General features: G+C 60.0%; 87 protein-coding genes, 2 tRNA genes, 1 pseudogene and 1 riboswitch (1 of these 91 only partly in view). Of the genes and pseudogenes, 25 read left to right on the forward strand and 65 right to left on the reverse strand.

Annotation, left to right across the window (positions count from 1 at the left end):
• Together BK658_RS29950 and azu are read right to left on the reverse strand one after the other, a co-directional pair.
• Positions 1-848, reverse strand: a pseudogene (locus tag BK658_RS29950) (hypothetical protein); the annotation flags it as partial.
• Between the two features lie 224 nt (positions 849-1,072).
• The gene (gene azu, locus BK658_RS08085) at positions 1,073-1,519 is read right to left on the reverse strand and encodes an azurin (RefSeq protein ID WP_054595377.1); all 447 of its coding nucleotides are present in this window, start codon (positions 1,517-1,519) and stop codon (positions 1,073-1,075) included.
• 342 nt (positions 1,520-1,861) lie between these two features.
• Here azu and BK658_RS08090 point away from each other — a divergent pair, with 342 nt between their 5' ends.
• Together BK658_RS08090 and BK658_RS08095 are read left to right on the forward strand one after the other, a co-directional pair.
• Positions 1,862-2,449, forward strand: coding sequence for an LOG family protein (locus BK658_RS08090; protein ID WP_123581870.1), 588 nt, complete (start codon positions 1,862-1,864; stop codon positions 2,447-2,449).
• Positions 2,450-2,517: 68 nt separating this feature from the next.
• Complete coding sequence (locus tag BK658_RS08095) at positions 2,518-2,709, forward strand: hypothetical protein (RefSeq protein WP_054595375.1); 192 nt, start codon at positions 2,518-2,520, stop codon at positions 2,707-2,709.
• A gap of 291 nt (positions 2,710-3,000) precedes the next feature.
• Here BK658_RS08095 and BK658_RS08105 read toward each other — a convergent pair whose 3' ends face one another.
• The 12 genes from BK658_RS08105 to rnr all read right to left on the reverse strand — a co-directional run bounded on the left by BK658_RS08105 (position 3,001) and on the right by rnr (position 20,391).
• Positions 3,001-3,903 carry a transglutaminase family protein gene (locus BK658_RS08105; protein WP_123581871.1) on the reverse strand — a complete coding sequence of 301 codons (903 nt, stop codon included), beginning with the start codon at positions 3,901-3,903 and terminating at the stop codon, positions 3,001-3,003.
• A complete protein-coding gene (locus tag BK658_RS08110; protein ID WP_123581872.1) occupies positions 3,903-6,389 on the reverse strand; it encodes a circularly permuted type 2 ATP-grasp protein in 2,487 nt (828 codons plus the stop codon). The genes BK658_RS08105 and BK658_RS08110 overlap by 1 nt, the downstream gene beginning before the upstream one ends.
• A gap of 88 nt (positions 6,390-6,477) precedes the next feature.
• Positions 6,478-9,753, reverse strand: a complete 3,276-nt coding sequence (locus tag BK658_RS08115) for a transglutaminase family protein (protein ID WP_123581873.1) — start codon at positions 9,751-9,753, stop codon at positions 6,478-6,480.
• A gap of 174 nt (positions 9,754-9,927) precedes the next feature.
• Positions 9,928-10,446 (reverse strand): hypothetical protein, encoded by a 519-nt coding sequence (locus BK658_RS08120; protein ID WP_123581874.1) that lies wholly within the window; start codon positions 10,444-10,446, stop codon positions 9,928-9,930.
• A 146-nt stretch (positions 10,447-10,592) separates the two neighbouring features.
• A complete protein-coding gene (locus tag BK658_RS08125) occupies positions 10,593-12,896 on the reverse strand; it encodes a YgiQ family radical SAM protein (protein ID WP_090176228.1) in 2,304 nt (767 codons plus the stop codon).
• A gap of 186 nt (positions 12,897-13,082) precedes the next feature.
• Entirely contained in the window at positions 13,083-14,480 is a 1,398-nt protein-coding gene (gene dnaB, locus BK658_RS08130; protein ID WP_019691515.1) for a replicative DNA helicase, read from the reverse strand.
• 137 nt (positions 14,481-14,617) lie between these two features.
• A complete protein-coding gene (gene rplI, locus BK658_RS08135) occupies positions 14,618-15,064 on the reverse strand; it encodes a 50S ribosomal protein L9 (protein ID WP_008157007.1) in 447 nt (148 codons plus the stop codon).
• A 19-nt stretch (positions 15,065-15,083) separates the two neighbouring features.
• Complete coding sequence (locus BK658_RS08140) at positions 15,084-15,977, reverse strand: YybS family protein (protein ID WP_123581875.1); 894 nt, start codon at positions 15,975-15,977, stop codon at positions 15,084-15,086.
• Between the two features lie 36 nt (positions 15,978-16,013).
• Positions 16,014-16,244, reverse strand: coding sequence for a 30S ribosomal protein S18 (rpsR, locus tag BK658_RS08145; RefSeq protein ID WP_002551829.1), 231 nt, complete (start codon positions 16,242-16,244; stop codon positions 16,014-16,016).
• A gap of 28 nt (positions 16,245-16,272) precedes the next feature.
• Positions 16,273-16,695 (reverse strand): 30S ribosomal protein S6, encoded by a 423-nt coding sequence (rpsF, locus tag BK658_RS08150; RefSeq protein ID WP_054595362.1) that lies wholly within the window; start codon positions 16,693-16,695, stop codon positions 16,273-16,275.
• 301 nt (positions 16,696-16,996) lie between these two features.
• Positions 16,997-17,764: a 23S rRNA (guanosine(2251)-2'-O)-methyltransferase RlmB gene (gene rlmB, locus BK658_RS08160; protein ID WP_054595361.1), complete on the reverse strand. Its 768-nt coding sequence runs from the start codon at positions 17,762-17,764 to the stop codon at positions 16,997-16,999.
• Positions 17,761-20,391: a ribonuclease R gene (gene rnr, locus BK658_RS08165; RefSeq protein WP_123581877.1), complete on the reverse strand. Its 2,631-nt coding sequence runs from the start codon at positions 20,389-20,391 to the stop codon at positions 17,761-17,763. Before rnr ends, rlmB begins: the two co-directional genes overlap by 4 nt.
• Positions 20,392-20,616: 225 nt before the next feature.
• Here rnr and BK658_RS08170 point away from each other — a divergent pair.
• From BK658_RS08170 to BK658_RS08185, 4 genes are all read left to right on the forward strand, one after another.
• Positions 20,617-20,703, forward strand: a tRNA-Leu gene (locus BK658_RS08170).
• Between the two features lie 165 nt (positions 20,704-20,868).
• A tRNA-Leu gene (locus BK658_RS08175) sits at positions 20,869-20,955 on the forward strand.
• Positions 20,956-21,304: 349 nt separating this feature from the next.
• Positions 21,305-22,315: an extracellular solute-binding protein gene (locus BK658_RS08180; protein WP_123581878.1), complete on the forward strand. Its 1,011-nt coding sequence runs from the start codon at positions 21,305-21,307 to the stop codon at positions 22,313-22,315.
• Complete coding sequence (locus tag BK658_RS08185) at positions 22,315-23,880, forward strand: ABC transporter permease (protein WP_123581879.1); 1,566 nt, start codon at positions 22,315-22,317, stop codon at positions 23,878-23,880. The genes BK658_RS08180 and BK658_RS08185 overlap by 1 nt, the downstream gene beginning before the upstream one ends.
• 121 nt (positions 23,881-24,001) lie before the next feature.
• On the opposite strand, the gene BK658_RS08190 is transcribed toward BK658_RS08185, so the two are convergent.
• From BK658_RS08190 to BK658_RS08245, 12 genes are all read right to left on the reverse strand, one after another.
• Positions 24,002-25,936 (reverse strand): methyl-accepting chemotaxis protein, encoded by a 1,935-nt coding sequence (locus BK658_RS08190; protein WP_123581880.1) that lies wholly within the window; start codon positions 25,934-25,936, stop codon positions 24,002-24,004.
• A 138-nt stretch (positions 25,937-26,074) separates the two neighbouring features.
• Positions 26,075-27,367 carry an adenylosuccinate synthase gene (locus BK658_RS08195; RefSeq protein ID WP_054595356.1) on the reverse strand — a complete coding sequence of 431 codons (1,293 nt, stop codon included), beginning with the start codon at positions 27,365-27,367 and terminating at the stop codon, positions 26,075-26,077.
• A 54-nt stretch (positions 27,368-27,421) separates the two neighbouring features.
• Positions 27,422-28,609 carry an ATP phosphoribosyltransferase regulatory subunit gene (locus tag BK658_RS08200; RefSeq protein ID WP_123581881.1) on the reverse strand — a complete coding sequence of 396 codons (1,188 nt, stop codon included), beginning with the start codon at positions 28,607-28,609 and terminating at the stop codon, positions 27,422-27,424.
• Between the two features lie 317 nt (positions 28,610-28,926).
• Complete coding sequence (gene hflC / locus BK658_RS08205) at positions 28,927-29,796, reverse strand: protease modulator HflC (protein ID WP_019691508.1); 870 nt, start codon at positions 29,794-29,796, stop codon at positions 28,927-28,929.
• Positions 29,796-30,962, reverse strand: coding sequence for an FtsH protease activity modulator HflK (gene hflK, locus BK658_RS08210; protein WP_054595354.1), 1,167 nt, complete (start codon positions 30,960-30,962; stop codon positions 29,796-29,798). Before hflK ends, hflC begins: the two co-directional genes overlap by 1 nt.
• A 96-nt stretch (positions 30,963-31,058) precedes the next feature.
• Complete coding sequence (gene hflX, locus BK658_RS08215) at positions 31,059-32,360, reverse strand: ribosome rescue GTPase HflX (protein WP_103316307.1); 1,302 nt, start codon at positions 32,358-32,360, stop codon at positions 31,059-31,061.
• Between the two features lie 12 nt (positions 32,361-32,372).
• On the reverse strand, positions 32,373-32,633 hold the full coding sequence (gene hfq / locus BK658_RS08220; RefSeq protein ID WP_019691505.1) for an RNA chaperone Hfq: 261 nt from the start codon (positions 32,631-32,633) through the stop codon (positions 32,373-32,375).
• Between the two features lie 93 nt (positions 32,634-32,726).
• Entirely contained in the window at positions 32,727-33,698 is a 972-nt protein-coding gene (miaA, locus tag BK658_RS08225) for a tRNA (adenosine(37)-N6)-dimethylallyltransferase MiaA (protein WP_123581882.1), read from the reverse strand.
• Positions 33,698-35,596, reverse strand: a complete 1,899-nt coding sequence (gene mutL, locus BK658_RS08230) for a DNA mismatch repair endonuclease MutL (RefSeq protein ID WP_185019804.1) — start codon at positions 35,594-35,596, stop codon at positions 33,698-33,700. The genes miaA and mutL overlap by 1 nt, the downstream gene beginning before the upstream one ends.
• Before the next feature lie 8 nt (positions 35,597-35,604).
• Positions 35,605-37,041: an N-acetylmuramoyl-L-alanine amidase gene (locus BK658_RS08235; protein ID WP_123581884.1), complete on the reverse strand. Its 1,437-nt coding sequence runs from the start codon at positions 37,039-37,041 to the stop codon at positions 35,605-35,607.
• Positions 37,042-37,512 carry a tRNA (adenosine(37)-N6)-threonylcarbamoyltransferase complex ATPase subunit type 1 TsaE gene (gene tsaE, locus BK658_RS08240; RefSeq protein ID WP_123581885.1) on the reverse strand — a complete coding sequence of 157 codons (471 nt, stop codon included), beginning with the start codon at positions 37,510-37,512 and terminating at the stop codon, positions 37,042-37,044. It abuts the gene before it with no gap.
• Complete coding sequence (locus BK658_RS08245; protein ID WP_123581886.1) at positions 37,500-38,999, reverse strand: NAD(P)H-hydrate dehydratase; 1,500 nt, start codon at positions 38,997-38,999, stop codon at positions 37,500-37,502. Before BK658_RS08245 ends, tsaE begins: the two co-directional genes overlap by 13 nt.
• 63 nt (positions 39,000-39,062) lie before the next feature.
• On the opposite strand from BK658_RS08245, the gene queG reads away from it, so the two are divergent.
• Positions 39,063-40,127 (forward strand): tRNA epoxyqueuosine(34) reductase QueG, encoded by a 1,065-nt coding sequence (queG, locus tag BK658_RS08250; protein ID WP_123581887.1) that lies wholly within the window; start codon positions 39,063-39,065, stop codon positions 40,125-40,127.
• A 37-nt stretch (positions 40,128-40,164) separates the two neighbouring features.
• Here queG and BK658_RS08255 read toward each other — a convergent pair whose 3' ends face one another.
• Together BK658_RS08255 and orn are read right to left on the reverse strand one after the other, a co-directional pair.
• Positions 40,165-40,776: a trimeric intracellular cation channel family protein gene (locus tag BK658_RS08255; protein ID WP_123581888.1), complete on the reverse strand. Its 612-nt coding sequence runs from the start codon at positions 40,774-40,776 to the stop codon at positions 40,165-40,167.
• A 239-nt stretch (positions 40,777-41,015) separates the two neighbouring features.
• On the reverse strand, positions 41,016-41,558 hold the full coding sequence (gene orn, locus BK658_RS08260; protein ID WP_123581889.1) for an oligoribonuclease: 543 nt from the start codon (positions 41,556-41,558) through the stop codon (positions 41,016-41,018).
• A 107-nt stretch (positions 41,559-41,665) separates the two neighbouring features.
• Here orn and rsgA point away from each other — a divergent pair, with 107 nt between their 5' ends.
• Positions 41,666-42,697, forward strand: coding sequence for a small ribosomal subunit biogenesis GTPase RsgA (gene rsgA / locus BK658_RS08265; protein WP_054595344.1), 1,032 nt, complete (start codon positions 41,666-41,668; stop codon positions 42,695-42,697).
• Positions 42,698-42,795: 98 nt separating this feature from the next.
• Here the strand turns inward: rsgA and motB are convergent, their stop codons facing one another.
• Positions 42,796-43,842: a flagellar motor protein MotB gene (motB, locus tag BK658_RS08270; RefSeq protein WP_123581890.1), complete on the reverse strand. Its 1,047-nt coding sequence runs from the start codon at positions 43,840-43,842 to the stop codon at positions 42,796-42,798.
• A 162-nt stretch (positions 43,843-44,004) separates the two neighbouring features.
• Complete coding sequence (gene motA / locus BK658_RS08280) at positions 44,005-44,856, reverse strand: flagellar motor stator protein MotA (RefSeq protein WP_054595342.1); 852 nt, start codon at positions 44,854-44,856, stop codon at positions 44,005-44,007.
• 166 nt (positions 44,857-45,022) lie between these two features.
• On the opposite strand from motA, the gene BK658_RS08285 reads away from it, so the two are divergent.
• From BK658_RS08285 to asd, 3 genes are read left to right on the forward strand one after another with little or no spacing between them, the layout of a single operon-like run.
• Complete coding sequence (locus tag BK658_RS08285; RefSeq protein ID WP_123581891.1) at positions 45,023-46,561, forward strand: HDOD domain-containing protein; 1,539 nt, start codon at positions 45,023-45,025, stop codon at positions 46,559-46,561.
• A 42-nt stretch (positions 46,562-46,603) separates the two neighbouring features.
• A complete protein-coding gene (gene rhdA / locus BK658_RS08290; protein ID WP_123581892.1) occupies positions 46,604-47,428 on the forward strand; it encodes a thiosulfate sulfurtransferase in 825 nt (274 codons plus the stop codon).
• A gap of 9 nt (positions 47,429-47,437) precedes the next feature.
• Complete coding sequence (gene asd / locus BK658_RS08295) at positions 47,438-48,298, forward strand: archaetidylserine decarboxylase (RefSeq protein WP_123581893.1); 861 nt, start codon at positions 47,438-47,440, stop codon at positions 48,296-48,298.
• Positions 48,299-48,436: 138 nt separating this feature from the next.
• Here the strand turns inward: asd and serB are convergent, their stop codons facing one another.
• On the reverse strand, positions 48,437-49,651 hold the full coding sequence (gene serB / locus BK658_RS08300) for a phosphoserine phosphatase SerB (protein WP_123581894.1): 1,215 nt from the start codon (positions 49,649-49,651) through the stop codon (positions 48,437-48,439).
• 134 nt (positions 49,652-49,785) lie between these two features.
• Here serB and BK658_RS08305 point away from each other — a divergent pair, with 134 nt between their 5' ends.
• Positions 49,786-51,324 (forward strand): AhpA/YtjB family protein, encoded by a 1,539-nt coding sequence (locus tag BK658_RS08305; RefSeq protein WP_123581895.1) that lies wholly within the window; start codon positions 49,786-49,788, stop codon positions 51,322-51,324.
• Positions 51,325-51,558: 234 nt separating this feature from the next.
• Here the strand turns inward: BK658_RS08305 and BK658_RS08315 are convergent, their stop codons facing one another.
• From BK658_RS08315 to BK658_RS08355, 8 genes are all read right to left on the reverse strand, one after another.
• Entirely contained in the window at positions 51,559-52,266 is a 708-nt protein-coding gene (locus BK658_RS08315; RefSeq protein ID WP_123581897.1) for a PqiC family protein, read from the reverse strand.
• Between the two features lie 177 nt (positions 52,267-52,443).
• Positions 52,444-54,708: a DNA topoisomerase IV subunit A gene (parC, locus tag BK658_RS08320; RefSeq protein ID WP_123581898.1), complete on the reverse strand. Its 2,265-nt coding sequence runs from the start codon at positions 54,706-54,708 to the stop codon at positions 52,444-52,446.
• Between the two features lie 78 nt (positions 54,709-54,786).
• A complete protein-coding gene (locus BK658_RS08330) occupies positions 54,787-55,770 on the reverse strand; it encodes an esterase-like activity of phytase family protein (RefSeq protein WP_123581899.1) in 984 nt (327 codons plus the stop codon).
• A complete protein-coding gene (gene parE, locus BK658_RS08335; RefSeq protein ID WP_123581900.1) occupies positions 55,770-57,674 on the reverse strand; it encodes a DNA topoisomerase IV subunit B in 1,905 nt (634 codons plus the stop codon). The genes BK658_RS08330 and parE overlap by 1 nt, the downstream gene beginning before the upstream one ends.
• A gap of 42 nt (positions 57,675-57,716) precedes the next feature.
• Complete coding sequence (locus BK658_RS08340) at positions 57,717-58,325, reverse strand: YqiA/YcfP family alpha/beta fold hydrolase (RefSeq protein WP_123581901.1); 609 nt, start codon at positions 58,323-58,325, stop codon at positions 57,717-57,719.
• A gap of 187 nt (positions 58,326-58,512) precedes the next feature.
• Positions 58,513-59,328, reverse strand: a complete 816-nt coding sequence (cpdA, locus tag BK658_RS08345) for a 3',5'-cyclic-AMP phosphodiesterase (protein ID WP_123581902.1) — start codon at positions 59,326-59,328, stop codon at positions 58,513-58,515.
• A 99-nt stretch (positions 59,329-59,427) separates the two neighbouring features.
• Positions 59,428-59,880 (reverse strand): DUF1249 domain-containing protein, encoded by a 453-nt coding sequence (locus tag BK658_RS08350; RefSeq protein WP_019691483.1) that lies wholly within the window; start codon positions 59,878-59,880, stop codon positions 59,428-59,430.
• Entirely contained in the window at positions 59,871-60,488 is a 618-nt protein-coding gene (locus BK658_RS08355; RefSeq protein ID WP_123581903.1) for an NUDIX domain-containing protein, read from the reverse strand. The genes BK658_RS08350 and BK658_RS08355 overlap by 10 nt, the downstream gene beginning before the upstream one ends.
• A 223-nt stretch (positions 60,489-60,711) precedes the next feature.
• On the opposite strand from BK658_RS08355, the gene BK658_RS08360 reads away from it, so the two are divergent.
• A complete protein-coding gene (locus BK658_RS08360; RefSeq protein WP_123581904.1) occupies positions 60,712-61,458 on the forward strand; it encodes an RsiV family protein in 747 nt (248 codons plus the stop codon).
• Here the strand turns inward: BK658_RS08360 and cytX are convergent.
• Positions 61,427-62,719, reverse strand: a complete 1,293-nt coding sequence (cytX, locus tag BK658_RS08365; RefSeq protein WP_123581905.1) for a putative hydroxymethylpyrimidine transporter CytX — start codon at positions 62,717-62,719, stop codon at positions 61,427-61,429. The genes BK658_RS08360 and cytX overlap by 32 nt on opposite strands.
• 161 nt (positions 62,720-62,880) lie before the next feature.
• Positions 62,881-64,770, reverse strand: a complete 1,890-nt coding sequence (gene thiC / locus BK658_RS08370) for a phosphomethylpyrimidine synthase ThiC (RefSeq protein WP_054595327.1) — start codon at positions 64,768-64,770, stop codon at positions 62,881-62,883.
• Positions 64,771-64,941: 171 nt separating this feature from the next.
• A riboswitch (TPP riboswitch) is annotated at positions 64,942-65,047 on the reverse strand.
• A 196-nt stretch (positions 65,048-65,243) separates the two neighbouring features.
• On the opposite strand from thiC, the gene BK658_RS08375 reads away from it, so the two are divergent.
• On the forward strand, positions 65,244-66,677 hold the full coding sequence (locus BK658_RS08375) for a TolC family outer membrane protein (RefSeq protein WP_123581906.1): 1,434 nt from the start codon (positions 65,244-65,246) through the stop codon (positions 66,675-66,677).
• A 130-nt stretch (positions 66,678-66,807) separates the two neighbouring features.
• On the opposite strand, the gene waaA is transcribed toward BK658_RS08375, so the two are convergent.
• Together waaA and BK658_RS08385 are read right to left on the reverse strand one after the other, a co-directional pair.
• Positions 66,808-68,079 carry a lipid IV(A) 3-deoxy-D-manno-octulosonic acid transferase gene (gene waaA / locus BK658_RS08380; RefSeq protein ID WP_123581907.1) on the reverse strand — a complete coding sequence of 424 codons (1,272 nt, stop codon included), beginning with the start codon at positions 68,077-68,079 and terminating at the stop codon, positions 66,808-66,810.
• A gap of 23 nt (positions 68,080-68,102) precedes the next feature.
• A complete protein-coding gene (locus BK658_RS08385) occupies positions 68,103-68,993 on the reverse strand; it encodes a LysR family transcriptional regulator (protein ID WP_123581908.1) in 891 nt (296 codons plus the stop codon).
• A 103-nt stretch (positions 68,994-69,096) separates the two neighbouring features.
• Here BK658_RS08385 and BK658_RS08390 point away from each other — a divergent pair, with 103 nt between their 5' ends.
• From BK658_RS08390 to BK658_RS08410, 4 genes are all read left to right on the forward strand, one after another.
• Complete coding sequence (locus tag BK658_RS08390; RefSeq protein WP_019691475.1) at positions 69,097-69,429, forward strand: DMT family transporter; 333 nt, start codon at positions 69,097-69,099, stop codon at positions 69,427-69,429.
• Positions 69,430-69,683: 254 nt separating this feature from the next.
• Positions 69,684-70,859: an NAD(P)/FAD-dependent oxidoreductase gene (locus BK658_RS08400; protein WP_123581910.1), complete on the forward strand. Its 1,176-nt coding sequence runs from the start codon at positions 69,684-69,686 to the stop codon at positions 70,857-70,859.
• Positions 70,856-71,668 (forward strand): aldo/keto reductase, encoded by an 813-nt coding sequence (locus tag BK658_RS08405; RefSeq protein WP_123581911.1) that lies wholly within the window; start codon positions 70,856-70,858, stop codon positions 71,666-71,668. Before BK658_RS08400 ends, BK658_RS08405 begins: the two co-directional genes overlap by 4 nt.
• Positions 71,669-71,711: 43 nt before the next feature.
• Positions 71,712-72,677: a metal ABC transporter ATPase gene (locus BK658_RS08410; protein ID WP_123581912.1), complete on the forward strand. Its 966-nt coding sequence runs from the start codon at positions 71,712-71,714 to the stop codon at positions 72,675-72,677.
• A 201-nt stretch (positions 72,678-72,878) separates the two neighbouring features.
• Here BK658_RS08410 and hldE read toward each other — a convergent pair whose 3' ends face one another.
• The 5 genes from hldE to BK658_RS08435 form a co-directional block, all read right to left on the reverse strand.
• Complete coding sequence (gene hldE, locus BK658_RS08415; RefSeq protein ID WP_123581913.1) at positions 72,879-74,300, reverse strand: bifunctional D-glycero-beta-D-manno-heptose-7-phosphate kinase/D-glycero-beta-D-manno-heptose 1-phosphate adenylyltransferase HldE; 1,422 nt, start codon at positions 74,298-74,300, stop codon at positions 72,879-72,881.
• 103 nt (positions 74,301-74,403) lie between these two features.
• Positions 74,404-75,015 (reverse strand): adenylyl-sulfate kinase, encoded by a 612-nt coding sequence (gene cysC, locus BK658_RS08420; RefSeq protein WP_123581914.1) that lies wholly within the window; start codon positions 75,013-75,015, stop codon positions 74,404-74,406.
• Positions 75,008-75,712 carry a sulfotransferase family 2 domain-containing protein gene (locus BK658_RS08425; RefSeq protein ID WP_123581915.1) on the reverse strand — a complete coding sequence of 235 codons (705 nt, stop codon included), beginning with the start codon at positions 75,710-75,712 and terminating at the stop codon, positions 75,008-75,010. Before BK658_RS08425 ends, cysC begins: the two co-directional genes overlap by 8 nt.
• 187 nt (positions 75,713-75,899) lie before the next feature.
• Positions 75,900-77,708: a lipid A export permease/ATP-binding protein MsbA gene (gene msbA, locus BK658_RS08430; protein WP_123581916.1), complete on the reverse strand. Its 1,809-nt coding sequence runs from the start codon at positions 77,706-77,708 to the stop codon at positions 75,900-75,902.
• Positions 77,709-77,723: 15 nt separating this feature from the next.
• On the reverse strand, positions 77,724-78,896 hold the full coding sequence (locus BK658_RS08435; protein WP_123581917.1) for an O-antigen ligase family protein: 1,173 nt from the start codon (positions 78,894-78,896) through the stop codon (positions 77,724-77,726).
• A 109-nt stretch (positions 78,897-79,005) separates the two neighbouring features.
• Between BK658_RS08435 and BK658_RS08440 the strand changes: the two genes are divergently transcribed.
• Positions 79,006-79,611, forward strand: a complete 606-nt coding sequence (locus tag BK658_RS08440) for a BUD32 family EKC/KEOPS complex subunit (RefSeq protein ID WP_123581918.1) — start codon at positions 79,006-79,008, stop codon at positions 79,609-79,611.
• Here BK658_RS08440 and BK658_RS08445 read toward each other — a convergent pair.
• From BK658_RS08445 to BK658_RS08470, 6 genes are all read right to left on the reverse strand, one after another.
• The gene (locus BK658_RS08445; RefSeq protein WP_123581919.1) at positions 79,597-80,700 is read right to left on the reverse strand and encodes a glycosyltransferase; all 1,104 of its coding nucleotides are present in this window, start codon (positions 80,698-80,700) and stop codon (positions 79,597-79,599) included. The genes BK658_RS08440 and BK658_RS08445 overlap by 15 nt on opposite strands.
• A gap of 81 nt (positions 80,701-80,781) precedes the next feature.
• Positions 80,782-81,738 (reverse strand): glycosyltransferase family protein, encoded by a 957-nt coding sequence (locus BK658_RS08450; RefSeq protein ID WP_123581920.1) that lies wholly within the window; start codon positions 81,736-81,738, stop codon positions 80,782-80,784.
• 84 nt (positions 81,739-81,822) lie between these two features.
• Positions 81,823-83,250: a PIG-L deacetylase family protein gene (locus tag BK658_RS08455; RefSeq protein ID WP_123581921.1), complete on the reverse strand. Its 1,428-nt coding sequence runs from the start codon at positions 83,248-83,250 to the stop codon at positions 81,823-81,825.
• Positions 83,247-84,143: an antimicrobial resistance protein Mig-14 gene (locus BK658_RS08460; protein WP_123581922.1), complete on the reverse strand. Its 897-nt coding sequence runs from the start codon at positions 84,141-84,143 to the stop codon at positions 83,247-83,249. Before BK658_RS08460 ends, BK658_RS08455 begins: the two co-directional genes overlap by 4 nt.
• Positions 84,143-85,273: a glycosyltransferase gene (locus BK658_RS08465; protein WP_123581923.1), complete on the reverse strand. Its 1,131-nt coding sequence runs from the start codon at positions 85,271-85,273 to the stop codon at positions 84,143-84,145. The genes BK658_RS08460 and BK658_RS08465 overlap by 1 nt, the downstream gene beginning before the upstream one ends.
• Positions 85,257-87,014, reverse strand: a complete 1,758-nt coding sequence (locus BK658_RS08470; RefSeq protein ID WP_123581924.1) for a carbamoyltransferase family protein — start codon at positions 87,012-87,014, stop codon at positions 85,257-85,259. The genes BK658_RS08465 and BK658_RS08470 overlap by 17 nt, the downstream gene beginning before the upstream one ends.
• Before the next feature lie 395 nt (positions 87,015-87,409).
• Here BK658_RS08470 and BK658_RS08475 point away from each other — a divergent pair, with 395 nt between their 5' ends.
• Positions 87,410-87,781 carry a DUF6124 family protein gene (locus BK658_RS08475; RefSeq protein WP_123581925.1) on the forward strand — a complete coding sequence of 124 codons (372 nt, stop codon included), beginning with the start codon at positions 87,410-87,412 and terminating at the stop codon, positions 87,779-87,781.
• 775 nt (positions 87,782-88,556) lie between these two features.
• On the opposite strand, the gene BK658_RS08480 is transcribed toward BK658_RS08475, so the two are convergent.
• From BK658_RS08480 to glnE, 7 genes are all read right to left on the reverse strand, one after another.
• The gene (locus BK658_RS08480; protein ID WP_123581926.1) at positions 88,557-89,996 is read right to left on the reverse strand and encodes a lipopolysaccharide kinase InaA family protein; all 1,440 of its coding nucleotides are present in this window, start codon (positions 89,994-89,996) and stop codon (positions 88,557-88,559) included.
• On the reverse strand, positions 89,996-90,748 hold the full coding sequence (locus BK658_RS08485; RefSeq protein WP_123581927.1) for a lipopolysaccharide kinase InaA family protein: 753 nt from the start codon (positions 90,746-90,748) through the stop codon (positions 89,996-89,998). Before BK658_RS08485 ends, BK658_RS08480 begins: the two co-directional genes overlap by 1 nt.
• Before the next feature lie 103 nt (positions 90,749-90,851).
• Positions 90,852-91,658: a lipopolysaccharide core heptose(I) kinase RfaP gene (gene rfaP / locus BK658_RS08490; protein ID WP_123581928.1), complete on the reverse strand. Its 807-nt coding sequence runs from the start codon at positions 91,656-91,658 to the stop codon at positions 90,852-90,854.
• Positions 91,655-92,779 (reverse strand): glycosyltransferase family 4 protein, encoded by a 1,125-nt coding sequence (locus tag BK658_RS08495; RefSeq protein ID WP_123581929.1) that lies wholly within the window; start codon positions 92,777-92,779, stop codon positions 91,655-91,657. Before BK658_RS08495 ends, rfaP begins: the two co-directional genes overlap by 4 nt.
• Positions 92,779-93,840, reverse strand: coding sequence for a lipopolysaccharide heptosyltransferase I (gene waaC / locus BK658_RS08500; protein WP_123581930.1), 1,062 nt, complete (start codon positions 93,838-93,840; stop codon positions 92,779-92,781). The genes BK658_RS08495 and waaC overlap by 1 nt, the downstream gene beginning before the upstream one ends.
• A gap of 1 nt (position 93,841) precedes the next feature.
• Positions 93,842-94,876 (reverse strand): lipopolysaccharide heptosyltransferase II, encoded by a 1,035-nt coding sequence (gene waaF / locus BK658_RS08505; protein WP_123581931.1) that lies wholly within the window; start codon positions 94,874-94,876, stop codon positions 93,842-93,844.
• A 256-nt stretch (positions 94,877-95,132) separates the two neighbouring features.
• On the reverse strand, positions 95,133-98,072 hold the full coding sequence (gene glnE / locus BK658_RS08510; protein WP_123581932.1) for a bifunctional [glutamate--ammonia ligase]-adenylyl-L-tyrosine phosphorylase/[glutamate--ammonia-ligase] adenylyltransferase: 2,940 nt from the start codon (positions 98,070-98,072) through the stop codon (positions 95,133-95,135).
• 382 nt (positions 98,073-98,454) lie between these two features.
• Between glnE and aceE the strand changes: the two genes are divergently transcribed.
• The 5 genes from aceE to msrA all read left to right on the forward strand — a co-directional run bounded on the left by aceE (position 98,455) and on the right by msrA (position 108,447).
• The gene (gene aceE, locus BK658_RS08515) at positions 98,455-101,100 is read left to right on the forward strand and encodes a pyruvate dehydrogenase (acetyl-transferring), homodimeric type (RefSeq protein WP_123581933.1); all 2,646 of its coding nucleotides are present in this window, start codon (positions 98,455-98,457) and stop codon (positions 101,098-101,100) included.
• An 11-nt stretch (positions 101,101-101,111) separates the two neighbouring features.
• The gene (gene aceF / locus BK658_RS08520) at positions 101,112-103,064 is read left to right on the forward strand and encodes a dihydrolipoyllysine-residue acetyltransferase (protein WP_123581934.1); all 1,953 of its coding nucleotides are present in this window, start codon (positions 101,112-101,114) and stop codon (positions 103,062-103,064) included.
• A 335-nt stretch (positions 103,065-103,399) separates the two neighbouring features.
• On the forward strand, positions 103,400-104,794 hold the full coding sequence (locus BK658_RS08525) for an alkaline phosphatase D family protein (RefSeq protein WP_123581935.1): 1,395 nt from the start codon (positions 103,400-103,402) through the stop codon (positions 104,792-104,794).
• A 234-nt stretch (positions 104,795-105,028) separates the two neighbouring features.
• The gene (locus BK658_RS08530) at positions 105,029-107,722 is read left to right on the forward strand and encodes a sensor domain-containing phosphodiesterase (RefSeq protein WP_123581936.1); all 2,694 of its coding nucleotides are present in this window, start codon (positions 105,029-105,031) and stop codon (positions 107,720-107,722) included.
• Positions 107,723-107,799: 77 nt separating this feature from the next.
• Positions 107,800-108,447 carry a peptide-methionine (S)-S-oxide reductase MsrA gene (gene msrA / locus BK658_RS08535; protein ID WP_123581937.1) on the forward strand — a complete coding sequence of 216 codons (648 nt, stop codon included), beginning with the start codon at positions 107,800-107,802 and terminating at the stop codon, positions 108,445-108,447.
• A 127-nt stretch (positions 108,448-108,574) separates the two neighbouring features.
• Here msrA and BK658_RS08545 read toward each other — a convergent pair whose 3' ends face one another.
• From BK658_RS08545 to BK658_RS08560, 4 genes are all read right to left on the reverse strand, one after another.
• On the reverse strand, positions 108,575-109,414 hold the full coding sequence (locus tag BK658_RS08545; protein WP_123581938.1) for a 23S rRNA (adenine(2030)-N(6))-methyltransferase RlmJ: 840 nt from the start codon (positions 109,412-109,414) through the stop codon (positions 108,575-108,577).
• Positions 109,415-109,650: 236 nt separating this feature from the next.
• The gene (locus tag BK658_RS08550; RefSeq protein WP_123581939.1) at positions 109,651-110,067 is read right to left on the reverse strand and encodes a hypothetical protein; all 417 of its coding nucleotides are present in this window, start codon (positions 110,065-110,067) and stop codon (positions 109,651-109,653) included.
• The gene (locus tag BK658_RS08555) at positions 110,064-114,869 is read right to left on the reverse strand and encodes an RHS repeat-associated core domain-containing protein (RefSeq protein ID WP_123581940.1); all 4,806 of its coding nucleotides are present in this window, start codon (positions 114,867-114,869) and stop codon (positions 110,064-110,066) included. The genes BK658_RS08550 and BK658_RS08555 overlap by 4 nt, the downstream gene beginning before the upstream one ends.
• On the reverse strand, positions 114,869-115,343 hold the 3' portion of the coding sequence (locus BK658_RS08560) for a DUF4123 domain-containing protein (protein WP_123581941.1). It continues 263 nt past the right edge of the window; only the last 475 of its 738 coding nucleotides appear in the window; its start codon lies off the right edge, out of view; its stop codon occupies positions 114,869-114,871. The genes BK658_RS08555 and BK658_RS08560 overlap by 1 nt, the downstream gene beginning before the upstream one ends.

Here is a 115,343-nt window from a genome sequence, read left to right on the forward strand (position 1 = left end):
GCAACAGGAACTTCTTTGGAGTCCGTCACCTTGGTGATGACCGGCGCCACCACCGCAGCAGCCTTAACGGTATAGCTTCGCACCTCCGAGAGGTTCGCCTTGCTCTCGTCATCAACCTGATCAAACGCAACCTTGTACTGAAGCGTCAGGACCGATTCATTGGCCAACAGCTTCAGTTCACTATAAGGAGCAGGTACATCGATGTAGCCAAGGGTGATCCAATCCGTATCAACCTCGTCCTTGAACAGATCTTTTTCGTAATGGGTGCCATCTGCGTTCTTGCCATTCAGCTTGATCCAGCACAATTGCCCTTCTGCAATCAGCGGCCAGAGACTAATGCGCACCGTCCTGTCGTCGGTGTCGGTGGTCAGGTCCAGTACGGGCCCGGTACCGTCGTCATCCTTCCCAAAGATCACCCCCGCCTTCAGCTCCTCCGGCGCAAGGTCGAGCACGTTCAACTCGAGCACCTCGGAGGTTACCGGTGTTTCACCATCGCGGAAGACGGTGTATTTCACCGTTACCTTCTGGTTCAGATTAAACGCGACGACCGAGGATTCCAGATTCAAGGTCCTGAGATTTGGCGGCCCGAACAGCAGCTTGGGACTGGTGTACGAACCGCGCGGTTCGTCATTGTTCCAACCCTTGAATTCAACGGAGAACTCATCAATTTCCGGCAGCCCCTGCGACAACCTCTCTATTAATGCGGTCAGCCGATTATTGTCTATGTGGACCCTCATCGGGTCCAGGTTGGTGCCATCCGACTCCGACTGCCTGATGCTCAGTTTTTTAAGAAGAGGCGGGATAGGATCGGCAGCGCGTGTTTTGGGAGCGGTTTCTTGAGCAGTCATGGGCAAGGTCCTTCTCGGAGGTATCGCCGCAACATGCGCGGCAGCGTTGACGCTCATCTAACACCCGGCTCCGAGTCGCTGGCCACTGTCAGAAATAACAGGTAGGCGCTGGTTTCCGACCAATGGTAGAGACGGTATCACCAGGACGCTCACCGGCTCTTGCACGCGCCAAAACGAAAAAACGCCCCAGAGGGGCGTTTTTCATGACGGCTGGGCCTGCTTGATTACTTCAGGACAACAGCGCCTTTCATCATCGAGTTGTGGCCCGGGAACGAGCAGAAGAACTGGTAGCTTTCGCCAGCGGTCAGCTTCGATACATCGAAGGTCACTGAGTCTTTCTCGCCGGCACCGATGATTTTGGTGTGAGCGATGACGCGAGTGTCACCCTCTTTCAGGTAGTTCTTGTCGATGCCGGCGGCCATGCCATCGGTAGTGATGCCAGCCATGTCTGCGGTCTTGCTCAGCACCCAGTTATGACCCATGACGTTCTTCGGCAAGCTGCCGGAGTGGGTCAGGTTGACGGTGAAGGTTTTGCAGCTCTTGTCGATGGTTATCTCCTTCGTGTTGAAGGACATCTGATCGGTGGAGTCGACATCGACCTTGCACTCTGCAGCCATCAATTGGCTGCTGGCCAGTGTCAGCAGGGATACCGCAACGAGTTTGGCAAACATGGTGAATCTCCAAGGCAGGGTTAACAAAATCCGTATCGCGTAAAGACTGCCTGAAATTTTTGAAAGTGCCTATGACTTGCATCAAGAATTGTATACAACTTTCAGGCTATGACATTGATCGAAACAATTAACCGGCCAGACGTCTGACGCGCACCTATGATCGGTTTGTCATCCCATTCTGGAGCGCCCGTCATGTTCTTCAATAGCCTGTTGTGCAGTTTGCTCGCGGCCTACGCCTGTGGTGCCAGCGGCACCTATGAAAGGCCTCGATGCGAGGATTAGCCCTTGGAACACCCACGGTCAGCCATTACTCTGGGGTCATCACTGACCATGGAGTAAAGCATGTCTTTAGCGTCTGTTTGTGTATTTTGCGGCGCCAGCACAGGCACTGACCCGGTGTATCGGGAAGCGGCGATCGCCCTCGGCCAGGCGCTGGCCCGGCGTAAGCTGACGCTGGTGTATGGCGGCGGTGCTGTCGGCTTGATGGGCATCGTGGCCGATGCGGCTCTGGCGGCGGGTGGCGAAGTGATCGGGATCATCCCCGAAAGCCTGAAGAACTCAGAAATCGGCCATACCGGCCTGACGCGTCTGGAAGTGGTCGACGGCATGCATGCACGCAAGGCGCGCATGGCCGAGCTGAGCGACGCGTTTATCGCTCTGCCGGGCGGCCTCGGTACGTTTGAAGAGCTGTTCGAAGTCTGGACCTGGGGCCAGCTCGGTTATCACGGCAAACCGCTGGGACTGCTGGAAGTGAACGGGTTCTACAGTAAACTCACTGCATTTCTTGATCATGTCGTCGGCGAAGGCTTCGTTCGCGAGCATCACCGTGACATGCTGCAAATGAGCGAATCGCCGCAGGATCTGCTGGATGCACTGGATGCCTGGCAACCGTTGGTAGCACCAAAATGGGCCGGGCAAAAACCCAGCTAACCCTTGCCCCCGGTTTAAAGGCAGAATACGCGCCGCTCAACCTCACCTTCGACCCCAGAGGATCGCCCATGGCTAAACCTAATTACTCCTTCGCCAAACGTCAAAGAGACTTGGCCAAAGAGCAGAAGAAAGAGGAAAAGTTGCAACGCAAGAAAGCTGCCGCCGATGAAGAAACCGGCGCACTGAACCCCGATGCAGAAGGTGAAGTGGTTGCTGATGACGCTGTTGAAGCACCGAAAGATCAGGCGCCCGACGCCTGAGACCCACAGGGTTTGATGTTCTGATCAAACCCACCGGATCTGTGTCCAGGGTCGGCAGTCATGCTGCCGACCCTCACAGCCTCCACAATCGACTTGCACAAATCCCCAAAGCACAACCCACCCGACATTGATCGGCTGAGAACCTGTGGCGAGGGAGCTTGCTCCCGCTCGGCTGCACAGCAGCCGTAAAACCAGCGAATGCGTTTTACCTGATACGCCGCGCGTGCAGGTTTTGGGTCCGCTGCGCGGCCCAACGGGAGCAAGCTCCCTCGCCACAAGAAACCTGCGCATTCAAGAACCGCGTTCATCCAATGGCATCACGGTCACCCGCACTTCCGGGTCATGGCTGCCGCCGCCCAGTATTACTCCACGCAATGGCGAGACATCGGAGAAGTCCCGGCCCCAGGCCAGGGTGATGTGCTCCAGCGCCGGTTGCACGTTGTTGGTCGGGTCGAAATCAACCCAGCCCAGCACCGGGCAGAACACCGATACCCAGGCGTGGGACGCGTCGGCGCCGATCAATCGTGGCTGGCCCGGTGGTGGCTGAGTCAGCAGGTAACCACTGACATAACGCGCCGCCAATCCGCGGGAACGCAAGCAGGCGAGCATCAGGTGCGCAAAGTCCTGACAGACCCCGCGCCGACGTTCCAGCACTTCCACCAGTGGCGTCGCGACCTGGGTCGCCTCGGCGTCGAAGGTGAACTCGCTGAAGATTTTCTCCATCAACGCCTGAACGCCCAGCATCAATGGACGGCCCAGCGGAAAACAGCTTTCGGAGAATTCGACGAAGCTGCTCTTCAAGTGCACATACGGCGACTCAAACCGATAGCGACAGGCGTCCAGTAGCTGCAGAGCAATCGGCTGACTGCTGTAGGTCAACGCGCTGCGAGTCATGTCCCAGGCCGGCGATTGATTGAAATCGCGCACTGGCCGGGCCAGCACTTCGACCGTCAGCCGGGCATTGACCAGCAATTCGTCGTGAGGCCGTTCAAACGCCAGCCGGGTCAGCGGATTGCCGAACACGTCCAGCTCATCGCGGCGTGAGGTCGGCTCCGGGCTGATCTGCAATTGCTGATCGATGCAACGCTGCCAGGCGCAATGCCGAGGCCACAAATGGGCGAGCTGCTGGGCCAGCGAGACCGGGCTGTCGTAGTGATAATGGGTGTCGTGGAAAATCTGGTAACGGGCGCTCATCAGACGGACACCGTACGTTGGCTGACATCATCGACATGGGCAAAATGCCGCAACGCAAGGCGATCCGACACCTGATTACTGACATCGGCGATTTCTTGCAGCAGATCCGCCAAACCATCGAGGGCTGCGCGAACGCTGCTTTCACCGAACAACGCGTTCTCCAGACAACCGAGATCGAATCGCGCCAGACGCTCTACCAACCCAGGTAACGCCTGCTCGCTCGGCACACCAGAATCGTCGTTCAGGCGTTTGAGGGTGCGCGTCACCAGTTTCAGCTGAAACAGCACCGCGTGAGGGTTCTGCTCATCGAGCAGCAACACATCGAGCACTGGAATCAATTGCGCCACCGCCAGATAGCGGGAACGGTAGGTGATACTGCTGTTGCCCAGCTCCAGCAGCCATTCCAGCCCGGCCTGATCAAAAGCTCCGGCGCCGCGCAGGAACGCTGCCAGGCTGCTGCTGAGGAACTGCAATCGCTCGATCCGCCGCCCGATCATCAAAAAGCGCCAGCCTTCGTCACGGGTCATGTCATCCAGCGCAAAGCCCGACAGCGCCGCGAGCGACATCACCAGACGGTTTAGGAAATCCAGCAACTCGCCAAAATCCGGCTCTTCGGTTTCCAGCTCCGTGGCATCGCGCTGCAACTCCACCAACGCCTGCCAGTTCTCTCGTGAGAGTTTGCCGCGTACCTGAGACGCCGCCCACTGCAAGCGTTGCAGGTTGGAACGCAGGCTGAAAGACCAGTCATCACCGCGCAATGCCGTCAGCAAACGCTCGGGCAATTCACCTTCGTCGGGCAGCAGCATCAGGCTTTCACCGAGATCGACCGCAGCCTGCAAGGCTTGCGGATCGTCGCCGTCGACGTAACGCGTGAGCATGATCCGCAGCAGCCGCGCGCTGTCGTCGCAGCGCTCGCAATAACGACCGAACCAGAACAGGTTTTCGACCACCCGCGACGGCAGGTAGGGATCGCGTCGCACCAGATCGTGCACGCCGAGGGTTCGCTGGGCTTTCCATTGCTCGCCCATCGGCGCTCGCTCACCCAACACCCAGGTGTCCTTGCTTGCGCCGCCGCGCTGCATCGACACCACTTCGGCATCGGCCTCGGCCGCGACCCGGGTCAAGCCACCGGGCAACACCCGATAGCCGTCTTGACTGGCCACCGCGTAAACGCGCATGCCAATGGCCCGAGGCTGCAACTGACCGTCTTCGGCTTGCCAGATCGGCGCCTGCGACAGCTGCGCCAGTTCTTGCGCCACATAGGCATAAGGCCGTGCCTGCATGCGCTCAGCGAGTTCCTGGCGCTGTTTTTCACTCAAGTCACGGCCCAATACCGAGGTAAAGCTCTGCGAGGGGAACGCTGGCTTGATCAGCAGCTCAGGCATTTTCTCCAGCGCCTGCGCCAACACCGGAGGCTCGCCGCACCACCAGGTGGCAATGGACGGCAGGATCAGTTCTTCGCCGAACAGGAATTGATTGATCTTCGGCAGAAAACCCAACAGCCCCGGCGACTCCAGCACGCCGCTGCCCAAGGCGTTGGCCACCAGCACCCGCCCCTGTCGCACCGCATCAAGCAGGCCCGGCACGCCGAGCGCCGAGTCGGTGCGCAACTCCAGCGGATCGCAGAAATCATCGTCGAGCCGACGCATGATCGCGTGAACCCGACGCAGGCCACTCAGGGTTTTCAGGTAAACCGTGGCATCGCGCACGGTCAGGTCACCGCCTTCAACCAGTGGATAACCCAATTGGCGAGCCAGATAAAGGTGCTCGAAATAGCTCTCGTTGAATCGCCCCGGCGTCAGCAACACCACCAGCGGCACTTCATCGGCACTCGGTGCCTGACGCGCGAGGGTTTCCTGCAAGGTACGGAAGAACCCGGCCAAATGCTGCACCTGCAAATCACGGTACAACTCCGGAAAGGCCCGCGACACGATGGTGCGGTTTTCCAGCGCGTAACCGGCACCGGATGGCGCTTGAGTCCGATCCGCCGTGACCCACCAACGTCCATCGGGCGTGCGCGCCAGATCCACCGCGTACAGATGCAAAAAGACCCCGTCCGGCGGCTGAATGCCCTGACAGGGCCAGAGAAAATTGTTATGACCGAACACCAGTTCTGCCGGCAGCAGGCCTTCGGCAATCAAGCGCTGCGGGCCATACAGATCCGCCAATACCGCGTTGAGCAAACGCGCACGCTGGGCGATCCCGGCGGACAACTGCTGCCACTCATCAGCCGCCATCACATGAGGCAGCAGGTCCAGTTCCCATGGACGATCAGCGCCTTTGGGGTCGGCGTAAACATTGTAGGTGACGCCGTTTTCCTGAATCTGTCGTGCCAGCAAGGCTTGCCGTTGCAGCAGTTGCGCGGGCGTGCTGCGTTGCAACTGATCGAACAGCCGTCGCCAGTGCGGGCGCACGGCACCGCTATCGTCGAGCAACTCGTGATAGGTGCCCGCCGTAAGCGGGTAACGGTCAAGCAGGTCAGGCATGGAAAGCTCGGCAGCCAGCAATGAAAAGTCAGATTAACGCAGACCTTTGACGCCCGGATAGACGAAAAATCCGGACGTCGTGTCTGATTCAGAAACGTCGTAAATCGAGCGTCATCGGCAGCTCGTCGTTAAGGGTCAGCGTTGGCACCGGCAAGGTTCCCGGGCTGTGGCCGAGACGGAAGAACCGCGCCATCCGCCGGCTCTCGGCCTCATTGGCGTTCACCGGCAGGCTGTCGTAATTGCGCCCGCCCGGATGCACGACATGGTACTGACACCCACCCAGCGAGCGCTGCATCCAGGTGTCGAGCAGGTCGAACACCAGCGGCGCATGCACCGGGATGGTCGGTTGCAGGCAGTTAGCCGGTTGCCAGGCGCGAAACCGCACGCCGGCAACAAACTCACCGCCCCGCCCGGTCGGTTGCAGCGGTACCGGGATGCCGTTGCAGGTCAGCACATAACGCTGCGGCGCCAGGCCTGTGAGCTTGACCTGCAAACGCTCCAGCGACGAGTCGACATAACGCACCGTACCACCGGCCGAGCCCTCCTCACCCAGCACATGCCAAGGCTCCAGCGCCTGACGCAGTTCCAGCTCGATGCCGCTGACCGCGTAATCGCCGACCTTGGGAAAGCGGAACTCCAGATGCGCGGCAAACCACTCGGCGCGCAGCGCATAACCAGCGGCGTTGAGGTCGACGATCACATCGGCGAAGTCCTGCTCGATGAAGTGCGGCAACAGGAAACGGTCGTGCAACTCGGTGCCCCAACGCGCCAGCTTGGACGGTGCATACGGCTCGCGCCAGAACCGCGCCACCAGCGCCCGCAGCAATAGTTGCTGAGCCAGGCTCATGCGCGCATGGGGTGGCATTTCAAAGGCGCGCAGTTCCAGCAGACCGAGGCGCCCGGTGGCGCCATCCGGCGAATAGAGTTTGTCGATGCAGAACTCGGCGCGGTGGGTGTTGCCCGTGACGTCGATCAGCAGGTTGCGCAGCAAGCGGTCTACCAGCCACGGAGCGCACTCTTCGCCGGGCGCTGGCATTTGCGCAAAGGCGATTTCCAGCTCGTACAACGCATCGTTGCGCGCTTCGTCCACCCGTGGTGCCTGCGAAGTCGGGCCGATGAAAAGACCGGAAAACAGGTAGGACAGCGACGGGTGGTTATGCCAGTAGCTGATCAGACTGCGCAGCAAATCCGGACGCCGCAGAAACGGTGAGTCGGCCGGCGTCGCGCCTCCGAGGACGAAATGGTTACCGCCGCCCGTGCCGGTGTGCCGACCGTCGATCATGAATTTCTCGGTGGTCAGCCGGGTTTGGCGCGCCTCTTCGTAGAGGAATTCGGTGCGCTCCACCAGCTCGTCCCAACTGGCGGACGGCTGCACGTTGACCTCGATGACGCCGGGGTCCGGAGTAATGCGGAAGTTGCTCAGGCGTGGATCGCTCGGCGGTTCATAACCTTCCAGCAACACCGGGCAATGCAGTTCCTCGGCGGTGGCTTCGATGGCGCTGACCAGTTCGAGGTAATCCTCGACGCGTTCCAGCGGCGGCATGAACAGGTACAACCGCCCTTCCCGAGCCTCGGCGCAGAGCGCGGTGCGGGTCAGCCAGTCGGCGGATTGGTCGATTTTCGGTGTGCGCTCTTCGGCGCTGGCCGACTCGCCATGGTTCTGTAACCGGGCTGCGTCAGGCAATTCCGGCAAATCCTGATTCGGGTCGACCGGGTGCACGAACGGATACTCCGCCGCCGTCACCCACGGTTGCGAAGCCAACGGCAAGCGATAACCCAGCGGTGAATCTCCTGGCACCAACCGGCAATGGCTGTCACGCAGGTACCAGCGACCGCTTTGCCATTGATCGCCCTTGGCGGTGCGCGCCAGTGGCAGCACTTGGCCAATCACCTTGTCCAGACCTTGACTGAAGACCTTGTGCAGTCGGGCGCGCTCTAGCTCATCCGCCAGCCGCGAGTCTTCGGCGCTGACGTTGACCGGCAACGCACCTTCGCGCCAGAGGTAGTAGAGGTTGTCTTCGTAGGCCGGAAACACAAAGCGCGCAGGCAGTTTCAAACGCTCGGCGACACTCGCCAGAAAACGCCCGGCCAATGTGCCATCGGTGCCGTAGTCTTGCTGTTCATCGGCAATCAGCGCGCTGTTGTTCCAGATCGGCACGCCATCTCGCCGCCAGTAGCAGTTCAGCGACCAGCGCGGCAGTTGCTCACCGGGGTACCACTTGCCCTGGCCAAAATGCACCAGGCCCTTGGGTCCGTAATGCTTGCGCAGGCGCTGGAACAGCCCGGCGGACAGTCGACGCTTGTCTGGGCCGAGCGCGGCGGTGTTCCACTCGGCACCGTCCGGGTTGTCGATGGAGACAAACGTCGGCTCGCCGCCCATGGTCAGGCGCACATCGCCTTCTTGCAGGTCGGCGTCGATCTGCCGGCCCAGTGCCTGGATCGCCAGCCACTGGTCTTCGGTGTAGGGTTTGGTAACGCGTGGGGCCTCCCAAATCCGCTCGACCGACATTTCGTGGCTGAATTCACACTCGCACGGTTCGACCAGACCACTGATCGGCGCCGCGGAGGACGGATCGGGGCTACAGGCCAACGGAATATGCCCTTCGCCAGCAAACAGCCCAGAAGTAGCGTCCAGGCCGATCCAGCCGGCGCCCGGCAGATAAACCTCACACCAGGCGTGCAGGTCGGTGAAGTCCACCTCGGTGCCGGAAGGACCGTCGAGGCTTTTGACGTCAGCGGTGAGCTGGATCAGGTAACCGGAAACAAATCGCGCCGCCAGCCCGAGGTTGCGCAGCAGTTGCACCAGCAACCAGGCCGAATCGCGGCAGGAACCCGATGCGTGTTCCAGAGTGTATTCGGGGGTTTGCACGCCCGGTTCCATTCGGATCAGATAGCCGATGTCTTCGCTCAGCCGCTGGTTAAGGGCCACCAGAAAATCCACGGCGGGCAGCGGCGTGCGGTCGATGCCTTCAAGGTAGGCCTTGAACGTCGGCGTCAGCGGCAGGGTTTCCAGGTACGGCGCCAGTTCACGCTGTTCATCGGCGGCATAGGAGAAAGGGATCTTTTCCGCGTAGGGCTCAAGGAAGAAGTCGAACGGATTGAACACCGCCATCTCGGCCAGCAGATCGACTTCGATCCGCAGCTCCGTGGTTTTCTCCGGGAACACCAACCGCGCCAGGTAATTGCCCTGAGGGTCTTGCTGCCAATTGATGAAGTGCTGCTCTGGCGACACTTTCAACGCATAGGAAAGAATCCGCGTACGGCTATGGGCCGCCGGGCGCAAGCGAACGATCTGCGGACCGAGCTCGACAGCGCGGTCGTAGCGGTAATGCGTAACGTGGTGCAACGCGACATGAATCGACACGGCGTGCCTCCTGCGAGCCTAAAGCGTATTCGAAAGCGCGCAAGACTTATGCCACCCAGCAGCGCCGGCGCTTTCACAGATTTGCCTAGGGCAGTACAGCACCAAAATCGGGCGATGCGGGAATTGGGTTCTGGCTTGTTGCACGCAGATGTAGCAAGCCGCTGCTGCGTGGGCTCACAGAGCGTGCTTGAGGCTCGCTTCGAGGCGTTTGAGTCGCTGACGGATTCGGGCGCCCACTTGCAGCACCTTGATCCCACGCTGGTAGCGACGCGTGCTCATCAAGTACAAGCCGATCAGCGACGGCACAGCGGCTATCCAGACAAACCCCAGATGATTCGCCTCGATCATCGCCAGCAACGTGATGGACAGACAAAACACCAACATCGTGAACAACCCCCAGACGGCGTTGGGGTAACCACGAATCAGCGCAACGAGACACGCGGACATCACCACGACACCTCCCATCATGGCGAAGATGAAGTACTCCATCATCGGATAGTCGTGTGGGAAAAATACTTCGTCGAAGACCGAACCGGTCAATGACATGGCGAATGTCGTCATCATCATGACCGCGATATGAATCCAACCATAGCGTCGCACATAAGGTTGCCAAGCCAGCCAGTGGGCGAACTTCAACTGCATGAGTTTGTCGGCGGTGAGTTGCTGCGCGGAGGATTTCTTGCGGCGGGCCACGGCGTTCTTCCTTGAGTTGAAAACTTGAGCAATCACTTACTTGTGATAGATGGCGAATGAGGTCTCGCCGGGGTTGGCACTCGGCCATTCTACAGAATGCAGAACGCCAACACGAATGTTGGCGTTCTGTTCAGCTCAAGTGAAGCTTAGCGCGGTACAACCGGCTTACGCGCAGGCTTGGGCCCTTTACCTTTGGCGGCGTCCTTGCGTTCCTTGGCGGCCTGTTGGTTGCGGGCGAACGCCGCGGCCTTGGCCTGTTCACGCTTGTCCCACGGGTTACCACCATCGCTGGCACGCGGCGGCAAGCCGGTGTGTTGCGTGAGGATTTTGGTGGTCTTCTCGCCGGCCACTTTATGGCTACCGGCTGGCGTCGAGTTCTTGCGACGGGCGCTCTGGTAGCTATCGGTGGCCGGCTGATGCAGCGGGATCAACTGGTTCTTGCCCGGACCAATCAGGTCAGCACGGCCCATGCGGGTCAACGCTTCACGCAGCATCGGCCAGCCTTTCGGATCGTGGTAACGCAAGAACGCCTTGTGCAGACGACGCTGCTCTTCGCTCTTGACGATGGTCACGGCGTCACTCTTGTAAGTGACCTTGCGCAACGGGTTCTTGCCCGAGTGATACATGGCGGTGGCGGTGGCCATCGGCGACGGGTAGAACGCCTGCACCTGATCCGCACGGAAGCCGTTGCCCTTGAGCCACAGGGCCAGGTTCATCATGTCTTCGTCGGTGGTGCCCGGGTGGGCGGCGATGAAGTACGGAATCAGGTACTGCTCTTTCCCGGCTTCCTTGGAGTACTTCTCGAACATCCGCTTGAACTTGTCATAGCTGCCGATGCCCGGCTTCATCATCTGGTTGAGCGGACCTTCCTCGGTATGTTCCGGGGCGATCTTCAGGTAACCACCGACGTGGTGGGTCACCAGCTCTTTGACGTATTCCGGCGACTCGACCGCAAGGTCGTAACGCAGGCCGGAGGCGATCAGGATCTTCTTCACACCCGGCAAGGCACGGGCGCTGCGATACAGCTGGATCAGCGACGAGTGGTCGGTGTTGAGGTTCGGGCAAATGCCGGGGAACACGCACGACGGCTTGCGGCACGCGGATTCGATTTCCGGGCTCTTGCAGGCAATGCGGTACATGTTCGCGGTCGGGCCACCGAGGTCGGAAATGACGCCGGTAAAACCTGGCACTTTGTCGCGGATCTCTTCGATTTCGCGAATGATCGACTCTTCGGAGCGGTTCTGGATGATCCGGCCTTCGTGCTCGGTAATCGAACAGAAGGTACAGCCGCCGAAGCAGCCGCGCATGATGTTCACCGAGAAACGGATCATGTCGTAGGCCGGGATCTTCTCCTTGCCATACGCCGGGTGCGGAACACGGGCGTAAGGCATGCCGAACACGTAGTCCATTTCTTCGGTAGTCATCGGAATCGGTGGCGGGTTGAACCAGACGTCGACTTCACCGTGCTTCTGAACCAGCGCGCGGGCGTTGCCCGGGTTGGTTTCCAGGTGCAGCACGCGGTTGGCGTGGGCGTACAGAACGGCGTCACCACGAACCTTTTCTACCGATGGCAGACGGATCACGGTCTTGTCGCGGGTCATCCGCGGGCTCGCCAGAATCTGCACGACCTTGGCTTCTTCCGGATCTTCAACCGGCCCCTTCTCTTGCTCGATGGCGCAGGCCTGGGTGTCCTGGGTATTGACGTACGGGTTGATGATCTTGTCGATCTTGCCCGGACGGTCGATACGCGTGGAATCGACTTCGTACCAGCCTTGCGGCGTATCGCGACGAATGAACGCGGTGCCGCGCACGTCGGTGATGTCTTCGATCTTGTGACCGTAGGACAGACGCTGGGCAACTTCGACGATCGCCCGCTCGGCGTTGCCGTACAACAGAATGTCGGCGCAGGCGTCGATCAGGATCGAGTTGCGCACCCGGTCCTGCCAGTAATCGTAGTGCGCGATGCGGCGCAGGGAAGCTTCGATGCCACCGAGAACAATCGGCACATTCTTGTAGGCTTCCTTGCAGCGCTGGCTGTAAACCAGGCTGGCGCGGTCCGGACGTTTGCCTGCCAGGCCACCGGGGGTGTAGGCGTCATCGGAACGGATTTTCTTGTCGGCGGTGTAACGGTTGATCATCGAGTCCATGTTGCCGGCCGCGACACCGAAAAACAGGTTCGGCTCGCCGAGCTTCATGAAGTCGTCTTTGGACTGCCAGTTTGGCTGAGCAATGATCCCGACGCGAAAGCCCTGGGACTCCAGCAGCCGGCCGATGATTGCCATGCCAAACGACGGGTGGTCGACGTAGGCATCACCGGTGACGATGATGATGTCGCAGGAATCCCAGCCGAGCTGATCCATCTCCTCCCTGCTCATCGGCAGGAATGGCGCTGGACCGAAACATTCGGCCCAGTACTTGGGATAGTCAAATAACGGCTTGGCTGTTTGCATGACGATGACCGGTGTTGAGATGAAAAATCGCGGGCGCGGAATATAGCACAAAATTTAACCAATTCCGACCACCATGGTCGGAAATCGGTGTCGCCTCATCGCGAGCAGGCTCGCTCCCACAAGAACGACACTATCCCTGTGGGAGCGAGCCTGCTCGCGATGAGGCCCTTTCAGGCGCTAAATAACTTACTCGTCGTCGTCGAAGTTATAGCTGCCCGGTGCAAGGTTTTCGAATCGGGTGTACTTGCCGATGAAGGCCAGGCGGATAAAGCCGATCGGGCCGTTCCGCTGCTTGCCGATGATGATCTCGGCGATGCCTTTGTGCTCGGTTTCCGGGTGATACACCTCGTCCCGGTAAACGAACATGATCACGTCGGCGTCCTGCTCGATCGCTCCGGATTCCCGCAAGTCGGAGTTCACTGGCCGCTTGTTCGGCCGCTGTTCGAGGGAACGGTTGAGCTGGGACAGCGCCACCACCGGGCAGTTGAATTCCTTGGCCAGGGCTTTCAGGGAACGGGAGATTTCGGAAATCTCGTTGGTCCGGTTGTCGCCGCTGGAGCCCGGGATCTGCATCAGTTGCAGGTAGTCGATCATGATCAGACCGATCTCACCGTGTTCGCGCACCAGACGGCGGGTCCGCGCACGCATTTCCGACGGACTGATGCCGGCGGTATCGTCGATGAACAGCTTGCGATCGTTGAGCAGGTTGACCGCCGAGGTCAGGCGCGGCCAGTCGTCGTCTTCCAGGCGACCGGCCCGGACCTTGGTCTGGTCGATACGACCCAGCGACGACAGCATACGCATGATCAGCGATTCGCCTGGCATCTCGAGCGAGTAAACCAGTACGGCCTTCTCGCTGCGCAACACGGCGTTCTCCACCAGGTTCATCGCAAAGGTGGTTTTACCCATCGATGGACGGCCGGCGACGATGATCAGGTCAGACGGTTGCAGGCCGCTGGTCTTCTCGTCGAGGTCGGTGTAACCGGTCGACAGGCCGGTGATGGCGTTGTCGGTGTTGAACAAGGTGTCGATGCGGTCGATGGCCTTGGTCAACAGGTCATTGACGCTCACCGGACCGCCGGTTTTCGGGCGGGCCTCGGCGATCTGGAAGATCTGCCGCTCGGCTTCGTCGAGAATCTCGGCGGCGGTGCGGCCTTCCGGGTTGAAGGCGCTGTCGGCGATTTCGGTGCTGATACCGATCAACTGGCGCAGGGTCGCTCGCTCACGAACGATCTGGGCATAGGCCTTGATGTTGGCGACCGACGGCGTGTTTTTTGCCAATTCGCCCAGATAACCGAGACCGCCGACTTGCGAGGTCTGACCTTCCTTGTCCAATTGCTCGGCAAGGGTCACGACGTCGATCGGCGAGTTCTGATCGGCCAGCTTGGCGATCGCGCGGAAGATCAGGCGGTGGTCATGTCGATAGAAATCACCGTCCGAGACCTGATCGAGCACGCGCTCCCAAGCGTTGTTGTCCAGCATCAGACCACCGAGCACAGCCTGTTCGGCCTCGATGGAATGCGGCGGCACTTTCAGCGCGGCGGTTTGCAGATCGTATTGCTCAGGAGCGGAGATATCGTTCATGGCCACTTGGGTTCTTTAGGAAAAGCAGGGGTTGTAAAAAATCAGGAACTGCAGAAAGACAAAGGGCACGACCTGTAAACAGGATCGTGCCCGATGTTACCGGCAAGCACCCGAGGGTGCCAGCCGACAAGTACTTCTTAAGCTGCTACCACGACAACGCGTACGGTGGCTTCAACTTCAGCGTGCAGGTGCACGGCTACGTCGAATTCGCCTACGTTGCGGATGGTGCCGTTCGGCAGACGAACTTCGCTTTTTGCAACTTCAACGCCAGAGGCGGTCAGTGCATCAGCGATGTCGTGGGTGCCGATCGAACCGAACAGCTTGCCTTCGTCACCGGCGGTGGCAGTGATAGTCACTTCCAGCTCAGCCAGTTGGGCAGCGCGGTTTTCAGCCGAAGTTTTACGGTCGGCTGCGGCTTTTTCCAGCTCAGCGCGACGCTCTTCGAACGCAGCCAGGTTGGCAGCGGTCGCAGCGGTAGCTTTGCCGTAAGGCAGCAGGTAGTTACGACCGTAACCAGCCTTAACGTTCACTTTGTCACCCAGGTTGCCCAGGTTGGTGACTTTTTCCAGAAGGATCAGTTGCATGTGAAAATCCTCTTAACTTTTAACCTTCACCGTTCGCGCTATCGACGTCTTTCGGCGTCAAACGACCGCGAAAATCAATCAGGCTGTCGACAATGGCCAGGACCACCAGCAACGGATAGATCAGCTGCATAAACAGCAACAGCGTTACGTACAACCCCACCAGCCAAAACTTGGCCAGTCGCTTTTCAGCCACCAGCCCATGAATCAGGGCCAGCCCGGCGAACACCAGCGGTACGCTGCACAACGGCGTCAACATGGCCAGCTGGGAACCGAAGTTCGGCCCCAGAAGCATGCACGCCAGCAGCAACATCGCCGGCCCCAGCGGGATTCGGATGGCGCGAAACTCGCGACCAAAACCACCGGGGTTGTACAACAACGCCTGCCAGTAGCGCCCGACAATCAGGCTCAGCACACTGACGATTTGCAACAAGGCCGCTATCAGGCCGGTCAGGACCGGGGCAATCAGGGCGGCGAGACGCGCTCGCTCCTCTACCGACAATTGCTGGTAGAGGTCACCGAGGGCCAGTGGCAGGATCTTTACCAGCTCCTGCGACAGCATCTCGATCTGAGGGCGGTAAGCCGCACCCAGCACCACAGAAAACACCAATCCCATCGCTATGCTGACCAGCAGCACGCGGCTCCAGGACTCACTTGCGCGCAAAACCAACGCAAGGCCCGAAGACCCCAGCAACACCATGAGTGCGCGTGGATCATCGGAATACAGCCACCAGATCAATGCCGGCAGTATTCCCAGAGCAAGAACGCCAAGGGCGTCCTTCAATCCGCGCCGCAGCAGCACAAGGCTCCCGGCGGCAGCACCCAACCAGTACAACAACGGCAATGCCGCGCATCCAGCCACTACGAGAGTGGCCTGCATACGACCGCGCATGATGAACTCAGCTATGGCGCGCATGCATTCAATCCTTTGCTACGTGTCGACTGCCCGGTCTCAGCGGCCGTGGCTGTCGGTGTAGGCCAGCAGGGCCAGGAAGCGGGCGCGCTTGATAGCGGTGGCCAGCTGACGCTGATAACGAGCTTTGGTACCGGTGATACGGCTTGGAACGATTTTGCCGGTCTCGGATACGTAAGCTTTCAGAGTGTTGAGATCTTTGTAATCGATCTCTTTCACGTCTTCAGCGGTGAAGCGGCAGAATTTACGACGACGGAAGAAACGTGCCATGTAATAGGCTCCTCAAAAGGTCCGTGGATTACTCGTCAGCGTTATCGCTGTTGTCGCTGTCATCACTGTCAACGCTTTCAGCGCCTTCGTGCTCAGGACGGTCGCGACGCTCACGGCGCTCACTGCGGTTTTCTTCAGCCTTGAGCATCTCGGATTGGCCGGTAACGGCTTCTTCGCGACGGATGACCAGGTTACGGATCACTGCATCGTTGTAGCGGAAGTTGTCTTCCAGCTCGGCCAGGGCCTTGCCAGTGCACTCAACGTTCAGCATCACGTAGTGAGCCTTGTGAACATTGTTGATTGCGTAGGCCAGTTGACGACGGCCCCAATCTTCCAGACGGTGGATTTTGCCGCCGTCTTCTTCGATCAGCTTGGTGTAACGCTCAACCATGCCGCCGACTTGCTCGCTTTGATCCGGGTGGACCAAAAAGATGATTTCGTAATGACGCATGAATGCTCCTTACGGGTTGTAGCCTGCCGCTCAAAAGCGGTCAGACAAGGAGTGAATGACACTTATGGACTTGCCGGCGATGGACACATGCGTGCCTGCCGTCACAGCAAGGGGCGCAATTGTAGAGAAGGGACAGAAGCGGCGCAAGGCAATTGGTGATTATTTGAACAATCACCACAGCATGATCGTTCCCACGCTCCGCGTGGGAACGCCGCCATGGACGCTCTGCGTCCGCTTGAGAGTGACGCGGAGCGTCACGGGATGCATTCCCACGCAGAGTGTGGGAACGATCAGTTGAGGCTCAGGACTTCTTGGCGGTTGCGGCGGCTTTGACGCCGCGCTGGCGCAAGGCTTCGAACAGGCACACCCCGGTAGCCACGGAAACGTTGAGGCTGCTGACGCTGCCCGCCATCGGTAAACGCACCAGATAGTCGCAAAGATCACGCGTCAGGCGACGCATTCCGCTGCCTTCCGCGCCCATGATCAGGATGGTCGGGCCGGTCAGGTCTTGCTGATACAGATCCTGCTCAGCCTCCCCCGCCGTACCGACAACCCACAAGCCACGCTGCTTGAGTTTTTCCAGGGTGCGCGCCAGGTTGGTCACGGCCACCAACGGAATCACTTCCGCGGCACCACAGGCGACTTTACGCACAGTCGGCGTCAGGGTGGCTGACTTGTCCTTTGGAACGATCACTGCCAATGCACCCGCCGCGTCGGCAGAACGCAGGCAAGCACCGAGGTTGTGCGGATCGGTTACGCCGTCGAGCACCAACAGCAGCGGTGCGCCTTCGGTACGGTCGAGCAGCTCGTCGAGCATTGCCTCGCCCCAGACCTGACTTGGGCTTACCTCCGCCACCACGCCCTGGTGCACGCCTTCAACCCAGGCATCCAGCTCACGACGTTCGGCCTGACCGACCGCAACGCGGTTTTCGCTGGCCAGCTCGATCAGCGTCTGAACGCGCGGATCACTGCGACCTTCGGCCAGCCAGATCTGCTTGACGCGTTTCGGGTGGTGACGCAGCAACGCTTCTACAGCATGCACGCCGTAGATTTTTTCCAACTGACTCATGACTTGGCCTTAGGTTTACGCGCCCCGCCGCTTTTGGCTGGAGCCGAGCCCGCTTTTGGCGGGCCTTTGCGGTGTTTACTTGGTTTGGCTGGCTTGCCGCCGGAGGCCTTTTCAGGCGCCGACCGTCCGGCCTTTCCCCCAGACGCCGCTTTACCGCCGCTCTTCGCTTCGGCCAGCAACGCCTGCTTCATTTCACGACTTTTACGTACTTCGGCGTTTTTCGCCGCCGCATCGCTCGGACGATAAGCTTCGACCGCTTTTTCCTTCGCTGGACCACGACGACCGGTTTTGGCCGGTGCCGGCTCAGCAGCAGTCTTGGCAGCAGGCGCCGAGGTTTCTGCACCACGCTTCTTGCGGCCAATCGGCGCGCTGATGGTTTTTTCAGCCATCTCGAAGTCGATCTTGCGCTCGTCCAGGTCCACCCGCATCACGCGCACTTCGACGGTATCGCCGAGGCGGAAGCTGCGACCGGTACGTTCACCGGCCAGGCGGTGATGCACAGGGTCGAAGTGGTAGTAGTCGCCCGGCAAAGCGGTCACGTGGACCAGACCTTCGACGTAGATATCGGTCAGCTCGACGAACAGGCCAAAACCGGTCACCGCGGTGATCACACCCGGGAACGACTCGCCCACGCGATCTTTCATGAACTCGCACTTGAGCCAGTTCACCACGTCGCGGGTCGCTTCGTCGGCACGGCGCTCGCTCATCGAGCACTGCTCGCCGAGCTGCTCCAGCGCCGCTTCGTCGTACGGATAGATGCGCGCTTTCGGAATGGTCATCGCCCCGGCACGACGCACGTGTGGCGTGTCTTGCTTGGAGTGGATGACACTGCGAATCGCCCGGTGCGTGAGCAAGTCCGGGTAACGGCGAATCGGCGAGGTGAAGTGGGTATAGGCTTCATAATTCAGGCCGAAGTGGCCCTGGTTATCGGCGCTGTACACCGCCTGGCTCAACGAGCGCAGCATGACGGTCTGGATCAGGTGGAAATCCGGACGATCCTTGATACCGGCCAGCAACGCCTGGTAATCCTTCGGCGAAGGGCCGTCCTTGCCTTTGTGCAGGGACAGGCCGAGCTCGCCGAGGAAGGCGCGGAGTTTTTCCAGACGCTCCGGTGGCGGACCATCGTGAACCCGGTACAGCGCAGGGATTTCGTGTTTCTTCAGGAATTCAGCGGTAGCCACGTTGGCCGCCAGCATGCATTCCTCGATCAACTTGTGCGCGTCGTTGCGCACAGTCGGACGGATTTCGGCGATCTTGCGCTCGGAACCGAAGATGATTCGGGTTTCCTGCGTTTCGAAATCGATTGCGCCACGCACATGACGGGCCGCCAGCAACACCTTGTACAGCGAGTAGAGCTGTTTGAGGTGCGGCACCACGTCGGTGTATTCGCCACGAAGCTGACGAGCCTCGGTGGTTTTCGGCTGTTCCAGCATCGCGCTGACCTTGTTGTAGGTCAGGCGGGCGTGGGAGTGAATCACCGCTTCATAGAAGCAATAGTCGGTCATCTCGCCGGATTTGGAGATGGTCATCTCGCAAACCATGGCCAGGCGATCGACATGCGGGTTCAGCGAGCACAGGCCGTTGGACAACTGCTCAGGCAGCATCGGCACCACGCGCTCAGGGAAGTACACCGAGTTGCCGCGCACCTGGGACTCGGCATCCAGCGCCGAACCGATCTTCACGTAGCTGGAAACGTCGGCAATCGCCACGTACAACTTCCAGCCGCCGGAGAACAGCCGCAGCTTGCCCGGCCTCGCTTCGCAGTAGACCGCGTCATCGAAGTCGCGAGCATCTTCACCATCGATGGTAACGAACGGCAGATGACGCAGGTCGATGCGTTTCTCTTTGTCTTTCTCTTCGACTTCCGGCTTGAGCTTGGCGGCTTCTTTGAGCACTGCTTCAGGCCAGACGTGAGGAATGTCGTAGGTCCGCAGGGCGATATCGATTTCCATGCCCGGCGCCATGTAGTTGCCGACCACTTCCACCACATCGCCTTGCGGCTGGAAGCGCGGGGTCGGCCAGTGCGTGATCTTCACTTCAACGAATTGGCCGATATTGGCGTTGGCGTTACGACCCGGGGTGACCAGCACTTCTTGCTGGATCTTCGGGTTATCGGCCACCACAAAGCCGATGCCGCCTTCCTCGAAGTAACGACCGACGATGCTTTCATGAGCACGCGAGACCACTTCGACGATCACGCCTTCGCGGCGACCACGACGGTCGAGGCCGGAAACCCGCGCCAGCGCACGGTCGCCGTCGAACACCAGACGCATTTGCGCCGGGCTCATGAACAGGTCGTCACTACCGTCGTCCGGGATCAGGAAGCCGAAGCCGTCACGGTGACCGCTGATGCGGCCCAGGATCAGGTCGAGCTTGTCTACCGGCGCATAAGTGCCGCGACGGGTATAGATCAGTTGAGCATCGCGCTCCATGGCGCGCAGGCGGCGGCGCAGGGCTTCGATCTGGTCTTCTGTGGTCAGACCAAACTCTTCGACCAGTTGCTCGCGGTTAGCAGGCGAACCCCGATCAGCAAGGTGCTGAAGGATCAGTTCGCGGCTAGGAATAGGGTTTTCATATTTTTCCGCTTCACGAGCGGCCTCGGGATCGAGGGACTGCCAATCGGCCATTAGAGAGTTTTCACCTTGTCTATATGCGGGTTAGTTTGGCATAGGCGTAATGAAACGGGAAATTTCAGGCTCTTGGAGGCCCTAAAAGGCCCTTCCGCCGCCTGGAAAGACTGCATCAAGCACCGCTCGTAAAATTTTCCAGGTTTTTTTGAGTTCAGGGGTTTACAGTTAAAAGGACGCTCCGTATAGTGCGCGCCATCGACGACGCAGACGCATGTCGATACTGCCCAGATGGTGAAATTGGTAGACACGCCAGCTTCAGGTGCTGGTGACCGCAAGGTCGTGGAAGTTCGAGTCTTCTTCTGGGCACCAATTTCGAGCTTGAGATTAGTTCAATTTCAAGGCTCACACAAAAACCCGCGAAAGCGGGTTTTTGCATTCTAACCATTTGATTTATTAAAACTAAATCAGGGGTTTACAGATCAAAACGCTCTCCGTATAGTGCGCCACATCAACAGCGGCAACGTTGCTGATACTGCCCAGATGGTGAAATTGGTAGACACGCCAGCTTCAGGTGCTGGTGACCGCAAGGTCGTGGAAGTTCGAGTCTTCTTCTGGGCACCAATTCAAAGTTCAAGGTCAACGATCTTGAATCTCACAAAAACCCGCGAAAGCGGGTTTTTGCGTTTCTGGCTTTCAAACATCTCAAGCCACCAGCCTTCCTGTGGCGAGGGGGCTTGCCCCCGTCGGCCGGTCCGCGTTCGGGCGAAGCAGTCGTATATCCTGAGAATGCGGTCTGGCTGAATGAATACTGGGGCCGCTTCGCGCCCCAACGGGGGCAAGCCCCCTCGCCACAAAGGTCCGCGCCAACCTCACTAGCAAACACTCGCCCGCCCCGCAAGACGCACTTGAGAAACAATATCGTTTATCATTGTTGCAAGTTTTTGCAATGCGACAGTGAGGAACCCAGCCAATGATGTTTCGAAATACCCTGCGCCGCGGCCTGACCATCACTCTGCTGGGGCTGACCCTGGCAACGCCATTCACCCAAGCCGCCGAAAAAGTTTCCCTGACGCTCTACAACGGTCAACACAAGGAAGTCGGCGACGCTGTCGCCAAAGCCTTCGAAGCCAAGACCGGCATTCATGTCAATGTACGCAAAGGCAGCAGCAACCAACTTGCCAGCCAAATCGTCGAAGAAGGCAATCGCTCGCCTGCCAACGTGATCTACACCGAAGAATCGCCACCGCTGAACAAGCTCGGCGAACAAGGCCTGCTGGCGAAAACCGACGCCGCCACGCTAGAAGTGCTGCCCAAGGATTACGTTGCCGGTAATGGCACCTGGATCGGCATCACTGCCCGGGTCCGCGTGGTCGCCTTCAACCCGAAACTGATCGACGAAAAAGACCTGCCCAAATCGGTGATGGAGTTCTCCGATCCGAAGTGGCAAGGCAAGGTTGGCTTCGTGCCAAGTAGCGGGGCGTTCCAGGAACAAGCCGTAGCGATCATCAAGCTGCACGGAATGGATGCCGCCGAAGAATGGCTGACCGGCCTGCGCGCTTTCGGCAAGGTCTACAGCAACAACATGGTGGCATTGAAGGCTGTGGAAAACGGCGAAGTCGCTAGCGTGCTGGTGAATAACTACTACTGGTTCGCCTTGCAGCGCGAAAAGGGCACGCTCGGCTCGAAACTGCATTACTTCACTGGTGGCGATGTTGGCGGCCTGATCACTGTGTCCAGCGCTGCCGTGCTCAAGTCCAGCAAACACCCGCAAGAAGCCCAGCAACTCCTCGCCTACATGGCCAGTGAAGAAGGTCAGCGCGTGATCACTCAAACCACTGCCGAATACCCACTGCGCAAAGGCCTGGAATCGAACCGCGGCCTCAAGCCGTTCAGTGAGCTGCAAGCGCCGAATGTCACCCCTGCCGACCTCGGCAACGCTGAAGCCGCACTGGACCTGGAACGCGACGTTGGCCTGAACTGATGAGCGCATCGCTGAGCGCCTCCGCATCACGCGGGGGATATTTACCACGGCGTAAACGGCCATCGATATGGCTGCTGTTGCCGGTATTGCTATTGGTCTGCCTGAGCCTGCTGCCGCTGTTGTATGTCGGGCTCAAAGCCTGGCAAGCCGGCTGGGCGCAAGCACTGCATCTGTTGTGGCGGCCGTATGTGTTTGGCCTGTTGCGCAATACGCTGCTGCTGCTGATCGGGGTAACGGTTGCCTGCGCGATCATCGGCCTGTCGCTGGCCTGGCTGCTGGAGCGCAGCAACTTGCCGGGTCGGCGCCTGTGGGGCGTAATTCTCTGCCTGCCGTTCGCCGTACCGGCTTTCATCAGCAGCTTCACCTGGGTGTCCCTGAGCGCCAGCTTCGAAGGTCTGGGCGGGGCGATTCTGGTGATGACCCTGTCCAAGTACCCGCTGGTGTTTCTGCCGGTGGCGGCGACGTTGCGCAATCTCGACCCGGCACTGGAAGAGTCCGCCCGCACCCTGGGGCAGAACCGCTGGGGCGTGTTCTTCAAGATCACCCTACCCCTGCTCTGGCCCTCGCTGCTGGCCGGGTCGTTGCTGATTGCCCTGCACATGCTGGTGGAGTTCGGCGCGCTGTCGATCATCGGCCTGCAAACCTTCACTACTGCGATCTATCAACAGTTCGAGCTGGAGTTCAGTAACGCCAACGCGGCGATGCTTTCGGCAGTACTGCTCGCACTGTGCCTGGTTCTGCTGTGGCTGGAGCTGCGGGTTCGCGGCAAAGGTCGGCATGTACGAATCGGCCAAGGCGCGGCGCGGCATGCCGAACAGGTTCGGCTAGGTGCGTGGTCTGCGGCCGGTCAGCTCTATTGCTTGCTACTGGCGATTATCGGCAGTGGAATTCCGCTGGGGATGTTGGCGTACTGGCTGGCTGTCGGTTCATCGGCCGCTTTCCCGGTGGCGGCGATCAGCGAAGCCTTGCTCTCGTCACTGGCGTTATCGCTGGGCGGTGCAGCGCTATGCCTGGTGCTGGCAGTACCGGTTGGCTTGCTGGTGGTTCGCTATAAGGGTCGCCTGGCGCTGTGGGCCGAGCGCCTGCCGTATCTGCTGCATGCGCTGCCAGGATTGGTGATCGCGCTGACGCTGGTGTACTTCGCCCTGCACTATGTGCCGGCGCTGTATCAGACTTCGGGCTTGCTGCTGATCGCCTATGCTTTGCTGTTTCTGCCGTTGGCTCAGGCGCCAATTCGTACGGCGCTGAACAAGGCGGCACCGCAATTGGAAGAAGCGGCGCGGACGCTTGGCGCTTCGTCGCTCAGCGCTTTTGTGCGGGTGACGCTGCCGATCATCTTCCCGGCGCTGGGTGCCGCGTTTGCGCTGGTGTTTCTGGATGCGATGAAGGAGCTGACGGCGACACTGCTGCTGAGTCCGACCGGACTCAACACCCTGGCCACAGAGGTGTGGGCACACACCGCGAATGTCGAGTTCGCGGCAGCGGCGCCTTATGCGGCGCTGTTGATACTGGTGTCGGGGCTGCCGGTCTATCTGCTCACGACGCGGATGTATTTGAGCCGCTGACATCGCCAATCGCGAGCAAGCTCGCTCCCACACTGATCTTTGGCGAACACATAACTTGTGAACAACAGAGATCAAATGTGGGAGCGAGCTTGCTCGCGATGGCGGTATCCCATGCAACAAATCAGGCCCGGAACTGCCCCAGGCTCGCTTTCAGCTGCGCCGCCAGGCTGTCCAGCACCTTGCCGCTGGCCGTGGTTTCCACCACCGCCTGCGCCGCACGCTCGGCCTGAGCATGAATGGTCTCGACCCGCCCACGCACCGCGTGCGCGCCTTTGGCCTGATGAGCTGCTGCCTGGGTCGCCAGACCGATGGCCGCATGTACCTGCTCGACAGAAACCTGCACCGACTGCTGCAAGCGCGCACTGTCGCGCAATACCAGCAAACCTTCGCTGGCCTGACGCCCTGCCTGCCCAATCGCCGCTACGGCCTCGCGAGCGCCTTGCTGCAACGCCCCGATGTGCGCCTGAATGTCGCCAGTCGAGCTTTGAGTCTTGCTGGCCAGCGCCCGCACCTCATCGGCCACCACCGCAAAACCACGCCCGGTCTCTCCGGCCCGCGCCGCTTCGATCGCCGCGTTCAACGCCAGCAAGTTGGTCTGCTCGGCGATCCCGTGAATCACCTCCAACACCACTTCAATTTGCTCGCTCTGCTGCGCCAGACGCTCGATGACTTTAGCCCCGGTATCAACCTGCCCGGCCAACGCCTCGATGAGACTGCCGACCTGCGCCGAGGTGCGGGTGTTTTCATCCGTTGCCTGACGAATATCCACCACCTGCTGCAACGCCGCCTGCATCGCATGGCTTTCGGCCTGTGCCTCGTCAGCCATTTGCGACAAGGCACGCAAGCTCTCCGCCACTTCATCGCGCTGGGATTTCGCCGCCGCATCGGCGCCGGCATTGCGCTTGCTCATGACACCGATTTCCACACCGGTACGCTGGGCCACGTCACCCGCCTCGCGAACGATCGGCTGCAACTTATCCACAAAGCGGTTGACCGCTGACGCCATGTCGCCGATTTCATCTTTGCTATTGATCTGCACGCGCTTGGTCAGGTCACCATCACCCGCGGCCAGATCCTCCATTGCCGCGATCAACAGCTTCAGGCGATTGACCACCCGTCGCCCAAGCACGACCGCCAGTAGCAGCAAGACACCGCAGCCGACCAGCGCCAGCGCCATGCCGATCCGCCAGCGCAAGGTTGCCGCCGCTTCCTGAACGGTGTTGGTGGTATTGGCTTTCATTTCGGTGGCCGTGGACTGCGCCGACTGCAAGCGCGAGCGCATGGCCGTGGCGCTATCAGCTGCAGCGCCCTTGAGGCTGTCGCCGACCAGCTGATCACTGCTGGCGATCAGCGCCGAGAAGCGCTTGTCGAGGGCTACCAGGTCTGTTTCCACCGACGCCGTGGAGACCCCCATCAGCACCTTGCCGATTTCCACGCCATTGGGGTTGATCGAGGCTTCGAGGTAGTAGACCGAAGGATCGTGTTTCGCCGCATCCAGCACTTTATCCAGCGCCCGCTCACCCTGGCCTTTTTCCAAAAGGGCCTGGTTGATCGGGTTTTCCCGGTTCAGGTAGCGGGTCAGGTGCTGGCCGGTGGCGTCGTCGTACACCACGAACAGCACATTCGGATTGCGCTGGGCCCGACGGGCGAATTCGGACAGCGTTGGAACATCGCTGTCCCACATCGCGCGGGGTGCGACCGACGCCAGGAGCTGAGCCATGTCATTGGCCGAGTCCTTCAGGTCCTTTTCCAGGGCCGCACGCAGTTGCGCCTGCTCGTCCTTGAGTCGCGAGGACAAACCGGCGGTCAGGCGCTGACGGGTACTGGTGGAGAGGTTATCAAGACTTGAGGTGACTTCACGCCCAGCCTGTTCGAGTTCGCCAGAGAGCTTCTGGCTATCGACGCCGAGACGATTGCCCAAATCGGCTTCCAATGCGGTCACGGTGCTCCGGGTCAGTGCGACAGCCACCAATACTTGCACCAACAGGGCGATACCAAGGGTAACGAACACGGGCCGCAACAAACGGCTTTGTAACAGTGAGAGAACGGCCGACACAGGAAATCCCTCTACTTGCACGCCATTAAATTGATGGCACTCTGGAACAGAGATTCACAGCAAAGGTCATGCCGTCCAACAGGCATAAACGACAAAGGACCCGATTAAGGGCCCTTTGTTTTTTACATCAACGACTTATCAAGCGAACGGGTGACGCAGAACGATGGTCTCGTTGCGGTCCGGGCCCGTCGAAATAATGTCGATCGGTGCACCGACCAACTCTTCGACGCGCTTGATGTAGTTGCGAGCAGCCTGAGGCAACTCTTCCAGGGTCTTGGCGCCCAGGGTCGACTCGGTCCAGCCCGGCATTTCTTCGTACACCGGCTCAAGACCGATGTAGCTGTCGGCGTCGGTCGGTGCGTCGATCACCGCACCATCCTGGTTCTTGTAGCCCACGCAGATGTTGATGGTCTCAAGACCGTCCAGTACGTCCAGCTTGGTCAGGCACAGGCCCGAGATGCTGTTGACGTCGATGGCGCGGCGCAGGATAACGGCGTCGAACCAGCCGCAACGACGGGCACGTCCGGTGGTAGCACCGAATTCATGGCCACGCTTGGCGAGGAACGCACCGACGTCGTCGAACAGCTCGGTCGGGAACGGACCCGAACCAACACGAGTGGTGTAAGCCTTGGTGATGCCGAGGATGTAATCCAGGTACATCGGGCCAAAACCCGAACCGGTCGCGATGCCGCCAGCGGTGGTGTTGGAACTGGTGACGTACGGGTAGGTACCGTGGTCGATGTCCAGCAAGGAGCCTTGGGCGCCTTCGAACATGATGTCTTTGCCGTCACGACGCAGGTTATGCAGCTCGGCGGTGACGTCGAGCATCATCGGCTTGAGCAGCTCGGCGTATTCCATGCACTCGTCCAGGGTTTTCTGGAAGTCGATGGCCGGCTCTTTGTAGTAATTGACCAGTACGAAGTTGTGGTAGTCCAGCAACTCGCCCAGCTTGGCGGCGAAACGCTCACGGTGGAACAGATCACCGATGCGCAGGCCACGACGTGCAACCTTGTCTTCGTAGGCCGGGCCGATGCCACGACCGGTGGTGCCGATCTTCAGCTCGCCACGGGCCTTTTCACGAGCCTGGTCCAGCGCTACGTGGTAAGACAGGATCAGCGGGCAGGACGGGCTGATACGCAGGCGCTCGCGCACCGGCACGCCCTTCTCTTCCAGCTTGATGATCTCGCGCAGCAGGGCGTCAGGTGCAACCACCACGCCGTTGCCGATCAGGCACTGCACGCCATCGCGCAGTACGCCCGACGGGATCAGGTGCAAGACGGTTTTTTCGCCGTCGATCACCAGCGTGTGGCCAGCGTTGTGGCCACCCTGGTAGCGCACTACGGCGGCAGCATGTTCGGTCAGCAGATCAACGATCTTGCCTTTGCCCTCATCACCCCATTGGGTGCCCAGGACTACGACATTCTTACCCATAACACTTGTCCTCATTCGCGCAAACTTGGTGCCGGCAGCCGCCGGCAGGAAAACTCAAGAAGCCAGCGGCAATACTTGCCAAAGCCCGTTCTGCTGAATCAATTGCCGGTCGCAGTCCGCATCACGGGCGGCGGCCAATGGTTGCCCAGGCAATGCCTGAACAACCCGCTGACCCTCACTGCGCAACTGGCAAACCTGCTGCCAGAGTGCTGCATCCGTACTGTCAGGCATCCAGATACCGCCAGACGGTAGCTCGATTTCAGCACGCCCCAGGGTCACCAGGGTTTTCAAATCGGTAGAGAAGCCAGTCGCCGGACGGGCGCGACCGAAGTCGGCGCCAATGTCGTCGTAACGACCGCCCTGAGCGATGGACTGGCCAACACCCGGTACGAATACCGCGAACACCACACCGGTGTGGTAGTGATAACCGCGCAACTCGCCCAGATCGAAGTACAGCGCAAGATCCGGGAAACGCACGGACAAACGCTCGGCAATCGCCAGCAAGTCGTCCAGTGCGGCCAAAACAGGCGCCGGCGCATTGGCCAGGCGCTCACGAGCGGCAACCAGCACTTCACGACCGCCACACAGATCAACCAGCGCCCGCAGCATGCCCGCCACATCGGCAGGCAGGCCTTCGGTCAAGGTAATGACCTCATCGATGGCCTTGCGTTGCAGGGCATCGAACAATTGTTGCTCGACCTCACCGGACAAACCGGCGGCACGCGCCAGGCCACGGTAGATGCCGACATGACCAAGGTCCATGTGCACATCTGGCACATCGGCCAGTTGCAGCATGGCCAGCATCAGGCTGATGACTTCCACGTCGCTGCTCGGGCTGGCATCGCCGTACAACTCGGCGCCCAGCTGGATCGGGCTACGCGAGGTCGACAACGCTCGCGGTTGCGCATGCAGCACGCTACCGGCGTAGCACAGACGGCTCGGGCCTTCGTGACGCAAGGTGTGCGCATCGATGCGCGCCACTTGCGGCGTAATGTCGGCACGGAAACCCATCTGCCGGCCCGACTGCGGGTCGATGACCTTGAAGGTCCGCAGATCGAGGTCCTGGCCTGCGCCAGTCAGCAGGGATTCCAGGTACTCGATATGCGGGGTCACGACGAACTCGTAACCCCAGCTCTGGAACAGATCCAACACCTGACGACGCGCGACTTCAATGCGCGCCGCCTCTGGTGGCAGTACTTCTTCGATGCCATCTGGCAGCAGCCAGCGGTCTACCGTTGCCATTACGCCATTCCCCTATGATCCGGGCCGCCAGCCCTCGGGCTGGCCTTGAGTGAAGCAGAAAATGTCTGAACCATACGCATAAGTCCCGCGCATGAACAACGCGGCGATCGGCCTGGAATCGGCCTCGCCAAACACTTTCCTCGAAAAACCTGTCGAGTTGTTCAACCCGAGTCTTGCAACAAAAAACCGCAATCAAACGTGCAGACGCAAAAAAGCCGGGAATTTCCCGGCTGCCGCATCATACACACGTTTTCTCAAAGGATCACCCCGCGAGAGGCTTTAGCCGCCCGGCGGGGTCCCTCGAGATCAGTGTCGGATCAAGGCTTGGCTTTTTCCAGGTAACGGAAGAAGTCGCTGCTTGGGTCCAGAACCATGACGTCGGTTTTATTCGCGAAGCTTTCACGGTAGGCACGCAGGCTACGGTAGAAACCGTAGAACTCCTGATCCTGGCCGTAAGCCTTGGAGTAGATCGCTGCGGCCTGGGCATCACCGTCACCGCGAACCTCTTCAGATTCACGATAGGCTTCAGCCAGCAGTACGCGGCGCTGACGATCGGCGTCGGCACGGATGCCTTCGGCCAGCTCGTTACCCTTGGCACGGTGCTCGCGCGCTTCACGTTCACGCTCGGTGCTCATGCGTTCGAACACACTGCGGTTCACTTCCTTCGGCAGATCGATGGCCTTGACCCGAACATCGACAACTTCGATGCCCAGCTCTTTTTCCGCCATCTTGTTCAGCGAAGCCGTGATATCCGCCATCAGTGCGTCACGCTCACCGGAAACCACTTCGTGCAGGGTGCGCTTGCCAAACTGGTCACGCAGGCCCGATTCCAGGCGACGCGAAAGGCGCTCGTCTGCAATTTGCTTGAGGCCGGAAGTCGCGGTGTAGAAACGCTCGGCATCCTTGACGCGCCACTTGGCGTAGGCATCAACCATGACGGCTTTCTTTTCCAGCGTCAGGAAACGCTGCGTCGGTGCGTCCAGCGTCATCAGGCGTGCGTCGAATTTACGCACCTGGTTAACGTAAGGCACTTTCACATGCAGGCCCGGCTGAACATCAGTCTGAACCACGCGCCCGAACTGCAGTAACACCGCGCGCTCGGTCTGAGCCACGATGTAGAAACAGTTCCAGGCAGCGATTGCCACGACGACGCCGACAATAAGGGCGATCAGCGATTTATTGCTCATCAGCGACTCTCCCTGGTACGTGCCGGCTGCTGCAGATCAGTTGCCGAGCGCGCATGCCCTTCATTGCTGGTCGCGGCTGCGCTGGTTACCGGCGCTGCACCACTACGACCACTGTCGATCATCTTGTCCAGCGGCAAGTACAGCAGATTGTTCTGGCCATTCTTGTTGCCGGTCACGAGAACCTTGCTGGTATTGCTGAAGACTTCCTGCATCGTGTCCAGGTACAGACGCTGACGAGTGACTTCCGGTGCCTTGCGATATTCGGCGACCAGCTTGGTAAAGCGATCCGCCTCACCCTTGGCACGCGATACCGTTTCGTCGCGGTAACCGTTGGCATCTTCAATGATGCGCTGGGCCTGACCACGGGCTTCCGGCACGACACCGTTGGCGTAAGTTTCAGCCTGGTTGCGCGAACGCTGCTCATCTTCACGAGCGCGGATCACGTCATCGAAGGCTTCCTGGACTTCACGCGGTGCAGCGGCGCTCTGAACGTTGACCTGAGTGACGGTGATACCGGTGCGATAGGTATCGAGGAAGCGTTGCAGACGCTCCTTGATTTCGCTGGCCATCAACTCACGACCTTCGGTCAGCACCTGGTCCATGGCGGTGGAACCCACCACATGGCGCAAGGCACTCTCGGTCGCGTGTTGCAGGCTGATTTCCGGCTGATCGACGTTCAGCACGAAGTCCTGCAGATTGGTGATCTTGTACTGCACGGTCAGTGGCACTTCGACGATGTTCTCGTCTTCAGTGAGCATTTGACCCTGCTTGGTGTAGGCACGCTCACGCGTGACGTTTTCCATGTACTTGCGATCGATCGGCGGGAAGTAGATGTTCAGGCCCGGCCCGACGGTTTCGTAGTACTTGCCGAAGCGCAGCACCACGGCTTGCTCCTGCTCGTCGACTACATATACCGCGCTGTACAGCCAAACGACCGCCAGCACGACAAGGCCGATGCCGAGCAGGCCGTAACCGCCGCCCTTGCCCGAACCACCGCCATCATCACCGCGTTTCTTGCTACCACCGAACAACCCATTCAGGCTTTCCTGCAGCTTTCGGAAGGCCTCGTCGAGATCTGGTGGCCCCTTGCGGTCGCCATTATTGCGGCGTTTACCACCCCAAGGATCCTGATTATTCGAGTTGCCACCCGGCTCATTCCAAGCCATAGCGCTCTCCATCTGATAAAGCAAAGACGCACCCACGGCGCGCCGACCAATGCTACAGAATGCCTGCCACAGCGGCACAACCGCTTTTTCAGGCTTTTATTGCAAAGTGTGTTGCTCGATGAATTCCAACGGCTGCATTCCCTCGCGGCTCACCAGTCGATTGAGCTCGACTCGCGGCAAACGAACGGCCAGCAAACAGATGCCTTCTTCGTCGTGTTCTTCTTTCTGTACGGCGCCGAGCGCAAAGAACTGCGCACGCAGTCGAGCAAAACGCTGCGGCAAGCGCAAGGTGCCGACGAACAAATCGTTGCCGAGCAATTCCGCAATCGCCTGCTTGAGCAGGTCCAGACCCTGACCGTCGCGCGCCGACAACCATACCCGTTGCGGCTTGCCATCGGCATCACGCTGGATCTGTGGCTCTACGCCCTCGAGCAAATCGAGTTTGTTATAGACCTCAAGGATCGGCAAGTCTTGTGCACCGATCTCGCCGAGCACCGCCATGACCTGTTCGATCTGGGCCATACGCTCTGGCTCGTGAGCGTCGATCACATGCAGCAGCAGGTCAGAGTTGCTCGACTCTTCGAGCGTAGCCCGAAATGCCTCGACCAGTTTGTGCGGCAAGTGACGGATGAAGCCCACAGTGTCGGCCAGTACGATTGGACCGAGGTCGGCGAGTTCGAGCCGGCGCAAGGTCGGGTCGAGGGTGGCGAACAACTGGTCTGCCGCGAACACGTCGGAATCGGTGACCGAGTTGAACAGCGTCGACTTGCCGGCGTTGGTATAACCCACCAGAGAAACCGAAGGGATATCCGCACGCTGACGACCACGACGAGCTTGGTCACGCTGACTGCGGACCTTTTCCAGACGCCCCTTGATCTGCCGTAGGCGAACCCGCAGAAGACGCCGGTCGGTTTCCAACTGGGTTTCACCAGGGCCGCGCAGACCGATACCGCCTTTCTGCCGCTCAAGGTGAGTCCAGCCGCGAACCAGTCGCGTACTCATGTAATCAAGCTGGGCCAGTTCGACCTGGAGCTTGCCTTCATGGGTGCGGGCGCGCTGGGCGAAGATATCGAGAATCAGACCGGTACGGTCAATCACGCGACACTCGAAAACACGTTCGAGGTTACGTTCCTGACTGGGCGTGAGGACGGAATTGAAAATAACCAGATCGACCTTCTCGGCTTTGACCTGGTCGCGTAATTCCTCGACCTTGCCACTGCCAATCAGGTATTTGGCGGTTGGCCGATGACGCGGCACGTTAACAAACGCGACGGTCTCGGCGCCGGCCGAAATTGCCAACTCCTGAAACTCCTGCGGATCTTCGCGCGCCTCAGGGTCCTGACCATCCAAGTGAACGAGAATGGTTCGTTCACCACCACCGTGGCGCTCAAAGAACAAAGGAGACTCCTATCAGGCGTTACCTGGCTCAGCGTCAGCTTGTTCGGATTCGGTTGCGCTAGGCAGACGAATTGGACGAACCGGCACCACTGTAGAGATCGCGTGTTTGTAAACCATCTGGCTGACGGTGTTTTTCAGCAGGATAACGAACTGGTCGAACGACTCGATCGTGCCTTGCAGTTTGATTCCGTTGACCAGATAGATGGAAACCCCAACTTTCTCTTTACGCAATGTATTCAAGTAAGGGTCTTGTAGCGAATGCCCTTTTGACATGTGCCGCACTCCTTTAAGGATTCAATAATAAAAATAGGTAAACAGGTGGCTTAGGCCGTCACACCCCCAAGGATAGACGGCAATTGCAAGGACTCAGCTCAATATGGAGACCGTTCCCAGGTATTTCAAGGCGCGTGGCAGATTGTCGCAATCGAGGCTGTCCAACCAGTGTAAATCAGCCCAACTGCGTAGCCAGGTGAACTGGCGCTTCGCCAATTGGCGCGTGGCAATGATCCCACGCTCCTGCATCTCGGCTGACGTCAGCTTGCCATCCAGGTAATCCCAGACTTGTCGGTAACCTACAGCGCGTATAGACGGCAACCCGGCATGCAGGTCACTTCTTTTACGCAGGGCTACGACCTCGTCAATGAATCCCTGTTCCAACATTTGTGTGAATCTTTGTTTAATACGCTCATGCAGTACCTGACGATTCGCCGGAGCGATAGCCAAGTTCGCGACAGTATAGGGCAATTGTGGGCGACCCGAAGCGCCTGCTTCAGTACTTTGCGCAGATTGTCGCGCGCGGTGTTCGGTCATGCTCTGGCCGCTGACCCGATAAACTTCCAGCGCCCGACTGAGTCGCTGCGGGTCATTTGGGTGAATTCGTGCTGCCGACACCGGATCAATGACCGCCAACTGATCGTGCAGGGCTTGCCAGCCAAGGCGTGCAGCCTCTTCCTCAATTTCAGCGCGGATCTGCGGATCGGCCGCCGGCATATCGGCCAGACCTTCGAGCAAAGCCTTGTAATAGAGCATTGTGCCGCCGACCAGCAGCGGAATATTGCCGCGCGCGGTGATCTCGGCCATGGCCTGCAGGGCATCCCGGCGAAAATCAGCCGCCGAATAGGCCTCGACCGGATCAAGAATATCGATCAACCGATGAGGAAACTCGGTCAGCAGCTCCTTCAAAGGCTTGGCGGTGCCGATGTCCATGCCACGGTAAACCAGCGCCGAGTCGACGCTGATCAGCTCGCACGGCAGGACCTTGGTCAGCTCGATAGCCAGATCGGTCTTGCCCGCAGCGGTCGGGCCCATCAGGAATATCGCTGGAGGGAGTTGGCTCATCAACGACCGCGCAAGAACAGTTTGTCCAGATCATCCAGGCCCAATTGGGTCCAGGTCGGTCGGCCATGGTTGCATTGACCGCTGCGTTCGGTGTTTTCCATGTCCCGCAGCAGACCGTTCATTTCCGGCAAGGCCAGGCGCCGATTGGCGCGAATAGCGCCGTGGCAGGCCATGGTCCCGAGCAGTTCGTTCAGGTGTGCCTGAATCCGGTCGCTGGTGCCGTATTCCATCAGGTCCGCCAATACGTCGTGAACCAGACGATTGGCTTCAGCCTGCTTGAGCAAGGCCGGAATCTGCCGGATCGCCAGGGTTTCCGGGCCCAGACGCTGAAGCTCAAAACCGAGGCGCTGGAACCAGCTGACGTGCTCTTCGGCGCAATCGGCTTCACGCTGGCTGACTGCAATCGACTCCGGCACCAGCAGCGGTTGGCCGCTCAGGCCTTCGCTGGCCATCGCGACTTTCAGCCGCTCGTACATGATCCGCTCATGCGCGGCATGCATGTCCACCAGCACCAGCCCTTGGGCGTTTTCCGAAAGAATGTAGATGCCTTTGAGTTGCGCCAGCGCATACCCCAGCGGCGGAATATCGCCCTGACCGTCTGGCAGCGCCGTGGCGTTCGCTTCCGGCAATGGCGCAAAAAACTCGCGATAGGCAGCCTGCGCTTCAGCCACCGGAACGCCCGACTGCGGACGCGGCGTGTATTGATACTGATAACCGGCGCCCGCGCCCGAGCCCGCCGTCGTATTAAAGGACGGTTGTGCCTGCGGCTGCTCCAGCAATGCATTGGCCGCCAGACGCATTTCACCTTGCGGGCCGAACTCGCCGGCTTCGATGCCGGTCGGCCTGACCACGGCCGTCGCGACAGGCGCAGCCAGATGGTCTTCCGGACGCACGTCGCCCAAGGCGCGGTGCAAGGTGCCGTAGAGGAAGTCGTGGACCATGCGCCCGTCACGGAAGCGCACTTCGTGTTTGGTCGGGTGCACGTTGACGTCGACGCCCGCCGGATCGACTTCGAAAAACAGCACGAACGTCGGGTGCCGACCGTTGAACAGCACGTCGCGGTATGCCTGGCGCACCGCGTGGGCCACCAGTTTGTCGCGCACCGCACGGCCATTCACAAAGAAATACTGCAAGTCCGCCTGGCTGCGGTTAAAGGTCGGCAACCCGACCCAGCCCCACAGATGAAGGCCATTGCGCTCGATCTCGATGGGCAGCGCCTGCTCCAGGAAACCCGCGCCGCAGATCGCCGCCACACGCCGGGCGCGAGCCGCGTCGTCATGGGCTTCGTGCAGGCTGAGGATGGTCTTACCGTTATGGCGCAGATGGAACGCCACGTCGAAGCGCGCCAGCGCCAGACGCTTGATCACTTCTTGCAGGTGATCGAATTCGGTCTTTTCGGTCTTGAGGAATTTGCGCCGTGCCGGGGTGTTGAAGAACAAGTCGCGCACTTCAACCGAGGTGCCCACCGGGTGGGCCGCTGGCTGGACGCGAGGCGCCATGTCGCGGCCTTCGGTCTCGACCTGCCAGGCCTGATCGGCACCTTGAGTGCGGGACGTCAGGGTCAGGCGCGCCACGGAGCTGATCGACGCGAGGGCTTCACCGCGAAATCCGAGGCTCATCACCTGCTCGAGGTCTTCGAGATTGCGAATCTTGCTGGTGGCATGTCGCGCCAGCGCCAGCGGCAAATCATCGGAAGAGATCCCGCTGCCATCGTCGCGAACCCGCAGCAGCTTGACGCCGCCCTGTTCGACATCGACGTCGATACGTTTGGCACCGGAGTCGAGGCTGTTTTCCAGCAGCTCCTTGATCACCGAAGCCGGGCGCTCGACCACCTCACCGGCGGCAATCTGGTTCGCCAGTCGCGGGCTGAGCAGCTCGATACGCGCTGCGGTGTTCATGGCATCGTTCATTCCTTGGCCGCCAATTCGGTGCCCGGGATGTTCAAGTGCTGGCCGATTTTCAGCTCGTCGGATTGCAGGCCGTTGGCGCTGCGCAGGGTCGCCGGCGAGACCTGATAACGCACCGCGATCATCGCCAGGGTTTCCCCCGGCCGCACCGTGTGGTCACGCGGACCTTGGGCAATCTTGCCGGAATCACGCAGCCAGGCGATGTAGGTGCCCGGTGGCGGGTTTTGCTGGAAGAACTGGCGCACACCCGCGCTGATCGAACGGGCCAGCGCTTGCTGGTGGCCGGACGCCGCCAGTTTCGAGGCTTCGTTGGCGTTGGAGATAAACCCGGTTTCCACCAGGATCGATGGAATGTCCGGCGACTTCAGCACCATGAATCCGGCCTGCTCGACGCGCTGCTTGTGCAACGAGGTGACCCGGCCAATGTTGCTCAATACCTTCTGGCCGACGTTCAGACTGGAAGTCAGCGACGCGGTCATCGACAGATCAAGCAGTACGCCGGCAAGCATCTTGTCCTTGTCGTCGAGGCTGACGTTGCCGGCGCCGCCGATCAGGTCGGAGCGGTTTTCGCTGTCGGCCAGCCAACGAGCGGTCTCGGACGTTGCGCCGCGCTCGGACAAGGCGAATACCGAAGCGCCGAACGCTGCAGCGGAGGGTGCCGCGTCGGCGTGGATCGAGACGAACAGGTCGGCGCCCTTCTTGCGGGCGATCTCGGTACGACCACGCAATGGAATGAAGTAGTCGCCGGTACGGGTCAGCTCGGCCCGGAAGCCTTTCATGCCGTTGACCTGACGCTGCAGCTCGCGAGCGATGGCCAGCACCACGTCTTTTTCGTGCTGCCCACGGGAACCGGAAGCCCCCGGGTCCTCGCCGCCGTGTCCGGCATCGATGACCACGATGATGTCGCGCTTGCCGGCCGGAGCAGGCGGCAGCTTGATTGCCGGCTCAACCGGAGCGACCGGCACCGCAGGCACGGTGGCAACGGTTGGGGCCGGAGTCGGCACAGGTGGCGGTGCGGCATCGGCGGCGTTGTCGAACAGGTCGACTACCAATCGGTTGCCGTACTGCGCATTCGGCGCCAGTACGAAGCTCTTCGGGGTGACGGCTTTTTTCAGGTCGATAACTACCCGCAGATCGGTCGGCGTGCGCTGAGCCGAACGCATGGCGGTAATCGGGGTGTTGGCGGTGGAGACATTCAGCGGTGCGCCAAGGACGGCGCCATTGATGTCGATCACCAGACGATCCGGGGACGTCAGGGTAAAGACGCTGTGCTGGACCGGACCGGACAGGTCAAACACCAGTCGGGTGTTATCCGGCGCCCGCCACAGACGAACACTGTTGACCTTTGTCGCGGCCACAGCGTCGACGGCCAGTGCCGTAAGCAACATTCCTACGACAGCAACCAACGCGCGAAAGCGCATACCTAACCCCATCATTTATTTGAATTCCAATGCCAAAGCGGCACACCAAGACTCGCCACGCAAACCCTGGGGCGACAGATTCAGCGAACGCCCACTGTCATGCGGGCTAATGGTAATGGTCAGGTCGGGCTTTGGCAAAAAGCCTGCACCCTTCTGGGGCCACTCGATCAGACACAGTGCATCGTCTTCGAGGTAGTCACGAATGCCAAGAAACTCCAGCTCCTCCGGATCGACCAGTCGATACAGGTCAAAATGGAAGGCGCGAATGTCGCCGATCTCGTAGGGTTCGACCAAGGTAAAGGTCGGACTTTTTACTGCCCCAACATGCCCCAAACCGCGAATAATACCCCGCGACAGAGTGGTTTTACCCGCCCCAAGGTCACCGCCCAGAAAGATGATGCCGTGCCCTTTGGTCACTTGAGCGATACGGTTGCCCAACGCGACCATGGCGTCTTCATTGGCCAGATACAGGGTTACTTCAGACACGGTGTTTGCTCCTCCAGCAACTGACGAATGGCGGGAATCAGATCACTGGCCGCCAGCCCACGGCCCGTTTTACCTTCACGCTCGCCGGCGTTGGCGTGCAGCCAGACCGCCAGGCAAGCTGCATCGAATGCATTCATGCCCTGGGCCAGCAAGGCGCCGACCAGTCCGGCCAGCACATCCCCCAGACCCGCGGAGGCCATGGCCGGGTGGCCTTGATGGCACAGCGCCAAACGACCATCGGGACTGGCAATCAGGCTGCCGGCCCCTTTGAGAATGACGGTGGCTGTGTATTTTTTGCTCAATGCATGGGCTGCGGCGGGGCGATCGGCTTGAACCTCGGCCGTGGAAATCCCCAATAGCCGTGCCGCTTCCCCCGGATGCGGAGTGATCACGCAATCCTTCGGCAGGCGCACATCACCCCGGCTCAGCAAATTCAGCGCATCGGCGTCCCAGACCTGCAGTAACGGGGCATTGGACGCTGCCGACAACAAACTGCGACCCCACGCGTCCTTGCCGAGACCCGGTCCGACCACCAGCACACTGGCTTGGCCGAGCGGGCCCATCAGTTGGTTGGCCGAGTGAACGCCCAAGACCATGACTTCGGGCACCCGCGCCAATGCGGCCGGAACATGCTCGCTGCGGGTCGCCAGAGACACCATGCCCGCGCCACTACGCAGGGCACTTTGGGCGCTCAAGAGAATGGCGCCGCCGAAACCGCGATCGCCACCGATCAGCAGGACGTGACCGAATCGGCCTTTGTGAGCGCTCGGTACCCGAGCTGCCAGGCGCGGCAGGTTGTCTGGATTCAGGCGATAAGCACTGACGGCGCTTTGAGCGACGATCTGCGGGTCGGCTTGCAGATCGTTGAACTGCAACTCCCCCACCTGATCCGCCGCATCGCCGGTGAACAGCCCAAGTTTGAGGCCGATGTATGTCACGGTGAGCTCGGCCCGAACCGCAACCCCGAGGACTCGCCCGGTATCGGCGCACAGACCGGAGGGGATATCCACCGCCGCAATGGGCAGGCCACAGGCATTGATCACCTCGATCGCGGCAACATAGGGTTCGCGCACCTCACCGCTCAGGCCAGTGCCCAGCAGCGCATCCAGCACCACCCCACGCAGTTCGATGGCAGGTGACCAGGCCTCGACGACAACCCCGGCGGCCAGCGCTTTGGCATACGCCAGCGCGGCATCGCCCTGCAAGCGCGACGGCTCAACCAGCGCCAGCACTCGCACCTGCCAACCGGCTCGCAACGCCAGCACCGCCACCAGATAACCGTCCCCGGCGTTATTGCCGTGGCCCGCCAACACACTGAGTTCAGTGGCCGTCGGCCAGTGCCGGACCAACGCTCGCCACGTGGCGCGGGCAGCCCGATGCATCAATTCGAAGCCCGTTGTCCCGGCCGCTATCAGCCGCGCGTCGAGCGCCCGGACCTGTGCGGCGCTGTACAGCGCGTCGGGTAAATGGTGTTTTGTCTGCGGCATGCGTCTTCAGGCTCCGATGTCTGGCAGAATTATACGCACCTCAGCTCCGGTTTCCCCTGTCTCATGCCTGCAATTACCACAGATCTTCCTGCTCTCGCCCAATCGATCAAAGACTGGGGCCGCGAGTTGGGTTTTCAACAAGTCGGCATCAGTGGTCTGAACCTGGCTGAGCATGAACAACACCTGGAGCGCTGGCTTGAAGCCGGCTACCACGGCGAAATGGACTACATGGGCGCTCACGGCAGCAAACGCTCACACCCGGAAGAGCTGGTGCCGGGTACGCTGCGGGTGGTTTCGCTGCGCATGGACTACCTGCCGGGCGACACTGAAATGGCCAAGCGCCTGGGCCAGCCGGAAAAAGCCTACGTCTCGCGTTACGCCTTGGGCCGCGACTACCACAAGCTGATCCGCAAACGCGTGCAGCAACTGGCTGAGAAGATTCAGCAGGTCATCGGCCCCTTCGGCTACAGGGCTTTCGTCGACAGCGCCCCGGTGCTGGAAAAAGCCATCGCCGAACAGGCGGGTCTCGGCTGGATTGGCAAAAATACTCTGGTACTGAACCGCAAGGCCGGCAGTTACTTTTTTTTGAGCGAGCTGTTCGTCGACCTGCCGCTGCCGGTCGACCCGCCTCACAGCACCGAACACTGCGGGCGCTGCACGGCGTGCCTGGATATCTGCCCGACCAAGGCCTTTGTCGGCCCCTATGTACTGGACGCCCGCCGCTGCATTTCGTACCTGACCATCGAGCTGAAAACGGCGATCCCCGAAGATTTGCGGCCGCTGATCGGCAACCGGGTGTTCGGTTGCGATGATTGCCAGATCGTTTGCCCGTGGAACCGCTTCGCCCGCCCGTCGGGCGAAAGCGACTTCAAACCGCGACACAACCTCGACAACGCCGAGCTGGCGGAACTGTTCATGTGGGATGAAGACAAATTCCTCAGCAGCACCGAAGGCTCGCCGCTGCGCCGCGCCGGTTATGAGCGCTGGCTGCGTAACCTGGCTGTGGGGCTTGGCAATGCGCCTTCAACAATTCCGGTGCTGGAAGCCCTGAAAGCGCGGGCCGATTACCCATCGGAGTTGGTACGTGAGCATGTGCAATGGGCCCTGAAACAACACGGACTCTCGTAGGAGCTGCCGCAGGCTGCTCCTACGTGGGTTTGTGGTGTCAGGCTTCGTCGTTGTAGACGAACTTGGGCATTTCCCAGTGGAAACGAATCGCCAGCAAGCGCAGCAGGAAGCCGCCAAACAAGGTGATCAGGATCGCCTGTTCGCCAGGTAATTGCAGGTAAAGGCAGAGCATGTAGCACCACGCGGCAGCGAACGAGACGCTGGCGTAGAGCTCGCGCCGGAAGATCAGCGGGATGTCGTTGCAGAAGATGTCGCGCAGGATGCCGCCGAACACTCCAGTGATCACTCCGCTGACCGACGCCACCAGCATGCCGTGGCCCGTTTCCAGCGCAGTCATGCAGCCGATCAGGGTAAACGCTACCAACCCCACGGCATCGAGCACCAGGAACAGCGAACGCAGATGGCGCATCCAGCGTGCGGTAAAGACCGTGAGCATTGCCGCAGCCGAGGTCAACACCAGGTATTCCGGGTGTTTGACCCAGGTCAGCGGGTAGTGTCCGAGCAGCACGTCACGCACCGAACCACCGCCCAGCGCCGTCACGCAGGCGATCAGCACCACGCCAAACCAGTCCATGCCACGCCGACCGGCAGACAATGCGCCAGTCATGGCTTCAGCGGTAATGGCAATCAGGTAGAGCATCAGCAACATGGTGGCGGTCCTTACGAGAAGGCGCGCAGTCTACTCAGATCGCCGGGGCACCAAAAGAGGGCGCAGTAGCATTTCACCTACAACCTGTGGCGAGGGGGCTTGCCCCCGTTGGGTTGCGGAGCGACCCCAAAATCTGCGACCACGCTTCTTCAGTAACATCGCACCAACCGGGTTTGCGCCTGCTTCGCAGTCGAACGGGGGCAAGCCCCCTCGCCACACTAGCCCTCAATACTTGGGTATCAGAACTTGATGAAATGCGTGCGGTAGTGCTGCAGCTCGGCGATCGACTCGCGGATGTCGTCCAGTGCCAGGTGCGTGCTGCCCTTCTTGAAGCTGTCGCGAACGTCCGGAGCCCAGCGTGCGGCCAGTTCCTTCAAGGTCGAGACGTCGAGGTTGCGGTAGTGGAAGTAGCTTTCCAGCGCCTTCATGTGCGTATAAAGGAAGCGCCGATCCTGGCAAATGCTGTTGCCGCAGATCGGCGACGTGCCCTTCGGCACCCATTTTTCCAGGAAGGCGATGGTCTGGGTTTCCGCTTCAGCCATACTGATGCGGCTGTCGCGTACCCGCTGGGTCAGGCCAGAGCCACCGTGTTGACGGGTGTTCCACTCGTCCATGCCCGCCAGGATCTCGTCGCTGTGGTGAATGGCGATTACCGGGCCTTCGGCCAGGGTGTTGAGATTGCTGTCGGTGACAATGGTGGCCATCTCGATGATGACGTCGGTGTCAGGGTTCAGACCGGTCATTTCCAGATCGATCCAAATCAGATTCTGCGGGTTTTGCATGTGTCGGCTCCTCGGCGTAGGCATGCAGTTTAGCCTAGAGGACTCTCTGGGCGTGCTAAACTCGCGGCCGTTTTACCTAATCGCTGCATTATCCACACGGAACACCCATGGCCAAACGCCAACTCAATCGTCGTCAAAACTGGCGCATCGAAAAGATTCAAGGTGAGCGCGCTGCCCGCGCCGCCAAACGCGAATCCTCCGCCGTCGAAGCGCTCGAGGGCGGCGACCTTGGCCCCGAGCAGACGGGCCTGGTAATCGCTCACTTCGGCGTTCAGGTCGAGGTCGAAGCCCGCGACGGCGAACTGGCCGGCCAGGTGTTCCGCTGCCACTTGCGGGCCAACCTGCCTGCGCTGGTGACCGGCGACCAGGTGGTCTGGCGCGCCGGCAACCAGGGCATCGGCGTGATCGTCGCGCAATTGCCGCGTAAAACCGAACTGTGCCGTCCCGACAGTCGTGGCCAGCTCAAGCCGGTAGCGGCTAACGTCGACATGATCGTGATCGTCTTCGCCCCGCTGCCCGAGCCTCATGCCAACCTGATCGACCGCTACTTGGTCGCCGCCGAACACGCCGGTATTCGCCCGCTGCTGCTGCTCAACAAGTTCGACCTGATCGACGAGCAGAATGCCCCGGCGCTGAATGCCTTGCTGGCGGTCTACCGCACACTGGGTTACCCGGTGCTGGAAGTCTCGGCGCACCATGGCAATGGCATGGAGCAGTTGCAGGAACAACTGGACGGGCGCATCAGTGTGTTCGTCGGTCAGTCCGGCGTCGGCAAGTCTTCGCTGGTCAACAGCCTGCTGCCGGAAGTCGAAACCCGTGTCGGCCCGCTGTCCGAACTGTCCGGCCAGGGCACCCACACCACCACCACCGCGCGGTTGTTCCACTTCCCCGGCGGCGGTGAGCTGATCGACTCCCCGGGTATTCGGGAATTCGGCCTGGGCCACGTCAGCCGTGCCGACGTCGAAGCCGGTTTCATCGAGTTCAACGACTTGATCGGCACCTGCCGCTTCCGCGACTGCAAGCACGACCGCGAACCCGGTTGCGCCCTGCTCAAGGCACTGGAAGAAGGCCGCGTGCAACAGCAACGCATGAACAGCTACCGCTCGATCATCGCCAGCTTGCCCGAAACCAGCTATTAACCAGAGCGCTCAGCAGCCCCGACACTGAAGGCTGCTGACCGCCCACTGGCGCACCGACAGACAATAAAAAGCCGCGATCATCGCGGCTTTTTATTGGATCACTGCTTGGGAGGCTCGGCCGGTTTGGCCGGGTCGCCGGCTTTCGGTGCCGGAGCGTCGAACAGGTTCAAGCGTTCCCGAAGCTCATGCGCCGGCAGGGGTTCCTTGTCCGCCGGCAAGACGTTCGGATCGGCAGGCACGGCAGGCACTTCACCCGGAGCACCCTGCCCCGGTGTCGGTGTTGGTGCCGGTTCCGCACCTTGATCACCCTCGATGGCGCGCTGGGCCTTCTTGGTCAGCACGACAATGTCGATACGGCGGTTGACCGGATTGAGCGGATTTTTGCGATCGAACAACACCGACGAGGCGTAACCGACCACCCGCGCCACTTGCTGATCCGGATAGCTACCCGCAACCAGCGCACGACGAGCGGCGCTGGCACGGTTGGCCGACAGCTCCCAGTTGCCGAAATCGCCGGTGCCCGCATAAGGCTTGGCGTCGGTGTGGCCACCGATGCTGATCTTGTTCGGCACCGCTTTGATGGTGTCAGCCATGGCCAGCAGAATGTCTTCGAAGTACGGTTTCAAGCGGGCACTGCCAGAGTCGAACATCGGCCGATTTTCGGAATCGATGATCTGGATGCGTAAACCATCCGGCGTGATGTCGAAAAGAATCTGGTCCTTGAACTTCTTCAACTGCGGGTTCTCTTCAACCTTGTTCTGCAACTCTTGCAGCAACAGTTCAAGGCGCTCCTTCTCGACTTCCTCGGCCATTTTCTCGACCTGATCGGTATCGACAGTGACCTTGTCCGGCTGCGGCTGAGACTTGACCTCGGGATTGAGGGTCTTGTCCGGCGCCAGCACCGGGGTGCCACCGAGATCGATGATGTACGGCGTACCGCTTTCAGAGAAGCCGATCGGGTCCTTGAAGTAACCGGCGATGGCGATCTTCTGTTCCGGTGTGGCGGTGGATAACAGCCACAACACCAGGAAGAACGCCATCATCGCCGTCGCGAAGTCAGCGAAGGCGATTTTCCACGCGCCCCCGTGATGCCCGCCAGCAATGCGCTTGACGCGCTTGATGATTATCGGCTGATTATTTTCCATGTTAAGTGCTCTGTCTCACAAATACTGTTCCTTTCTGGCGGTGCCTGTTGTCGCCATACGGCGTTGCCGCTCCTCGCCATAGCGGGCTATGACTCGTCGCGGCGCCTTGTCTGGCAACAACAGGCACTCGCCAAAAAAGGAACGTATTTGCAAGACAAAGCACTATCGACCGCGAACCGCTTGTTCCAGCTCAGCAAAGCTCGGACGGTGTGCCGGGTACAGAACCTTGCGCCCGAACTCCACCGCCAGCGATGGCGGCATGCCGGAGGCTGAAGCCACCAGCGAAGCCTTGATGGCTTCGTAGATGTTCAGCTCTTCCTTGGCATCGTGAGCCAGGGAGTGCGCCAGCGGGCCGAAGAACCCGTAGGCCGCGAGAATACCGAAGAAGGTACCGACCAGTGCGGCACCTACGTGCAGACCGATGGACTTCTGATCGCCCTCACCCAGCGAGGCCATGGTCACCACGATACCCAGTACCGCCGCAACGATACCGAAGCCGGGCATGGCATCCGCGATACCGTTGACCGCGTGGGATGGGTGCTCGAGGTCTTCCTTGAGGCTGAACAGTTCCATGTCGAACAGGCCCTCAAGCTCATGCGGCGCCATGTTGCCGGACGACATGATGCGCAAGTAATCGCAGATGAACGCGGTCATGCGGTCGTCTTTGAGGACCGCCGGGTACTTGGCAAAAATCGGGCTGGCAGCGGCGTCTTCAATATCGCCTTCAATGGCCATCATGCCTTCGCGACGGCTCTTGTTGAGTATCTCGTAGATCAGGCCCAGCACCTCCAGATAGAAGGTGTGATTGAAACGCGAACTGAACATGCCCAAGGATTTCTTGAGCACGTGCATCGTCATGTGACCGGGGTTGGCCTGAAGGAATGCACCCAGCGCCGCACCGCCGATAATCATCACCTCGAAAGGCTGGATCAGGGCGGCAATCTTGCCGTGGGAAAGCACGTATCCGCCGAGCACGCTCGCGAATACGACGATGATGCCGATAATTTTAGCCATAGGTAGAAGGTACTTACTTAAGTCGGGTTCAAGGTCATATTCGGAAGTTAAAAAATCTCTTCTTCTACTTATCGGCAAAACTGCGCCAGACTATAGCCAGTTAAGGCGAAAAGCTAATTTGGCCCGCTCCGGGCGTGTTTAATGCAGACGATGATCGCGTCCAACCATGGCTAATGAAACGACCGTTCCAACTGCTAGACCGACCACACTCGAAGGCTGGGTCAAGCTGCTCGATGGCGTAACCTTGCCCGTGCCGCGAGCCAGCCATGATCGCGTTTGCAAGGCTATCGCCGACAATCGCAGCTCGTTGCGCGATATTGCCGAACTGATGCAGGGCAGCCCGGCCCTGGCCCTCAGCGTCATCCGCGAAGCCAATCGCCACACCCACGGCAGCATGAGCGAGCCCAGCGAGAACCTGGAAGTGGCGATCAACCGCCTCGGTCTCAAGCGCACCGAAGAACTGCTCGCGCGCCTGCCCGCCCTGCCCGAGAACGAAATCCCGCCGGCCCTGCGCCAGCTGCAACTGATCAGCCAGCATGCGACCCAACAGGCCAATGGTTTTTTTGCCAGTCGCCTGGCGCGGCTCTGGCAGGACATCCACTGGGGTAGCCTGCTGTTCCTCTCGCCGTTCTGGCCTCTGGCCCTGACCTTCCCACAACTGCTGGAAGACTGGGAGCTGCGGGTCCTGCACAAGCGCGAGCCAGCCAGCAAGGTCGAAAAAGAATTGTTCGGCGTACGCCTGCTCAAACTCGGCCAGGCACTGGTGGAAGTCTGGCGCCTGCCAATCTGGGTAGGACAAGGCTATCGATTGCTGCTGGATGAACAACACGAACTGGCGAAAGTCGTGCATATCGCCCGCGACGCCGAGCACCCGTTGCGCCAGCAAAACCGCCTCGACGACGACCCGACGCTGCGCCGCTGGCTCAATCAACCGGCCAACACGGTATTGCTGGCTAATGGTCTGGCGTTATCGGCACAGCAAGCCTGGAGCAGCCCTCACTGTCTGCGCTGGCAGTTTCTGACCAGCCTCTACCTGCAAATGCCGATGGACGAGGTCCAGCAGCAACTGCACCAGCAAGCCGCACTCAGCGCCCGCAACCACGCCATGCCGGACCTTTGGCATCCCGCCGGGGCATTGCTCTGGCCGTGGGACGAGCGGCGCCTTCATCGCGGCCAGCTTCCGGCGCCCGCCCCCACCGCTGAAGACCTGACAAAGTGGCGCAAACAATGCGCAGAACTGCTGGCGGAGCCGAGCCGCTTTACCAATGCCATGCACCTGTCCACCTCCGCCCGGGACGCGCTGGTTGCCTGCGGCATGCGTCGGGTGATGATTCTGATGGCTGATCGCACGCACAGCCAATTGCGCGTGCACCAGATTCACGGCCTGCCTAAAGAAGCCGCTACGCTGAACGTTGTGGTCAGCCAAAGCACCGTGCTGCAACGTTTGCTCTCGCAACAGGCTCAGGTGCGACTGACGCCAGCCAACAACGCACAATTTTCAGCCTTGCTGCCTGCCAGCCTGCGAGCACTGTTCGGCGGCGAGCACCTGCTGTTGCGTTCACTGGTCAACAATGGCCGGGTGATCATGCTGGTCGTGGCGGATCAGGGCGGCGGTCCCTTTTCGGAAATCACCGTGCAAGCCTTCGGCAAAACGGCACAGTGCATCGAAAAGGCCCTGCACAGCTTTAGCAACCGCGGACAATAACGCTGCGCTACAATCCTCCCCTTTGTGCTCTGGAGACCTCACATGTCTGACTTCTCTGGCTTGTCGCTGGTCATCGAACCGAGCGACCTGCTCGCCCGTCTCGATGCTCGCGAACTGATTCTGGTCGACCTGACCAGCAGCGCCCGCTACGCCGAAGGCCACATCCCCGGCGCGCGCTTCGTCGACCCCAAACGTACTCAACTGGGTCATCCGCCGGCGCCGGGCCTGCTGCCGCCGCTCGCTGCACTTGAAGCCCTGTTCGGCGAACTGGGGCATAACCCGGACGCGGTCTACGTGGTCTATGACGACGAAGGCGGTGGCTGGGCCGGACGTTTCATCTGGCTGCTGGATGTCATTGGCCACAGCAACTACCACTACGTGGACGGCGGCCTGCTGGCCTGGCTGGCAGAAGGCTTGCCCATGTCAATCCAGATCCCGGCCCCGGTCGGTGGCCCGGTTGCACTGACCTTGCACGACGAGCCCACCGCCACCCGCGAATACCTGCAAAGCCGTCTCGGCGCCGCCGATCTGGCGATCTGGGACGCACGCGGGCCGCTGGAATATTCCGGTGAGAAAGTCCTCGCCGCCAAGGGCGGACACATCCCCGGCGCAGTCAATTTCGAATGGACCGCCGGCATGGACAAGGCGCGCAACCTGCGCATCCGTAGCGACATGCCGCAGATCCTCGAACAGCTCGGGATCAGCAAAGACAAAGAAGTGATTACCCACTGCCAGACCCACCATCGCTCTGGCTTCACCTATCTGGTGGCCAAGGCGCTCGGTTATCCGCGGGTCAAAGGCTACGCCGGCTCCTGGGGCGAATGGGGCAACCACCCCGATACGCCTGTTGAGATTCAAGGTTCTTAAGGACAGTTAATGAAAAAGCGTTTGTTTATCCTCAGCCAGTACCTGCTGCCTCATCACCTGCTCTCGCGTCTGGCCGGCTGCATTGCCGAATGCCGCGTGCGCTGGTTCAAGAACGCCTTCACCGCCTGGTTCGCCAAGCGTTATCAGGTGGACATGTCGCAAGCGCTGGTCGAGGACCTGACCGCTTACGAACACTTCAACGCGTTCTTCACCCGCGCACTGAAAGATGGCGCCCGCCCGCTGGACCAGACCCCGGGCGCGATCCTCAGCCCGGCTGACGGTGCCGTCAGCCAGCTCGGCCCGATCGAGCACGGTCGCGTGTTCCAGGCCAAGGGCCACAGTTTCAGCGTGCTGGAATTGCTCGGTGGTGATGCGGCGAACGCTGCGCCGTTCATGGGCGGCAATTTCGCCACTATTTACCTGTCGCCCAAAGACTACCATCGCGTACACATGCCGCTGGCCGGCACCCTGCGCGAAATGGTCTACATCCCGGGCCGGATCTTCTCGGTCAACCAGACCACCGCGGAAAACGTTCCAGAGTTGTTCGCCCGTAACGAGCGCGTCGCGTGCATCTTCGACACCGAACGCGGGCCAATGGCTGTGGTATTGGTCGGTGCGATGATCGTCGCTTCGATCGAAACCGTCTGGGCCGGGCTGGTAACGCCGCCCAAGCGCGAACTGAAAACCTTCCGCTACGACGAAGCCGCCCGCGCGCCGATTCACCTGGAAAAAGGTGCCGAGCTGGGTCGCTTCAAACTGGGTTCGACGGCGGTCGTACTGTTTGGCCCGGATCAAGTGAAGTGGGCTGAAGAGCTGGCGGCTGGTTCGCCAATGATGATGGGCCAAGGCATGGGCTTGCCAAACGCCTGATCCTTGCGCATATGATCGTTCCCACGCTCCCGCGTGGGAACGCCGCCCGGGACGCTCCGCGTCCCTTCTCAAGCGTGACGCAGAGCGTCACCGGATGCATTCCCACGCGAAGCATGGGAACGATCAGGTTGGTCAGGCTCAGAGTTGACCGTCGCGGTCTCTGAAGCCCAGCAGATACAGCACACCATCCAGACCCAGGGTCGAAATCGCCTGCTTGGCCGACTGCTTGACCAGCGGCTTGGCACGGAACGCCACCCCCAGACCTGCAATCGCCAGCATCGGCAAATCGTTGGCACCGTCGCCGACGGCAATGGTCTGTTCCAGACGCAAGCCTTCCTTGTGCGCCAGTTCACGCAGCAAATCGGCTTTGCGCTGTGCATCGACGATCGGCTCGACAGCCACACCGGTCACTTTGCCGTCGACCACTTCCAGTTCATTGGCGAACACATAGTCGATGCCCAGCTTGGCTTGCAGCTGTTTGGCGAAGTAGGTGAAGCCGCCCGACAGAATGGCCGTCTTGTAGCCCAGACGCTTGAGTTCGGCGAACAAGGTCTCAGCGCCTTCGGTCAGGCGCAGGGAAGCCCCGATCGAGTCCAGCACGCTGACGTCCAGCCCTTTGAGCAAGGCCAGGCGCTCCTTGAAGCTGGCGCGGAAATCCAGTTCGCCGGCCATCGCCCGCTCGGTGATTTCCGAAACCTTCTCGCCCACCCCGGCGGCCTTGGCCAGTTCGTCGATGACTTCGGCTTCGATCAGTGTCGAGTCCATGTCGAACACCGCCAGACGACGGTTACGACGGAACAGCGAATCTTCCTGGAAGGCGATATCGACGTTCAGCTCCTGGGCCACGCTGAGGAATTCGGCACGCAGGGCCTGCGGATCGGCCGCTTCGCCACGCACGGAAAACTCAATGCAACCCTTGCCCTTGTCGGCCGGAGTGTCCAGCGGCATACGCCCGGACAGACGGTCGATGTGATCGATATTCAGCCCGTATTTGGCGGTAATCGTGCTCACGCGTTGCAACTGCTCGGCCGTCACTTTGCGGGTCAGCAAGGTCACAATGTGGCGTTTCTTGCCTTGAGCGCCGACCCACTGCTGGTAATCCTCTTCGGAGACCGGCGTGAAACGCACCTGTTGCCCCAGCTCATAGGCCTTGAACAGGATGTCCTTGAGCACCGACGAACCCTGGTCGGTGTCGGGAATTTCAACCAGGATGCCGAACGACAATGTGTCGTGGATCACCGCCTGACCGATGTCGAGAATGTTCACACCACCCTGTGCCAGTACACCGGTAATGGCTGCAGTCAGACCCGGACGGTCGACTCCCGTGATGTTTATCAGGACGATTTCGCGCAAGGCGCACCCCCGCAAGTGGAAAAAAACCGCATTCTACCCACTTTCAGTGACCATCGGGCACAGCGAGCGCTTTGCCGGTCTGGGGCCTGTCGCTATACTGCGCGTCAACTTCACGGACAAAAGAGCCGAGCTCAGTGAACCGGCCTACGCCAGTCAAAACCGATAACTTCTTTCTGCTGATCTTCCGGGCACTGCGCCATCGCCGTGTACCGATTGCATTGCGCATTGCCAGCCATAACGTGATCCTGGTCGCATTGGCCCTGGTGATCTACGCCTGCGTGATGGGTCTGCAGTTCAAACAGGCCATGCACGAGCAAGCGGATGCCCTCGGCCAGAGCCTGACCACCCAGACAGCGATGTCAGCGACCGAACTGTTGGTGTCCAACGACATCCTCAGCCTCAACGTGTTGCTGAACAACCTGACCAAGAATCCGTTGGTGGCTCACGCGGCTATTTATAGCGTGGACAACCGGATTCTCGCCGAGGCCGGACAGCGTCCCAAGCATGGCTTGCTGGGCGAAGCCGAAGGCATGTACGAGAGCAAGATCACCTTTCAGGACGTGACGGCCGGTCAACTGCGGATCAGCCTGGACATGGCGCAGTTCCAGCAGCCGATGACCATCAGCCTGCAAAGCATGGGCATTCTCAGCGCTATCCTGCTGGCGTTGTCCCTGGCCCTGAGCTTGCGCCTGGGTCGGCACATCTCCACACCGCTGCTGCAATTGCGGGTGTGGCTGCGTGACATCGACGAACACACCCCGGCAACTCAGCGCCAGGACGAAATCGGTGACCTGGCCCGTCAGCTCCACAGCAGCTTCGCACCTGAAAAGGTCGAACCTGAACCCGAGCCAGAGCCTGAATTCGACGATTACGAAGACACTGAAGAGGCCGAGCCGAGCTTCGAAGTGCGTAACCTGCGCGACCCGAGTTTCGACGAGAGCGCTCCGGTGGCCGGCCTGAAACCGATGGCACGGCACGTGGTCAGCGCTGAAGAAGACGAACTGGACGAAGAAGATCCGTTTGCCGACCTGCGCGACACCGCTGTCACCGCCCCCGTCGCCAAACCGCAATCCAAGCCTGCTGCCCCGGCGCAACCACAGCACAGCGCAGTATTGGCGGTGCAACTGGGTGCTCAGGAGCAACTGCGCCGCCTGCCACGCGCACGCCTGACCGAACTGCTGGAGCGTTATCGCGACTGCCTGGACCAGGCGGCTTCGCTGTATGAAAGCGAACTGCACACCCTGAACGATGGCAGCACGCTGATGCTGTTCCACAGTGAAGACAGCGGTGACGACTACCTGACCAACGCCATTTGCTGCGGGGAGTTGCTGCGTGCGCTCGGCCACCAGTTGCAGATCGAAGTCGCCGACAGCGGCATCACCCTGCAATTACAGCTGGGCCTGACCTTGGGTGACGGGCTCTTCGGCCTCAGCCAGATTGATCTGCTGCTGACCGAAACGGCTCAGGACGCTCTCGCATTGTCCCAACACAGCCGAAACCTGCTGCTGGTGGAACGCAAGATCAGCGACGACGTACTGATCCGCCAACGTGCACGGATTCGCCCAATCGCCAGCCCTGAAGGCGCTTGCTGCGTCGAACGGTTGATGGAGCCCTACCCGTCAATGCTGGAGCGGCAACTGGCGCGCATGCATGAGACACGCGCCAAGAGCTGAGCCCGGCCCGTGAACCCAAAAGCCCGCAGATGAGTAATCGTCTGCGGGCTTTTTTGTTGTCTGTTCCGGCCTCATCGCGAGCAGGCTCGCTCCCACAAGTGATCTCGGCCACCCATAAATCCACTGTGGGAGCAAGCCTGCTCGCGATGAGGCCGAGGGCAGCGCCAGAGATCTCCAACCTGCAGAAACAACAAAGCCCGCATCAATGCGGGCTTTGTCTGTACGGCAATCACCTTAGAACCTGAACACTTCCATGTCCGTGCGAATCGGTGAGGCCATCGGGATCTTCGGTTTCTCCGGTTCTGCCGGCGTCGCTGGCTTGGACGCAGGTTTACGCGGTGCTTCGACAACCGGTGGCTGATTGGCCAGCGGCTTGAGCGCGACCGACAGCTGCTCGGCCAAACGTTGCAGCAATATGCCCTGGGCCTGCACCTGAGCGGCTGTACCACTGGCGTGCGGCTCTTGCAGATGAATGATGCGATTGTCACGCACCTGGCCACGACGGTCGATCAAACGCCACTGAGCATCGAGGATCGCCGGTTGCGACTCACCCGAATCCAGGCGAGTGATCGACAGCAAAACCTGTACATCCGGGGTGAAACCCAAGGTTGCCGGTGCCAGCACTACGCGCTGGCTGTCCAGATGGCCGGCCACCTGACGCAATAAAAGCTGGTTGATGTCCGAAGACAGGCTACCCGCCCAACGACCGTCGGTGGACGCTTGCAGGCTGCCATCAGGCTGGCGCTGCAGCAGGGTTTCACGTTGCAGGTAGTCGGCGATCGATACCGGGCCCAACAAAACCGCCATGCCCGCGCTTTGCGCAGGTTGGGCCGGACTTCCGCTGTCCAGCTGATACAGCGACACCGGCTGGTGAACGCTGCAACCCGCCAGGCCAAAAACGCCAGCGAGCAACAAAAATAGAGGAAGGCGCAGAACAGTCATCATCCCATCCAAGTGACGGCCAACAGGCCGGCCACAGTGAAAAATACTCAATCAATATGAAGAACGCAGGACCACGCCCACGTTTGAAAGGCCATATCATCCGTGAATATGGCTTGCGACTCCAGCGCGAAAGCATCGATCTACGGGTTAAATCGTAGATCGAGCCCTCTGGAGCGCTTAATTGAGAGTTTCTACCAATAGTGCATCGACACGCTGAAAGCCCCGTGGCAGCTTGTTGCCACGGCGTCCGCGCTCGCCTTTATAGTGTTCGAGGTCATCGGCTTTAAGCGACAGCGTGCGTTTACCGGCCTGCAACACCAGGGTCGCGCCTTCCGGCAATACCGCGATGTCGGTGACATATTCCTCGCGACTGGCCACACGTTCGCCGGAGATCCCAATGATCTTGTTGCCTTTGCCCTTGCCCAGTTGCGGCAGGTCGCTGATCTTGAAGATCAGCAGGCGACCTTCAGTGGTGACCGACGCCAACCAGTTCTGCTCACGGTCAGCGACCGGACGCGGCAGAATCACCTTGGCGTTGTTCGGCAGGCTCAACAGCGCCTTGCCAGCCTTGTTCTTGGCTTGCAGGTCTTCACCCTTGACCACGAAACCATAACCGGCGTCCGAGGCGATGACGTACAGCCCGTCGTCTTCAGGCATCAACACGCATTCGAAGGTCGCGCCGGGCGGCGGCGTCAGACGCCCTGTCAGCGGTTCACCCTGGCCACGGGCCGATGGCAGCGTGTGCGCCGGCACCGAATAACTGCGACCGGTGGAATCGATAAACACCGCAAACTGGTTGGAACGACCGGCCGCCGCGGTCTTGAAGCCGTCCCCGGCCTTGTACGAAAGCCCGGTGGCGTCGATGTCGTGGCCCTTGGCCGAGCGCACCCAGCCTTTCTCGGACAGCACCACGGTGACTTTTTCGTTCGGCAGCAGATCGTGCTCGGTCAGCGCTTTGGCTTCGGCACGCTCGACAATCGGCGAGCGACGGTCGTCGCCATAGGTTTCGGCGTCTTTGATCAGCTCGCTGCGCACCAGCTTCTTCAGCTTGGTTTCGCTGGCCAGCAAGGCTTGCAGTTTGGCTTGTTCCTTGAGCAGTTCGTCCTGCTCACCGCGCAGCTTCATTTCTTCGAGTTTCGCCAATTGACGCAGGCGAGTATCGAGAATGTAGTCGGCCTGGATTTCGCTCAGGGCAAAGCGTTCGATCAGCTTGGTTTTGGGGTGATCCTCGGTACGGATGATGTGGATCACTTCATCCAGGTTGAGGTACGCGATCAGCAAGCCGTCCAACAAGTGCAGGCGACGCTCGACCTTGTCCAGGCGGAATTGCAGGCGGCGGCGCACGGTCTGAACCCGGAACTCCAGCCATTCCACCAGCAACGCTCGCAGATTCTTCAGCTGCGGTTTGCCGTCCAGGCCAATGATGTTGATGTTGACCCGGTAGCTCGACTCCAGCTCGGTGCTGGCGAACAGGTGCTGCATCAACGCTTCATGATCGACCCGGCTGTTGACCGGAATGATCACGATACGACATGGGTTCTCGTGGTCCGACTCATCGCGCAGATCCGCCACTTGTGGCGCCTTGGACGGCTTGGCCTGCATCATCGCGGCAATCTGTTCCAGCACTTTGGCGCCGGAGACCTGATGCGGCAGCGCGGTGACGATAATGTCGCCGTCTTCGATGTGGTACACGGCGCGCATGCGTACCGAACCACGACCGGTTTCGTAGATTTTCAGCAGGTCGGCGCGCGGCGTGATGATTTCCGCTTCGGTCGGATAATCCGGGCCCTGAATGTGTTCACAGAGCTGCTCGACCGTGGCTTTCGGTTCATCGAGTAAACGCACGCAGGCTGTGGCGACTTCCCGCAGGTTGTGCGGCGGGACATCAGTGGCCATACCCACGGCGATGCCGGTGGTGCCGTTGAGCAGAATGTTTGGCAAACGTGCCGGCAATACCAGCGGTTCGTCGAGGGTGCCGTCGAAGTTCGGGCCCCAATCCGCCGTGCCCTGGCCCAGTTCGCTGAGCAGCACTTCGGAATAACGCGACAGGCGCGCCTCGGTGTAACGCATGGCGGCGAAGGATTTCGGATCATCCGGCGCACCCCAGTTTCCCTGCCCGTCCACCAACGTGTAGCGGTAGCTGAACGGCTGGGCCATCAGCACCATGGCTTCGTAGCACGCGGAGTCGCCGTGCGGATGGAACTTGCCGAGCACGTCACCGACCGTACGCGCGGATTTCTTGTGCTTGGAGTCAGCGTCCAGCCCCAGCTCGCTCATGGCGTAGATGATACGCCGCTGTACAGGTTTCAAGCCGTCGCCGATGTGCGGCAAAGCACGGTCCATGATCACGTACATGGAGTAGTTGAGGTAGGCATTTTCGGTGAAGTCGGCCAGTGAACGGCGTTCAACGCCGTCCAGGCTGAGATCCAGGGAGTCGCTCATGCGGGCCTCATCAGTTCGTTGTCTGGCGCAGCAACAAGGTGCCACTGCGCTGGGTAAATTCAAGTTTTTTCAGGATGCTCATGACTTGGCGTTCCAGCCACCTTGCGGCGCGGCAAAGCGCCAGACAATCGGCCGGGCTTCGCCATCCGCGCGAGCACCATTGTTGTTGTCGATGCCGATCCAGGCGCCATCGGCGTCGATCACCAGCGCTTCGGCAAGACCATAGGGCTGTGGATAACGTCGATGTTCCTGCAAGGCTTCAGCCGCGAATGACCAGCAGCGCTCGACCTTGGCGCTCAGCGCATCGCGACGGCAGATTTGAAAAGCGTTGCGCTCCAAGGTGAACAGCTTGCCGTTGAACAGGGCCAGGTCGGCAAAATCCCGGGGCACCGCGCGGGCCTTGGGAAACTGCGCGGGCTGCATTTCCTGGCCCGCCTCACTCAGCAGCACACAGCTGCCGTCACAATCCCAGACGGTCTGCTGGCGCTTGACCAGCAACAAACCACGCCGCTCGCGCTCGGCCGCCAGCCATAGCTGATCGCCTTGCGGACTGATCGCCAGCCCTTCGAACAGCGCGTTGAAGTGCAACAACATGCCACTGGCTCGCGCCTCGCGAACCATGATCGGTGAAATTCTCAGCCACGAGGCTGGGCCCTGTACCGGCACTTGCAGCACTGCGGCATGGGCTTCACTGACGATGTAGCGGTTACCGGCCTTGTCGCAGGTAATTCCCTCGAAATCCAGGTTTCCACCGCGCACGAACGATGCCGCCCAGGTACGCGACTTCAGCCCCCAGGGCAACCCGCTGTCAGGCACCGGCGGCACATTGATGCGCACGGTTTCGGCCTGCCAGACGCGCTCGCTGGTATCGAGACGGTAGATCTGATCATCATCACGATCGGAAACCGTCCACAGGTCTTTGCCGCATTGCGCCAGCCCCGACAAGTTACCGCCGCGCATGCCGTCCACGGCGTGCTCGGAAATCAGCGTCAGTTCAGGCGCAGGCTCCGCCGCAACGGCGGACGCCAACAGCAGCAACGCGAGGGCGAAACCGCTCCGCATCAGGCCAGAACCTCGGCCAGATTACCTTTGGACTCCAGCCAGGACTTGCGGTCGCCAGCGCGTTTTTTCGCCAGCAGCATGTCCATCATTTCCGAGGTGGCTTCGAAATCATCCAGCGTCAGTTGCACCAGACGTCGAGTGTTCGGGTCCATGGTGGTTTCACGCAGCTGCGGCGGATTCATTTCACCCAGACCTTTGAATCGGGTGACCTGCGGCTTGCCGCGCTTCTTCTCGGCCACCAGACGATCGAGAATGCCATCGCGCTCGGCTTCATCGAGGGCGTAGTAAATCTCTTTGCCAAGGTCGATGCGGTACAACGGCGGCATCGCCACATAGACGTGACCGGCGTCCACCAACGGCCGGAAATGCTGGACGAACAAGGCACACAGCAAGGTCGCGATGTGCAGACCATCGGAGTCGGCGTCGGCGAGGATGCAGATCTTGCCGTAGCGCAGTTGGCTCATGTCCGCGGCGCCCGGATCGACACCAATGGCCACGGCGATGTTGTGCACTTCCTGGCTGGCCAGCACTTCGCTGCCGTCGACTTCCCAGGTGTTCAGAATTTTCCCGCGCAGCGGCAGGATCGCCTGGAACTCTTTGTCCCGCGCTTGCTTGGCCGAACCGCCGGCGGAATCACCTTCCACCAGGAACAGCTCGGAACGCATCGGGTCCTGCCCGGCGCAATCGGCGAGTTTGCCCGGCAAGGCCGGCCCTTGGGTGATGCGTTTACGCTCGACCTTTTTACTGGCCTTCAAACGGCGGCCAGCGTTGTTGATCGCCAGCTCCGCCAGTTGCAGGCCCAGTTCGGGATTCGCGTTGAGCCACAGGCTGAAAGCGTCCTTGACCACGCCGGAAACAAACGCCGCCGCCTCGCGGGACGACAGGCGCTCTTTGGTCTGGCCGGAAAATTGTGGTTCCTGCATTTTCATCGAGAGGACGAAGGCAATGCGTTCCCAGACATCTTCCGGTGCCAGTTTCACGCCACGCGGCAGCAGGCTGCGGAACTCGCAGAACTCGCGCATGGCGTCAAGCAAGCCCTGACGCAGACCGTTGACGTGAGTACCGCCCTGGGCCGTCGGGATCAGGTTGACGTAGCTTTCCTGCACACTGTCGCCACCTTCAGGCAGCCACAGCAGCGCCCAGTCGACCGCTTCTTTATTACCGGCCAGGCTGCCGCAGAAGGGTTCGTCGGGCAGACGTTCGAATTCACTGACCGCGTCGACCAGGTAGGAACGCAGACCATCTTCGTAATGCCATTCGACTTTTTCGCCGGTGGCCTTGTCTTCAAAGCTGACCAGCAGCCCCGGGCACAACACGGCCTTGGCCTTGAGGACGTGCTTGAGGCGGCTGATGGAGAATTTCGGTGAGTCGAAGTATTTCGGGTCCGGCGCGAAGTACACGCTGGTCCCGGTGTTGCGCTTGCCGACGGTGCCGACCACTTCCAGGTCGGTGGCTTTGTAGCCATCGGCGAAGGTCATCTGGTACTCGTTGCCATCGCGTTTGACGCGCACCCGGACCTGAGTCGACAGGGCGTTGACCACCGAGATACCCACCCCGTGCAAACCGCCGGAGAACTGATAGTTCTTGTTCGAGAACTTGCCGCCAGCGTGCAGCTTGGTGAGGATCAGCTCGACGCCCGAGACGCCCTCTTCGGGGTGAATGTCCACCGGCATGCCACGGCCGTCATCGCTGACTTCCAGGGAGTGGTCGGCATGGAGAATGACCTGCACCGATGTCGCATGCCCCGCCAAGGCTTCGTCGACACTGTTGTCGATGACTTCCTGGGCAAGGTGGTTCGGCCGACTGGTGTCGGTGTACATGCCGGGGCGTTTGCGCACCGGGTCGAGGCCCGAGAGGACTTCGATGGCGTCTGCGTTATAAGAGCTAGCGCTGGGAGTGGCCATGGGGTCTCGTCGTCAGTCGTTCATGAAAATAGGGGCGAAGGTTCACAGTGCTGTGAAATCGATCGCCTGGTACACATCTGCGCCGATGCCGGCAAAACTCAACAGGGCCGGCAATTGCCCGGCGAATCCCTGGAAACTATGGTCGCCGCCGGCCTGGATACGCAAGGCACAGGCTCGGTAATACTGCTGGGCGAGGCGATAGTCCAGCGTTTCGTCCCCGGTTTGCAACCACACCTGAAACCGCTGCGAGTCCTGGGGTGCCGGCACTTCCAGCTCGGCCAGGGCCGTCACATGGTCGTGGGTCAATTCCCAGGTCTCTTCGGTATACAGGTTCTTCTGCGTGCCCAGGTATCCGTCGAACATCCGGTGCGGGCTGACGGCAGGGTTGATCAACAGGGCCTTGAGGCCATGGCGCTCGGCAAGGTGAGTGGCATAGTAGCCGCCGAGGGAGCTGCCGACCAGCAGTGGCCGCCCCAGCCTGGCAATCGCCTGTTCCAGCTGACCGATGGCCTCGCGTGGATGGTGATGCAAGGCCGGCACCTGCAACTGGTCGCCCAGCCCCAGACGATCCATCACGTCGACCAGCTGACAGGCCTTTTTCGACGCGGGTGCGCTGTTGAAACCGTGGATATAAAGGATCGAACCAGACATGCGAGCTCCCTGTGAGGCGGGCAAAGATGCCGCAGTTTACAGGGAGTCGGACGGGGTTTGGTGGTGATCGTTCCCACGCTCTGCGTGGGAATGCCTCACCGGACGCTCTGCGTCCGCTTTGGCGGGTGACGCGGAGCGTCACTGGCTGCATTCCCACGCGGAGCGTGGGTACGATCGAACGCGGGAGTCAGTAGCCGTTGGAGCCGTAATCGATCTGGAAGTCGAAGCCGGTCACACGCTCGACCCCGGTTTCCAGCCGTCCGTCCGGCAGCAATCGCAACCAGCGATAACCCGGCGCCAGGGTATCGACCTTGAAGTCCACGCTACCAGGCTCGAACTGGATGCACGTCGATGGCGAAGCGATCAGCCGCACATCGTTGCGCAACTGATCGATTTCCTGATGCACATGACCCCAGAGCACTGCTCGCACTTGTGGGAAGCGATCAAGCACCGCAAACAAGGCATCCGGGTTGCGCAAGCCAATCGGTTCCATCCAGGCACAACCGATGGACACCGGATGATGGTGCAAGCACACCAGATGATGGCGCTCCGGCGCTTCGCTCAGGGCACGCGCGAGCAATTGCAGTTGGTTATCCTGCAAATACCCGGGCACCGAACCCGGTACCGCCGAATCCAGCAATGTCACTCGCCAGTTACCGATGTCCACGATGGGCTCCAGCAACTGACTCTGGACCGCGGCCCGGGCCATGATCTGCGGCTCATCGTGGTTGCCGGGAATCCAGCGCGCGGGTGCATCGATTTGCCGGGTCATCTCGCGAAACTGCTGATACGACTCGAGCGCTCCATCCTGAGACACGTCGCCACTGGCGATCATCAGATCGACGTGCGGCTGTTGTGCCAGCACCAACTCGATAACCTTTTGCAGACTGTCGCGGGTGTTCATGCCCAGCAACGTCTCATTCGCCTCGGCGAACAGATGGCTGTCAGAGAGCTGCACCAGCAATACGGCATCGTTGGCAGTCAGAGTGGATACGCTCGGCAAGGCGTTCTCCCAAGGCGTGATCACGGATATGGATGAATGGCGCAATTATGCTGGGGGAAATTGAAAAGAGGAAACCCGTGAACCAGACGCAGTTCACAACTAACGCACAACTTCGAACTCATGCCCGCAGGCCAGGCAATGACTCAGCCACTCGCCGAGGAACACATTGAGCTGGGCCTTTTCGTCCGGCTGGTGCATCAACGCATTCGGATAAGGATAGATGCCACGAAAGCGCCGCGCATGTTCGGCACTGATGACTTCGGCCATGCGCGCGTCGTGGTACACCTGCACTTCCAGTTGCGGCACCGGCAGCCATGGTAGGCTGTGCTCCTGGCGCACTCGCAGGGTCGTGGTGTACGGACATGCCTGCAACACTTCCAGCATCAGCACGCCCAGCATCTGCTCACCCTGGGTCATGGCAATGCGCCGGGCAGCCGGCTGGTTGCGCATCTCCGGTAACAGGCGCATCAGTCGGGCGTAATTGGCCTCGCAGGCGCTTTGCAGCCCCACAAGGTCGACCCGATAACGATCGCGCTGTTTGTTTACGACCATAACCCCCTCACTTCAACGCGGTTCAAAGCCAGCCATTGCAAGGCAATAATGCTCGCCGCGTTGGAAATCCGTCCATCACGTACGGCTTGCAGGGCATCTTCGAAATCCCAGACCGTCACGCGAATATCTTCTGCTTCCTCCACCAGCCCATGCAGGCCGCCGGCCCCGTTACTGTTACACCGCCCCAGATACAAGTGCACGTATTCGGTACTGCCACCAGGCGACGGAAAATAATTGAGCATCGGCCACAGCGCAGTGAATACAAGCCCAGCTTCCTCCTGCGCTTCGCGGTGAGCAACTTCTTCCGGTTGTTCATTCTTATCGATCAGACCGGCGACCAGTTCGATCAGCCACGGATTATCAGCCTTGCCCAATACACCGGCGCGAAATTGCTCGATCAATACCACTTCGTCCCGCTGCGGATCGTAAGGCAAGACACACACAGCATCATGACGAACGAACAACTCGCGGCTGATCTCGCGACTCATACCACCTGCAAACAGTTCATGACGCAGGTGCACGCGATCAAGCTTGTAAAACCCCTTGAAGCAGTTTTCGCGGCGTACGACGTCTACGATGGTCGGGGTGGCATTGGCAAAGTCAGTCATAACAATCCTCGTTTACTGTCAATCCGTCCGAGGCTCCCCCCGGGCTTCGCGCCATCCTAACGCGCCCACATCGTTTGATGCAGCCTCTTTGCCGTCAGCGGGATAGACGGCAAGGGGTGAAAACAACTCTAATTGACTCTAATTAGCTTAGTGGCGAACCGACCGCACCGCTGGCAGTCGAAGACCCTGAATTTTGCCTTTCACTGATTCATGAAGGACGCCCATGTCGCTGTTGAAAATCGCCTCCGTGGCCTGTATTGCCCTCACGCTCGGCGCTTGCCAAAGCCTGTTCCAACCCAGCTATCGGGCACAGGTGACATCCACTCGCGATGCGTCCGAGCAGGTCAAGCCGGGGTGCGACGGCCCCGACTGCCCGCTGGTGAATATCGACACGGTGCATTTCCCGACCGACCCGCAACTGGACCGGATCGTCGAGCAGCGCCTGCTGCAAATGACCCGCACCTCACCGGGCGCGGCGCTACCCGCTTCCCTCAACGCCTACCGCGAACAGTTCCTGCGTGAGTCAGGTGATCGCAACAGCGTCTACTTGCAAGCCAAGGTACGTGAGCAGCATGACGGACTGGTGATCATTGAAGTGTCCAGCTATCTGGACACGGGCGCGGCCAATGGCACGCCAGGACGGGGCTTTATCAACTACTCGCGCCAGCTGCAAAAAGAGCTGAGCCTGAACGACATGCTCTTGCCGGGGCAGGAAGTGGCGTTCTGGAAGACCGCGCAAGTTGCGCACAATAGCTGGCTGATCAATTCGCAACTGGATCGGGATCCGGACTTTGTCAAAAGCTGGCCGTTCCAGAAAACCCCGAACGTGGCCTTGACCAGCGCCGGGGTGGTGCTCAAGTACAACGTTGCGACCATCGCGCCTTATTCGAGCGGCCTCATCGAAATGACCATCCCTTATGCTCGCCTCAAGGGTCAGATCAAGCCTGAGCTGGTGCCTGAGCGTAGCTGAAGACCCGACCCAGCAGCAGTTGCAGCAGCCCTGCCAGTACCAGCGATGGCAGGGTTGCGCCGACCTCCGGATACAGATTCGCCAGCAAGTGATAGGTGCTCACCCCGCCCAGCCAGGCGAGCAACGCCGGCCAGCGCAAGGCGGCTGACGCGATCCGGGCACTGCGCTTGCGCAGGATGAAGTGATCCACCAGCACCACGCCGAACAGCGGCGCAAACACCGAGCCGATCAACAACAGGAAGTTCTGATACTGGGCCAATGGCGCCAGGCACGCGATCAAGGTGCAGATCACACCGATGGCCAAGGCCAGGTGTTCGACTTTCATGCGCAACAGAATTGCGCTGGACACCGCCGCCGAGTGAATGTCGGCGAAAGCGTTTTCCGACTCGTCAAGCAGGATCAGCAACAACGGAATCCCCAAACCGGCACCGGCCAGTGCCAACAGCAAGGCGTTGACTTCGCCACTCGGGGCAAACGCCAGGGTGTAGGCAACGCCCAGGCTCATCAGCCAGAAGTTACCAATGAAGAAACCCAGCGCCGTACCGCCGAATACGCCTTTCGCACGCTTGCCGAAACGCGAGTAGTCGGCAATCAGCGGCAGCCATGACAGCGGCATCGCGATGGCGATATCAAAACCCACGGCGAATGGCATCGAACCGTCACCGGCCTGTGCCCACAGCGCGGCCAGATCGGCTTTGGCGAAGAGGTTCCAGGTCAGCCAGAGGCACGCCGCCAGCAGCAACCAGATACCCCACTTGCGCAGGATCTGACGGACAAACGTCAACGGGCCGCTAACCGCGAGCAAGGTCGCCAAGGCGCCGAACGCCAACGTCCAGAGCAATGGATTGGCCATCAGGCTAGCGTCGCTGAACGCACGGGTGCCGAGCAGGCTGGCCGCGTCGCGCATGACGATGATTTCGAACGAGCCCCAACCGATCAGTTGCAGCAGGTTCAACAGCGCCGGCAGACTCGCACCGCGTGTACCGAGACTCAGTTTGAGTGCAGCCATGGCCGACAGGCCGGTATCGCTGCCGATCACCCCGACGCACGCCAGCAGCAGAACACCGACCAGAGTGCCCAGAAAAATTGCCAGCAACGAGCCCGACAAGCCCAACCCCGGCGCCAGCAAGGCCCCGGTCTGCAAGACCATCAGACCAATGCCGAGGGAGAACCACAGGGAGAACAGATCGCGGGCACCGAACACGCGCTGGGCCAGAGGCACGGCGTGGTCGGGGGAATAGGTACTGGGTTGAATGCTCAAGGGTGTTATCTCGGAGGGATAAAGTGTGTGATCGTTCCCACGCTCTGCGTGGGAATGCAGTCCGGGACGCTCCGCGTCCCAGAAGCGGACGCAGAGCGTCCATTGAGGCATTCCCACGCGGAGCGTGGGAACGATCAGACGATCAGACGATCAGTGCAGGATCAAACTTTTTTGTACAGCTGACTGCCTTCCTGCTTGAAGCGCTCAGCCTGTTCGGCCAGACCTTGGGCGACTTCGGCATCGACGGTTTCGATCCGCTGGTTGGCCGCATACTCGCGGACTTCCTGGGTGATTTTCATCGAGCAGAATTTCGGCCCGCACATCGAGCAGAAATGCGCAACCTTGGCCGAGTCTTTCGGCAGGGTTTCATCGTGGTACGAACGCGCGGTGTCCGGGTCCAGACCGAGGTTGAACTGATCTTCCCAGCGGAATTCGAAACGCGCCTTGCTCAAGGCGTTGTCGCGGATCTGTGCGCCCGGATGGCCTTTCGCGAGATCGGCTGCATGCGCGGCGATCTTGTAGGTGATGATCCCGGTCTTCACGTCATCCTTGTTCGGCAGGCCCAAGTGTTCCTTCGGCGTGACGTAGCAGAGCATGGCGCAACCGAACCAGCCGATCATTGCCGCGCCGATGCCCGAGGTGATGTGGTCGTAACCCGGTGCGATGTCGGTGGTCAGTGGGCCGAGGGTGTAGAACGGCGCCTCGTCGCAGCACTCGAGCTGCTTGTCCATGTTCTCCTTGATCAACTGCATCGGCACGTGGCCAGGGCCTTCGATCATGGTTTGCACGTCGTGCTTCCAGGCGATCTTGGTCAACTCGCCGAGGGTTTCCAGCTCACCGAATTGCGCTTCGTCGTTGGCGTCGGCAATCGAGCCAGGACGCAGGCCATCGCCCAGCGAGAAGCTGACGTCGTAGGCCTTCATGATTTCGCAGATATCTTCGAAATGAGTGTAGAGGAAGTTCTCTTTGTGGTGTGCCAGGCACCACTTCGCCATGATCGAACCGCCACGGGAAACGATCCCGGTCACGCGCTTGGCAGTCATCGGCACGTAACGCAGCAACACGCCAGCGTGGATGGTGAAGTAGTCGACGCCCTGTTCGGCCTGCTCGATCAGCGTGTCGCGGAACAGCTCCCAGGTCAGGTCTTCGGCGGCGCCACCGACTTTTTCCAGCGCTTGATAGATCGGCACGGTACCGATCGGCACTGGCGAGTTGCGGATGATCCACTCACGGGTTTCGTGGATGTGCTTGCCGGTGGACAGGTCCATGACCGTGTCCGAACCCCAGCGAATGCCCCAGGTCAGTTTCGCCACTTCTTCTTCGATGGACGAGCCCAGCGCGCTGTTGCCGATGTTGCCGTTGATCTTCACCAGGAAGTTACGGCCGATGATCATCGGTTCCAGTTCGGTGTGGTTGATGTTCGCCGGAATGATCGCGCGACCGCGGGCGATTTCTTCACGGACGAATTCCGGGGTGATGATTTTCGGTACGCTGGCGCCGAAGCTGTGACCGGCGTGCTGCTGATCCAGCAGACCTGCGGCGCGGGCCACTTCGAGCTTCATGTTTTCGCGGATGGCGACGTATTCCATCTCGGCGGTGATGATGCCTTTGCGGGCGTAGTGCATCTGGCTGACGTTGGCACCCGGCTTGGCGCGGCGCGGGTTGTTCACGTGAGCGAAACGCAGCTTGGTCAGCTCCGGATCGGCGAGGCGCTCCTGGCCGAAGTTCGAACTCAGGCCGGCCAGGCGCTCGGTATCACCACGGGCTTCGATCCACGGCGAACGCACATCGCCCAGGCCTTTGCGCACATCGATGATGACGTTGGGATCGGTGTACGGACCCGAGGTGTCGTAGACCACGACCGGTGCGTTGATTTCACCGCCGAAGTCGGTGGGGGTCACGTCGAGGCTGATTTCGCGCATCGGCACGAGGATGTCCGGGCGAGAGCCCTGAACATAAATTTTTTGCGAGCGGGTAAAGGGCTGAACCGATTGCTGATCGACTTTGGCCGAGTCACTCAGATTGATCGCATTTTTTGATTTTGTAGTCATCACGGGCTCTCCAGACTTCATCCAGGCAGTGGAAGTTTGTCGGAGCGAACCTGTAACGAATGGACGCAGCCCACCAGTGAAAACTCCAGCTGGATGAGTGCTGTGCTGAGTGCACGAGGGTTGTTCGATTGTCGAACAACATCCCGGACGAAGCACAAGAGGACTCGCCGGGTGACGAGAAATCTTGTTCCCTACGCAGGCTTAAACCTGATCAGGTTCAACGGGATCCGAAATTATTCGATCTCAGCCTCATAGCAAGGCACCCCGACAAGAACCCGGCCAGTCTAGACACAACCGGCAAAGAACGCCAACACCGGTGCAAACAGCGTGATGAATGGCGCAATTACAGGATTGTTGCCGCAGGTTGGCGCATCTACACTCGCAACGCCATGCTGCGCCTTGACGCTGCCGGGCGTGCGCCGTAGCCTTGGCGCTCAAATTACTACTGTAATATTCACTCTAGGGATCGCCTCATGCTGCGCAAACTCTCACTGGCTCTTGCCGTGTCTTGTGCGTCCAACGGAATGGCCTGGGCAGCAGAAGCGCCATTATCGACCAATACCGATTTGGTCAGCGTCTACCAGGAAGCTGTCGACAACAACGCGGACCTGGCCGCCGCCCGCGCCCAATATGGTGCGCAAAAGGAAGTCGTGCCCCAGGCCCGCGCCGGCCTGCTGCCGAACCTCTCGGGTAGCGCCGAGGTCGCCGATGTTCGGACGAAAATCGACCAGCCATCGGCTATTGCCAATCGCAGTGCCCACTTCTATCAAGCAACGCTGGCCCAGCCGTTGTTCCGCGCCGATCGCTGGTTCCAGCTTCAGGCAGCCAAGGATGTCAACGAGCAAGCGGCGCTGCAACTTTCGGCGACCGAGCAGAACCTGATCCTGCAAAGCGCCGAAACCTACTTCAACGTACTGCGCAGTCAGGACAACCTTGCCTCGACCAAGGCCGAGGAAGCCGCGTTCAAGCGCCAGCTCGATCAGTCCAATGAGCGTTTCGATGTCGGCCTCTCGGACAAGACCGACGTGCTGCAATCGCAAGCCAGTTATGACACTGCGCGCGCCAACCGGATTCTCGCCCAACGCCAGGTGGATGATGCGTTCGAAGCGCTGATCACCCTGACCAACCGTCAGTACAACTCGATTCAGGGCATCGTCCACACCTTGCCGGTCCTGCCGCCAGCGCCGAACGACGCCAAGGCCTGGGTCGATACCGCCGCCAAACAGAACCTCAACCTGCTGGCCAGCAACTACGCGGTCAGCGCCGCCGAAGAAACGCTCAAGCAGCGCAAGGCCGGTCACGCACCGACCCTCGACGCCGTGGCGCAGTACAAGACCGGTGACAACGACGCGCTGGGCTTCAGCAACCCGAGCGCCTTTGGTCAACCGTACGGCGGCACCGTCTCGCAAAGCACGGTCGGCCTGCAATTGAACATTCCGATCTACAGCGGCGGGCTGACCAGCTCGCAGGTTCGCGAGTCGTACTCGCGCCTGGACCAAAACGAACAGCAACGCGAAGCACTGCGTCGGCAAGTGGTGGAGAACACCCGCAACCTGCACCGTGCGGTGAACAGCGATGTCGAGCAGGTGCAGGCACGTCGCCAGTCAATCATCTCGAACCAGAGCGCGGTGGAAGCCACGGAGATCGGTTATCAGGTGGGCACGCGCAATATCGTCGACGTGCTCGACGCCCAGCGTCAGCTGTACACCTCGGTGCGCAACTACAACAACAGCCGCTACGACTACATTCTCGACAACCTGCGCCTGAAGCAGGCGGCCGGCACCCTTAGCCCGGGCGACTTGCAGGACCTGAAGCGTTATCTCAAGGCCGACTACAACCCGGACAAGGACTTCCTGCCGCCGGACCTGGCCAAGGCTGCAGCGGAACAGCTGAAGGCTAATCCTTGAGATAGCAAGCGCACTCCATGTGGGAGCGAGCCTGCTCGCGATAGCGGTGGATCAGTCAGCATTGATCTTGAATGTGCTACCGCCATCGCGAGCAGGCTCGCTCCCACAGGTTATGTGCCTTGACCGACGATCAAATCAACCGCCCCAACCCATCCAGCAATCGCTGCAAGGCGCCCTGATTGGCGCGCATCACGTTCAGCCCCGCCTCTGCCATCCGCTGCGCATCGCGTGGCAATTCAAACAGTCGCTGCACCGCCACCGCCAGCCCGTGGGCGTCATCCACTTCCTGCAATGCCTTGGCGCTGCGCATCAGCGCGGCGATCTCAAGGAAGTTGAACAGGTGCGGCCCGCTCAGCACCGGTTTGGCCAGCGCCGCCGGCTCCAGCAAGTTATGCCCACCATTGGGCACCAGGCTGCCGCCGACAAACGCACTGTCGGCCAAGGCGTAGAGAAACAGCAACTCGCCCATGGTGTCGCCGAGCAGCACTGAGGTGCTGGCACTGACTGCTTCACCGGTCGAACGACGGATCGTGTTGAAACCTTGCTGCTGGCAGAGTTCGAACACCGGGTTGAAACGCTCGGGGTGACGCGGCACCAGAATCAGTAGCGCATCCGGATGGCTGGCGAGCAATTGTCGATGCGCCGCTAGTACCACTTCGTCTTCACCTTCATGGGTACTCGCGGCGATCCATACCGGACGCTCGACCGCTTGCCATTGCTGACGCAACTCGGCGGCTCGCTGCAGCAACTGGGGGTCGATGCGCAAATCGAACTTGATCGAGCCGGTCACTTCGACCGTTTCGGCACGCGCGCCTAGCTGTCGAAAACGTTCAGCCTCGGCTTCGGTCTGCACTGCAAACAGGCTCATTTCGGCCAGCATCGGCTGTGTCAGCTTGCTGAAACGGCCATAACCTTTGGCCGAGCGTTCCGAGAGCCGGGCATTGGCCAACGCCACCGGAATCCCGCGTTTGGCGCACTGATGAATGTGGTTAGGCCAGAGTTCGGTTTCCATGATCACCGCCAATTTCGGCTGAACCCGATCGAGAAACCGCGCCGCCGCACACGGCAGATCGTAAGGCAGGTAGCAGTGCTGGATGCGTGGCTCATTGGCGAACATTGCGTGAATCCGCTCGGAGCCGGTCGGGGTCATACAGGTCACGGTGATCGGCAGCTGTGGATAACGCTCGAGCAACCCGCGAATCATCGGGGCAGCGGCAATGCTTTCGCCAACCGACACCGCATGTACCCAAATGCCGCCAGGCTTCATCACCGGCAAGCCAATGGAGAAGCGCTCACCGATACGCTTGGCGTACGCCGGGGCCTTGCGCGAGCGCAGCCACAGCCGAATCGCTACCAGTGGCAGCCCCAGGTAAAACAGCGCGGTGTAGAGAGTTCTATTCATGGCAGCGGAGTTTATCGGCTTTTTTAGCCGATCGCCTGCAAGTGCACGGCAAAACGTTCCGCCAACCAACGCGCCGCCGGCCCCAGCGGTTCATCACGCCGCCAGACCAACTCCACCACCAACGCTGGCGGGGTCCATTCGCTGACCAGCTCGACCATCTGCCCCTGATACGCCGGGTACTGCACCACATGCCGCGGCAGCCAGCCCCACCCCAGGCCACGCATCAGCCACTCGGCGAGAACGTAGAAACTGTCGGCGCGCCAGACTTGCGGGCTGGCTTGTTCACTGCCGGGGTAGACGCTGGAATGCGTGGCCATCAACAGTTGTCGGTGTTGCGCCATCTGCTGGCAATTGACCTGCCCTTCTACGGCCAGCGGATGCCCGACTCCGCACACCGTGACCATCTCGACGCTGCCCAGCACCCGACGTTCCAGGGCTTCGGGAATCTGTTCGTGATAAAACAGCAAGCCAAGATCAGCCCGGCGCTCCACCAGTTTGCGCGCCACATCGCCCTGGGCGGCGCTGGCCAGTTGCACTTCCAGGCTGGGAAATTGCTCGGCCAATGCTTCGAGGCTGTCGAGCACCGGCTGATAAGGCATGGCCTCATCCTGCGCCAGACGCAGCCGCGCTTCCTGACCCCGCATCAACGCCAGCGCCCGACCGTTGAGGCGCTCGCACTGGCGCAGCACTTCTCGTGCTTCTTCGAGCAACGCGCTGCCTGCTTCGGTCAAGCGCGGCTGGCGGCCGCTACTGCGGTCAAACAGGTTCAAGCCAAGGTCTGCTTCAAGCAGTGCTATGGCACTACTGACCGCCGACTGTGCCTTGCGTTGATCGCGCGCGACCGCCGAAAACGAACGCTGCTCGGCCACGCTGACGAACAAACGCATCTGCTCCAGACTCCATTGCACACTCATGGCTCAACCCATCTTCAAATCAGATAGGTAATGACTTTACCCCATCTCGAAAGCCTCTAGAATGCCGATCTCATCAAGCAGGCCAAAATACGAGGATCACACCATGAACGCTTACTACCTCCTGGCTATCGCCATCTGCGCCGAAGTGATCGCCACCGTATCGATGAAAGCGGTCAAGGGCCTGAGCACGCCACTCCCTTTGCTGTTGATCATCGTTGGTTACGGCATTGCGTTCTGGATGCTGACCCTGGTGGTGCGCACCATTCCGGTTGGCGTCACCTACGCGGTATGGGCCGGTATGGGGATCGTGATGGTCAGCATCGCGGCGCTGTTTCTCTACGACCAGAAACTCGACATCCCGGCCATGCTCGGCATGGCGCTGATTGTCCTGGGCGTGGTGGTCATCCAGCTGTTCTCGAAAACCGCCGGCCACTAAAAATCTACTGTGGCGAGGGGGCTTGCCCCCGTTGGGTGGCGAAGCCACCCCAAAATCTGCGACCGGTTTTTTTCTGACACTGCGAGACAGCCACGTTTACGACTGCTTCGCAGCCGAACGGGGCGGTGCGGCGTTCCGACAAGCCCCCTCGCCACAGTGACTCTCACCGTTGCTGGCGGTATTGATCGCCAGCAAAACCTCTATTCGTCGAGTCTGTATACTGCGCCTCTAGTCCTGAACTCTGAGGTCGCTGCATGCCATCCGTTATTTCCACCGACGTACTGATTGTCGGCGCTGGTGTCGCCGGCCTCTGGCTGAACGCACGCCTGCGTCGCCAGGGTTTCTCGACCGTACTGGTGGAAAGTGCCAGCCTCGGCGGCGGGCAGAGCGTGAAGTCCCAGGGGATCATCCACGGCGGCGCCAAGTACGCGCTGCATGGCGCGTTGACCGGCGCTTCCGAAGCGATTGCCGACATGCCGCGCCGTTGGCGTACAGCCTTGGCCGGCGACGGCGAGCTGGACCTGTCCGGCGTGCGTCTGCTGTCCGAAGCCCACTATTTGTGGTCCCCCGGCACCCTCGCCGGCAACCTCACCAGTTTCTTCGCCAGCAAAGCGGTGCGCGGTCGGGTTGATCAGGTCAAAGGCGAGCAGTTGCCGCCGGCCCTGCAAGACAAGCGCTTCAAGGGCAAGGTCTATCGCCTCGCGGAACTGGTGGTCGATGTGCCAAGCCTGATCGGACGTCTGGCTGAGCTTGCCGGTGACGGCCTGCTGGCCGGGCAGAAGATCGAGCCACTGCTGGAAAATGGTGAGCTGGTCGGTCTGCGCGTTGACGAGCGTGAGATCCGTGCACAGCGCATCGTCCTCAGCGCTGGCGCTGGCAACGCTGACTTGCTCACGGCGCTCGGCCTGAGCCAGCCAGCCATGCAACGTCGGCCGCTGCACATGGTCATCGTCAAAGGCCCGAGCCTGAAACCGCTCTACGCCCACTGCCTGGGCGGCGGGCCGAAGCCGCGCATCACCGTCACCACCCACCCGGCCGCCGATGGTCAATGGGTCTGGTACCTGGGCGGTGATATCGCCGAAGCCGAAGGCGTGGCTCGTGAACCCGCCGCGCAAATAGCCGCCGCGCAGAAAGAACTCGGCAACCTGCTGCCGTGGGTCGACCTCAGCCAGGCGCAATGGGCGACCTTGCGGGTCGAGCGCGCCGAGCCACTGCAATCGGGCCTGAGCCGACCCGACAACGCCTTCCTCGCCGAGCAGGATCGCCTGCTGGTGGGCTGGCCGACCAAACTGGCGCTGGCACCGGACTTCGCTGACCGGGTAATGGCGTCGCTGCAACGCGACGGCATCCAGCCAAGCCATCCGGCGCCGTTGCCAACCCTGCCAAAACCACCGATGGGCGTGCCTGCCTGGGAGCAACTGCTGCCATGAGCCAAGCCACCCTGCACGATCTGCATCGCCCGCTGGGCAGTACTGGCCTGCTGGTTTCGCCATTGGGCCTGGGCACGGTGAAACTTGGTCGCGACCAAGGGGTGAAATACCCCAACGGCTTCCAGATCCCGGACGATGACGAAGCGCGCAGGCTGCTCAAGCTGACCCGCGACCTGGGCATCAACCTGATCGATACCGCGCCCGCCTATGGCCGCAGCGAAGAACGCCTCGGCCCGCTGCTGCGCGGTCAGCGTCAGGAGTGGGTGATTGTCAGCAAGGTCGGTGAAGAATTCGCCGACGGCCTGTCGCACCACGACTTCAGCGCTGCCCACACACGCTTTTCCATCGAGCGCAGCCTGAAACGCCTGGAAACCGACTTTATCGATCTGGTGCTGGTGCACTCGGACGGCAATGATCTGGCGATTCTCAACGAGTGCGAGGTCTACCAGACCCTCGCCGAGCTCAAGCGCGAAGGCAAGATTCGCGGGTTCGGGTTTTCCGGCAAGACCGTTGATGGCGGGTTGAAGGCTCTGGAACAAGGCGATTGCGCCATGGTCACCTACAATCTCAACGAGCAGGCCGAGCGGCCGGTCATCGACTACGCTGCTGCCCACGGCAAAGCCATTCTGGTGAAGAAGGCTCTGGCCAGCGGTCACGCCTGCCTCAGCCCCGGTGTGGACCCGGTACGCGCCAGCTTCGAATTGTTGTTCGCGCAACCCGGTGTCGCCAGTGCTATTGTCGGGACCATTAATCCGCTGCACCTCGCCCACAATGTGGCGACTGTTGCTCAAGTCCTACGTAGTCGTTGAACAGCCGCCGAGGCGGCCGACCCCGACGCAAGAAGGAGCCGACATGCCGCGAACGCTCATAAGAAAGAATCCCAGCAACTTCAAGACCCTGCCGTTATACGTCGAAGCGACTCCCGAAGGCCTGAGTTATCAGAGTGTCGGCAGGCCGCTGAATTTCTCCCAGACCCTGCAACGTCGGCGCCCGGTCACGGTGGCCAATCCAGAACACTTTTCGCTGGAGTTGGCCAACCTCGGCGTCTCGGTACGGCTGACCCTGCACTGGCAGAATCGCGATTACTGGGTGCTGGTCCGCCAGCGCCGTCAGGACCGTGGCGACGTGGTGCTCAAACTGATCTCGGGTTATGTGCCGGCTCACGAGCTGAACCTGCCGTTGCACACGGCAATTCAGGAGATCGCCGAAGAATGCCTGCTGGAAACCCCCGAAGGCTGGCTTGGCGGGCGCTTCAATGACACCTGGCTGCCAGCGCCCTACGCCAGCGCGCTGCATTACCGCGAGGCGCTGCCGTTCCGCCTGACGCCGCTGTCTGGCGCTGCACGTCCGGTGCGCTGCGCCAACATGCAGTTGATCGAACGCCCACGAGCCTACGTGCATCTGCCCACGGCTTCGTTGCAGTTGATCTACGATTTGCGCCTGGACGTGCCCAAGGAAGCCAAATCCCTGAGCCTGTTTCATGTCGATGAACGCCTTGAAGGCGATCAGCTCGTCGCGCGACTGGATCGCAAGCGCCCCGACCTGTACCTGATGCCGCTTGAGGACGGCCAGCCATTGCCCGAGCTCTATATCCTGAAAAAAGATCAGCTCTACCCGGCAAGCACACGCGGACTGTATCTGGCAGAAAGTTTTGCACAGCAGGAAGGCTGGCTGGTGCGTGACGAGCGGATTCGCTGGAAGGACTGGCTCAGGCAGCAGGGCTTGAGCCAACCGGGCAAGGCATCGGGTTTCAGCCGATTGACCGGCAAGGCCAAACTGCTGCTGAAGAAAATCGTGCCACGCAAGGTGGCACGCTAACCCGGCATCACAGACTGTAAATACAGGGCTTTTGTGGCGAGGGGGCTTGCCCCCGTTCGCCTGCGAAGCAGGCGCAATCCAGCGCATGAAATCTAGCAGATATGCGCGACTGAGAACTTAGGGCCGCTTCGCGGCCCAGCGGGGGCAAGCCCCCTCGCCACAAAAGCCCCCTCGCCACAGCAAGCCCCTTGCAGCGTCGTTTCAGGTCTTGCGGATCTTCTCGACAATTGCCGTCGTCGAGCTGTTTTCCACCAGCCCCAGCACTTTCACTGTTCCGCCATAAGCGCTGACGATGTCGGCGCCGACCACTTGGTCGATCCCGTAATCGCCGCCCTTGACCAGCACGTCCGGCTTGACCTGCGCCAGGAGGTTTTCCGGTGTGCCTTCAGGGAAGCTGATCACCCAGTCCACTGCACCCAGACCCGCCAGTACCGCCATGCGTCGGTCAACGCTGTTGATCGGCCGCCCAGGACCTTTCAAGCGGCTCACCGACGCATCGTCGTTGACCGCAACGATCAATCGATCGCCCTGCGCCCGCGCCTGCTCAAGATAGGTCACGTGGCCCGCATGGAGGATGTCGAAGCAGCCATTGGTAAAGACGATCTTCTCTTTGTGCGCACGCGCATCGTCGACGGCCAGCAGCAACTGCTCCAGGCCCAGGACACCCCGTTCGGAACCTTCTTCACGCTGAATCGCGCGACGCAGTTCCGGAGCGCTGATGGCCGCCGTACCCAGCTTGCCGACCACGATGCCAGCAGCCAGGTTGGCCAGGGCTACTGCGTGCGGCAGTTCTTCGCCAGCAGCAATCGCCGCCGCCAACGTAGAAATCACCGTATCACCGGCACCGGTCACATCGAATACTTCACGGGCCCGTGCGGGCAAGTGCAGCGCCGGATGATCGGGACGCAGCAAGGTCATGCCGTGCTCGCCTCGCGTTACCAGCAAGGCGCCGAGATCAAGGTCGTGCATCAGCTTCGCGCCCTTGCTGACCAGATCGTGCTCATCGGCACAACCGCCAACAATGGTTTCAAACTCGCTGAGGTTCGGGGTGATCAGGCTTGCACCGCGGTAAATCGAGAAATCCTTGCCTTTGGGATCCGCCAGCACCGGAATGCCACGGGCACGTGCGGCCTGGATCAATACCTGGTGGTTCTTCAGCGCACCTTTGCCGTAGTCGGACAACACCAGTACCTTGATACCTTCGAGCAGGCCGTCGACTTCAGCCCCGAGCGCCAGCGCGTCGGTAGCAAACGGTTCTTCGAAGTCGATACGCAGCAATTGCTGGTGACGACTCATGACCCGCAGTTTGACGATGGTCGGCTGATGCGCGATGCGCTGGAACAATGCACGTACACCGGCGCCTTTCAGGCTATTGGTCAGGCTGTCAGCGGCTTCGTCATCACCGGTCACACCGACCAGGGACGCCGGCGCGCCGAGCGCGGCAATGTTCAAGGCAACGTTGGCAGCACCGCCCGGGCGGTCTTCGATTTGCTCGACCTTGACCACCGGCACCGGCGCCTCAGGAGAAATCCGTGAGGTACCACCATGCCAGTAACGGTCGAGCATGACATCGCCGACCACCAAGACAGGGGCTTGATCGAATCGCGGCATGGACAACTTCATGGTGCAACCCACATACAAAATGAACAGGGGCGCGATATTAGCACAGGGTGAACGCTGCCTAGTTCGACAGCTTCAACAGCTGTGTATCACGCCGCCATATTGTTCATTTTTTAAGCAAAACAGCCAGAACATGCTGCACGGCGTCGGCCAGTCCAACCTCGTCGGTGTTGATTTCACAGTCCGCCTGCTGCGGTGCCTCATAAGGGCTGTCGAGACCGGTGAAGTCCTTGATTCGCCCTTGCAGTGCGGCTTGGTACAAGCCCTTGGGATCGCGCCGGGCGCAGATGTCGAACGGCGTGCTGACATACACCTCAAGAAACTCGTCCGTGCGGAACAAGGCTCTGGCCGAGGCTCGATCGGCCTGAAACGGCGAAATCGCCGAGACAATCACAATCAACCCCGCGTCGACCATCAACCGCGCCACTTCAGCAATACGCCGGATATTTTCCTTGCGCGCTGCAGAGTCCATGCCCAGATCATTGCACAAACCGTTGCGCACGTTGTCGCCATCCAGCACAAAGGTGTGGTGCCCCTGCTCATTGAGCTGCAACTCGAGTGCATTGGCCAAGGTCGACTTGCCAGCGCCCGACAGCCCCGTCAGCCACAGACAACACGGTTGCTGATGCTTGAGCGCTGCTCGGGCCGAGGGTGACAACGACAATGCAAAGGGGCGAATGCTCGACGAATGTGCAGCAATGAGCGGCGACTCATTCATAACCAAGAACCTCGTAATCACGCTGATAGACACGCCGTACCAGGCGCCGTGTGCGCACCGAGCAAAAATCGCGTACGGGCTCAGCGCGACGCTCTTGCGAGATATTCAGATGAGGCAACGATGACGTCATGTCGAGATGCTGGCAGAGCAGCTGAAAGTCGCGTTCCAGATGTTCCTGATAGCCGACGAAATCCATCGCCATGCGCCCCATGGAGTCATTCAAAAAGTCGGTTTGCGGTGCGAAATGAAGCTGTTTATGGATGTTATCCGGGTGCAACCAACGCCCGACGAAATCATCAAAGTCCCGGTAACTGTTGACCAACAGCCGAGCCGATTCATCCCGTTGCGGCAACTGGTTGCCGCGCAAATAAGCATAGGCGGAATAAACCCGCTCCAAGGGGTCGCGGACAAACGCAAACTTGAAGCTGCCAGCGTAGTGTTCGGGAAACTGCTGTTCATACCAGTACAGCGGCAGGTGTCCAGGCGTCCAACCGTTGAACAACGCCGAGCACACACTACTGCCGGCACATTTCGGAACATGGATGAACAGGCATGAACGCTGCTGAAAGTGCGCAGGAAAAACGGTATTGCCTGACATCGACTTGTTCACGGCTTGCCGGTCAACGACCGACAAACGGCCCAGCAAAAAGGTGCGCTGTGTTTTGGGGAGTAGTTTCCAGAGGTGACGTTGCAACATTCCAGTCCCCGCACGAGAAAGTGGTCCTTCCCGTTTGCATTCACAATCGAAGCAGGAACCATAACAAGCACGGCACGCAGAATTATTTAGGCTTGGTCAAGTATGTAAAGGGCTGGATACAAATCGCCGGACGCGTTGCGCGCCCTGGAGGATGACAGGGTGAGCGATGCTCACCCTGGCGTCGAGGTCAGGCTATGTCCACCGGAGAAGGCTCGTCCAGCCCCATGGCATGCAGACGCGAGTAGTACCCACCCTGTGCCAGAAGCTGGGCGTGTGTACCACGCTCGACAATTTCACCGTGGTCCATCACCAGGATCAGATCGGCCTTTTCGATAGTTGACAGCCGGTGTGCGATCACCAGCGTGGTACGACCCTTCATGACCTTATCCAGCGCTGCCTGAATATGCCGCTCGGACTCGGTATCCAGTGCCGAAGTCGCCTCGTCGAGAATCAGCAACGGTGCGTTTTTCAACAAGGCGCGAGCAATGGCCAGACGCTGACGCTGACCACCGGACAGCAATACCCCGTTCTCGCCGACCTCAGTGTCCAGGCCGTGTGGCAACTGGGAGATGAAGTCCATCGCATAGGCATCTTGTGCTGCTTTCTCGATGTCTGCACGAGGAGCCCCGGCCAGATCACCGTAGGCGATGTTGTTGGCCACGGTATCGTTGAACAGGGTGACGTGTTGTGTGACCTGAGAGACATGCTTGCGCAGGTTACGCAGGCGATAGTCTTCGATCTCTACTTCATCGAGCAGTATTTGCCCCGTTTCATGATGATAGAAACGCGGGATCAGGCTGGCCAGCGTCGACTTGCCACTTCCCGAGCGTCCAACCAGTGCGATCATCTGCCCCGGCGCCGCAGTGAAGCTGATGTTTTTCAATACCTCGCGATCAGTGCCCGGGTAAGTGAAACTCAGGTTGTGTACATCCAGACGACCGCTGATACGCTCGCGCTCGATGGTGCCAGCATCGAGCTCCGGCTCGACATCGAGTTGTTCGAAAATGCTTTCAGCACCAGCCACGCCTTTCTGAATAGTCGAGCTGACTTCGGACAGCTGACGAATCGGCTTGGGCAACAAACCCGCCGCCGTAATGTAGGCCACCAGATCACCAGCCGTCGCATCACCACGCAGAAACAGCACCAGGAACATCAATGCCGCCATGGCGCTATAAATCACCAGTTGCAGTGCAGGGGTGTAGATCGCACTGGTTCTGGTCATGCGCAGTTGCTTGTCGGTGTTGCTCTGACTGGCTTTGGCAAAGCGCTGTTGCTCGTAGCTTTCACCACCGAAGCTGCGAACCACTCGATAGCCCTGAATGGTTTCAGACGCGACGTGAGTCACGTCGCCCATCGCCACCTGAATCTTCTTGCTCTGCTTGCGAAATTTCTTGCTGGTATTGCCGACCATGAAGGAAATCAGCGGCAGAATCGCCAGCATCACCAGGGTGAGCTTCCAGTTCATCCACAACAGGTAGCCGAACAGAAAAACTACGGTCAGACCTTCGCGAATCACCACTTTAATGGCGTCTGTTGCAGCACCGGTCACCATGGTCACGTTGAAGGTGATACGGGAAATCAGATGCCCGGAGTTGTGGGTATCGAAATAACGGTTAGGCAACACCAGCAGCTTGTTGAACAACTCCACCCGCAAGTCATGAACCAGCCCCAGGGAAACTCTGGCCAGGTAGTAGTTACTCAGGAACGAACCAAGCCCTTGCCAGGCTGCGATCAAGATGATCAACAGCGGCACGGCAACCAGCAACTTCAACTCCCGTAGATACGGAGTGTGGGGAAAGAGCACTGCTTCAGGGTTGCTCAAGCCATCGACGAAATACTTGAGAATCCCGGCCAGCATCGGCTGGGTGGAGGCAAATATCACAAAGCCCACGATACTCAACAGGAAAATGCCAACGTAGGGTTTTACATACCCCAACAGTCGCAAATAGATTTTCAGGCTTGATTCCTGTTCCGCATTGGGCGGTGCTGCACTCATCGTAGAGCTCACTGATTAGGTTGAACGCGAAATTTTATCACAGGCTTTGTATTTGGCCTGTGTCCATACCAAAAGGCTGGCCAGGCTAACCGGTAGCCAGCTGATGAACCATTCGGCTCGTGGTGATCCACTGATGCTGGCCGCATCGAACTGCATGGCCAGAAACGAGAACAGCCAGATCCCGATGATACCCTGACCATACAGCGTTTCACGGGCTCGCCATGCTTCACGCAATACCGCAAACCAGATCACACACCACAGCAAGAGCCCTGGCAGCCCCAATTCGATTGCGATATGGGTGAACAGGTTGTGCGCATGATCAAATTCGATGCCTTCGGCAAGCACCGTATAGCCAGACTCCAACCCCAGTCCACGCACGGGATGCGCAGCGATCATGTGCAGACTGGCCATCAATATTTGTGGTCGGTACGAAGTACCGCGAGCCAGTACCAGCGGCTCGAGGAGCCAGAACGCCAGCATCGCCAGCACCAGTGCGCCAATAGCGATGATGCAGCTACGTCGGTTGCGGCACCAAATGGGCATTGCCACCAGCGTCAGCAACAGGGCCAGCGCGGCGCCACGACTCTGGGACAGCACGACAAAACCTGCGAGCAAACCCACGGCAACCAACCAGACACCTTGGAGCCAACGGGTCCGGGGTACCCAATGGATCATCCAGACCGCCGCCACTCCCAGTACGTAACCGCCCAGAATCGGGTGACTCAACTCCCCCAACCCTTCAACGCGCGCCGTCCAGGTGTTGCCGTCGATCAGATAAAACTTGATGGCCGCCAACAGTGCACTCAATGCCAGGCCCAGGCCACCCCATTGCATGACACGCACGACACGCTCCGGACGGGCATTGGCAAATACCGGAAAAAACAACAGGAACACCACGATGTACAATATGCGCTTGGCGCCCCGCGTCAGGTCATCATCATGAGTCCACGAAACGCTGATCAACGACCATAGCACCAGCCCGAGCAGCCCAAGGCAAAACACCCGCTGTGCTTGCCAAAGCTCAAATAACCGAGTACGTGCCGACCAGGCAAAAAACATTGCCGGCAACCAGAGAAACACGGTCAACCCTTGCTGATAAAGCTTATTGGTCGGCGCAAAAGCAATGGCAGTCAAAAACCAGAACAATCCAGTCGCCATCCATACCTGCGCCCAACGCGTTTCCTGCATTGACCTTTCCTCGTTAAATGGTCCGATCGCCAAGCCGACATGGTGAAAACAGCAACTTTTCGGCATCATTGATCGCCAATACGCCCGCAATTTCTACAAGGCTCTCCACATGCAATGCTTCCGGCTTCCACAAGCCGCTTTAAATCAGATGATTAAAGGCGCCAGAGTACTAGAAGCCGACAGCTTCGGCCCGAAAGTATTTCTTCTGCCGGACGGGAATATTCTCAAACTGTTTCGCCGCAAGCGGCTTCTTTCGTCAGCACTGTTTCGCCCCTATTCAAAGCGATTCATCGACAATGCCGCCCGACTCGAAAAACTCGGCATTCCCACCCTTCAGACGCTCACACTCCATCAACTGGATACGCCTGGCATGACGGCCGTGCTTTACCGTCCCCTGCCAGGAGAAACCCTGCGCCAGCTGGCAGGCAAAGACGACTTCGACTGGCAACAGACCCTGCCGACGCTGACCGCATTCATCCGCGAACTCCATGCAGCCGGGGTCTACTTTCGCTCGCTGCACCTGGGCAACATCGTCGTGACTCCAGGCAACCAGCTCGGCCTGATCGACGTCGCCGACATGCGCTTCTTGCGCGGACCGCTGCCGCAACACCTGGTCAAGCGCAACCTGCAACACTTCGCACGGTATATTGATCGAGAGAAGCTGAACGAAAGCTTTCCGATGCAGACGCTGGAGCAAATCCTACTTTGCGCATGACAACAGCTTGCGGGCAACCTGGCTGAAATCCAGCCAGGCGTCGTCCGGAGAAAGTACAGTGGATTGAGCCGCAGTGACCGATTCAGAAGCGACACTAAACGCCTGTATTAACGCCTCGCTCCAGGCGGTCACATCCTCTGGCGTGGCGTAACAGCCCGCCCCTGCCAATTGCTCGCGAAACACTGCCAAATCGCTGGACAGCACCGGGACACCGGCCATTACCGCCTCTTGCAGGATCAAGCCAAGACCTTCCTCAAGTGACGGGATTGCGATCCAGTCGAAAGCCCGAAAAAGCGTCGCTGCATCCTCCAGGTTTCCGGGCAACAGCACCTTGTCGCGTAACCCAAGCTGGTTGACCCGCGCCTCCAGCGCAGCCCTTGCCTGACCTTCCCCGATAATCACCAGGCGCAACTGCGGGCGCTGTGTCAGCGCCTTGGCAAAGGCTTCGATCAGGCATGCAAAGCCTTTTTTGCCAACCAGGCGCCCTACAGCCCCCACGACAGGTGTGTTGTCGGCTGGCAATTGCAACCGAGCACGCGCCTGCTCACGAGAAAGCAGCCGGGAACGAAAAGCCAGTGGATCGAGCGCACTGCGCAACGTGACGATGGGGATCTGTAAATCGGCCTCAAGTGCGTTGGCCAGGGTTTGCGAAACCGCCGCAAGGGTCAGCTGTGAAGCGGGAAGCCGTGAAAGCAACTTGCGATCGGCTGCGCTGATCCGGGTCGCGCCATGAAAAAGCACCACCGCGCGCAACTGCGGCAGCTTCTTGAGGACCGGTAACAGGGCACGAGCCGTGCCTAAGCCGTCGAGCAACAGCACGCGCACGTCACTTTGATTCAGGGCGTAATAAAAACGCGCCTGCATCCACAGCGTCAACAACTTCCAGAAACGCCTGCCCTTGAGTTGATTGGATGACAGATGCCACTCCCGCGTTTCACCGAGTTCGGCGACACAGCCGCGCGCACTACCTTGCAACAGCCAGGTATTGATCGGTGTCGCGGGTTCTACCTGAGCAAGTATCTGCAGATGAACCTTGTGGACAGAGGCATAGGCAGCCCCCCCGGACCACATGACATTAAGGATACTCATCGAGCGGAAAGCCTTTTTTCGCATCGGCTGATGGCACGTTTTCTTATAATTTCGAGCACTTTCAATGATTTGAAAACCCTGTCAAATGCCCAGTTTCAGGCGTAACCGTTCGATCAGACTCAATGCGGCCCGAGGCCTCAAAACCGGCTGGAGCTCTTCGACAATACGCTGACCAATACGTGCGAAGCTGAATTGACTGACCGCCAGATCGCGTCCGTTTCGGGCAATGATCGAAGCCAACTCAGGATCGGCACGCAGCCTGGCGAGTTTTTCCTGCAGTTGCGGGATATCCCGATAGAGCACCACGTTGTGCATATCCTGCAGCCCCAGAGCCCGAGTTTCCGCATCCCCCTGATCGAAGGCCAACAATACGCAGCCACAGGCCATCGCTTCAAAGTTCTTGATCATGAATTCGCCCATACCAACGTCGGCACTGACGAAGAAGCGGATACGATTGAGCGTGTCGCGATATTCGTCACCGGAATGGGTACGAGTCACCACCAAGGGTTCGACACCCGCCAACTCATCGAGCAGCGCTTTGCGACCGCTGTACGCCACGCTATTGGTACTGCCGACGAAGGCCAGTTCGATATCGCGCTCACGCCCCTGATCCTGCAACAGAGTCTGGTCATAGCCCTTGGGCACGAACACCGCGTCAAAGTCTTCTTCGCGTAAACGCGAAGCGACCACGAAACCGGAACTGATCACCCGCGCCCACGGCAGGCGGCGGTAATGCGCACTGAACTTGCCGGTGTACTTGCAGGGAATGTAGTTCTGGTAGGCATCGTGTTCGAGAATCACCAGATTGGGAATCGTGCGAATGAACCCGACCTGGCGGATTTCCTGCTTGAACCGCAGGAAGAACACGATACGGTCATAGCGCGACACGTCCACTTCACGCCGAAAATAGCCACGCAGGTTGCGCTGTTCATCACTGCTCAACCAGCGCAGGTCGCATTCGCAATGAGCGGCCACACCTTCGTACAAACGGTCCAGAATGGCCCGCTGTTCTTTCTGCACCAGAAATAGAACCTTCATTGTCTTCCTTGCAGCATTGAACAGCCCGACAAAAACCTGAAACCACCCTTCTGCCCTGGCAGAAAGACTCCATGCGACAGCCATTTACAAACGCCAGAACAACTCATGCCGACGCACAGCCTTGCGAAAAAATTCGTTCTCGCCGTAAGGCGAGCCTGAACGCCCTGCCAGCAGACGCTGCAACCCGCGACGCATCCGACGCTTGAACGGCGCACGCGGCTGCAAGTCATGCATCATCCCCAGCGCCATAGCCTTGTCGCGCTGCTGCCCGATCGACAATGCCAGGCAATATGGTTGTAGCACGTGCGCCGGATCGAACACCGGCGGTAACGCGATCCCGGCCTCGGAATCACCCATTGGCCAGCGATCATTATCGTGCAGATGGTTCGCGTATCCGAGCAGTGTAGTCGGCTGCCACTCAAGCCCCTTCAAGGCTTCCAGCACGGCATGCTGTGCACAGATGTGATCGGGATGCGGATCCAGCGAGGAGTGCGGCAGGACGATCACTTCAGGGCGCGCCTTGAGCAGCAGTTCGCGCAGATCGGCCAGCAGGTTATTCCAGGTCGGCGCACCATCGCAGTCACCTGGCAACGCGAACGGATTGAGTTGGCGAAACAGTCGCGTGTCGTTCAGATTCGCTTCACGCGAGCCCACCGGTTGGTCCGGCGCCGCCTGCATGGCTGGCAATTGCAGGCAGAAATACCCCAATTGCACACACCGCGATTCAGGCACGCCGGCCCAGCGCGGCACCGCAATACTGTCCCAGGCACGCAAGCGGCCTTTGATGCGCGACGCCTCGACGGCGTTCAGCCCCATCTGCTGATAGTGCCCGGATTCAATTTCGCCGGCGGTCAACGTGACAATCCAGGCCTCGTCGGCCTGGCTGTACAAACCGAAAGCGGCCAGCTCCGCATCGTCGGCGTGAGGCGCGATCACCATCACTCGCTGACGGCGGTAATCCGGTTGTTCGAACGACCAGAGCACGGGCTCGCCGAGCAATCGGCAAAAACGCCCGCGCACGCGCAAATCGCCCTGCGACAGAACATGCGCCTGACCACTGAGATTGAGGTAACGCAGGCCGTCTACACCACGTTCGAAGGCTTGTCGGTCTGGATTATCGCTACCCGACAACTCGACTGCTGGATCGATAAAGCGTCCCAGCCAGGTGCTTTTTACCCGCAGTGCCAGTACCAGCGTGGTGTCGTCGGTCAGGATGACGCCGTCGTCCAGCAGCAGACGCGCACCCTCCAGCCGGACCTTGGGCTGCTGCGTGTACGGCGGGAAGCTGTACTGGTAATCGTCCTTGGGCGAGTAAAACAAATGGTCGGCAAACCACGCTTCATGGGCAACCCAGGCCAGGACCGCGAGTACCAGCGGCAGCCACCAGGTGACCAGCAGGCCAACGGCAATCAACAGCAAGACACCGATCAACAGACCGATGCGCTTGTTACGTCGATGACGCTTGAGCAGTTGCTGCTTGCGATTGAGTGGCAGGCTCATGGTCTGGCTCATACGGTGAACACCGGCACAGGGTTGCACCAGCGGTCCTTGTATTCACGATCAGCACGCCCGAAGGAAAAGCGCAGCGGTTTGTCGATTGCCCGCGCGTGCTCCCAGGCGCTTTGCGTATTGAGAAAACTCAATACGCTGCCGGGGCTGAACTCGCGAGTCTCGGGGTCGACGCCACCGTTGATGTACTCGACGCTGATCCACTCTGGCGCTTCAACACGGTAGACCAATTGAATCGCAATCGGCGCATCGTTGAGGAAAATCACTGAGCCGATCATCAGCTCGCGCAGCAGCTCGAGCACCTCGCCCATACGCGGTGCACCGGTCGCCGGAAAACCCCAGCGGCGCTGGAACAAATCGCAGTAGATCGCCGCCAGTTCCTGACTGGAAAAGTCGCTGACCGGCCGTATCACGCCACCGGCCTCTTCCAGCAAGCGCAGTTCACGGCGCTGGTTGTAGCGAAACTTCTTCGACAGTTCTTCAGGTGCGCGGGCCATGGCCAGTTGTTCGGCTTGCAGCTTGAGACCGGCAAAGCGACCTTCATTCAACGCCGACAAGTAGCGCCCGCGGTGCCGCAGCAGCGCTTGCGCGTCGGCCGCAGCCGGCAGGATGAATTCAGCGTTGCCGAGATCGAACAAACCTTTTTTGCCATTACGCTTGAGCACGTCTTTGGACAATGCCAGGTCGCGACCCCAGGTCGGGATCGCGGCTTTCAGTTCGCCACCCTGTTCCCAGGCCAGGTAACGCACCGGAATATCGGCCAACTGCGCCAGGCGTTCGACCACCAGTGGATGAGTTGCAACGCTACCGCCAAAACGCTGCCAGGCATCGCTATACGTCGACGCATCGACAACGGACCAGCCACGCTCGCGCCAGCCTTGAAATCGGTTGAGCATCAGGCCCTCGCCGTCAGTTCAAGGACGTGCGGCAGACGCCAGAACGCCTCGCGCACTGCGCGATCCGAGAAGCGCTCGCGCAGGCGATCAAGCATCATTTCGGCGCAGACCTGGTGCTCGTGCTGATTCATCACCGCCAGATGTTGCAGGCCCTGCGCCAGGTGCTCGACATCCCCCTGCGGGAACAAAATACCGACACCTTCGACCACCTCCGCAGCCCCGCCGCACGCGGTGGCCAGCAATGGCACACCGGCGGCCATGGCTTCGAGCAGCACCATGCCGAACGGCTCGTGGTCGGAACTCAGGGCAAACACATCGAAAGCCCGGAAGTAGCGACGCGCCTCCGGCACCTGACCGAGAAACAGCACACGGTCACCAATACCGATTTCACGAGCCAGATCCTTAAGCCGCTGCTCCAGACGTCCGGTGCCAAGAATCGCCAGTTGACTGCCGACCGGCAAACGCGGCAAGGCCTGAGCAAAGCCGCGCAGCAAAGTGGCCTGGTCCTTGTCCGGGTGCAGGCGACCGACGTTGCCGATCACCCACGCATCCGGCGACAGCCCCAAGGCATCACGCGCCTCATCGAAGGACACCTGAGTGGCCTGCAACGCGTCGACATCGATGCGGTTGTAGAGGGTTTGAATCCGCGCCGCCGGCCACTTCGGCAAACAACGGCGCATCTCGTCGCGGACCGCATCGGAAACCCCGAGCAGGCTTAGACGCTTGCGAAAAATATGCGCGAACAGCTTGCGCGTCCGCCGCTGGTAATCGCCAAAGGCGTGGTGCACACCAATTACCGGCAGCGCCGTACCAAGCAAGGCGATGTAGATTGGCTTGAAACGGTGGGCGATACAAAAACTGAAATTGCGCGACTGGGCGATCTTGCGCAGATCGGCAATCGCCGAAAGCTTCAGGCCGCGAATGGCCTTGGAGCTGTATTCCATGAACAGCACTTCATCAGACGCACAGCCCGCCGCAACGTCTGCATCGGCAACCCCGGTGAGAAACACCGTGGTCACTCGATAACCAGACCCTGCAAACAGGCTCGCGTACTGTCGGGCGCAGTCCAGGAACGGCCCGTCATAGCCGTGACAGAACTGCAGCACATGGCGCTCAGCCGAGCGTGTCATAAGCGTCCGCGCCGTCTTTGACCACCAGAATGTCTTCCATGATCAGATACTGTAGATCGGAACCGAAGAACATGTTCAGGGCGTCGGTCGGCGAGCAGATCATCGGCTCGCCGCGGCGGTTCAGCGAGGTGTTCAGCGACACGCCGTTACCGGTCAGCACTTCCAGCGCTTTCATCATGTCGTAGTAGCGCGGGTTGTATTCGCGCTTGAGCACCTGGGCACGGGAAGTACCGTCTTCATGGACGACTTCCGGCACGCGGGTTTTCCACTCTTCAGCCACTTCGAAGGTGAAGGTCATGAACGGTGCCGGGTGATCGATCTTGATCATCTGCGGTGCCACGGTGTCGAGCATCGACGGGCAGAAAGGCCTCCAGCGCTCGCGGAACTTGATCTGGTGGTTGATCCGGTCTGCCACGCCAGTGGCGCTCGGGCAACCGATGATCGAACGACCGCCCAACGCACGCGGACCGAACTCCATGCGCCCCTGGAACCAGGCCACCGGATTGCCATCGACCATGATTTTGGCGATCTTCTCCGGCATGTCGACAAGCTTGCGCCACTTGGGCGCGCTCGGGTGACGGGCGCAGGCCGCGATCACGTCTTCGTTGCTGTACGACGGGCCGAGGTAAACGTGTTCCATCTTCTCGACCGGTACGCCACGGGCGTGGGACACGTAAGCCGCAGCCCCCACCGCCGTGCCGGCATCGCCGGACGCAGGCTGTACGAACAACTCTTTGATGTCGTCGCGAGCGATGATTTTCTGGTTCAGCTTGACGTTCAACGCACAGCCGCCAGCGAACGCCAGCTTGCCGGTTTCCTTGAGCACGCCACCCAGGTAGTAGTCAATCATCTGCAACGCCAGTTTCTCGAACAGCGCTTGCATGCTCGCGGCGTAGTGGATGTACGGCTCGTCAGCGATATCGCCTTCGCGTTTCGGACCCAGCCACTCGATCAGCTTCGGCGAGAAGTAGAAACCCTTGCCCTTTTCTTTGTAGCGACGCAGGCCGATGACGTTGGCGTATTCAGTGTTGATCACCAGCTCGCCGTTTTCGAACGACGCCAGGCGGGAGAAATCATATTTGCTGGCGTCGCCGTACGGCGCCATGCCCATGACCTTGAACTCGCCGTCGAGCATTTCAAAACCGAGAAACTCGGTGATCGCGCCGTACAGGCCACCGAGGGAATCCGGATCGAAGAATTCCTTGATCTTGTGGATCTTGCCGTTCTCGCCATAACCGAAGAAGGTCGTGGCGTACTCGCCCTTGCCGTCGATCCCGAGGATCGCGGTTTTCTCTTTGAAACCCGAGCAGTGGTAGGCGCTGGAGGCGTGAGCCAGGTGATGCTCGACCGGCTCGATCTTGATTTTCTTTGGATCGAAGCCCAGTTGCTCGAGGCACCAGACAATCTTGTTGCGATAGCGCTTGTAGCGACGGTTGCCCATCAGGATCGCGTCAAGCGCGCGATCCGGGGCGTACCAGTAACGCTTGGCGTAGTGCCAGCGGGCCTTGCCGAACAGGCTGATCGGGGCGAACGGGATCGCCACTACGTCAACGTCGGAAGGTTTGATGCCAGCCTGTTCCAGACAGAACTTCGCCGATTCGTAAGGCATGCGGTTCTTTGCATGTTTATCGCGTACGAAGCGCTCTTCTTCAGCGGCCGCGACCAGCTTGCCGTCGATGTACAAGGCTGCGGAAGGATCATGGCTAAGGGCGCCGGACAGGCCAAGAATCGTCAATGCCACAGGGGTCTAGCCTCTTAAGTCTGCATGCAGGCGACATGCGCCTGAAAATAATGTGTCCTCGCAAAAGGGCGAGAAACAGCTAAAGGGCGGGATTATAGCGTAAAGATGACCGGAATGACCCAGAGGTTGTTTGACGCGGGGAGATCGCCTTGGACGACAGTGCGCGAGCGCGTTCAACCCCGTTCGGCTCGCCAGTAAATCTTGATATTGCCGTCGGTAGCCTGCCGGTAAATCGTGTAAAAGCCCATAAATGTAGGACCCAGAGAAGCGTCCGACATGGTTTTCAGGTTGTCGGTCGGAATGCGCATATCTAGTCTTCGAGGGTCGCTGCCCATTCAGCGACCGGACGTGAGAATCCGGACAACTCTAGACGCAACTTCACTAGGAGCGTCATCATGGACAAAATCACTACAAATCCGCCTGAAACCCCAAGCACTTCCCCTTACGCCTCCACCGACTCGAAAAAACTCCACGACGCTGCCGAGCGGGCGCTGGATCACTACCTCAAGCCACCGTTCGACAAGGGCAACCTGCCCGACAAACGCCCCTCCAACATCTTCGCGGTCATCCCTGATCTGGACAATGAAACCCTGCTGGCGCATGCCTCGGAAACCCTCGCCTCGGTCAATGTGCTGGCGAGCGACCTGGCGTTTGAGCTGGAAGGCACCCGCCGACATGTGGCGCTGGCGATTCAGCAGATGATCTCGTTGGGGGAATTGTTGGTGAACCGGGCACTGGATAATTTCGATCAGCCAGAGGCGCCGTAACACGCACGGTGGGAGGGCCGCCCGGTCCGTCCCACCGTTTTGATTGATGTACATCTGCGAATGATTGCGGTCGTTCCCACGCTCTGCCTCAGCTCACGAATCGTGACGCAGAGCGTCACAGGATGCATTCCCACGCAGAGCGTGGGAACGATCAATCTAACGCCGTTCGCGCTCTTACCACTCAGGCCGGCCGGTAGGCCGCCGTGCTTTGCTTTTGATCTTGATCCACCCGCCCCTTCGGGAGGCCGAGTGGAGGTGTTCATCAGGGGGTGGGCGCGCAGCGCCGTACGGCGCAGCCGGACACATCGAGAGGAGGTCGTCGCGCAGCAGACCGTAGGCGATGCCCCCTGATGGACACCGGAGCGAGGGAACGCCGAGCCTAGGCGAGGTGCCGTACGCTTGGGGCGAGCGTTTTTTTGCTTACTTTTTTTAGGCGCTTGTAAAAAAAGTGAGTCGCCGTCAGGCGAAACCCTAAGTGGCCGTTACCGCAGGAATGGATATGTATACCTGCGGGAGATAGGCCGGCTGTCAGGCCGCCTTCGCTGGCAAGCCAGCTCCCACAATTTTGATTGGGTACATCTGCAAGAGATAGGCCGGCTGTCAGGCCGCCTTCGCAGGCAAGCCAGCTCCCACAGTTTTGATTGGGTACATCTGCAAGAGATAGGCCGGCTGTCAGGCCGCCTTCGCAGGCAAGCCAGCTACCACAGTTTTGATTGATGTACATCTGCGGGAGATAGGCCGGCTGTCAGGCCGCCCCCGCAAGCAAGCTCAGCGCCTACACATTCTTGGGCAACCGCTGATCAATCACCCGATACAGCGCACTGCTCTCAGGCCAGTTACGCATGAACCGCGCCCGATCCCGCGCATACGCCGGAGCGAAACTACTGACCGAACCGTGCTGACACATCGAATCCAGGTCAATCAACGACCAGCGATCCTTGTCCCAAAACAGATTATGCCCCTTGAAATCCCCATGACTGATCCGCTCACGAATCAGCTCGGCAAACAAGTGATCCAGCGCCAGCAACTCAGCTTCAGGCGCCTCACCACTCTCAACGAACGGCGCAAAACGCTCAATAATGTCCGGCCCCGACAAATACTCGGTAACCAGATAGGCCCGACTGCGCAGCCAGAAAAAACGCTTCTCCAACAGCGCCAACGGCTTGGGCGTAGCGATACCGAGGAACGCCAGGCGATGACCCTCGCGCCATGAATGCCAGGCGCGACTCGGGCGCCAGAAGCGCTTGAACCAATGGGCAACGCCCTTGATGTTGTAGCGCTTGACCACCAGCGTCCGACCCGCCACCTCGACCTTGCCAACGCTCGCCGCACCGCCGGTCTTGTACAGATGGCCCTGATCGAGCAAAGCATCGGCCTGCGCCAGCACCGGCAGCATGACCGCCTCTTCCTCACGAGGAATCGCGCGCAAACCGAACGCCCCGCGCTGCACACTGAACAACGTGCATTCGCGGCCGACCTTGACCAAAAAGTCTTTCAAACGCCAACTGCGGACCTTGTCGACCTGCTTCTGCAAAGCTTCCAGTGGCAAGGCGTGCTCGCCGTTGCTCAACAGGTAATACACCAGCAATTCTTCGGTGAACGGCTCAAGCGATTTGGGCAGTTGAGCGAAAAACACCCCGAGGTTCTCCAGGACTTTCTGCCGGGACAACGGCTGACCAGCCTGCTCGACCCGAATACCCGCACCGTCTATCAGGTACAGTTGGCCGTCGTGGCGCAACAGGTTGTCCAGGTGCAAGTCTTCCTGCCACAGGCCCTTGCTGTGCAATTGACCGATGGCGGCCAGCGCCTCGGCCAACACCGCGGCTTGCTCGTCCGCCAGCGCCGGCAGCGCTTCGACCTGCTTCCAGGCATCGCCGAGGCTTTCAGCGCCTTCGAGGAAGTCGAACAGCAGCCAGCCACCCTCGCCGTCCTTCAGGCCATCGGCCAACAGCGTCGGTGTGGTCAAGCCTTGAGCGGAGAGCAGACGTACACCGTCCAGCTCACGCTGAAAATGTCGCGCCGCCTTGCTGCCCACCAACAGTTTGGCCAGCACCGGACGCCCACGCCAAACAGCGGCGCCCACGTAACGCTGGCCCGGTAAAACCCGCAGCACGCTGAGCAGTTGCAACTGCGCCGGGCCTGCGGCATCCGCCAATTCGATACTCAACGGCAATCCCGGTGTACGACCGGCGTTTTTCAGTTCAGACAAACGCATCAACGCGTCTCCTTGTGGCTGCGTCGAGCGATCAGACGCTGCACCCAACGCTCGACCCGCGAGCTATTCGCCGACTGATTCAGATAAGTTGCCAGCAACAGCCGCACCTCCTCACAAGTCCAGACCGGCGCCCGGCGTACCAACGGCTCCAGATCCTTGATCCGGTCACGCTGACCAAACAGCAGCGGCCGGGTTTTCTCCAGATCGATCAGTTGCCCCTGATAACCATCGCCAACAGGCCGCAAAAAGATGTGCTTGGGATAAAAACAGCCGTGCACATGACCCACATCGTGCAGCCGACGCAGAAGCAGCGCGCAGGCGTGCAGAATCCCCGCCTGCTGCGCATCACTGAGACCCGACCACTGCTCCAGCAGCGAATCCAGATCACTCCAGCCGTCCAGTGCACGCGTCAGCAGAATCGCCCGAACTTCACCCTCTACCTTGCGCTCACCAAAAAATGCCGCCTGCAGCGCTGGAATACCCAACTGCTGGTAGCGGCTGATGTTGCGAAACTCACGGGCAAAACTGGGCTCACCGAACGGCCGGTGCAAGGACCGCGTCAGGTAGTTGCTCTGTCGTTTGAGGTAGTAACCATTACCCTCAAGATCCAGCCTGAAAACGCTGCTCCAACCGTCTTGTGACGTGTTCGGCTCATCCACTGCATCGAGCCGCCTGGCCCATAGGGCATCGAACTCGTCGAGGCCATGACGTTCCAGCAGGTCGCGGTCGTCAGTGGCCAGAAAATCAGTCATTCGTATCCCTTGAAAATCTCACGATCCGCCGGTTCCGGCGCGTGTCGAAGGCCTTGAGTCGAGACTCTTGGCGGCACAGCCGTTTCAGGTTCCATCCCCACCATCAGAGCGCATCTCCATAGCGCTGCTTGCGTTCATACAGTTTGTTGGCCTTACCCTCGAGCCACGCCAGCAACGACGCCTCTTCACGCAGAATCTGGCGCAAGGGTTGCTGGAAGTAACCCTTGAGGAAACGCAGCTTGTCGCGACGCGTCAGGCCGATATCCAGCGCCGAGAAATACAACGCCGCCAGATCCTTGTTACGCCAGCGCCGGGTGATCGCCCGGCGGGTCTGGGCGCGGTGCAAATCAATCACCGAGAGCTTGAAGTCGTCGGCTGTCACCGGTTTATCGGTGTGCAGCAGAAAGTGGCAGATGTAGCAGTCGCGGTGGTTGACCCCGGCACGGTGCATCATGCCGGTCATGCGCGCCACTTCGGCGATCAGCGCGCGCTTGAGTTTTGGCTCCGGCGGCTGCTTGACCCAATCGATGCTGAAGTCTTCCAGACTGACAGTCGGCGCCAGCTCTTCGGTGACAATGAACGAGTGCTGGTCCGCCGGGTTGCTGCCGCGCTCGCCGTAAGCTACGGCGGTCATGGTCGGCACACCGACTTCCTGCAAACGCTGGATGGCCCGCCATTCCTGGCCGGCACCGAGTACCGGCAGCTTGGCGGTGAGCAGATTCTTGAAGATCTCGCCCCAGCCAATGCCACGGTGAATTTTCACAAAGAAGCCGTTCCCGGCCACTTCGGTGCGCAGGGTCCGGCGCGCTTCGAGCTCACGGTACACCTCGCCCTTCAGGCCTTCGACTTCATCGAACGCATCGCGCCCGGCCCAGAGGCTCTTGAACGGTTCGGCAAGAATCAACTTCATCGGTGCTGCTCCGCCAGAATCACATCTGCCGCGTGTTGCGGCATGCTGTAGAGATCGGCCGTGTCGGCGAAGGCCAGGCCATTACGGCTCCAGGCCGCACGCGCTGCATCATCGCTCAACATGGTCGTCAGGTACTGCGTGAGTTGCGCCTGTTCAAACGGTTCGTCCAGCACCAGGCCACTGTCGGCCTCAGCGATGTAATGCGCATAACCGCACACCGCACTGACCAGCACTGGCAAACCGGCCACCAGCGCTTCAAGCAATACCGTCCCGGTATTTTCGTTGTACGCCGGGTGGATCAACAGGTCGGCACCGAGCAGGAAACGCGGGATATCGCTGCGGCCCTTGAGGAACTGCACGTTATCGCCGAGCCCCAACGTGGCACTCTGTAGCTGGAATACTTTGGGGTCGTCCTGGCCAATTACAAACAGCCGGGTACGTTTACGCAGTTCCGCTGGCAATGCGGCCAACGCCTTGAGGCTGCGATCGACACCTTTGGTCTTGAACCCGGACCCGATCTGCACCAGCAACAAGTCATCGTCAGCCAGGGAAAATTCGCGACGGAATTCAGCACGAATTTCAGCCGCGTTGGCCGGCGCACGACGGTCCAGGGCAATGCCTGGTGGCAGCAGGTGGAAGCGTTCAAGCGGTGTGTCGTAATGCTTGATGAACAGCGGCTGCTGGACTTCGGAAATCATCAACACTTCGGTTTTCGCATCTTTGGCGAACACCGCGCGCTCGTACTCGGCGAAGTGCCGGTAGCGGCCCCAGCGACGGTAGAGGGCATTGCGCAGGGTCTGCGCCTTGTCCTCGAAACAACCATCCGCAGCATAGTAGACGTCGAGCCCCGGCATTTTGTTGAAGCCGATCAGCCGGTCCACCGGACGCTTGGCCAGGTCGGCTTCCATCCAGGCACTCAGCTTTTCGTTACGCCGATGGTTGAAGATCGCCTTGACCGGCGCCACCAGCACTTCGAAACCCGGCGGCACATCGCCTTCCCAGATCAGCGTGTAGACGCGGATCTGATGCCCGCGCTGCTGACATTCCAGGGCAATGCGCATGAAATCGCGCTGCAGTCCGCCAAACGGGAAATATTTGTAAAGGACAAAAGCCAATTGCATCAGCGCAGCTCCTCAGCCAGTAACAACGTGCTTAATCGGCTCGCGACACGCTCGGGGTTCAGGCGAGTGAAGCACAGCGGCCACTCGCGCTTGAGATCGAATCGACGCTGATCTTCAGCCGTCGGTTGGTAAGCACATTTTTTTTGCAGGCACGGCGCGCACGGGAAGTCGCTCGCCAGGTGCACCTGGCTTTTGCCATAGGCACCGGTCAGGCCCGGATTGGTCGGGCCGAACAACGATATCGTCGGCACGTCCAGCGCAGCGGCCAGATGACCGAGGCCGGTGTCTACCGCCACGCAGGCTTGCGCACCGGCCAGCACTTTGGCGACGCCGGCCAGGTTCAATTTGGGCAGCACTTCGGCATTGCGCAGCCCCTTGGCGATGCGCTCAGCCCGGGCCTTTTCGACCGGGTTGCCCCATGGGAGTTTCACCGCCATGCCGAGGTGGCCCATGCGTTCGGCCAACTCACGCCAATAAGCTTCCGGCCAGTGCTTGGTGTCCCACGTAGTGCCGTGCAGAAACAGCACGTAAGGATTCTTGCGCGGCAGCTCGACCAACCGCTCGACGTTCAGGCCATAGTCGCCCAACCCTTGCGGCAGGTCGTAGCCCAGCGCCACGGCGAATAACTGACGCAGTCGTTCCACGGCGTGTTGCCCACGGGCTACCGCCAGACGTCGGGAATAAAACCGCGCGGCAATGGGCTCACGAGCAGAGTTCTTGTCCAGCCCGGCTACCGGCGCGCGGACGTAACGGGTCAGCCAGGCACTTTTGAGCAGCCCCTGGGCATCGATCACCAGGTCGTATTGGGTGGCGCGAACGCTTTGCTTGAAGCGTTTCCATTCACCGCTTTTGATGGTTTGCCAGAGGTTCTTGCGCCAGCGACGGATCGCCACCGGAATCACCTTGCCAACCGCCGGGTGCCAGGTCGGGATCTCGGCGAAACCTTCTTCCACCACCCAGTCGAACTTGATGCCCGGGATCGCCCGTGCCGCGTCGGTCAACGCCGGCAACGCATGAATCACATCGCCCAACGAGGAAGTCTTGATCAACAGTACCCGCAACTTAACGGACCTCGACCGGAGCGCCTTGCAGGCGTTCTAACGCTTCGTTCACCGATTGCGGCGTGAGCTGGCGCAAGCAGTTGTAATGACCGAAACGGCAGGTACGATCGAAACACGGGCTGCACTCGATACCCAGGCGAACGATCTCGACCTTCTCGGCCAGCGGCGGCGTGAAGCCCGGCGACGTCGAGCCGTAGACTGCCACCAGCGGACGGTTCAGCGCTGCCGCGACGTGCATCAGGCCGGAATCGTTGGACACCACCGAATCGGCGCAGGACAGCAAGTCGATGGCCTCGGCCAGCGAAGTGGCGCCACTGAGGTTCACCGACTCTTCACGCAGGCCCGGAATCAGTCGCGAGCGAATGTCTTCGCCGACCGCGTGATCGTTCTTCGAACCGAACAGCCAGACTTGCCAGCCTTCGCGGATTTTCGCTTCGGCGACCTTGGCATAGTGCTCCGACGGCCAGCGCTTGGACTCGCCGAACTCGGCACCCGGGCACAGCGCCAGCACCGGACGATCAAGGGCCAGATCGAATTTGGCCAGCGCAGCGTCGCGGCTGCTTGGGTCGATTTGCAGGCTCGGGCGCGGATACGGCTTGGGCAACTCGGCGCCCGGCTCATAGGCGAGCGCCATGAAGCGCTCGATCATCAGCGGGTAACGCTCTTTATCGAGGGTGCGCACATCGTTGAGCAGGCCGTAACGGAACTCGCCACGCCAACCGGTGCGTTTCGGGATGCGGGCAAAGAACGGCACCAGTGCCGATTTCAGCGAGTTGGGCAGCAAAATCGCCTGATCGTACTGGCCGGCCAGGGACTTGCCGATCCGCCGCCGCGTTGCCAGCTCCAGCACGCCGTGGCCGAGCGGAAAGCTCAAGGCCTGACGCACTTCGGGCATACGTTCAAGGATCGGCCGACTCCACTCGGGGGCCAGCACGTCGATTTCGCACTGAGGATGACGCTGTTTCAGGCACTGAAAGAGTGTCTGCGCCATCACCATGTCACCGACCCAACTGGGCCCAACGATCAGAATTTTCATAGTTATCCACAAACGAATAAGGGAGGCATAAGCCTCCCCGCCTCGATAATCCAACACCTGTAGCCTTGGCGGCGAGGTCATTTGGACGAGCCGGCAGAGGCTCGTCGGAGCATTTTTCTACAAAACACCGCAGATCTAGTGGGAGCGAGCCTGCTCGCGATGAGGCCCTCACATTCGAAATCAATAGTGACTGACCATCCGCTATCGCGAGCAGGCTCGCTCCCACAGGGGGATTTGGTGTTTCAAGTTCCCTGTTTCAGCTTAACCCCAGCTCGCGCCAGATCCGCAACACTTCGCGTCGCTCGGCCACAAACTGGTCCCCCGGAATCACCCCGGCCTCATTCTGCAGGGCCTGGCGATGAGCCGCCGCGCGGTAGGTTTTATAGGCCTCACGCAGCAGGCTGGCGTCTTCGGCGGGCATCAACCCGACTTCCTCCAGACCTTCCAGGATGCGGATGTTATCCGTATAGCGGAGCAGCGAAGGGTGCGTGTCAGACCACGCCAACGCGGCGTATTGCACCATAAATTCAATATCGACGATACCACCGGCGTCCTGCTTGAGGTCGAACGGCGCAGTGGCTTCAAAGGCGTTTGGCGCGGTCCCGGCAGCGGTGCCCTTGCTCCCCAGGTTGTCGCGCATCTTGGCGCGCATCTCACTGACTTCCTGGCGCAGCTTGGGCAAATCGCGTGCCCGGCCCAGAACCTTCGCCCGGACTTTTTCGAAAGACTGGCCGACATCCTGGCTGCCGACCAGCACCCGCGCCCGCACCAGCGCCTGATGCTCCCAGGTCCAGGCTTCGTTTTCCTGATAACGCTCGAATGCCCCCAACGAACTGACCAACAGCCCCGACGCACCGGAAGGGCGCAGGCGCATATCGACTTCGTACAGCTGGCCGGAGTTGGTCTGGGTGGTCAGCAAATGGATGATCCGCTGCCCCAGCCGGGTGAAGAACTGCGCGCCGTCGATCGGTTTCGCACCGTCGGTTTCTGCTTGCGGATCACCATCATGGATGAACACCAGGTCGAGGTCCGAACCATGCCCCAGCTCCAGACCGCCGACCTTGCCGTAACCGACAATGACGAACCCCGGGTCGCACAAGGTTCCGTCGCAACGCTGCGGCGAGCCGTACTTGGCGACCGTCTGACGCCAGGCCAGGGCCAGCACTTGCTCCAGAATGGCTTCGGCGAGCCAGGTCAGGTAGTCGCTGACTTTCATCAGCGGCAGGCTGCCGGCAATTTCCGAGGCCGCCACCCGCAGGCGGTGCGCGAGCTTGAAGTGCCGCAAGGCTTCCATCTGTTGTTCGAGATCATCCTCGGGAATCCGCGTCAGCCGCTCGCGCAATTCGGCGGCCAGCTCCGGCGCCAACGGTGGCTTGAACAGCCGCCCCTCGTTGAGCAGTTCGTCGAGCAACAACGGAAAACGGGTGATCTGTTCGGCAATCCACGGGCTGGCCGCGCACAAGGTCATCAGCCGCCGTAGCGCACCGGGGTTCTCGGTGAGCAGCACCAGGTAAGCCGAGCGCCGAGCCACCGCTTCAACCAACGGCAACACGCGTTCCAACACCAGGTCCGGGCTAGCGTGTTCAACCGCTTGCGCCAGCAAACGCGGAATAAAGGCGTCGAGCCGTTCGCGCCCCAGACGTTGCATCGCCCGCAATTGCGGACTGCTGCGCAAGCTGGCAAGCGTTTTCAGGGCCTTGGGCGCGTCGACAAAACCACCCTCTTCCAACTGACGGCAAGCGGCCTCTTCATCCTGGGCTTCCTCCCAGAGCGGCAACCATTCACCGCCGACCACCACTTCGCTCTCCTCGCCGTCCTCTTCATCCGGGTCAGCGATCACTTGACGGAAGTGCCAGTCGACCCGGCCGCGCCAGTACATCAGTTGCTCATGGAACGCTGTCCAATTGGCAAAACCCAACATAAAGGCAATGCGCGCCTGATCCTGCTCATCATGCGGGAGCATTTGCGTCTGCCGGTCGGCAATCGCCTGGATCGCGTGCTCGGTGTAGCGCAGGAATTCATAACCTTCGCGCAGCTCGCTGATCACTGCCGGCGGCAGGTAACCTTGCCCTTCGAGCGTGCTGAGTACTTTTAATAGAGGACGCTGCTGCAAACTCAGGTCGCGCCCCCCGTGAATCAGCTGAAAGGCCTGCGCGATAAATTCAACTTCGCGAATGCCGCCAGAGCCGAGCTTGATGTTGTCGGCCATGCCTTTGCGCCGGACTTCCTGCTGAATCAGCTGCTTCATGGTGCGCAGTGCTTCGATGGCCGAGAAATCCAGATATCGCCGGTAAACGAATGGCCGAAGCATGTCGAGCAATTGCGCACCCGCCGCCTGATCACCGGCCACTACCCGCGCCTTGATCATTGCGTAACGCTCCCAGTCTCGCCCCTGGTCCTGGTAGTACTGCTCCAGTGCGTTGAAGCTGAGCACCAGCGCGCCGGCCGAACCGTACGGCCGCAAGCGCATGTCGACACGGAAGACAAAACCGTCGACGGTCATCGGGTCCAGCGCCTTGATCAACCGCTGGCCCAGACGAATGAAGAATTCCTGGTTGTCCAGCGCACGCTTCACGCCAACCGTTTCGCCACCTTCGGGGTAAGCGAAGATCAGATCGATGTCCGACGACAGGTTGAGTTCCACTGCGCCAAGCTTGCCCATCCCGAGGATGACCATTTGCTGCGGTTCGCCGCTGCGCCGCCCGGTGGGCGTACCGAACTGCTGGCAATGGCGCTGATACAACCATTGATAAGCCTGATCGATGCTCGCATCAGCCATGTCCGAGAGGTCACGGCAGGTCTGGATCAGATCGGCCTGGCGGGTCAGGTCGCGCCATATGATTCGTACTTGCTGACGGTTGCGCTGACGGCGCAATACGCGGCCCAACTCATCGTCGGTGGTGGCCGTCTGCACAGCGGCGGCGATCTGTGCGCACAATTCACCGGCAGTGAAACGTCGGTCGAGTTCGCCGGACTGCACAAGCTCAAGCAACATCAAAGGGTCACGCAGGCTCTGCTCAATGACAAAATCGCTGGCCGCTGTCACTCGGGCAAACGCTGCCCAGCGCTCTGGCGACCAGCTCGACAGGCCATGATCATCGTCAAACAGGGCAACAGCGGCACGGAACGACTGCTCGGCGCGGCTGGCAAGCGGAAGCAGAATGGCCGGCAGTTCGGCAAGCGAAGGAAGGCTCATGGTCTATCCTTGATCGGCGTAGAAAGGGCTGTCTGTAGTGAATAAGTGAAATGCACTACGCAAAGGACTGTCGAACAAAAGTTAGAAATAGCTGAAATTTCGGTTTTTTTGGCAGCCAGCATCAAACTTCCACCTATCTCGGTTAACTAAAGACCAACAGTAACGATTATTCTCACAACGCAGCAGGAGGCCACACGCCCGTCTTCTGTAGTTTTACTACTCGTATATACATTCGAAAGGCTGAAATGGCCGACGATTTGTAGTAAAACTACACGCCGCCGAATCAACCTCCGGCATTCCAAGAATTTATAACGTCTGCCCACAAGGCCAGTCGCTAACTCAGGCAACCGATTCTGGAAGCCTTTCCGCCCTGGAGCAAGCCATGCAAGACCTCGATCCCGTCGAAACCCAGGAATGGCTGGACGCCCTGGAATCGGTTCTCGACAAAGAAGGCGAAGACCGTGCTCACTATCTGATGACCCGTATGGGCGAACTCGCAACCCGCAGCGGTTCACAATTGCCTTACGCCATCACCACGCCATACCGCAACACCATTCCCGTTACCCACGAAGCACGCATGCCTGGCGACCTGTTCATGGAACGCCGCATTCGCTCGCTGGTACGCTGGAACGCGATGGCCATGGTGATGCGTACGAACCTGAAAGATTCTGACCTGGGCGGTCACATCTCCAGCTTCGCCTCCAGCGCAACCCTGTACGACATTGGCTTCAACTATTTCTTCCAGGCCCCGACCGACGAACACGGCGGCGACCTGATCTACTTCCAGGGCCATACCTCGCCAGGCGTTTACGCCCGTGCATTCATGGAAGGCCGCATCACCGAAGACCAGATGAACAACTTCCGCCAGGAAGTCGACGGTCAGGGCTTGTCGTCCTACCCGCACCCTTGGCTGATGCCTGACTTCTGGCAGTTCCCGACGGTATCCATGGGTCTGGGCCCGATCCAGGCGATCTACCAGGCACGCTTCATGAAGTACCTGGAAGCCCGTGGCTTCATCCCCGAAGGCAAGCAAAAAGTCTGGTGCTTCCTGGGCGACGGCGAGTGCGACGAGCCGGAATCCCTGGGCGCGATCTCGCTGGCTGGCCGCGAGAAGCTCGACAACCTGATCTTCGTCATCAACTGCAACCTGCAGCGCCTCGACGGCCCGGTTCGCGGCAACGGCAAGATCATCCAGGAACTCGAAGGTGTGTTCCGCGGTGCTCACTGGAACGTGACCAAAGTCATCTGGGGCCGTTTCTGGGACCCACTGCTGGCCAAAGACGTCGACGGTATCCTGCAACGCCGGATGGACGAAGTCATCGACGGCGAGTACCAGAACTACAAAGCCAAAGACGGCGCGTTCGTGCGTGAACACTTCTTCAACTCGCCAGAACTCAAGGCGATGGTTGCCGATCTGTCCGACGACGAGATCTGGAAGCTCAACCGTGGCGGCCACGACCCGTACAAGGTCTACGCGGCGTACCACGAAGCGGTCAACCACAAAGAACAACCGACCGTCATCCTGGCCAAGACCATCAAAGGTTATGGCACCGGTGCCGGCGAAGCGAAAAACACCGCGCACAACACCAAGAAAGTCGATGTCGACAGCCTGAAGTTGTTCCGTGACCGCTTCGACATTCCGGTCAAAGACGAAGAACTGGAAAACCTGCCGTTCTTCAAACCGGAGCCAAACAGCGCCGAAGCCCGCTACCTGAGCGAGCGCCGCACTGCACTGGGCGGTTTCGTGCCACAGCGCCGCGCGCAGAGCTTCAGCGTGCCGACGCCATCGCTCGATACCCTCAAGGCTATCCTCGACGGCTCGGGCGACCGTGAAATTTCCACCACCATGGCCTTCGTGCGGATCCTCGCGCAGCTGGTCAAGGACAAGGACATCGGCCCGCGCATCGTTCCGATCATCCCGGACGAAGCCCGTACCTTCGGTATGGAAGGCATGTTCCGTCAGTTGGGCATCTACTCGTCCGTCGGCCAGCTCTACGAGCCAGTCGATAAAGACCAGGTGATGTTCTACAAAGAAGACAAGAAGGGCCAGATTCTCGAAGAAGGCATCAACGAAGCAGGCGCCATGAGCTCCTTCATCGCCGCCGGTACTTCGTACTCCAGCCACAACCAGCCGATGCTGCCGTTCTACATCTTCTACTCGATGTTCGGCTTCCAGCGTATCGGCGACCTGGCCTGGGCCGCTGGCGACAGCCGTACCCGTGGTTTCCTGATCGGCGGCACCGCCGGCCGCACCACGCTGAACGGCGAAGGCCTGCAACACGAAGACGGTCACAGCCACATTCTGGCCGCTACCATCCCGAACTGCCGCACCTATGATCCAACCTACGGCTACGAGCTGGCGGTGATCATCCAGGACGGCATGAAGAAGATGACCGAAGAGCAGCAGGACGTTTTCTACTACATCACCGTGATGAACGAGTCCTACCAGCAGCCAGCCATGCCGGCCGGCGTGGAAGAAGGCATCATCAAGGGCATGTACCTGCTCGAAGAAGACAACCGCGAAGCGGCGCACCACGTTCAGCTGATGGGCTCCGGCACCATCCTGCGTGAAGTTCGTGAAGCGGCGAAGATTCTGCGTGAAGAGTTCAACGTCGGCGCTGACGTGTGGAGCGTTACCAGCTTCAACGAACTGCGTCGCGATGGCCTGGCCGTAGAGCGCAGCAACCGTCTGCACCCTGGCCAGAAGCCTAAGCGCAGCTACGTTGAAGACTGCCTGATCGGCCGTAAAGGTCCGGTCATCGCGTCGACCGACTACATGAAGCTGTTCGCCGAGCAGATCCGTCAGTGGGTTCCGTCCAAGGAATTCAAAGTGCTGGGCACCGACGGTTTCGGCCGCAGCGACAGCCGCAAGAAACTGCGTCATTTCTTCGAAGTCGACCGTCATTTCGTGGTGTTGGCAGCCCTTGAAGCACTGGCTGACCGTGGTGACATCGAACCTAAGGTGGTGGCTGAAGCCATCGTCAAGTTCGGTATCAACCCGGAAAAACGCAACCCACTGGACTGCTGAGGAGAGACTCTGTGAGCGAACTCATTCGCGTACCTGACATCGGCAGCGGTGAAGGTGAAGTAATTGAACTGTTTGTGAAGGTCGGCGACCGTATCGAAGCCGATCAGAGCATCCTGACGCTGGAATCGGACAAGGCGAGCATGGAAGTGCCTGCACCCAAGGCCGGCATTATCAAAAGCCTGAAAGTGAAGCTGGGCGATCGCCTGAAAGAAGGCGACGAACTGCTGGAACTGGAAGTCGAAGGTGCCGCTGCTGCGGCCCCTGCGGCTGCCGCTGCGCCGGCTGCCAAAGCTGAAGCCAAACCGGCTGCTGCACCTGCGCCGGCGGCACCTGCTGCCGCGCCGGCTGCCGCCAGCATTCAGCAAGTGCACGTGCCGGACATCGGTTCGTCGGGAAAGGCCCAGATCATCGAGATCCAGGTCAAGGTCGGCGACACCGTCGAGGCTGATCAGTCGCTGATCACCCTGGAATCCGACAAGGCCAGCATGGAAATCCCTTCGCCTGCCGCTGGCGTGGTCAAGGCCATCAGCGTCAAGCTCAACGACGAAGTCGGCACGGGCGATCTGATTCTGGATCTGGAAGTGGCGGGTGCTGCGGCCCCTGCTGCCTCTCCCGCCCAGGCTGCTGCGCCTGCTGCCACTGCTCCAGCACCAGCCGCTGCGGCTCCGGCTGCACCGGTTGCCGACAGCGTTCAGGACATCCACGTCCCGGACATCGGTTCGGCGGGTAAGGCCAAGATCATCGAAGTACTGGTCAAGGCTGGCGACACCGTTGCCGCCGACCAGTCGTTGATCACCCTGGAATCCGACAAGGCGAGCATGGAAATTCCATCGCCTGCCGCTGGCGTGGTGGAAAGCGTTTCCATCAAACTGGATGACGAAGTCGGTACCGGCGACCTGATCCTGAAGCTGAAAGTCAAAGGCGCGGCACCTGCTACAGCCCCGGCTCCAGCCGCTGCTGCTCCGAGCGCGCCTGCTGCGGCACCTGCCGCTCAGGCTCCGGCCGCACCTGCAGCTGCCCCGGCCGCTGCTCCAGCCAAGCCTGGCGCCAAGGTTCACGCAGGTCCTGCGGTGCGCCAACTGGCCCGTGAATTCGGCGTCGAGCTGAGCGCGGTCAGCCCAAGCGGCCCACACGGTCGCGTGCTGAAAGAAGACGTGCAGGTTTACGTCAAAGCCATGATGCAGAAGGCCAAGGAAGCACCGGCCGCTGGCGGCGCAACCGGCGGCGCGGGCATCCCGCCGATTCCGGTCGTGGACTTCAGCCGCTTCGGTGAAATCGAAGAAGTGCCGATGACTCGCCTGATGCAGGCTGGCGCCGCCAACCTGCATCGCAGCTGGCTGAACGTGCCTCACGTGACCCAGTTCGATTCGGCTGACATCACTGAGCTGGAAGCTTTCCGTGTCGCACAGAAAGCCGTGGCCGAGAAGGCTGGCGTCAAGCTGACCGTACTGCCACTGCTGCTCAAGTCCTGCGCGCACCTGCTCAAGGAGCTGCCGGACTTCAACAGCTCGCTGGCGCCAAGCGGCAAAGCGATCATCCGCAAGAAATACGTGAATATCGGCTTCGCCGTCGACACCCCTGAAGGCCTGCTGGTACCGGTCATCAAGAACGTCGACCAGAAGAGCCTGCTGCAACTGGCTGCCGAAGCCGCTTCCCTGGCTGAAAAAGCCCGGACCAAGAAGCTCTCGGCGGACGAGATGCAAGGCGCCTGTTTCACGATTTCCAGCCTCGGGCACATTGGCGGCACCGGCTTCACGCCGATCGTCAACGCGCCGGAAGTGGCGATCCTCGGTGTTTCCAAGGCAACCATCCAGCCAGTCTGGGACGGTAAAGCCTTCCAGCCGAAACTGATGCTGCCACTGTCGCTGTCCTACGATCACCGTGTGATCAACGGCGCCGCTGCTGCACGCTTCACCAAGCGTCTGAGCGACCTGTTGGGCGACATCCGCACCATTCTGCTGTAAGACCGAGCGGCCCTCCTTCACCGGAGGGCCACTCGTGCTCCACGTTTTCCGAGCGCCACGCTCGTACCTCAACCCCGCCAATTTGGCGGGGCTTTTTTTGCTCGCAAAACACCCGACCACTTCAGCATGCGTCAACGCTCGATCAAGCGCTGTATGTATTCCTACCGTCGATAACAGTCGAGACTACTTTCGCGGCTTATTCAAGCTACAGCCAATGTCCACTTACCTATCAATATTTATTACCCAGCGAACAATAGGATGGTGCCAACAAAGCACACTGACTGCTTTTACAAAACACTATAACTTTCACCGCTGCATTTCGAACGGATTCGAAAATGTTTAAACCGACTGTCGGCCCGATTATTGGCCATACGACAACTAACCATGCGCGCATTTTTTTACGCGGCGATATAGAAAACACTGCCCCGGTCTTTGCGGGGATACGTTATCGCCGCGCCGGTGATACACACTGGCCCACCGGTCAGTTTGTTGCTTTAACAGCACTTCGCGACCTGTCCGACGTTATTGCGCTCAACAACCTCGACGCCGATACCGCCTACGAGTACCAGGCTGGCTGGTTCAGTACCATGAGCCCGGTACACACCGTGGAAACGGTGCAAGAGCTCCCCCTGCAATGGCCGAAAGAGATCTACCGCTTTCGCACCGTCTCAAGCAAAACCACTGCAGCACGTGGCTATATCGTTGGCTCATGCCGCTACCTGCGCATGACAGCGGGCGAGCCGTCGGCACCCGCCAAGGGCGACCGGATTTTTGCCGCCATCGGCGCCCTGGCTGAACAATCATCGCCACCGATCAGCGCCTTGTTGATGACGGGTGACCAGGTTTACCTGGATGACCTGAATGTTATCGCCCCCGACCGGGAGTACACGGAAATTCTCGGCAAGTATCGAGCCGCCTTTTCCCAGCCACACATTCAGAAGTTAATGACATCCCTTCCGACTTACATGATCCTCGATGACCACGAAATAGAAGACAACTGGCCCGTCAACGAAAGCGCAGACGACAAACTCCTCTACACCAACGCAATGGCCGCGTATGAGTTATATCAGGCCAGTCATAGCCCTGTTCATGAATTACTGCCCAACGGGCAACCCAGCCGCGAACTAAAACATTACTGGTATCAGTTTTCCGAAGGGGATATCGAATGGTTCGTGACCGACAGTCGAACCCGACGCACGCTGGCGGCCGATGACCGACGCATCCTCGATGCGGAGCAGGAACAAGCCTTGTTCAAATGGCTGATCAACAGCCCGGCACGGGTCAAGTTCGTGGTCACCAGCGTGATGCTCTACCCCGACCGCAAGCACTATGGCGACGACGCCTGGCAAGCCTTTCCCGAGCAGCGCCTGCGTCTGCTGGAAACCATCCGGACCCACAAGATCAAGAACGTCATCATCGTTTCCGGTGATGTTCATGGTTCGCTCACCAGCCGCCTGAGTCACAGCGAAGACCCGGACTTCGAGGTTCACACCATCGTCTCGTCGCCTCTGTGCAACAGCGCACTGCTGCCCTACGCCAAAGCCTCGACCTTCGTACTCGACCAGCCACTGGTGCGGACCGCCGCGGGCGACTATCACCACCAACTGACCAGTAATGTGGTCAGCCAGGATAACTTTGCGCATCTGGTGGTCGACGCACAGCAGATTCGCGTCGGTTATCACGACCGGGAGGGCAATCAGGTGCAATCGACAAATATTCAATTGCGTTAAGCCTGGAAAAGATCGCAGCCTTCGGCAGCTCCTACAAGGCTGTGATCTTTTCGCTCTACCGCATTACTTTCAGACCCTCGCTGGAGAAAACCCCGGCCTCGCCGATACAGTCTTATAGCACTTAGCCTTCATCCTTACTTGTCAGTCAGTGCAGCATGATGCAACCTTGCCGCAGGCAACAGTAAAGAGGGCGCGAGCCCGGCGCGATCAGCATTTTCGAAGCGAGTTTCTTCCATGAAAAGCCATCCCGATGCCGCCAGCCGTATGGTGGCCGAGGTAGTGACGCAGTTGCCCGTGCCCTCGCGGCTCGGCATGCTGCGTTTCGAACGGCTGAATGAACCAAGCTGGGCGCTGCTGTTCCTTGACCCAAATTGCGAACGCCAGTTCGGTTTGCCCGCCGTCGAGCTTTGCGCTCTGGTCGGCTCACCCTATGCGAGCCTGATGGAGCCCGAAGCGCGCTATCAGCTGCACGATGCGATCCAGCAACAATTGACCGCAAGCCCGCATTATCTGGTCCGCTACACGCTGCACACCGCCCAAGGCTCCCTCAGCCTGCTCGAATTGGGCGAAGCCTATAAACAACACAATCGCCACCTGCTACGTGGCTATCTGCTGGTGGTCGACGGTTTGTTTACCGATGATCCGCTGCTACCGGCGCTGGACCTGGAAACCCAGAACTCGCGCCTGCAGATTGCCCTGGAACTGAACCAGCGCGCCCAGCAGGAACAACTGCTGCACCTGGATCGCGTTCGCGCCCAGCAAGACCTGATCCTGCTGCTCGCCCGCCAGCGCTACAGCACCGGCAACTCCTTGCAAGAAGCCGCCGAACTGATCACCCGCAGCGCCTGCGACATCTACGAAATCGACTGCGCGAGCCTGTGGAACCTCGAAGGCCAGAAGCTGGTACCGATTTCCGCCTACCACCGCGCCTCTCAAGAGTACTGGTTACCGGACGTGATTGACGCCAGCAACTTCCCGGATTACCTGGAAGCCTTGCACACCAGCCGCGCAATCGACGCCCACAATGCCATGCGCGACCCGCGCACCCGAAGCATGGCCGAGAGCCTGCGCCCGCGTGACATCAATGCCATGCTCGACGCCAGCATCCGTGTCGATGGTCAGGTAGTCGGCGTGCTGTGCCTGGAGCAAACCGGCATGACCCGCGCCTGGCAGTCGGACGAAATCGCCTTCGCCGGCGAGCTGGCCGACCAATTCGCCCAGGTCATCAACAACCACAACCGCCGCACCGCCACCAGCGCCCTGCACCTGTTCCAGCGCGCGGTCGAGCAAAGCGCCAACGCCTTCTTACTGGTCAATTGCGACGGTGTGGTCGAGTACGTCAACCCGAGCTTCACCGCGATCACCCAGTACAGCACCGAAGAAGTCCACGGCCATCGGCTGTCGGAACTGCCGGCGCTGGAGAACCTCAGCGAACTGCTGTTCGACGCGCCCTCAAGCCTGGCCAAGAGCAACAGCTGGCAAGGCGAGTTCAAGAGCCGGCGCAAAAACCTCGAACCCTACTGGGGCCAGTTGTCGATCTCCAAGGTCTACGGCGACAACCGTGAACTGACCCACTACATCGGCATCTACGAAGACATCACCCAGACCAAGCTCGCCCAGCAACGTATCGAGCGCCTGGCCTACACCGACAACCTGACCAACCTGGGCAACCGTCCGGCGTTCATCCGCAACCTCGACGAGCGTTTCGCCCGCGACAGCGACACCCCGATCTGCCTGCTACTGGTGGACATCGACAACTTCAAGCGGATCAATGACAGCCTCGGCCACCAGACCGGCGACAAACTGCTGATCAGCCTGGCCCGGCGGCTGCGCAACAGCCTGAGCCCGAGCGGCAGCCTGGCGCGTTTCGCCAGTAACGAGTTCGCGGTGCTGCTGGACGACACCAGCCTTAAAGCCGGCCAACAGATCGCCAGCCAATTGTTGATGACGCTGGATAAACCGATGTTCGTCGACAACCAGTTGATCAGCGTCACGGGTTCCGTGGGGCTGGCTTGCGCACCGCTGCACGGCCGCGATCCGCAGACCCTGATGCGTAACGCGGGGCTCGCGCTGCACAAGGCCAAGGCCAACGGCAAACATCAGGTCCAGGTGTTTACCGAAGCGCTGAATGCCGAGGCCAGCTACAAACTGTTCGTGGAAAACAACCTGCGCCGCGCCCTGACCCAGAATGAGCTGGACGTGTTCTACCAGCCCAAGCTGTGCCTGCGCTCCGGCCGCTTGCTGGGGATGGAAGCGTTACTGCGCTGGAACCATCCGGAAAAGGGCATGATCCGCCCGGATCAGTTCATCAGCGTCGCCGAAGAAACCGGCCTGATCATTCCCATCGGCAAATGGATTGCCCGCCAGGCGTGTCGCATGAGCAAAGAGCTGACCGCCGCCGGGCTGGGCAATTTGCAGGTGGCGATCAACCTGTCGCCCAAGCAGTTTTCCGATCCGGACCTGGTGTCGTCGATTGCCAACATCCTCAAGGAAGAACAGCTGCCCGCGCGCCTGCTGGAGCTGGAACTGACCGAAGGCCTGCTGCTGGAAGCCACCGAAGATACGCACTTGCAGCTCGACCAACTCAAGCGCCTGGGCCTGACCCTGGCCATGGACGACTTCGGCACCGGTTACTCATCGCTCAGCTACCTGAAAAAATTCCCGATCGACATCATCAAGATCGATCGCAGCTTCATCCATGAAATCCCGGACAACCAGGACGACATGGAAATCACCTCGGCCGTGATCGCCATGGCCCATAACCTCAAGATCAAAGTGGTCGCCGAAGGCATCGAAACCGCCGAACAACTGGCGTTCCTCCGTCGCCACCGTTGCGACGTCGGCCAGGGCTACCTGTTCGACCGACCGATCCCGGGCGCCGAGCTGATCGAGAAGCTGAAACGCTATCCGCGTGGCCCAATCGCCTGACAGCGCTGTAACACTCGGGCACACTGTGGGTCTTATTGCGTATATCGCTCATCCCAACCTGACTGAGAGGACTGATCATGGTTCTGCGCTCGGAAATTCTGGTGAACAAAAACGTGCTCCCGACTAAAGAACAAAGTCTGCCTGGCCGCGAAACTCCGATGACCGTGCCGGAAAAACACTTCGTCCTCGACGCCCCGCTGCTGGGCCCGTTCGTCACCGATGTGGATTTCGCAATCTTCGGGCTTGGCTGCTTCTGGGGCGCGGAACGCAAGTTCTGGCAGCGTGAAGGCGTAGTCAGTACGGCAGTGGGTTACGCTGGCGGCTTTACCCCGAACCCGACTTACGAAGAGGTCTGCTCGGGCCTGACCGGCCACAGCGAAGTGGTACTGGTGGTCTACGAGCCGGCAAAAGTCAGCTATGAAGAGCTGCTGAAGATGTTCTGGGAATTGCACAACCCGACCCAAGGCATGCGTCAGGGCAATGACATCGGCACCCAGTATCGCTCGGTGATCTATGCCACTAACCCAACTCAGCTGGCAGCCGCCAAGCACAGCGAGCAAGTGTTCCAGGCCGAACTGACCAAGGCCGGCAAAGGCACCATCACCACCGAAATCGAAGAAGCTCCGACGTTCTACTTCGCCGAGGCCTACCACCAGCAGTACCTGGCCAAGAACCCTGAGGGGTATTGCGGGATTGGCGGTACGGGCGTGACTTGCCCGATTTGAACATCTATTGATGATCGTTCCCACGCTCTGCGTGGGAATGCAGCCAGTGACGCTCTGCGTCACGCTTGCAAAAGCGGACGCGGAGCGTCCATTGAGGCACTCCCACGCAGAGCATGGGAGCGATCAATCAGCTCTCAGCGATCAACCAATCCATCTGCCACCCGCCCTGGGTCTGACCGAGTTTCTTCGACAGCCACGGCAGCAACTCGCGCAACTCTTCCTCAAGCCCCCACGGCGGATTGGCAATCGCCAGCCCGGAACCGTTCAGGCTGTTCGGCGTATCCAGCGGATGCACCAGTAATTCCACGCGCAGCAACTTCGGCGCACCGGTGCCGGCCAGGTCCTGGTAGAAACGACGCAGCATGCGCTGGTCCTTCACCGGGTACCAGATCGCCGCCACGGTTTGACGCATCCGGCCAATCGCTTCTTTCAACGACGCGGCACAACGCTGCATCTCGTCGAGCTTCTCGAACGGCGGATCAATCAGCATCAACCCACGCTTCTCCGGCACCGGCAACAATGCCCGCGGCACGTGCCAGCCTTCGCCCAGGTGCACTTTGACCCGGCGATCGCCCTTCATGTTGTCCTTGAGCAGCAACCCGTCTTCCGGGTGTTTTTCGTTGAGCAACACCCGATCCTGCGGACGGGTCAAACGCCGCGCCAGCTCAGGCGAACCAGGGTAGTAGCGCAACTCGCCATCCGGGTTCATCTCATGCAAGACGCGCATGTAATCGGCGGTCAGCGGCGGCAGATCCTGCTCGCCCCACAAGCGTGCGATGCCTTCCAGGTATTCACCGGTACGGCTCGCCTGATCGCCCTGCAGGTCATACAGACCAATGCCGGCGTGGGTGTCGAGATAGGCAAACGGCTGCTCCTTGCGCGACATCAAGGCAATGAGGCGGGTCAAGGTCAGGTGTTTGAACACATCGGCGTGATTGCCGGCGTGGAAGGCGTGACGATAATTCATGGCTGCTCCTGCGAAGGAGGCGAAGTTTACCTTGTACCGCGCCCAGCGTCAGGGGTTCGCAGCTGAGCGGGCAGACAAACCATAATCGCCTGATGATCGTTCCCACGCTCCGCGTGGGAATGCCTCAAGGGACGCTCCGCGTTCCAGCCGCAATGGTCGGCTCCGATGTGACGCAGAGCGTCACGGGCTGCATTCCCACGCAGGAGCGTGGGAACGATCAAATCTTTCGCCAGCTGTTACCAAGTGGACTGATCTTCGAGACTGGCTTTTAGCAGCTCGTCTTTCCATTCATCACTCAGCACACTGTAAATATCTTCAAAAAATGCACGAGGATTTTCCATTTCATCCCAATAGTCCGGAAAGCGATTAGTGCTCTCACAATCATGCTCTAGCAAGGATTGAAAGTCATAGGAGCCATCTCGCAATGCAGACTTAAGAACAGCCACCAGTAAAAATTTATGTCTATAACTTAGATAATCATAATTACCAGCAACATATTTTTTTGCAAGCGCCTTCCGATCACCAGCAACGTTAACATCGTATTTTTCCAGCTCTAGACCTAGAGTTTCCTCCCGATCATATATATCAAATGCTCCGATTAGCCCACGGACGGTCGGTTGATATTTAATATCCAAAAATGGGTGCTTGATCACTTTATATCCACCGGATGCGACGTAAATGGCACAGGATTTTCTCCTTGACTGAACTTTGTCTCAGAGCCATGCATTGACTCCAAAAATCTAGGGTTTTGAGAGTCTTTTTTATTTGGCTTATAACCTCTCCCTACATCTTTGTTTTCACGCCGAACAATCGGATTATCGTTTACATCAACCCCCGTAAATCGTGGCTGACCTCTAACCACTCTGGTCATGTCATCATTCAATGTATGCATATGTAAGTTCCAACTTTTATATTGTGAACTCAAGTTCCCTCCCCTCTTTGATTTTTTTTGGGTTACAGGATCGGTTCCATCTACCGCACGCTGACGAATGACTGCATCAGGAACCTCGACACTATGCTTACCTATGGAATGCATTCCAGGGTACTTAGCCTCAAAACGCTCAACCCAACGCTTAGCAACCTCCTCCTTAAGAACTTCAATCCTCTCCCGCCGCTCCTCACCCGTCAGCTTCGGCAGTGGCGGCTCACCCTCATCAACCGCAGCGCCACCCACATCATCCGGCGCCTTACAGCCTGGCTTGTTCGGTGGCGGACAATTTCCACTCAGCCCCAACGGATCAATCCACCCCGTCGGATTCGGGGTGTACTGGTAGCCGTTTAACCCGCCCGCCAATTTGATCGGGTCGGGTGTCAGGTAGCGACCGATGTCCGGATTGTAGTAGCGATGCCGGTTGTAGTGCAGGCCGCTTTCGGCGTCGAAGTACTGCCCCTGAAAGCGCAACGGCTGCTCAAGCTGTTCTTCGCCAAAGTGCTTCAGGCTGGCGAGTTTTCCGTAAGCCTTGTAGGTCGCCGACCAGACGATCTCGCCACCGTAATCCGTCAGTTCCTGCGGGGTGCCGAGGTGATCGAGTTGGTAGTAGAACGGACAGGCCTTGCGCGGACCGAAGCCGTCGAGCATCGCCAGGGGGCGAAAGCTGCCAGGTTCGTAGACGTAGCTGCGGTAGTGTTCTTTGCCGCGTTCGGCGACGAGGTTGTCGCCTTGCCAGAAGAACTCGGTGGTTCGGCCGTCAACGATTTTGGCGATACGACGGCCGAAGGCGTCGTAGCGGTAGGTCGCGCTGCTGCCATCGGGCAACGTCATACCGATCAGTCGATGCTGGCAGTCGTAGCGGTATTCGGTGACAAGTTTTTGTGCCGTGCCACGGCGTTCGCGGATCAGGTTGCCGAAGGCGTCGTAGTCGTAATGACGGTCGCCTTGCAGCAGCAGGCGGTTGCCTTTGATCGTCGCCAGCCCCGGGCGATCGTGCATTTGCAGGTTGCCGGCCGGGTCGTGCTCAAAGCTTTGCGCGGGTTCGCCGCGGGCATGGCGTACGCGGGTCAGGCGGTTAAGCGCGTCGTAGTAATAACTGCGCTGACCGTGGCGGCTGTCAGCGATGGCGGCCAGGTTGCCGTTTACCGCATAGCTGTAGTGGCGCATGTACAGCGGTCGGTCTGACTGGTTGACCGCGTGGGCTTGCAACCGGCCCTGTTCGTCATAGTGGTACTGGCTAAGCAGTTGGCCCTGCTGGCGTTGTTGTTCGCGCCCCGCGCCAAAGACGTGCGTGGTCAGTCGTGTGCCGTTGAGGTCGATAGCGCTGAGCGCCCCGCCCTTGGCGTGGTGGTAGTCGAGTGTGCTGTTGTCCGGCAGCCGCAGGCGATTGAGCTGGCCGCAGGCGTCATAGCCATAACGCAAGGTGCCCCAACCCTGGTGCTCGGTGATCAGGCGGTCCTGCTGGTCATACTCGAACTCCAACGGGTGGTCGTGACCGTCATCGACGCTGACCAGTCGGCCAAGTCCGTCGTAGCAATACTCGACGTTGACGCCATCGGGCAGGGTCTTGACCAGCAGTCGTCCGGCAGAGTCCCGTTGATAGGTGGTAACCCATTGCGAGCCGTCATCGCCGAACTCGGTTTTCTCCAGCAGATAAGCGTTGAGGTCGTAGGCATAGGCGGTACGGCGGCCGTCGAAACCGGTTTCCTGTCGGATCAGGCCCTTGGGTGTGTAGTCCAGCTGATACTTTTCGCCGGACTCGTTCTCGATTTCTGTCAGCAACAACAGCGCGTTGTCGTAGCGATAACGCAGTTGCGTGCCGTCGGCGTTGATTCGGCGGCTGACCAGGTGCAGGTCGTCGGTGTATTCGTAGCGCGTGACGCGATCCAGCTCATCGCGTTCGGCGATGATTTTTCCGTAAGCGTTGTAGCTGAAGGCGCGGCTGGCACCGGTGGGAAGTGTTGTCTGAATCAGCCTTCCGACGGCATCCCATTGGTAGTGGGTGACGGCACCGTGTTCGTCCTGACGGCTAATCTGCCGACCCAAAACATCGTAGGAGAATCGACGTTGGCCGCCGTCTGGCAACGTTTCTTCGAGCAGTTGCCCCAAGTCGCTCCAGACGAACACATGCCGACTGGTGTCCGGATAACGGATCGACAGCAGCCGCCCCTGAGTGTCGTAGTGGTAGCGAGTGACATGCCCGTCAGGATCCATCGCTTCCGTGACATCGCCCTGAGCATTGCGCTGGTATTTCCACACGGCCTTACCGCGATACCGAGCATGCAGGAAACCGTCGCGGTATTCGTAGGCCGTCGGCTCGTCTTCCGGCGGAATCAGCGCGACAAGCCGTCCGACCTCGTCGTAACGGTATTCTGTGACGGCCCCCAGCGGATCCTGCTCGGCAATCAGCCGACCTTTGTCATCGTAGGCCTTGAGATGTTCGCCACCCTCCAGGTCGACCTTGCGCACCAGCCGCGCCCGATCGTCATGGACGTAAACCTCTTCGCTGCCATCGATATTCAGGACGGTGACACCGCCCTGGTCATCCCAGACGTACTGCGCGTCCATCTGCAAAAACGACGCCCAGTGGCGAATGCATCTGGCAGCCTTGCCGGACCTTTCCCACTCCCAGAAAAAGCTCGCGCCACCGGCCAATTGCCGCTGCAAAATGACGTGCTGATCGTCGTAGTCGTAGCGCTCGCTTTCGCCCGCGGCGTTGGTCGCCTCGATCAGTTGTTCGCGTTCGTCGTAGCGATAACTGACCAGCGTCTGCTCGGTGTGCCACGCCTCGTCAAGGGTTGGGGCCGGAACAAAGCATTGGTAATCGACGGCGATCAAATGCCTGCGGTCATAGCGCAACAGCAAGGCGCGGCCCACGCCGTTATCGAGGCGCTTGATGCGGTCCTGACGGTCGCGGGTGATGCACAATCGGTTGTCGTAACCGTCGCTGATTGTCGTCAGCCGGCCGTTATGAAAGTGATAAAAACGCGCGTCGTCGCCGGCTTGGGCGAGGATCAGTTCCTCGGGCTGATCGCCCAGATAAATCGCCGCCCGCGAAAGACTGTTGTGGATCGCCGGGCGCTCGACGTTCGGTAACGGGAATGCCGTACGACGGTTTTCGTGGTCGATCCAGATGACGTTGTCGCCATCGATTTCCAGGCGATGCGCCAGCGAATGGCTCCAGCCAAAGCCCAGTCCGCAATCGATCTCGGCGGCACTGGTGCGATAGAGCCGGGTGAAGTCGAACGGCAGAATCCCGTCGAGCGAACCATCGACCAGGGTCAGCAGCTCTTCGCCAGTGACCATCGACACCGGGCATTTGTTGGTAGCGGTTTTATCTGCCGAATCGGCGCTGTCGCCGTTGGGGTTTTTCGCCGGTGTCGGGACGTCGACGTGAGGCTCCTGTTTATTCAGCGTGGAGTTCTTGCGGCCATTCCAGCGCAGTTGCATCCGACCTTTTTTCAGACCCGCCGCGATACCTCGTGCGGCGATTTTTTTGTAGCGGTCGACGTAGTCCATGAAGCTGTCGATGATCCTGAAAATCGCAGCGACGAAACGCAGGGCGGCGTCGACGATGTATTGGCCGTAGCGCATCAGCCGCACCGACAGATAGGCGATGCCCACCCCGAAAAAGCTCAGCACGATGCCAATCAGTAGATCGATCACCAGCTCGACCACTGTCTTCGAAACTGCCTCTGCCGTAGTTCCGACCATCTGACTCGGCGGTAACGCTTCCAACCACAGACTCGCAGTGCGCAACAACAAACACAGCGCCGCTTCGTCACTGGCCAGCAGCAAGGCTTTTTCCATCAGTTCCGGCGACTTTTGCGCCAGATCGGCCAGGGCCGCACCGCTGCCACCGAGCCTTTCGGCAAACTTCGCTGGGTCCTTGAGGATGTCGCCAATCAGGCCAATGCTGTCCCAAACACCCTCGATAGCCGCCCAACTGCCGGCGAGCATCCCATTGCCCACCGCCGCCAGCGATGCCGACGCCGACTGCTGCGACCACTGCGGCTTGAACCCTTCCCACTCGCTGCGCAGCCAGCGTTCCAGCTCCTTGGTCAGCCCATCGTAAGCGTCAAAAAGCTCATCGACTTGCTCCGGCGTCACCTCGCTCTGGACATGAACCCGATAGAACTTCCCGGCTGTTCCCTTAAACGTCCCTTTGCCGTTTTCATCGAGCATGACAGGCGTCTTTTCACCGCCCCCCAGGGCAATCACATCGACCTGAATATTCCCCAGCGGAACGTCGTAGACCGATTCGAACTTGCTCTCGATCTGCAACAGGCCGTCGGCCGGACACTGCGCCACACTGGAGATGAAATCGTCATCGCCGGTACTCACCGCGGTGGTCGTGCTGCCGAACTTGATCAGCCGCTCCATGCCCATCAGCGACGGCAGGTCGGCAGCGTGGCTAGCCTTGTCCGCCGCGCTGATAAACCAGTGGTTGAGTTGTTCGCGGTAGAGGCTGAGGGTGTCTTTAAAGCTGTCGAGTTCCTGCTCGATATGTACGATCTGATCCATCAGTTGAGCTCCGCCATCAGGAACTCCACCAAGGCGGTTTTCGGTGCTGGAGGGAGGTCAGGCGCGTCAAGAAAGATTGCGACCTTGTGCCGTAAAACGCTGTCGGAAAACGCTTCGTACAGGTCCGGGCGATCGTCGCTCAGCCACGTCAGCAGGTTGTTGATTCGGGTGGCGGCAGACTGCGTTGCGAGTTGCTCCAATAGCGCCCCAGGAATCTCCCACCATGGAAAAACCTTCGATGTTTTCAGCGCACAGCCACCGATTTCCAGGGCCTGGCCATTGATCAGGCAGCGCCCGATCAGCGGCATCAGATGCGCGACATCAACCTGTGCAGACTGAAGAATCGGCAGCAAGTAACGTCCGTCCCAGAAACGGAAAAACACAACATTGCCGTTGGGTAGCAGGACTTGCGTGAGGCTGCGTAGATGCTCGACCGGCACCTCTTGGGAGACAGAAGACACCGCCAGCCAACCC

The sequence above is a fragment of the Pseudomonas brassicacearum genome, assembly GCF_003732175.1.
Classification (GTDB): Bacteria; Pseudomonadota; Gammaproteobacteria; order Pseudomonadales; family Pseudomonadaceae; genus Aquipseudomonas; species Aquipseudomonas brassicacearum_G.

Bases quoted from the DNA above. Each gene is read 5' to 3' on its own strand.
- azu (WP_054595377.1), bottom strand. From the start codon at position 1,519: ATGTTTGCCAAACTCGTTGCGGTATCCCTGCTGACACTGGCCAGCAGC.
- BK658_RS08090 (WP_123581870.1), top strand. From the start codon at position 1,862: ATGTCTTTAGCGTCTGTTTGTGTATTTTGCGGCGCCAGCACAGGCACT.
- BK658_RS08095 (WP_054595375.1), top strand. From the start codon at position 2,518: ATGGCTAAACCTAATTACTCCTTCGCCAAACGTCAAAGAGACTTGGCC.
- BK658_RS08105 (WP_123581871.1), bottom strand. From the start codon at position 3,903: ATGAGCGCCCGTTACCAGATTTTCCACGACACCCATTATCACTACGAC.
- BK658_RS08110 (WP_123581872.1), bottom strand. From the start codon at position 6,389: ATGCCTGACCTGCTTGACCGTTACCCGCTTACGGCGGGCACCTATCAC.
- BK658_RS08125 (WP_090176228.1), bottom strand. From the start codon at position 12,896: ATGCAAACAGCCAAGCCGTTATTTGACTATCCCAAGTACTGGGCCGAA.
- dnaB (WP_019691515.1), bottom strand. From the start codon at position 14,480: ATGAACGATATCTCCGCTCCTGAGCAATACGATCTGCAAACCGCCGCG.
- rplI (WP_008157007.1), bottom strand. From the start codon at position 15,064: ATGCAACTGATCCTTCTGGAAAAAGTCACCAACCTGGGCAACCTGGGT.
- BK658_RS08140 (WP_123581875.1), bottom strand. From the start codon at position 15,977: ATGCGCGCCATAGCTGAGTTCATCATGCGCGGTCGTATGCAGGCCACT.
- rpsR (WP_002551829.1), bottom strand. From the start codon at position 16,244: ATGGCACGTTTCTTCCGTCGTCGTAAATTCTGCCGCTTCACCGCTGAA.
- rpsF (WP_054595362.1), bottom strand. From the start codon at position 16,695: ATGCGTCATTACGAAATCATCTTTTTGGTCCACCCGGATCAAAGCGAG.
- rlmB (WP_054595361.1), bottom strand. From the start codon at position 17,764: ATGAGTCAGTTGGAAAAAATCTACGGCGTGCATGCTGTAGAAGCGTTG.
- rnr (WP_123581877.1), bottom strand. From the start codon at position 20,391: ATGGCCGATTGGCAGTCCCTCGATCCCGAGGCCGCTCGTGAAGCGGAA.
- BK658_RS08180 (WP_123581878.1), top strand. From the start codon at position 21,305: ATGATGTTTCGAAATACCCTGCGCCGCGGCCTGACCATCACTCTGCTG.
- BK658_RS08185 (WP_123581879.1), top strand. From the start codon at position 22,315: ATGAGCGCATCGCTGAGCGCCTCCGCATCACGCGGGGGATATTTACCA.
- BK658_RS08195 (WP_054595356.1), bottom strand. From the start codon at position 27,367: ATGGGTAAGAATGTCGTAGTCCTGGGCACCCAATGGGGTGATGAGGGC.
- BK658_RS08200 (WP_123581881.1), bottom strand. From the start codon at position 28,609: ATGGCAACGGTAGACCGCTGGCTGCTGCCAGATGGCATCGAAGAAGTA.
- hflC (WP_019691508.1), bottom strand. From the start codon at position 29,796: ATGAGCAATAAATCGCTGATCGCCCTTATTGTCGGCGTCGTCGTGGCA.
- hflK (WP_054595354.1), bottom strand. From the start codon at position 30,962: ATGGCTTGGAATGAGCCGGGTGGCAACTCGAATAATCAGGATCCTTGG.
- hfq (WP_019691505.1), bottom strand. From the start codon at position 32,633: ATGTCAAAAGGGCATTCGCTACAAGACCCTTACTTGAATACATTGCGT.
- miaA (WP_123581882.1), bottom strand. From the start codon at position 33,698: ATGAGCCAACTCCCTCCAGCGATATTCCTGATGGGCCCGACCGCTGCG.
- mutL (WP_185019804.1), bottom strand. From the start codon at position 35,596: ATGAACACCGCAGCGCGTATCGAGCTGCTCAGCCCGCGACTGGCGAAC.
- BK658_RS08235 (WP_123581884.1), bottom strand. From the start codon at position 37,041: ATGATGGGGTTAGGTATGCGCTTTCGCGCGTTGGTTGCTGTCGTAGGA.
- BK658_RS08245 (WP_123581886.1), bottom strand. From the start codon at position 38,999: ATGCCGCAGACAAAACACCATTTACCCGACGCGCTGTACAGCGCCGCA.
- queG (WP_123581887.1), top strand. From the start codon at position 39,063: ATGCCTGCAATTACCACAGATCTTCCTGCTCTCGCCCAATCGATCAAA.
- BK658_RS08255 (WP_123581888.1), bottom strand. From the start codon at position 40,776: ATGTTGCTGATGCTCTACCTGATTGCCATTACCGCTGAAGCCATGACT.
- orn (WP_123581889.1), bottom strand. From the start codon at position 41,558: ATGCAAAACCCGCAGAATCTGATTTGGATCGATCTGGAAATGACCGGT.
- rsgA (WP_054595344.1), top strand. From the start codon at position 41,666: ATGGCCAAACGCCAACTCAATCGTCGTCAAAACTGGCGCATCGAAAAG.
- motB (WP_123581890.1), bottom strand. From the start codon at position 43,842: ATGGAAAATAATCAGCCGATAATCATCAAGCGCGTCAAGCGCATTGCT.
- motA (WP_054595342.1), bottom strand. From the start codon at position 44,856: ATGGCTAAAATTATCGGCATCATCGTCGTATTCGCGAGCGTGCTCGGC.
- BK658_RS08285 (WP_123581891.1), top strand. From the start codon at position 45,023: ATGGCTAATGAAACGACCGTTCCAACTGCTAGACCGACCACACTCGAA.
- rhdA (WP_123581892.1), top strand. From the start codon at position 46,604: ATGTCTGACTTCTCTGGCTTGTCGCTGGTCATCGAACCGAGCGACCTG.
- asd (WP_123581893.1), top strand. From the start codon at position 47,438: ATGAAAAAGCGTTTGTTTATCCTCAGCCAGTACCTGCTGCCTCATCAC.
- BK658_RS08315 (WP_123581897.1), bottom strand. From the start codon at position 52,266: ATGACTGTTCTGCGCCTTCCTCTATTTTTGTTGCTCGCTGGCGTTTTT.
- parC (WP_123581898.1), bottom strand. From the start codon at position 54,708: ATGAGCGACTCCCTGGATCTCAGCCTGGACGGCGTTGAACGCCGTTCA.
- BK658_RS08330 (WP_123581899.1), bottom strand. From the start codon at position 55,770: ATGCGGAGCGGTTTCGCCCTCGCGTTGCTGCTGTTGGCGTCCGCCGTT.
- parE (WP_123581900.1), bottom strand. From the start codon at position 57,674: ATGGCCACTCCCAGCGCTAGCTCTTATAACGCAGACGCCATCGAAGTC.
- BK658_RS08340 (WP_123581901.1), bottom strand. From the start codon at position 58,325: ATGTCTGGTTCGATCCTTTATATCCACGGTTTCAACAGCGCACCCGCG.
- BK658_RS08350 (WP_019691483.1), bottom strand. From the start codon at position 59,880: ATGGTCGTAAACAAACAGCGCGATCGTTATCGGGTCGACCTTGTGGGG.
- BK658_RS08355 (WP_123581903.1), bottom strand. From the start codon at position 60,488: ATGACTGACTTTGCCAATGCCACCCCGACCATCGTAGACGTCGTACGC.
- BK658_RS08360 (WP_123581904.1), top strand. From the start codon at position 60,712: ATGTCGCTGTTGAAAATCGCCTCCGTGGCCTGTATTGCCCTCACGCTC.
- thiC (WP_054595327.1), bottom strand. From the start codon at position 64,770: ATGACTACAAAATCAAAAAATGCGATCAATCTGAGTGACTCGGCCAAA.
- BK658_RS08375 (WP_123581906.1), top strand. From the start codon at position 65,244: ATGCTGCGCAAACTCTCACTGGCTCTTGCCGTGTCTTGTGCGTCCAAC.
- waaA (WP_123581907.1), bottom strand. From the start codon at position 68,079: ATGAATAGAACTCTCTACACCGCGCTGTTTTACCTGGGGCTGCCACTG.
- BK658_RS08385 (WP_123581908.1), bottom strand. From the start codon at position 68,993: ATGAGTGTGCAATGGAGTCTGGAGCAGATGCGTTTGTTCGTCAGCGTG.
- BK658_RS08390 (WP_019691475.1), top strand. From the start codon at position 69,097: ATGAACGCTTACTACCTCCTGGCTATCGCCATCTGCGCCGAAGTGATC.
- BK658_RS08400 (WP_123581910.1), top strand. From the start codon at position 69,684: ATGCCATCCGTTATTTCCACCGACGTACTGATTGTCGGCGCTGGTGTC.
- BK658_RS08405 (WP_123581911.1), top strand. From the start codon at position 70,856: ATGAGCCAAGCCACCCTGCACGATCTGCATCGCCCGCTGGGCAGTACT.
- BK658_RS08410 (WP_123581912.1), top strand. From the start codon at position 71,712: ATGCCGCGAACGCTCATAAGAAAGAATCCCAGCAACTTCAAGACCCTG.
- hldE (WP_123581913.1), bottom strand. From the start codon at position 74,300: ATGAAGTTGTCCATGCCGCGATTCGATCAAGCCCCTGTCTTGGTGGTC.
- cysC (WP_123581914.1), bottom strand. From the start codon at position 75,015: ATGAATGAGTCGCCGCTCATTGCTGCACATTCGTCGAGCATTCGCCCC.
- BK658_RS08425 (WP_123581915.1), bottom strand. From the start codon at position 75,712: ATGTTGCAACGTCACCTCTGGAAACTACTCCCCAAAACACAGCGCACC.
- msbA (WP_123581916.1), bottom strand. From the start codon at position 77,708: ATGAGTGCAGCACCGCCCAATGCGGAACAGGAATCAAGCCTGAAAATC.
- BK658_RS08435 (WP_123581917.1), bottom strand. From the start codon at position 78,896: ATGCAGGAAACGCGTTGGGCGCAGGTATGGATGGCGACTGGATTGTTC.
- BK658_RS08440 (WP_123581918.1), top strand. From the start codon at position 79,006: ATGCAATGCTTCCGGCTTCCACAAGCCGCTTTAAATCAGATGATTAAA.
- BK658_RS08445 (WP_123581919.1), bottom strand. From the start codon at position 80,700: ATGAGTATCCTTAATGTCATGTGGTCCGGGGGGGCTGCCTATGCCTCT.
- BK658_RS08450 (WP_123581920.1), bottom strand. From the start codon at position 81,738: ATGAAGGTTCTATTTCTGGTGCAGAAAGAACAGCGGGCCATTCTGGAC.
- BK658_RS08455 (WP_123581921.1), bottom strand. From the start codon at position 83,250: ATGAGCCAGACCATGAGCCTGCCACTCAATCGCAAGCAGCAACTGCTC.
- BK658_RS08460 (WP_123581922.1), bottom strand. From the start codon at position 84,143: ATGCTCAACCGATTTCAAGGCTGGCGCGAGCGTGGCTGGTCCGTTGTC.
- BK658_RS08465 (WP_123581923.1), bottom strand. From the start codon at position 85,273: ATGACACGCTCGGCTGAGCGCCATGTGCTGCAGTTCTGTCACGGCTAT.
- BK658_RS08475 (WP_123581925.1), top strand. From the start codon at position 87,410: ATGGACAAAATCACTACAAATCCGCCTGAAACCCCAAGCACTTCCCCT.
- BK658_RS08480 (WP_123581926.1), bottom strand. From the start codon at position 89,996: ATGCGTTTGTCTGAACTGAAAAACGCCGGTCGTACACCGGGATTGCCG.
- BK658_RS08485 (WP_123581927.1), bottom strand. From the start codon at position 90,748: ATGACTGATTTTCTGGCCACTGACGACCGCGACCTGCTGGAACGTCAT.
- rfaP (WP_123581928.1), bottom strand. From the start codon at position 91,658: ATGAAGTTGATTCTTGCCGAACCGTTCAAGAGCCTCTGGGCCGGGCGC.
- BK658_RS08495 (WP_123581929.1), bottom strand. From the start codon at position 92,779: ATGCAATTGGCTTTTGTCCTTTACAAATATTTCCCGTTTGGCGGACTG.
- waaF (WP_123581931.1), bottom strand. From the start codon at position 94,876: ATGAAAATTCTGATCGTTGGGCCCAGTTGGGTCGGTGACATGGTGATG.
- glnE (WP_123581932.1), bottom strand. From the start codon at position 98,072: ATGAGCCTTCCTTCGCTTGCCGAACTGCCGGCCATTCTGCTTCCGCTT.
- aceE (WP_123581933.1), top strand. From the start codon at position 98,455: ATGCAAGACCTCGATCCCGTCGAAACCCAGGAATGGCTGGACGCCCTG.
- BK658_RS08525 (WP_123581935.1), top strand. From the start codon at position 103,400: ATGTTTAAACCGACTGTCGGCCCGATTATTGGCCATACGACAACTAAC.
- BK658_RS08530 (WP_123581936.1), top strand. From the start codon at position 105,029: ATGAAAAGCCATCCCGATGCCGCCAGCCGTATGGTGGCCGAGGTAGTG.
- msrA (WP_123581937.1), top strand. From the start codon at position 107,800: ATGGTTCTGCGCTCGGAAATTCTGGTGAACAAAAACGTGCTCCCGACT.
- BK658_RS08545 (WP_123581938.1), bottom strand. From the start codon at position 109,414: ATGAATTATCGTCACGCCTTCCACGCCGGCAATCACGCCGATGTGTTC.
- BK658_RS08555 (WP_123581940.1), bottom strand. From the start codon at position 114,869: ATGGATCAGATCGTACATATCGAGCAGGAACTCGACAGCTTTAAAGAC.